Source organism: Dehalobacter sp. MCB1 (assembly GCF_003590275.1).
Classification (GTDB): Bacteria; Bacillota; Desulfitobacteriia; order Desulfitobacteriales; family Syntrophobotulaceae; genus Dehalobacter.
In genome coordinates this window covers 115343-230685 of sequence record NZ_LXPC01000013.1, presented here as the reverse complement: position 1 = coordinate 230685, position 115343 = coordinate 115343, and the positions used below count along the sequence as shown (strand labels likewise).

The 115343-nt window shown below is 41.9% G+C and carries 117 protein-coding genes and 1 pseudogene (2 of these 118 running past the window's edge); 29 read left to right on the top strand and 89 right to left on the bottom strand.

Going from position 1 to position 115343, the window contains the following annotated elements:
- Window positions 1–385 carry the 5' portion of a reductive dehalogenase gene (locus tag A7K50_RS11090; RefSeq protein WP_119776244.1) on the bottom strand. It extends 932 nt beyond the left edge of the window, so the window shows 385 of its 1317 coding nt (coding positions 1–385); its start codon is at window positions 383–385; its stop codon lies beyond the left edge, outside the window.
- A 191-nt stretch (window positions 386–576) separates the two neighbouring features.
- On the opposite strand from A7K50_RS11090, the gene A7K50_RS11085 reads away from it, so the two are divergent.
- The gene (locus tag A7K50_RS11085) at window positions 577–1269 is read left to right on the top strand and encodes a Crp/Fnr family transcriptional regulator (RefSeq protein ID WP_119776242.1); all 693 of its coding nucleotides are present in this window, start codon (window positions 577–579) and stop codon (window positions 1267–1269) included.
- 210 nt (window positions 1270–1479) lie between these two features.
- On the opposite strand, the gene A7K50_RS11080 is transcribed toward A7K50_RS11085, so the two are convergent.
- From A7K50_RS11080 to A7K50_RS10955, 26 genes are all read right to left on the bottom strand, one after another.
- Window positions 1480–1848, bottom strand: coding sequence for a YccF domain-containing protein (locus A7K50_RS11080; RefSeq protein WP_119776240.1), 369 nt, complete (start codon window positions 1846–1848; stop codon window positions 1480–1482).
- Between the two features lie 42 nt (window positions 1849–1890).
- Entirely contained in the window at window positions 1891–2445 is a 555-nt protein-coding gene (locus A7K50_RS11075; protein ID WP_119776238.1) for an RDD family protein, read from the bottom strand.
- A 17-nt stretch (window positions 2446–2462) separates the two neighbouring features.
- Window positions 2463–3443, bottom strand: coding sequence for a signal peptide peptidase SppA (gene sppA / locus A7K50_RS11070; RefSeq protein ID WP_119776236.1), 981 nt, complete (start codon window positions 3441–3443; stop codon window positions 2463–2465).
- Window positions 3444–3778: 335 nt separating this feature from the next.
- Complete coding sequence (locus A7K50_RS11065; protein ID WP_119776234.1) at window positions 3779–5167, bottom strand: reductive dehalogenase; 1389 nt, start codon at window positions 5165–5167, stop codon at window positions 3779–3781.
- Window positions 5168–5183: 16 nt separating this feature from the next.
- The gene (locus tag A7K50_RS11060) at window positions 5184–5495 is read right to left on the bottom strand and encodes a dehalogenase (protein WP_119776233.1); all 312 of its coding nucleotides are present in this window, start codon (window positions 5493–5495) and stop codon (window positions 5184–5186) included.
- 295 nt (window positions 5496–5790) lie between these two features.
- Entirely contained in the window at window positions 5791–7167 is a 1377-nt protein-coding gene (locus A7K50_RS11055) for a reductive dehalogenase (protein ID WP_119776231.1), read from the bottom strand.
- A gap of 16 nt (window positions 7168–7183) precedes the next feature.
- Window positions 7184–7498 (bottom strand): dehalogenase, encoded by a 315-nt coding sequence (locus A7K50_RS11050; protein ID WP_199698284.1) that lies wholly within the window; start codon window positions 7496–7498, stop codon window positions 7184–7186.
- 125 nt (window positions 7499–7623) lie between these two features.
- A complete protein-coding gene (locus A7K50_RS11045) occupies window positions 7624–8358 on the bottom strand; it encodes a Crp/Fnr family transcriptional regulator (protein ID WP_243103730.1) in 735 nt (244 codons plus the stop codon).
- A gap of 529 nt (window positions 8359–8887) precedes the next feature.
- Complete coding sequence (locus A7K50_RS11040) at window positions 8888–9334, bottom strand: hypothetical protein (protein ID WP_119776226.1); 447 nt, start codon at window positions 9332–9334, stop codon at window positions 8888–8890.
- A 1-nt stretch (window position 9335) separates the two neighbouring features.
- The gene (locus tag A7K50_RS11035) at window positions 9336–9935 is read right to left on the bottom strand and encodes a GTP-binding protein (protein WP_282432341.1); all 600 of its coding nucleotides are present in this window, start codon (window positions 9933–9935) and stop codon (window positions 9336–9338) included.
- Between the two features lie 184 nt (window positions 9936–10119).
- Window positions 10120–11100 (bottom strand): uroporphyrinogen decarboxylase family protein, encoded by a 981-nt coding sequence (locus A7K50_RS11030; RefSeq protein WP_199698282.1) that lies wholly within the window; start codon window positions 11098–11100, stop codon window positions 10120–10122.
- Between the two features lie 34 nt (window positions 11101–11134).
- Window positions 11135–11770, bottom strand: coding sequence for a corrinoid protein (locus A7K50_RS11025; protein WP_119776222.1), 636 nt, complete (start codon window positions 11768–11770; stop codon window positions 11135–11137).
- Window positions 11771–11847: 77 nt separating this feature from the next.
- Window positions 11848–12654 (bottom strand): methyltetrahydrofolate cobalamin methyltransferase, encoded by an 807-nt coding sequence (locus tag A7K50_RS11020; RefSeq protein ID WP_119776221.1) that lies wholly within the window; start codon window positions 12652–12654, stop codon window positions 11848–11850.
- A 162-nt stretch (window positions 12655–12816) separates the two neighbouring features.
- On the bottom strand, window positions 12817–13149 hold the full coding sequence (locus A7K50_RS13990; protein ID WP_132102089.1) for a hypothetical protein: 333 nt from the start codon (window positions 13147–13149) through the stop codon (window positions 12817–12819).
- Window positions 13150–13223: 74 nt separating this feature from the next.
- A complete protein-coding gene (locus A7K50_RS11015; protein WP_119776219.1) occupies window positions 13224–13943 on the bottom strand; it encodes a Crp/Fnr family transcriptional regulator in 720 nt (239 codons plus the stop codon).
- 667 nt (window positions 13944–14610) lie between these two features.
- A complete protein-coding gene (locus tag A7K50_RS11010; RefSeq protein ID WP_119776218.1) occupies window positions 14611–15867 on the bottom strand; it encodes an FMN-binding protein in 1257 nt (418 codons plus the stop codon).
- Between the two features lie 193 nt (window positions 15868–16060).
- A complete protein-coding gene (locus A7K50_RS11005; protein WP_119776216.1) occupies window positions 16061–16378 on the bottom strand; it encodes a 1,1-dichloroethane dehalogenase in 318 nt (105 codons plus the stop codon).
- A gap of 16 nt (window positions 16379–16394) precedes the next feature.
- Window positions 16395–17747, bottom strand: coding sequence for a reductive dehalogenase (locus tag A7K50_RS11000; protein ID WP_119776215.1), 1353 nt, complete (start codon window positions 17745–17747; stop codon window positions 16395–16397).
- A 158-nt stretch (window positions 17748–17905) separates the two neighbouring features.
- Window positions 17906–18583: a Crp/Fnr family transcriptional regulator gene (locus A7K50_RS10995; RefSeq protein WP_119776213.1), complete on the bottom strand. Its 678-nt coding sequence runs from the start codon at window positions 18581–18583 to the stop codon at window positions 17906–17908.
- A 202-nt stretch (window positions 18584–18785) separates the two neighbouring features.
- A complete protein-coding gene (locus A7K50_RS10990; RefSeq protein WP_243103737.1) occupies window positions 18786–19784 on the bottom strand; it encodes an endospore germination permease in 999 nt (332 codons plus the stop codon).
- Between the two features lie 309 nt (window positions 19785–20093).
- Window positions 20094–21254 (bottom strand): Ger(x)C family spore germination protein, encoded by a 1161-nt coding sequence (locus tag A7K50_RS10980; protein ID WP_119776208.1) that lies wholly within the window; start codon window positions 21252–21254, stop codon window positions 20094–20096.
- Window positions 21251–22831, bottom strand: coding sequence for a spore germination protein (locus A7K50_RS10975; protein ID WP_243103728.1), 1581 nt, complete (start codon window positions 22829–22831; stop codon window positions 21251–21253). The genes A7K50_RS10980 and A7K50_RS10975 overlap by 4 nt, the downstream gene beginning before the upstream one ends.
- A gap of 70 nt (window positions 22832–22901) precedes the next feature.
- Complete coding sequence (locus tag A7K50_RS10970) at window positions 22902–23843, bottom strand: hypothetical protein (protein WP_119776205.1); 942 nt, start codon at window positions 23841–23843, stop codon at window positions 22902–22904.
- A 289-nt stretch (window positions 23844–24132) separates the two neighbouring features.
- The gene (locus tag A7K50_RS10965; RefSeq protein ID WP_158582053.1) at window positions 24133–24813 is read right to left on the bottom strand and encodes a Crp/Fnr family transcriptional regulator; all 681 of its coding nucleotides are present in this window, start codon (window positions 24811–24813) and stop codon (window positions 24133–24135) included.
- A 38-nt stretch (window positions 24814–24851) separates the two neighbouring features.
- Complete coding sequence (locus A7K50_RS10960; RefSeq protein WP_119776334.1) at window positions 24852–26189, bottom strand: reductive dehalogenase; 1338 nt, start codon at window positions 26187–26189, stop codon at window positions 24852–24854.
- Window positions 26190–26232: 43 nt separating this feature from the next.
- The gene (locus A7K50_RS10955; RefSeq protein ID WP_119776202.1) at window positions 26233–26556 is read right to left on the bottom strand and encodes a dehalogenase; all 324 of its coding nucleotides are present in this window, start codon (window positions 26554–26556) and stop codon (window positions 26233–26235) included.
- Window positions 26557–27040: 484 nt separating this feature from the next.
- On the opposite strand from A7K50_RS10955, the gene A7K50_RS14375 reads away from it, so the two are divergent.
- The 4 genes from A7K50_RS14375 to A7K50_RS10935 all read left to right on the top strand — a co-directional run bounded on the left by A7K50_RS14375 (window position 27041) and on the right by A7K50_RS10935 (window position 31448).
- Window positions 27041–27214 (top strand): YlqD family protein, encoded by a 174-nt coding sequence (locus tag A7K50_RS14375; RefSeq protein ID WP_348980874.1) that lies wholly within the window; start codon window positions 27041–27043, stop codon window positions 27212–27214.
- A gap of 45 nt (window positions 27215–27259) precedes the next feature.
- Window positions 27260–28912 carry a chaperonin GroEL gene (gene groEL, locus A7K50_RS10945; protein ID WP_119776200.1) on the top strand — a complete coding sequence of 551 codons (1653 nt, stop codon included), beginning with the start codon at window positions 27260–27262 and terminating at the stop codon, window positions 28910–28912.
- Window positions 28913–29027: 115 nt separating this feature from the next.
- Entirely contained in the window at window positions 29028–30602 is a 1575-nt protein-coding gene (locus tag A7K50_RS10940; RefSeq protein WP_119776199.1) for a molecular chaperone GroEL, read from the top strand.
- 126 nt (window positions 30603–30728) lie between these two features.
- Window positions 30729–31448: a Crp/Fnr family transcriptional regulator gene (locus A7K50_RS10935; RefSeq protein ID WP_119776197.1), complete on the top strand. Its 720-nt coding sequence runs from the start codon at window positions 30729–30731 to the stop codon at window positions 31446–31448.
- Window positions 31449–31664: 216 nt separating this feature from the next.
- Here the strand turns inward: A7K50_RS10935 and A7K50_RS14495 are convergent, their stop codons facing one another.
- Window positions 31665–31787 carry a hypothetical protein gene (locus tag A7K50_RS14495; RefSeq protein WP_282432346.1) on the bottom strand — a complete coding sequence of 41 codons (123 nt, stop codon included), beginning with the start codon at window positions 31785–31787 and terminating at the stop codon, window positions 31665–31667.
- A 50-nt stretch (window positions 31788–31837) separates the two neighbouring features.
- Window positions 31838–32137: a hypothetical protein gene (locus tag A7K50_RS10925; protein ID WP_119776196.1), complete on the bottom strand. Its 300-nt coding sequence runs from the start codon at window positions 32135–32137 to the stop codon at window positions 31838–31840.
- A gap of 284 nt (window positions 32138–32421) precedes the next feature.
- On the opposite strand from A7K50_RS10925, the gene A7K50_RS10920 reads away from it, so the two are divergent.
- Window positions 32422–33540: an aldo/keto reductase gene (locus A7K50_RS10920; protein ID WP_119776194.1), complete on the top strand. Its 1119-nt coding sequence runs from the start codon at window positions 32422–32424 to the stop codon at window positions 33538–33540.
- Window positions 33541–33542: 2 nt separating this feature from the next.
- On the opposite strand, the gene A7K50_RS10915 is transcribed toward A7K50_RS10920, so the two are convergent.
- Together A7K50_RS10915 and A7K50_RS10910 are read right to left on the bottom strand one after the other, a co-directional pair.
- On the bottom strand, window positions 33543–35414 hold the full coding sequence (locus A7K50_RS10915) for a cell wall-binding repeat-containing protein (protein WP_119776193.1): 1872 nt from the start codon (window positions 35412–35414) through the stop codon (window positions 33543–33545).
- A 210-nt stretch (window positions 35415–35624) separates the two neighbouring features.
- Window positions 35625–36086, bottom strand: a complete 462-nt coding sequence (locus A7K50_RS10910; protein WP_119776332.1) for a GyrI-like domain-containing protein — start codon at window positions 36084–36086, stop codon at window positions 35625–35627.
- A gap of 358 nt (window positions 36087–36444) precedes the next feature.
- Here A7K50_RS10910 and A7K50_RS10905 point away from each other — a divergent pair, with 358 nt between their 5' ends.
- Window positions 36445–36777 (top strand): hypothetical protein, encoded by a 333-nt coding sequence (locus tag A7K50_RS10905; RefSeq protein ID WP_119776191.1) that lies wholly within the window; start codon window positions 36445–36447, stop codon window positions 36775–36777.
- Between the two features lie 248 nt (window positions 36778–37025).
- On the opposite strand, the gene A7K50_RS10900 is transcribed toward A7K50_RS10905, so the two are convergent.
- The 5 genes from A7K50_RS10900 to A7K50_RS10875 all read right to left on the bottom strand — a co-directional run bounded on the left by A7K50_RS10900 (window position 37026) and on the right by A7K50_RS10875 (window position 41156).
- Complete coding sequence (locus A7K50_RS10900) at window positions 37026–38318, bottom strand: GMC family oxidoreductase N-terminal domain-containing protein (protein WP_119776190.1); 1293 nt, start codon at window positions 38316–38318, stop codon at window positions 37026–37028.
- 12 nt (window positions 38319–38330) lie between these two features.
- A complete protein-coding gene (locus A7K50_RS10895; RefSeq protein WP_243103727.1) occupies window positions 38331–38879 on the bottom strand; it encodes a hypothetical protein in 549 nt (182 codons plus the stop codon).
- 33 nt (window positions 38880–38912) lie between these two features.
- On the bottom strand, window positions 38913–39329 hold the full coding sequence (locus tag A7K50_RS10890; protein ID WP_119776187.1) for a hypothetical protein: 417 nt from the start codon (window positions 39327–39329) through the stop codon (window positions 38913–38915).
- A 130-nt stretch (window positions 39330–39459) separates the two neighbouring features.
- Entirely contained in the window at window positions 39460–40653 is a 1194-nt protein-coding gene (locus A7K50_RS10885) for a radical SAM protein (protein WP_119776185.1), read from the bottom strand.
- 344 nt (window positions 40654–40997) lie between these two features.
- A complete protein-coding gene (locus A7K50_RS10875) occupies window positions 40998–41156 on the bottom strand; it encodes a sigma factor (RefSeq protein WP_348980853.1) in 159 nt (52 codons plus the stop codon).
- 266 nt (window positions 41157–41422) lie between these two features.
- Here A7K50_RS10875 and A7K50_RS10870 point away from each other — a divergent pair, with 266 nt between their 5' ends.
- Window positions 41423–41944, top strand: a complete 522-nt coding sequence (locus tag A7K50_RS10870) for a metal-dependent hydrolase (RefSeq protein WP_119776183.1) — start codon at window positions 41423–41425, stop codon at window positions 41942–41944.
- Between the two features lie 379 nt (window positions 41945–42323).
- Window positions 42324–43319 carry a spore photoproduct lyase family protein gene (locus tag A7K50_RS10865; protein ID WP_119776182.1) on the top strand — a complete coding sequence of 332 codons (996 nt, stop codon included), beginning with the start codon at window positions 42324–42326 and terminating at the stop codon, window positions 43317–43319.
- 119 nt (window positions 43320–43438) lie between these two features.
- Here the strand turns inward: A7K50_RS10865 and A7K50_RS10860 are convergent, their stop codons facing one another.
- From A7K50_RS10860 to A7K50_RS10795, 14 genes are all read right to left on the bottom strand, one after another.
- Complete coding sequence (locus A7K50_RS10860) at window positions 43439–43579, bottom strand: hypothetical protein (protein ID WP_243103726.1); 141 nt, start codon at window positions 43577–43579, stop codon at window positions 43439–43441.
- Between the two features lie 58 nt (window positions 43580–43637).
- On the bottom strand, window positions 43638–43865 hold the full coding sequence (locus tag A7K50_RS10855; protein WP_243103725.1) for a hypothetical protein: 228 nt from the start codon (window positions 43863–43865) through the stop codon (window positions 43638–43640).
- Window positions 43843–44172 (bottom strand): rubredoxin-like domain-containing protein, encoded by a 330-nt coding sequence (locus A7K50_RS10850; RefSeq protein WP_119776178.1) that lies wholly within the window; start codon window positions 44170–44172, stop codon window positions 43843–43845. The genes A7K50_RS10855 and A7K50_RS10850 overlap by 23 nt, the downstream gene beginning before the upstream one ends.
- Before the next feature lie 40 nt (window positions 44173–44212).
- Window positions 44213–46021 carry an FAD-dependent oxidoreductase gene (locus A7K50_RS10845; protein ID WP_243103724.1) on the bottom strand — a complete coding sequence of 603 codons (1809 nt, stop codon included), beginning with the start codon at window positions 46019–46021 and terminating at the stop codon, window positions 44213–44215.
- A gap of 53 nt (window positions 46022–46074) precedes the next feature.
- Window positions 46075–46545: a hypothetical protein gene (locus A7K50_RS10840; protein WP_243103723.1), complete on the bottom strand. Its 471-nt coding sequence runs from the start codon at window positions 46543–46545 to the stop codon at window positions 46075–46077.
- 63 nt (window positions 46546–46608) lie between these two features.
- Window positions 46609–46956 (bottom strand): cupredoxin family copper-binding protein, encoded by a 348-nt coding sequence (locus A7K50_RS10835; protein ID WP_119776177.1) that lies wholly within the window; start codon window positions 46954–46956, stop codon window positions 46609–46611.
- A 27-nt stretch (window positions 46957–46983) separates the two neighbouring features.
- Window positions 46984–47193 (bottom strand): hypothetical protein, encoded by a 210-nt coding sequence (locus A7K50_RS10830; RefSeq protein ID WP_119776175.1) that lies wholly within the window; start codon window positions 47191–47193, stop codon window positions 46984–46986.
- Window positions 47190–47468, bottom strand: coding sequence for a hypothetical protein (locus A7K50_RS10825; protein ID WP_119776174.1), 279 nt, complete (start codon window positions 47466–47468; stop codon window positions 47190–47192). The genes A7K50_RS10830 and A7K50_RS10825 overlap by 4 nt, the downstream gene beginning before the upstream one ends.
- Before the next feature lie 23 nt (window positions 47469–47491).
- On the bottom strand, window positions 47492–50227 hold the full coding sequence (locus A7K50_RS10820) for an MASE3 domain-containing protein (protein ID WP_119776172.1): 2736 nt from the start codon (window positions 50225–50227) through the stop codon (window positions 47492–47494).
- 253 nt (window positions 50228–50480) lie between these two features.
- The gene (locus A7K50_RS10815) at window positions 50481–51179 is read right to left on the bottom strand and encodes a response regulator transcription factor (RefSeq protein WP_119776171.1); all 699 of its coding nucleotides are present in this window, start codon (window positions 51177–51179) and stop codon (window positions 50481–50483) included.
- Window positions 51180–51195: 16 nt separating this feature from the next.
- Window positions 51196–51396, bottom strand: coding sequence for a histidine kinase dimerization/phospho-acceptor domain-containing protein (locus A7K50_RS10810; protein WP_243103734.1), 201 nt, complete (start codon window positions 51394–51396; stop codon window positions 51196–51198).
- Window positions 51397–51654: 258 nt separating this feature from the next.
- Entirely contained in the window at window positions 51655–52227 is a 573-nt protein-coding gene (locus tag A7K50_RS10805; protein ID WP_119776168.1) for a DoxX family protein, read from the bottom strand.
- 95 nt (window positions 52228–52322) lie between these two features.
- Window positions 52323–52784: a response regulator gene (locus tag A7K50_RS10800; RefSeq protein WP_119776166.1), complete on the bottom strand. Its 462-nt coding sequence runs from the start codon at window positions 52782–52784 to the stop codon at window positions 52323–52325.
- 243 nt (window positions 52785–53027) lie between these two features.
- A complete protein-coding gene (locus tag A7K50_RS10795) occupies window positions 53028–53726 on the bottom strand; it encodes a DNA alkylation repair protein (protein WP_119776164.1) in 699 nt (232 codons plus the stop codon).
- Between the two features lie 181 nt (window positions 53727–53907).
- Here A7K50_RS10795 and A7K50_RS10790 point away from each other — a divergent pair, with 181 nt between their 5' ends.
- The 3 genes from A7K50_RS10790 (at window position 53908) to A7K50_RS10780 (ending at window position 55392) form a co-directional block, all read left to right on the top strand.
- A complete protein-coding gene (locus tag A7K50_RS10790) occupies window positions 53908–54789 on the top strand; it encodes a DUF3102 domain-containing protein (protein WP_119776163.1) in 882 nt (293 codons plus the stop codon).
- A 102-nt stretch (window positions 54790–54891) separates the two neighbouring features.
- On the top strand, window positions 54892–55116 hold the full coding sequence (locus A7K50_RS10785; RefSeq protein ID WP_020492989.1) for a DUF1659 domain-containing protein: 225 nt from the start codon (window positions 54892–54894) through the stop codon (window positions 55114–55116).
- 36 nt (window positions 55117–55152) lie between these two features.
- Entirely contained in the window at window positions 55153–55392 is a 240-nt protein-coding gene (locus A7K50_RS10780; RefSeq protein ID WP_026156625.1) for a DUF2922 domain-containing protein, read from the top strand.
- 269 nt (window positions 55393–55661) lie between these two features.
- Here the strand turns inward: A7K50_RS10780 and dinD are convergent, their stop codons facing one another.
- Both dinD and A7K50_RS10770 read right to left on the bottom strand, forming a co-directional pair.
- Window positions 55662–56498 carry a DNA damage-inducible protein D gene (dinD, locus tag A7K50_RS10775; RefSeq protein ID WP_119776161.1) on the bottom strand — a complete coding sequence of 279 codons (837 nt, stop codon included), beginning with the start codon at window positions 56496–56498 and terminating at the stop codon, window positions 55662–55664.
- 151 nt (window positions 56499–56649) lie between these two features.
- Window positions 56650–57582, bottom strand: a complete 933-nt coding sequence (locus A7K50_RS10770; protein WP_119776160.1) for a YafY family protein — start codon at window positions 57580–57582, stop codon at window positions 56650–56652.
- A gap of 119 nt (window positions 57583–57701) precedes the next feature.
- Between A7K50_RS10770 and A7K50_RS10765 the strand changes: the two genes are divergently transcribed.
- Window positions 57702–58214, top strand: a complete 513-nt coding sequence (locus A7K50_RS10765) for an isochorismatase family cysteine hydrolase (protein WP_119776158.1) — start codon at window positions 57702–57704, stop codon at window positions 58212–58214.
- Here the strand turns inward: A7K50_RS10765 and A7K50_RS10760 are convergent.
- The 16 genes from A7K50_RS10760 to A7K50_RS10685 form a co-directional block, all read right to left on the bottom strand.
- Complete coding sequence (locus A7K50_RS10760; RefSeq protein ID WP_119776157.1) at window positions 58203–58805, bottom strand: class I SAM-dependent methyltransferase; 603 nt, start codon at window positions 58803–58805, stop codon at window positions 58203–58205. The two genes, A7K50_RS10765 and A7K50_RS10760, sit on opposite strands and share 12 nt — an antisense overlap.
- 78 nt (window positions 58806–58883) lie before the next feature.
- Window positions 58884–59933 carry a virulence RhuM family protein gene (locus tag A7K50_RS10755; RefSeq protein ID WP_119776155.1) on the bottom strand — a complete coding sequence of 350 codons (1050 nt, stop codon included), beginning with the start codon at window positions 59931–59933 and terminating at the stop codon, window positions 58884–58886.
- 352 nt (window positions 59934–60285) lie between these two features.
- Window positions 60286–61092, bottom strand: a complete 807-nt coding sequence (locus tag A7K50_RS10750; protein ID WP_119776154.1) for a PASTA domain-containing protein — start codon at window positions 61090–61092, stop codon at window positions 60286–60288.
- A gap of 364 nt (window positions 61093–61456) precedes the next feature.
- A complete protein-coding gene (locus tag A7K50_RS13985) occupies window positions 61457–61639 on the bottom strand; it encodes a hypothetical protein (protein WP_132102099.1) in 183 nt (60 codons plus the stop codon).
- Window positions 61640–61714: 75 nt separating this feature from the next.
- Window positions 61715–65065 (bottom strand): DEAD/DEAH box helicase family protein, encoded by a 3351-nt coding sequence (locus tag A7K50_RS10740; protein ID WP_119776152.1) that lies wholly within the window; start codon window positions 65063–65065, stop codon window positions 61715–61717.
- 15 nt (window positions 65066–65080) lie between these two features.
- Window positions 65081–66241, bottom strand: a complete 1161-nt coding sequence (locus A7K50_RS10735; RefSeq protein WP_119776150.1) for a restriction endonuclease subunit S — start codon at window positions 66239–66241, stop codon at window positions 65081–65083.
- Window positions 66234–67703 (bottom strand): class I SAM-dependent DNA methyltransferase, encoded by a 1470-nt coding sequence (locus tag A7K50_RS10730; protein WP_119776149.1) that lies wholly within the window; start codon window positions 67701–67703, stop codon window positions 66234–66236. Before A7K50_RS10730 ends, A7K50_RS10735 begins: the two co-directional genes overlap by 8 nt.
- 221 nt (window positions 67704–67924) lie before the next feature.
- On the bottom strand, window positions 67925–68113 hold the full coding sequence (locus A7K50_RS10725) for a DUF429 domain-containing protein (protein ID WP_282432349.1): 189 nt from the start codon (window positions 68111–68113) through the stop codon (window positions 67925–67927).
- A gap of 119 nt (window positions 68114–68232) precedes the next feature.
- Window positions 68233–70176 (bottom strand): P-loop NTPase fold protein, encoded by a 1944-nt coding sequence (locus A7K50_RS10720; protein WP_119776145.1) that lies wholly within the window; start codon window positions 70174–70176, stop codon window positions 68233–68235.
- Window positions 70177–70414: 238 nt separating this feature from the next.
- A complete protein-coding gene (locus A7K50_RS10715) occupies window positions 70415–72022 on the bottom strand; it encodes a hypothetical protein (protein ID WP_119776144.1) in 1608 nt (535 codons plus the stop codon).
- A complete protein-coding gene (locus tag A7K50_RS10710) occupies window positions 72019–73050 on the bottom strand; it encodes a hypothetical protein (RefSeq protein ID WP_119776142.1) in 1032 nt (343 codons plus the stop codon). Before A7K50_RS10710 ends, A7K50_RS10715 begins: the two co-directional genes overlap by 4 nt.
- A 196-nt stretch (window positions 73051–73246) precedes the next feature.
- Window positions 73247–75850: a DEAD/DEAH box helicase gene (locus tag A7K50_RS10705; protein WP_119776141.1), complete on the bottom strand. Its 2604-nt coding sequence runs from the start codon at window positions 75848–75850 to the stop codon at window positions 73247–73249.
- A 127-nt stretch (window positions 75851–75977) separates the two neighbouring features.
- The gene (locus tag A7K50_RS10700; RefSeq protein ID WP_243103722.1) at window positions 75978–76388 is read right to left on the bottom strand and encodes a (deoxy)nucleoside triphosphate pyrophosphohydrolase; all 411 of its coding nucleotides are present in this window, start codon (window positions 76386–76388) and stop codon (window positions 75978–75980) included.
- A 1-nt stretch (window position 76389) separates the two neighbouring features.
- A complete protein-coding gene (locus A7K50_RS10695; protein ID WP_119776139.1) occupies window positions 76390–79527 on the bottom strand; it encodes a DEAD/DEAH box helicase in 3138 nt (1045 codons plus the stop codon).
- A gap of 57 nt (window positions 79528–79584) precedes the next feature.
- A complete protein-coding gene (locus tag A7K50_RS10690) occupies window positions 79585–80331 on the bottom strand; it encodes an NERD domain-containing protein (RefSeq protein ID WP_119776138.1) in 747 nt (248 codons plus the stop codon).
- Window positions 80332–80555: 224 nt separating this feature from the next.
- Entirely contained in the window at window positions 80556–80759 is a 204-nt protein-coding gene (locus tag A7K50_RS10685; RefSeq protein ID WP_199698289.1) for a helix-turn-helix transcriptional regulator, read from the bottom strand.
- Between the two features lie 148 nt (window positions 80760–80907).
- Between A7K50_RS10685 and A7K50_RS10680 the strand changes: the two genes are divergently transcribed.
- A complete protein-coding gene (locus tag A7K50_RS10680) occupies window positions 80908–81171 on the top strand; it encodes a hypothetical protein (protein ID WP_119776135.1) in 264 nt (87 codons plus the stop codon).
- On the opposite strand, the gene A7K50_RS10675 is transcribed toward A7K50_RS10680, so the two are convergent.
- A complete protein-coding gene (locus A7K50_RS10675; RefSeq protein ID WP_119776133.1) occupies window positions 81157–81387 on the bottom strand; it encodes a helix-turn-helix transcriptional regulator in 231 nt (76 codons plus the stop codon). The two genes, A7K50_RS10680 and A7K50_RS10675, sit on opposite strands and share 15 nt — an antisense overlap.
- 181 nt (window positions 81388–81568) lie before the next feature.
- Here A7K50_RS10675 and A7K50_RS10670 point away from each other — a divergent pair, with 181 nt between their 5' ends.
- The 3 genes and pseudogenes from A7K50_RS10670 to A7K50_RS10660 all read left to right on the top strand — a co-directional run.
- Window positions 81569–82084, top strand: coding sequence for an SLOG family protein (locus A7K50_RS10670; RefSeq protein WP_243103721.1), 516 nt, complete (start codon window positions 81569–81571; stop codon window positions 82082–82084).
- Window positions 82085–82301: 217 nt separating this feature from the next.
- Entirely contained in the window at window positions 82302–83237 is a 936-nt protein-coding gene (locus A7K50_RS10665) for an NAD(P)/FAD-dependent oxidoreductase (protein ID WP_119776131.1), read from the top strand.
- Window positions 83238–83678: 441 nt separating this feature from the next.
- Window positions 83679–83795, top strand: a pseudogene (locus A7K50_RS10660) (DUF3102 domain-containing protein); the annotation flags it as partial.
- A 591-nt stretch (window positions 83796–84386) separates the two neighbouring features.
- On the opposite strand, the gene A7K50_RS10655 reads toward A7K50_RS10660, so the two are convergent.
- Window positions 84387–85106 carry a hypothetical protein gene (locus A7K50_RS10655; protein WP_119776129.1) on the bottom strand — a complete coding sequence of 240 codons (720 nt, stop codon included), beginning with the start codon at window positions 85104–85106 and terminating at the stop codon, window positions 84387–84389.
- A 665-nt stretch (window positions 85107–85771) separates the two neighbouring features.
- Between A7K50_RS10655 and helD the strand changes: the two genes are divergently transcribed.
- Window positions 85772–88033, top strand: a complete 2262-nt coding sequence (gene helD / locus A7K50_RS10650; RefSeq protein ID WP_119776127.1) for an RNA polymerase recycling motor HelD — start codon at window positions 85772–85774, stop codon at window positions 88031–88033.
- Between the two features lie 8 nt (window positions 88034–88041).
- Here the strand turns inward: helD and A7K50_RS10645 are convergent, their stop codons facing one another.
- The 3 genes from A7K50_RS10645 to A7K50_RS10635 form a co-directional block, all read right to left on the bottom strand.
- Window positions 88042–89550: a cell wall-binding repeat-containing protein gene (locus tag A7K50_RS10645; RefSeq protein ID WP_119776126.1), complete on the bottom strand. Its 1509-nt coding sequence runs from the start codon at window positions 89548–89550 to the stop codon at window positions 88042–88044.
- Between the two features lie 148 nt (window positions 89551–89698).
- The gene (msrB, locus tag A7K50_RS10640; RefSeq protein ID WP_119776124.1) at window positions 89699–90649 is read right to left on the bottom strand and encodes a peptide-methionine (R)-S-oxide reductase MsrB; all 951 of its coding nucleotides are present in this window, start codon (window positions 90647–90649) and stop codon (window positions 89699–89701) included.
- Window positions 90650–91058: 409 nt separating this feature from the next.
- Window positions 91059–92507, bottom strand: a complete 1449-nt coding sequence (locus tag A7K50_RS10635; RefSeq protein ID WP_243103720.1) for a cell wall-binding repeat-containing protein — start codon at window positions 92505–92507, stop codon at window positions 91059–91061.
- A 105-nt stretch (window positions 92508–92612) separates the two neighbouring features.
- On the opposite strand from A7K50_RS10635, the gene A7K50_RS14370 reads away from it, so the two are divergent.
- Window positions 92613–93077: a hypothetical protein gene (locus tag A7K50_RS14370; protein WP_243103719.1), complete on the top strand. Its 465-nt coding sequence runs from the start codon at window positions 92613–92615 to the stop codon at window positions 93075–93077.
- Between the two features lie 151 nt (window positions 93078–93228).
- On the opposite strand, the gene A7K50_RS10630 is transcribed toward A7K50_RS14370, so the two are convergent.
- Window positions 93229–93789 carry a hypothetical protein gene (locus tag A7K50_RS10630; protein ID WP_119776122.1) on the bottom strand — a complete coding sequence of 187 codons (561 nt, stop codon included), beginning with the start codon at window positions 93787–93789 and terminating at the stop codon, window positions 93229–93231.
- Window positions 93790–94298: 509 nt separating this feature from the next.
- On the opposite strand from A7K50_RS10630, the gene A7K50_RS10625 reads away from it, so the two are divergent.
- Window positions 94299–94700 carry a hypothetical protein gene (locus tag A7K50_RS10625; RefSeq protein WP_119776120.1) on the top strand — a complete coding sequence of 134 codons (402 nt, stop codon included), beginning with the start codon at window positions 94299–94301 and terminating at the stop codon, window positions 94698–94700.
- A 15-nt stretch (window positions 94701–94715) separates the two neighbouring features.
- On the opposite strand, the gene A7K50_RS10620 is transcribed toward A7K50_RS10625, so the two are convergent.
- The 5 genes from A7K50_RS10620 to A7K50_RS10600 form a co-directional block, all read right to left on the bottom strand.
- The gene (locus A7K50_RS10620; protein ID WP_119776119.1) at window positions 94716–95144 is read right to left on the bottom strand and encodes a methyltransferase domain-containing protein; all 429 of its coding nucleotides are present in this window, start codon (window positions 95142–95144) and stop codon (window positions 94716–94718) included.
- A gap of 16 nt (window positions 95145–95160) precedes the next feature.
- Window positions 95161–96075 (bottom strand): helix-turn-helix domain-containing protein, encoded by a 915-nt coding sequence (locus A7K50_RS10615; RefSeq protein WP_119776117.1) that lies wholly within the window; start codon window positions 96073–96075, stop codon window positions 95161–95163.
- Between the two features lie 78 nt (window positions 96076–96153).
- Window positions 96154–97089 carry a DUF1848 domain-containing protein gene (locus tag A7K50_RS10610; protein ID WP_119776115.1) on the bottom strand — a complete coding sequence of 312 codons (936 nt, stop codon included), beginning with the start codon at window positions 97087–97089 and terminating at the stop codon, window positions 96154–96156.
- Window positions 97086–98900, bottom strand: coding sequence for a hypothetical protein (locus tag A7K50_RS10605; RefSeq protein ID WP_243103718.1), 1815 nt, complete (start codon window positions 98898–98900; stop codon window positions 97086–97088). Before A7K50_RS10605 ends, A7K50_RS10610 begins: the two co-directional genes overlap by 4 nt.
- Before the next feature lie 140 nt (window positions 98901–99040).
- Window positions 99041–99712, bottom strand: coding sequence for an AAA family ATPase (locus A7K50_RS10600; protein ID WP_119776112.1), 672 nt, complete (start codon window positions 99710–99712; stop codon window positions 99041–99043).
- A 172-nt stretch (window positions 99713–99884) separates the two neighbouring features.
- Here A7K50_RS10600 and A7K50_RS10595 point away from each other — a divergent pair, with 172 nt between their 5' ends.
- Entirely contained in the window at window positions 99885–100199 is a 315-nt protein-coding gene (locus A7K50_RS10595) for a demethoxyubiquinone hydroxylase family protein (protein ID WP_119776110.1), read from the top strand.
- 71 nt (window positions 100200–100270) lie between these two features.
- Here A7K50_RS10595 and A7K50_RS14205 read toward each other — a convergent pair whose 3' ends face one another.
- Together A7K50_RS14205 and A7K50_RS10590 are read right to left on the bottom strand one after the other, a co-directional pair.
- The gene (locus tag A7K50_RS14205) at window positions 100271–100438 is read right to left on the bottom strand and encodes a hypothetical protein (protein ID WP_165904907.1); all 168 of its coding nucleotides are present in this window, start codon (window positions 100436–100438) and stop codon (window positions 100271–100273) included.
- Window positions 100439–100670: 232 nt separating this feature from the next.
- Window positions 100671–101540, bottom strand: coding sequence for an SDR family oxidoreductase (locus A7K50_RS10590; RefSeq protein WP_119776109.1), 870 nt, complete (start codon window positions 101538–101540; stop codon window positions 100671–100673).
- Window positions 101541–101825: 285 nt separating this feature from the next.
- On the opposite strand from A7K50_RS10590, the gene A7K50_RS10585 reads away from it, so the two are divergent.
- Together A7K50_RS10585 and A7K50_RS10580 are read left to right on the top strand one after the other, a co-directional pair.
- On the top strand, window positions 101826–102050 hold the full coding sequence (locus A7K50_RS10585) for a hypothetical protein (RefSeq protein ID WP_020491544.1): 225 nt from the start codon (window positions 101826–101828) through the stop codon (window positions 102048–102050).
- Between the two features lie 132 nt (window positions 102051–102182).
- Window positions 102183–103088: an EFR1 family ferrodoxin gene (locus A7K50_RS10580; protein WP_119776107.1), complete on the top strand. Its 906-nt coding sequence runs from the start codon at window positions 102183–102185 to the stop codon at window positions 103086–103088.
- 120 nt (window positions 103089–103208) lie between these two features.
- Here A7K50_RS10580 and A7K50_RS10575 read toward each other — a convergent pair whose 3' ends face one another.
- The 4 genes from A7K50_RS10575 to A7K50_RS10560 all read right to left on the bottom strand — a co-directional run bounded on the left by A7K50_RS10575 (window position 103209) and on the right by A7K50_RS10560 (window position 105153).
- Window positions 103209–103880, bottom strand: a complete 672-nt coding sequence (locus A7K50_RS10575) for a GyrI-like domain-containing protein (RefSeq protein ID WP_119776105.1) — start codon at window positions 103878–103880, stop codon at window positions 103209–103211.
- 31 nt (window positions 103881–103911) lie between these two features.
- On the bottom strand, window positions 103912–104301 hold the full coding sequence (locus tag A7K50_RS10570) for a GNAT family N-acetyltransferase (protein WP_131929533.1): 390 nt from the start codon (window positions 104299–104301) through the stop codon (window positions 103912–103914).
- Between the two features lie 287 nt (window positions 104302–104588).
- Complete coding sequence (locus tag A7K50_RS10565; RefSeq protein ID WP_243103717.1) at window positions 104589–104792, bottom strand: hypothetical protein; 204 nt, start codon at window positions 104790–104792, stop codon at window positions 104589–104591.
- A 37-nt stretch (window positions 104793–104829) separates the two neighbouring features.
- Window positions 104830–105153: a heavy metal-binding domain-containing protein gene (locus A7K50_RS10560; RefSeq protein WP_020491540.1), complete on the bottom strand. Its 324-nt coding sequence runs from the start codon at window positions 105151–105153 to the stop codon at window positions 104830–104832.
- A 283-nt stretch (window positions 105154–105436) separates the two neighbouring features.
- On the opposite strand from A7K50_RS10560, the gene A7K50_RS10555 reads away from it, so the two are divergent.
- Window positions 105437–108448 (top strand): EAL domain-containing protein, encoded by a 3012-nt coding sequence (locus tag A7K50_RS10555; RefSeq protein WP_243109290.1) that lies wholly within the window; start codon window positions 105437–105439, stop codon window positions 108446–108448.
- Here the strand turns inward: A7K50_RS10555 and A7K50_RS10550 are convergent, their stop codons facing one another.
- The 3 genes from A7K50_RS10550 to A7K50_RS10540 all read right to left on the bottom strand — a co-directional run bounded on the left by A7K50_RS10550 (window position 108449) and on the right by A7K50_RS10540 (window position 110473).
- A complete protein-coding gene (locus A7K50_RS10550) occupies window positions 108449–109579 on the bottom strand; it encodes an aldo/keto reductase (RefSeq protein ID WP_119776101.1) in 1131 nt (376 codons plus the stop codon). It lies immediately after the preceding gene.
- 43 nt (window positions 109580–109622) lie between these two features.
- Window positions 109623–110078, bottom strand: coding sequence for a DUF1232 domain-containing protein (locus tag A7K50_RS10545; RefSeq protein ID WP_119776099.1), 456 nt, complete (start codon window positions 110076–110078; stop codon window positions 109623–109625).
- Window positions 110079–110326: 248 nt separating this feature from the next.
- Complete coding sequence (locus A7K50_RS10540) at window positions 110327–110473, bottom strand: small, acid-soluble spore protein, alpha/beta type (protein WP_119776098.1); 147 nt, start codon at window positions 110471–110473, stop codon at window positions 110327–110329.
- 315 nt (window positions 110474–110788) lie between these two features.
- Between A7K50_RS10540 and A7K50_RS10535 the strand changes: the two genes are divergently transcribed.
- The 5 genes from A7K50_RS10535 (at window position 110789) to A7K50_RS10515 (ending at window position 114267) form a co-directional block, all read left to right on the top strand.
- Window positions 110789–111676 carry a metallophosphoesterase family protein gene (locus tag A7K50_RS10535; RefSeq protein ID WP_119776096.1) on the top strand — a complete coding sequence of 296 codons (888 nt, stop codon included), beginning with the start codon at window positions 110789–110791 and terminating at the stop codon, window positions 111674–111676.
- A 177-nt stretch (window positions 111677–111853) separates the two neighbouring features.
- The gene (locus tag A7K50_RS10530; protein WP_026156292.1) at window positions 111854–112195 is read left to right on the top strand and encodes a PadR family transcriptional regulator; all 342 of its coding nucleotides are present in this window, start codon (window positions 111854–111856) and stop codon (window positions 112193–112195) included.
- Complete coding sequence (locus tag A7K50_RS10525; protein ID WP_020491534.1) at window positions 112185–112544, top strand: DUF1048 domain-containing protein; 360 nt, start codon at window positions 112185–112187, stop codon at window positions 112542–112544. The genes A7K50_RS10530 and A7K50_RS10525 overlap by 11 nt, the downstream gene beginning before the upstream one ends.
- A 2-nt stretch (window positions 112545–112546) precedes the next feature.
- The gene (locus A7K50_RS10520) at window positions 112547–113494 is read left to right on the top strand and encodes an ATP-binding cassette domain-containing protein (RefSeq protein ID WP_119776094.1); all 948 of its coding nucleotides are present in this window, start codon (window positions 112547–112549) and stop codon (window positions 113492–113494) included.
- Window positions 113491–114267 carry an ABC transporter permease gene (locus A7K50_RS10515; RefSeq protein WP_119776093.1) on the top strand — a complete coding sequence of 259 codons (777 nt, stop codon included), beginning with the start codon at window positions 113491–113493 and terminating at the stop codon, window positions 114265–114267. The genes A7K50_RS10520 and A7K50_RS10515 overlap by 4 nt, the downstream gene beginning before the upstream one ends.
- A gap of 79 nt (window positions 114268–114346) precedes the next feature.
- Here the strand turns inward: A7K50_RS10515 and A7K50_RS10510 are convergent, their stop codons facing one another.
- Window positions 114347–115343, bottom strand: the 3' portion of a protein-coding gene (locus A7K50_RS10510; RefSeq protein WP_119776091.1) for a DUF4173 domain-containing protein. 518 nt of this gene lie beyond the right edge of the window; the window shows 997 of its 1515 coding nt (coding positions 519–1515); the start codon falls outside the window, past its right edge; it ends in the stop codon at window positions 114347–114349.

The window sequence follows — 115343 nt, the reverse complement described above, 5'->3', positions numbered from 1 at the left end:
TACCATCCTCTACCCCAAAGGCACCGACTTTCATAGCCTCTTCAAGTCTGCCATAGCCGTCTGCTACCTTATTCGGTATTACGCCCATGTGTTTTCCGAAATAAGTGTCAAATGAAGGTTTAACTATAGGATCTCCCGCCATTGCACGCATAATCACATTGTATTTTTGATCATACCGTTTGTAATCTGCGGAAATTTCCACCGGATACGAATCATGCTCTACGACCTCTGCAGCATTGGCTATGCCATCGTAACCTAACATAGCTGCACCTGCTGCCCCAACCCCCATTCCGACTGAGGTTTTTAAGAAACCCCGTCTACTAAATTTTTTGGGAATAGCCTTTTCTTGTTCTGTGCTTTCAGTTTTTTCTTTACCGAAATCCATAGTACATCTCCTCCCTAAAATATTTTTTTCTACCAATAAGTTATCATTTCTCAAAATTAATAGTAGAAGTCCACACTACAAATGTAGCCTAGGCTACATTTTTATTTGTTTTGATAAAAGTATAATTAGTGTGTGATAATATTAAGGTAGAAAGGAAAAGTACTATATTAATATTGGGGAGTTTGGTTTTTATGAAATACTCACCCGTTGAAGAATTCTCAAGAATTTACAAGCTAGATAACTTTTCCAAAACATTTATTGAAAATGGTAAGGAATTATTCTTTAAAAAAAATTCAGTTATTGCGTCTCCAGGAGACGTCACGGAAGGATTTTATTTTGTCAAAGAAGGCAGAGTCATTGCTTCTGAATTCTCTCCCAAAGGAAATGAACGGATCATATGCATTCTTGAGAAGAGCAGTATTTTCTTAGAATCCAATGTTCTTTTTAATGTTCCGGTTTTTTGTTACTTTAAAGCAAGTATAGATACCACGCTAGTCTTTATAAAGAAAGAAGATCTATTGGACCTATTGGCAAAAGACTTAAATGTAACGCTTTTTCTCTTGCAATCCCTTACAAAGAAATTTTATTCCAATATGAATCATATTGATGAATTGCTCTATCACGATACAGAATGGGGGATGTGCAACCTTTTTTTAACATTAGCCGAAAATTTCGGAGTTGAAGAAGACACAAAAATCAAGTTAAATATTAAAATCAGCCAGCAGTTTATCAGCAATCTTCTCGGTATAAATCGAATAACGACATTAAGGATTATAAAAAAATTAAAGGAATTAATGTTAATCGAGCAGACGAACGGGTATTACTATATCAAAGACATCCAGCAGTTAAGGGACTATCAAACGAGTATCTATACGCAATTATAAATTTCTATTGCTTTAAGGAGTTTTACCTGATTATGCTGTTTAGCTGCTGAACAGTGAAAAGTGATTCAATAACTGCATAATGAATGATTTACATCTACTTATCCATACATGTTTTTCTCATTTTCGATAAAAGGCAGCACTACTAAAAAGAACGCCTAAAAAGACGTTCTTTTATTCAACAAACTTAATTGGGATACCTATGGAAATGATTTATTTGTCCACGATTTTTGCCCCAAAAGGAATCAAAGCCAACTGGGCAAACTTAAAATGCTGGAGCCCAAACGGAATGCCGACGATGGTGACGCAGAAAATAAGGCCGATAATTAAATGATGTACGGCCAGCTCCCATCCCAGAAAAATCAGCCAGAGAATATTTAAAAGTAATCCCCCGACCCCAAAGCCGCCAAGGATAACTTCTTTGCCGAATGGCCACAAAACAAGCAGGGATATTTTAAAACACTGAAGGCCAAAAGGAATGCCGACGATGGTGACACATAAAACCACCCCTGCCACAAACCACAGAATTGCTCCGATAATGCCGCCAAATAGCAGCCAGATTAGATTGCCGATAAAGTTCATCTTTGTTTTCCTCCAAATATTGGGCCGGTCGCATAGAATTGCTTATTCCGCATTGGCACTCAGTGCCACCGGGATCTGAACCCATCTGCCCCTCTTTTTATCCTCAGTATAAACCACATAGGTATCGCCGATGATATCGGTCAAGGCCTGTTTCCGAGGATGAAATGCGCAAATCAAATAACCCAGGTAGGTGCCGAGCAGCTGTGCCAGTGTTCTCCCGACGACTTCCCGCATAGCGACTGCAGACCAGCTGAGCGGGCTGCCATCTTTGCTTATAACTTTAATTCCCATGATCATCTTCCCGAGTGTCTGTCCGAAATACATCGTCAGCAAAACGAAATATATACTTCCCCAGATGCCCGGAAAGAGTGCATTGATCAGGACAAATGATTTAATGGTTGTTGTTTCAAGACCTGCAGGCCATATAACCCGGAAAAATATCTGACTGCTCATCGCAATGACTGCCAGATCAATGATAAAGGCCCAGAATCTGGTCCAAAAACCAACGACTCTTAAATCTACAACATTGACATTTTCCATTGTATTTGCACTTTCCGCTGTCTGATCACCGCTATTTGTAATATAATCAATATCCATGGCTGAATCACGCTCCTTTAGCGATACAGGTACATCACGGTAGGTACCGCGCTGTCCTGCAAATCCTGTTTGATTCCCAAGAAATCAAGTTGGGGAGACACCATGGAGAAGAGCCGATTCAAATTAAACAGCGTTTCATTTTGATATTGGATAACGTTTGGATCACTTTCGTTAATCATTTTTGCTGCTTCAGCAATGGCTCCGTCCAGATCACCGATCTGATCGATGAGGCCCAGCGATTTAGCCTGCGTCGCTGTATACACTCTTCCATCGGCGACTTTGATGACGGTCTGCCGGTCCATTTCTCTTCCTTTTGCCACTGCATCGACAAAATAGCCATAATACTCATCAATGATTCCCTGCATGATCTGCTTTTCTTCTTCCGTCGCTTCACGCATTGGATTCATGATGTCTTTGTTTTTGCCGCTTTTGAAAACAATTTCCTCAACACCCAATTTTTTTGCCAGCTCGCTGTAATTATACGTGCTCATAATGACGCCGATGGATCCGGTCAGCGTATCCCGAGTCGCCAAAATTTTATCCGCAGGCATCGAAATAAAGTAACCGCCTGAGGCTGCCAATGTACCCATGGAAACAACCAAAGGTTTTGGGTATTTTTCTTTTAAACTGATCAATTTCTGATAAATCTCATCACTTTCATACACACCGCCGCCAGGTGAATCAACTGCCAGGACAACCGCCTGAATCTCAGGATTGGTAAAGGCATCTTCGATTTCCTGTAAAAATATCTGGTGATTATAGGTATCGGTGGCTGACAATGAATCACTTGTGGACTGAATGGTTCCGTTGACGTTGATCAGAGCAATCGTTTTACCGGTTCCTTCCTGATAAGTCCCGGTGGTGAATGAGGGTTCCGAAGGCAACAGGGATTTTTCCAATTTTCCCATGTTTGCTCCTCCGGAAATAACATCTGTCTGTACGTATATCACCAGTAAAACAACGATAACCGCGATAGAAATCCAGCGTTTTTTATTCATACTCTCCTCCTACTGTTTTTCAACATTGATCATAAATTAAGATTGGATATGATTTTGTATCTCTTAGATCTTATTCTATGCAAAACCTTTCGTATTTAAAAACGGAACTATTTCCTTTTCTGTCAATATAAACTTTTAGAATAATTCGCTAAATTTCTGCTCTTTCCTTCAAAATATCCATATTTAAGACGATAAACCTCCCGGAGCACATCCCCAGGAGGTTTACGGATTTTCCTCTATCACGTTTTTGACAAGGTTTCAGGATTTTTTCGTAATCGGCAGCCACACCAGTATAGCTGGCAAAAGATGTTTTGTTAAACGAAGTAATGAAGACTTTACTTCAATACAATAGTTTCTGGAATTTTGTACATTTCCGGATATTCAAGCCACCATTTATAATCCAAGATCTGCTCGGTACCATATCCGAACATATCATCAATCGATTTAAGGAGACTGGCTCCTGCCGAATTCTGGCTTCCGATCCAAGTCCCCGCTTGATGGAACCATGAATCCTCCTTGGAATCCCATGGGCAGACTTTCATGCACCGTCCGCAGGAAATACCTTCTTCGTTTGATGTCCGGAATATACTGCACTTTTTAGAATTGACGTTCCAGCGCAAGTATCCGTTATATTCCACAGGATCGGCATCATAGGAAATGGCTTGAGCCGGACATTCCGCTGCACATTTTTTACACACTCTGCAGAAATCCTGCAAGCCAAAATCGATTGGCTTATCCGGAGCAAGCGGCAGATCCGTAGTAACGACAGCAGCTTTATGGCGGAATCCGAGCCGGGGATGGAGACTGGTGTTACCTGTGCGGCACATCTCCCCCAACCCGGCTGCGACAAGACAAGGGGTAACTGCCAAAATGTTATTGAAAGCATGAGAGGCCCTTGCATTATAACCAAGCCTGCGGATGTAATTTGCTATGATGACAGATATTAAAGCTGTAGCGATATAAGCATTAAAGGACTGCGCATCACTGATCCCGTCATAGCCAGTGGAACCCAGCATCGTTTCTAAATGTTGGTCTTTCACAAAGCCGATGACATATGGCAACCGTTCGGTTACAGGTTCGATGCATTCCTCTAGAGGTTTTTTCGCCATACCTTTCACATCTAGACAATGATAGGAATAGTAGGCATATTCCGGCATTTTGCCAATTGCTATATCGTCTGCATGCAGAAAGTACCCCAGATCTTTAATGTGCATTGACATTTGCTCGGGATCAGGTATCGCCAATTTATCCGGATTAGGCTTTCCTGTTCCTGCCACAGCTGCCGGCGTAGCAAGAAGAACAGCGGCTTGACCAATTGCTGTGTTTAAAGGGGATCTCGGAGTTTGGGTCAAGTATCCTCGAAATGCCTTATCTCCAACCCCGTTAGCTCCTTCTTCACCAAGTAGATGTCTTAATGTCAGTCCAGTAGCATGGTCAGCTTCGCTGATATTCTTGATCTTTCCAACGATCTTAGTGGTTCCCAACCATTGATCATTATGTTCCACATAGCGTACTGTAGCACTGCCCATATCGTGCACAGGATGAATTTTGGACCATTGTCCTTTTGGCGCAGCAGCGTACTGCACAGTGAAGTTGTTTGCTGCACTTGCAAACTTACCAGGTGTTTTTAATATTCCGGCAGCACCAAGGAATGTTGCTGCAGCGCCGGCTTTCAGAAAATTCCTTCGGTTGATTTGAAGTTGTTTTTTTTGCTCACTACTCATTCTTGTTCACCTCTTTTCAAGCTTGTTCAGTATTTGCCTTTTTCGTTTTTCCAATCGTGATGAAGCCTAACAAACGTGCCAGTACAACTGCAAGGACGATAGCTAATCCTCCAAATAGGAATATTGCAGTACTCGTTGCTTTAACATGCCCTACGGATGCGTTGATGTAGATAAAGGAAATTCCCGTCCAGGTAACAGCATACCAAATCACGAATAAGACCCAATTAATTACTGTTCTCCACATTTGCTCCATTTTGGCGCGAGGTTTAATAAAAAGAATTGCGGCTAAAAATAACACGCCAGCTATAAAAATCAACAATGTACCCATCATTTTCACCTCCTCTCTTAGCGATTTGGTCAATCCGGATGACTAGGTACATTGTACAAAATAAGGTAATTAAATGATTCAATCTAAATTGAAAATGATAATATTTTAGGTAAACTGCATATGGGACAATTGCTGGATTGATACAGATAATAAAATAATAACAGTGAGTATGTAGAAGAAAGGTTAGTCCCCTTTGCTTGGTGGCTAACCTTTCCGCGCTTCATCTCTTCTTTGTCCAGACACACGTGGAGTACTCAGATGAAGGAAATCGCTCCATATTAAGCGTTGAATATGCTTATTTTACACCTGTCAATGAAGCCCTTGTTGTAGTTAATGTTTCCGGAATTTTGTGATTTTCCGGCCATTCAAGCCACCATTTATAATCCAAGATCTGCTCGGTGCCATATCCGAACATATCATCAATCGATTTAAGGAGACTGGCTCCTGTCGAATTCTGGCTTCCAATCCAGGTTCCCGCCTGATGGAACCATGAATCCTCTTTGGAATTCCATGGGCAGACTTTCATGCACCGTCCGCAGGAAATACCTTCTTCGTTTGTTACCCGGAATATTTGGCACGTATTAGAATTGACGTTCCAGCGCAAGTATCCGTTATATTCCACAGGATCGGCATCATAGGAAATGGCTTGAGCCGGACATTCCGTTGCACATTTCTTACACACTCTACAGAAATCCTGTAAGCCAAAATCGATTGGCTTATCCGGAGCAAGCGGCAGATCCGTAGTAACGACAGCAGCTTTATGGCGGAATCCGAGCCGGGGATGGGCACTGGTGTTACCTGTGCGGGATAGCTCTCCCAACCCGGCTGCGATAAGACAAGGGGTAACTGCCAAAATGTTATTGAAAGCATGAGAGGCCCTTGCATTATAACCAAGTTTGCGGATGTAATTTGCTATGATGACAGATATATTAGCTGTAGCGTGATAAGCATTAAAGGACTGCGCATCACTGATCCCGTCATAGCCAGTGGAACCCAACATCGTTTCTAAATGTTGGTCAACCATAACGGTGATGACATATGGCATCCGTTCAGTTACAGGTACGACGCATTCCTCTACAGGTTTTTTCGGCAAATCAAACGCGTTTAATGTATGATAGGAAAAGTAGGCATATTCCGGCATTTTGCCAATTGCTATATCATCTGCACGCAGAAAGTAACCCAGATCTTTAATGTGCATTGACATTTGCTCTGGATCAGGTATCGCCATTTTCTGAGGAGCAGGCTTTCCTTCCATAACTGCCGGCGAAGCAATAGGACCAGCGGCTTGAGCAATTGCTGTGTTTAAAGGGGATCTCAGAGTTTGCGTCATGAATCCTCGAAATGCCTTATCGCCAAGTTTACCTCTTAATAGCAGTCCACCACCACCGTCAGCTTCGCTGATATTCTTGATCTTTCCAACGATCTTAGTGGTTCCCAACCATTGATCATTATTTTCCACATAGCGTACTGAAGCACTGCCCATATCGTGCACAGGATGAATCTTGGACCATTGTCCTTCTGGCGCAGCAGCATATTGCACACTGCTTGCTGCACTTGCAAACTTACCAGGTGTTTTTAATACTCCGGCAACACCAAGGAATGTGGCTGCAGCGCCGGCTTTCAGAAAATTCCTTCGGTTGATTTGAGGTTGTTTTTTTTGCTCACTACTCATTCTTTTTGACCTCTTTTCAAGCTTGTTCAGTATTTGTCTTTTTCGTTTTTCCAATCGTGATGAAGCCTAACAAACGTGCCAGTACAACTGCAAGGATAATAGCTAATCCTCCAAATAGGAATATTGCAGTACTCGTTGCTTTAACATGCCCTACGGATGCGTTGATGTAGATAAAGGAAATTCCCGTCCAGGTAACAGCATACCAAATCACGAATAAGACCCAGTTAATCACTGTTCTCCACATTTGCTCCATTTTGGCGCGAGGTTTAATAAAAAGAATTGCGGCTAAAAATAACACGCCAGCAACAAAAATCAACAATGTACCCATCATTTTCACCTCCTCTTTTAGCGATTTGGTCAATCGGATGACTAGGTACATTGTACAAAATAAGATAATTAAATGATTCAGTTTAAATTGAAAATAATCATTTTATAAATGATAATATTTTACAAATGCTAATTAGTGCCATCATGTTTGAATAATTGTGTTTCTTGTGTTAATTCTTCCAGCTTTCTGATATCAAAAATAACGATCTTGTCTCTCTTCTTATCTAAAATATGAAGCGTGTTCAGCGTGCAGAATACTTTGGAGACGGTTACATAATGAGCTCCGGTTATTTCAGAAATATCTCTCAAGGGTAAATTAATGTTGACCTCGATATGATTATTAACAGGCTTCCCCTGAGAAACGCATAATTGATAAATCAATTTCACAATCCGTATTGTCGGATTTAAAAAGTCCATCTCGGCCGCCTGTTTCATAAAGAAATTGCATTTGGCACTCTCATTTCTCATTATTTTAAAGAAAAGATTTCCGTCCATATGAAAAATCTTTTCAAGCTGTTCCCAAGAAAAAAAACATAGTTGGCTGTCTTCTAAGGCTACAATATAAGCGGCCATACGATTGTCGGAGTTATATTGAAATAAATAGTTGAACATACAATGTTTGCCGCCAAAATAAACCATTCGTTCTCGTCCATCGCTGAACAGAAAGTTTACTTGCAATTTACCGGTAAGCACATAGATAAATTTACGGATTTGTTCACCCGGTGAAACAACTAAACTATCTTTTAAGTAAGATTTGACTGTGCCGTATTCAACATACTTCTGCAATTCGCTTATCGGATAAAATGTATCCGGAATACCCACCCTCCATTTTTCAAAATTCTCCTGCATAATTCCAATTCCCACTCCTTTCTTACAATTTCCTTTTGTCAATAATCATAAATTTAGTATAGGCTTAATTAATGAAAAATTCTTCAATTCATACTTATTTTGCTTTGCGATGCCGTACGCACCAATACACCATGACAACATGCTCCTAAGTGTCCCGGTCCCGGCTATTATACCAAAGGGTGTATTTGTTATATTGAGGGTGTGGTTAATAACCTATTTAATTTTATTGCTTAAAAATATTTTGCCTTCAACTTAAGGCTGTGATTAAGCATAGCCACGAAGGGGACGTAACGAAACTTTATTTCGCGACGTCCCCTTAACCTATCTAGCCCAATTTTTTTGGCTCATCTTTTATCAGTTAGTACTGCCATCTTCCTCATATTATGAGCAATACAGTGCAAATGCTTTCCCTAATATTAGAACTTGATTATCCAAAAAGTATATCATGGTTAAGTTTTATTTTAGAGTCATGGGATAGAATTTAAACAGTTATAATGTTTACAGGAGGAAAATCATCTTTGCGCTCGTCATAATTTCTGAAAAGTTAATTGACTAATTTTTTTAACGTTTCTGCTAATTTAGAATATAATTCATTTTCATTGTTAATAAAAACTATCAGGGTAATCTTGGCCGTGACTTTTGGTTTCAAGGTTTCCTTGATCTGTACATCTTCGCCTGTCGTGGATAGCATGCAGGTATAGCCGGTTTCAGTAAGAAAAGCCTTGATATGCCCCACAAGCCCTCCCTGATCTTCAACCCAACCGGCTAAGGACTGTAGCTCATTGTTGAGCCTATCTCTTACCCACGAATATTCTTTGGCAATGACACGTTCAGTAGATAAAATGACGGCTCCTTCATGGTGGGTAACTGTGATTTCTTCCTGATTGCAGAGCACCGATTTCTCATGCTGTTCATGCTGCTCGTCATGGTGGTGTCCGCACTGACAGGCTTGGCCTTCGTGTTCATGGTGTTCATGGTGTTCGTGTGCCATTTTAGATCCCCGCCTTTTCAAATAAATCGTTCCAAAATCCGGTTGAAAGCTCGTTAGTAGCGGATATAGGATAACAGTACGCATCCCGGTTATATTTCCGGATACTCTCCTGTACTTTTTCCACTGTCGTTTCATCCACCAAATCAATCTTGTTAACTAACACTGACTTTGTATCCTCCAGCTGCTCTGAGACGAAGTTTTCCATCGCACCAACCAATCGGAACCACCGTTTGGCATCTACCACAATAATCGTCATGGCCTGCATCCCGAGTTCGGTCTCCACCGTGCTTTTTATTTTACTCGGAAAAGCAAGACCAGTTGCCTCAATGATGATCCATTCCGGGCTGTATTCCTTACTAAGATAATCAACTGTATCCGTAAGTTTAGCCGAAGATGTGCAGCAGGCGCAGCCGGCAAAAAGGTTCTTGACGGTAAAATCTTCATTCTCTAGTAGAAGGTTATCAATTCCGGCTGTACCGATTTCATTTTCTATGATTACAACCTTTTTGTCGTTCTCATTACCATTAGAAGTTTCAACGAGATGTCTTGCAAGCTGCATTAACACACTGGTTTTCCCTGACCCCAAGAATCCGCTTAATATGATTACTTTGATGGCAACCCTCTCCTTTTCAGTATAATCATGCTTCTGGGTCCTCTCCAGTACTTATATAGAGAAATCTGTTTGCCATTCGAATATAAGCAAAATCCCCTTGAATAAAATTATCCAGAGGATTTTGCAATCTTTCACTTAAATAATGGTTTAAATATTTATTCTATTGAGTGTATTATAACTTATTGACTTGATTCCAAGTCATTATTAACGCAGGAATTCTTTCGTCACCGGTCATAAAGGCATGTCCTTTTTCGTTCATGAGCACTGGGAACAGTATAAAATTACCTTTTTTTCCATATTGCTCTGCACATCTTTTTGTTTCTTCAATGATTGCCTCTACGGGAGCACCCATATAACTGGCAGGTCCGGATGTATCCCAACCGCCTTCTACAATTAAACGGCCATGATACTTCGTCAGGATTCCCTCCAAATCATTACAAACCTGAGCAGCATCCCATATTTTAATACCCATTTCAACATAGTCTTCGATAATATCTTCACATTTCCCACATGTATGTTGATTAAAGATAACACCACGGGAAGTCACAGCCTCAACGATTCTTTTGTGGTACGGCTTAATGACTTCGCGATAGGTTTTTGGCGACATAAACATCCCACGAGCAGTTGCCAAGTCATCAAAATAGATGATAACATCCGGCTTATATGCATCAATATATCGGTTTATACAAGCGATTTTGTAATCTGCCATTGCCGCAAAGAATTCATGACAGGAATCCGGATCTTCAATCAAAGCACATAAGGTATTTTCAAACCCCATAAATGCAGCCATCCGTTCAAAGAGACCACATGCATTAAATACTGCAACCGGTTGTTCCTTTCTTTTTTCGTCAGTAAAGTCAGCCAATTCAATTTGTGCCATCTGCTCAATTCCAAGAGAATCAACATCAGGGAATTTTACATATTCTTTCCAATCAGCGATATCATCGAATAATATTTTTCCTGACTCCGGTATGACTCCCTCAGCCGTGGCTACCCAATTTACGCCAAACGGGTCCTTCCCGCCTTGCCATGGTTGGTCTGTATTATTCGTTGCTAACATGCATACTTTATATAGTTCATACAGCAAAGGGGCGAATTCCGGTTTTCCTCCGTTAAGCATGATCTCAAAATTTTCTCTTTGAGTCAGCGTCATATTGATTTACCTCCCTTTAGCAAGATTTTTCATCTTATAAGGATTTTACCAACTCAGAAGCTTTCACTGCAGCACTGCCGGCATCAGGAGCAAAACCATCGGCATTGATTTCATCAGCGAATTGTTGGGTAACAGGAGCACCACCGACGAGAACTTTAAAGCCTGTCAAACCGCTGGCCTTGACCGTCTGGACGGCTTCCTTTAATGATGGCATTGTTGTCGTCAAAAGTCCTGAACAAGCCACTAAAGTAACATTCTGATTTTCTTTGATAGCTTCAACCCATTTTTCATGCGCCACATCCACACCGAGGTCAACCATGGTGAATCCGGCACTTTCGATCATCATAGAAACAAGGTTTTTACCAATATCATGCAGGTCGCCTGCTACAGTTCCGATAATACAGGTACCTAAGGAGTTTGAGGTGTCGCCAGCCATCAGTGGTTTCAGAACATCAACACCTTTGGCCATCGCTTTGGCGGCCATTAACATTTCAGGAACGAAGATTTCGCCTGTGGAGAACTTGTCCCCAACAACGCCCATCGAACCTACCATTGCCTGCAGAATATCTTTTGCTGCGCTTCCTTCATCGAGCGCTTCCTGTACCAATCCAGGAACAAGTTTTGCTTTTCCTGCTTCTACCATTGCTTTGACTTCTTCAATTTTAGCCATTTTTTATAATCCTCCTTAAAATTTTATTCTGATTGAATAACAATTCTCTGATTGAATGCCTGTTTGGTGAGCCAGCTCTACGATTTTTTCTGACCAAAACGTCCTTCCCTGAAGGCGCTAATATATTCCATGCAATATTCATCCTGACCTAAGAGAGCTTCCGTCGCAAAGATCATACCGACCAAATCTTGATTCGTCGGGTCAAGGATCCCGCTGTCCATGCCGGCGTTCATTGCCAGAACGCAGAAGGCCTGATTGACAAGCTTTCTAGCAGGCAAGTTAAACGAAATATTGCTGAATCCGCCGGTAATGTGAATTGCCGGATACTGTCTTTTAATCTCTTTGATTACGTCAACAATCATGTTGATGCCCTTTTCCGAAGTGCAGAGCATTTCGACTAGCGGATCAATGTGCAGACGGGACGGGGCAATATTGAATTCTTTAGCTCTTTTCATGATGTTTGCAAATACTTCAAGACGTTTTTCTGCCGTCTTGGAAATTCCGCTGTCATCACAAAGAAGCGCAACGCATTCCCATTTGGTATCGGCAATGACCGGGAATACGACATCGATCTTGTCACCTTCGCCGGATATAGAATTAATGAGTCCCGGCCGTTTGCAGAATTGAATCGCATCGACGCAGGTCTGCGCATGCGGGCTGTCGATACAAATCGGAGTATCTGTCACTTCCTGTACCAGGTCAATCAGCCATTTTAAGGTTTCGAGTTCAATTTTGACGTCTGTGGATGCACAGACATCAATAAAATCCGCGCCGGCATCGGATTGGATTTTGGCAAGGTTTCGAATGAACCCTGCATCCTTTTCAGCGATTGCTCTCGCTACGGAAGGGATGGCACCGTTAATTTTTTCTCCAATGATGATCATGAATAATCTACCTCCAGTAATACTTTGTTTTCTGGTTTTGAATAATTGTGTTTCTTGTGTTAATTCTTCCAGCTTTCTCATATCAAAAATAACAATCTTGTCTCTCTTCTTATCTAAAATATGAAGCTTATTCAGCGTGCAGAGTACTTTGGAGACCGTTACTTAATGAGCTCCGGTTATTTCAGAAATATTTCTCAAGGGTAAATTAATGTTGACCTCGATATGATTATTAACAGGCTTCCCCTGAGAAACGCATAATTGATAAATCATTTCACAATCCGTATTGTCGGAGTTGTGTTGAAATAAATAGTTGAACATACAATGTTTGCTGCCAAAATAAACCATTCGTTCTCGTCCATCGCTGAACAGAAAGTTTACTTGCAATTTACCGGTAAGCACATAGATAAATTTATGGATTGCTTCACCCGGTAAAACAACTAATTCACCTCCTCTTTTAGCGATTTGGTCAAGCGGATGACTAGGTACATTGTACAAAATAAGATAATTAAATGATTCAATCTAAATTGAAAATAATCATTTTATAAATGATAATATTTTACAAATGCTAATTAGTTAGTGCCATCATGTTTAAATAATTGTGTTTCTTGTGTTAATTCTTCCAGCTTTCTCATATCAAAAATAACGATCCTGTCTCTCTTCTTATCTAAAATATGAAGCTTATTCAGTGTGCAGAATACTTTGGAGACGGTTGCATAATGAGCTCCGGTTATTTCAGAAATATCTCTCAAGGGCAAATTAATGTTGATCTCGATATGATTATTAACAGGCTTCCCCTGAGAAACGCATAATTGATAAATCAATTTCACAATCCGTATTGTCGGATTTAAAAAGTCCATCTCGGCCGCCTGTTTCATAAAGAAATTGCCTTTGGCATTCTCATTTTTCATTATTTCAAAGAGAAGATTTCCGTCCATATGAAAAATCTTTTCAAGCTGTTCCCAAGAAAAAAAACATAGTTGGCTGTCTTCTAAGGCTATAATATAAGCCACCATACGATTGTCGGAGTTGTGTTGAAATAAATAGTTGAACATACAATGTTCGCCGCCAAAATAAACCATTCGTTCTCGCCCATCGCTGAACAGAAAATTTACTTGCAATTTACCGGTAAGCACATAGATAAATTTATGGATTACTTCACCCGGTAAAACAACTAAACTATCTTTTAAGTAAGATTTGACTGTGCCGTATTCAACATACTTCTGCAATTCGCTTATCGGATAAAATGTATCCGGAATACCCACCTTCCATTTTTCGAAATTCTCCTGCATAATTCCCACTCCTTTCTTACAATTGCCTTTTTATCATTTATTTCAAAGCTTTTGTGTCAATAATCATAAATTTAGTATAAGCTTAATTTATGAAAAATTCTTCAATTTATACTTATTTTGCTTTGCGATGCCATACGCACCAATAAACCATGACAACATGCTCCTAAGTGTCCCGGTCCCGGCTATTATAACAAAAGGGTGTATTTGTTATATTGAGGGTGCGGCTAATAAAGACATCCTGGCCGAGCTTGAAAGAAGGCTCGATAAATTTTCAATTGACGGCACATATTAATATACCAACTGAGATAACCATTATACGGCAATGGATCGACTGGACTTTCACTAGTTAAATAATTCGTGCTTAGCTAGGCCGCGACACAAAAACAACTGACAAAATTTTTGTCAGTTGTTTCTGTTAGTAGTCAGAAAAGCTATTCGGCGGTTTTCAGTATGATATAGTGGGCAGGATCAGCTCTAAAAAAGCTCATAGTAATTAAAGCGGCATTGCTGGCTGGATACTTGACTAAGGGATAGTTTGATAAGCCTGCCATTCACTTATCACAATCATGATGGCAACAGCGGATATCAATACAATAAATAGTAAATCCCCCATGCTTAATTTGCTTTTCATTCTTTAACCTCGATGTTATTCAATCATTTACAAATCTTACTTGGATTCCTTCAATTGCCCAATTCTTTTGGTCCCTTTGATTTCCGGAACCGTTTTAAACTTTCCTTTTTCTGGGACCCCTTTTTCTAAAATCCCTATAATATATTTCCTGGGACGCAAAATGATCACATTGAGTATTAACCCCGGACAAAAAAATCGACACCAAAATCTCCTGATTAGAAGTGATGGAAAGAGTACTAGGGGTAGGATAAACCATTCGATGCCAAAACCTTGTAACCCAAATAAAGTTGAATAAGGCTCATAACCGGCAACGCCAGGGGATTGAAGTAAGATGGCAGCCAATAATGCAAAATATACCAGGGCATATTTGATCTTAGAAGCTTTTGTTTCTATTTTTTTGTTACAGCACTTAAAACTGCCTCCGCCGATCTTACCTAAAATTTCCTGCAAAGCACCAAAAGGACAAAGCCAGAAGCAATAGAGGTTCCTGCCGGCCACAAAGGTAATAATTGGGATACCAATCATCAGAATATACCAGACCAGATTTTCCTGGATGGAAGGGAAGTTACCCATTAATAGGGCAGCAACGTTAGCCAGAGAAAAAGGAGTATTAAATTTAAAGCCTATAAAAATTAGGCTGCCAATTAAGGTTACCCATCTTAACTTTTTGCTTTTTAATACAACCCCAATTAACATCAAAATAACCAACAACAATACAGATATTTCTTTTAAACCAAACTTAAAAGCAACTTCCTCATCCGAAACACTCAATTTAAACTGGGTTCTTGCTACAGCGTGACTTCCTTGGGAGATTGCCTTAGCTATTCCGCGGGAGGTATAAGTTGCCCCAGAGACACGATCAATATCTTTTTCAATGTTCAATGGTTCAGTAATGTCCTTGCCAATAAACTGCTTTAGATAGCCATGTTTCAAAACCATCTGAACAAAGGAAGGTGTATCTTTATAGTTTACAATAATTGCTTTTTGAATTTTCCCTTTCAAATCAATTCCTGTAGCCATCTTAATCGGGCCGCCATAACCCACTGCCTGATTAATGACTACATAGCCAACTCTTTGCATCTTTCCATCTCTCCCTTGAACTATTCCCTCATATGTTAGGGGAGAAGACGTGACCTTTTGGAAGGATTGGGCTTGAGGAAGGACTTCTTTGGCAAATGGCAGCAAATCTTTTTCGGGTATCACCCAACTAACAAATAATGAAATTACTAATATTAATATAGCAATGATCTTAATCACATTTTTTGTTTTATTCTCTACTTTTTTGTTAATCATTGTGACTTTACCCCATCTTTTGTACCAAATAAATGTTCGTCTGAAGGTTCCAACCTGCCTATCTGTTGGAATCTATAAATCCATACAAAGGGGAGGCGTTCCCTCCCCTTTGTTGTAATAAAACTTTTAATCTTACCTTAAAACCCTTTATGATAGCTATATTGCCAAGTACTTATTTGCATTACTTAGGGCTTTATGCACTTTGGCTTACTCCATCAGTATGATTTTTTTTAGATGTAGGAATTCCTCTTATAATTATTACCCTAGTTATCGCTCCGATAACAACTGCAATAGCCCCAAACATAAGAATACCTACGCCTGCAGATCGAGTACTACCTTCTAAAAGGCAACTCCATGACCAACTAATCGCAAACAATAAAACCATAAAACTTAAGACAATTCCTGCCCAGCCAAGCCAGGTAATCGAATATTTTGTACTCTTCCGTAAGATGTTGACTCCCCAACCGAAACCGGCAACCAATAATCCCAGGATAAAAGTCATCAGGGCCATTTTTCATTACCTCCTTTTATTCTTTCCACCAATCTGTTGCTGCTTGTTCATTATACAGTTTTCCATATCCAAAAAGATCATCCATATTTTTCATGATTGGCGAAAGACCAGGCGTCCCTGTTATGCTCCTAACTAAGGTATGATGCCAGCCCTCTGGCTTAGTATATGGACAAGCAGCTATACAAGCTCCACAGCATGACCTGACGTTATCATCCCCCCAACAACTCCAGCACTTTTCCGGGTTAATATACCATTTCTTTACTCCCGAAGCTGAACTTATCTTACTAGGTCCTACAGTTGTTTGTGCATCATAGCTAATAGCCTGAGAGGGGCATAGTTCGGCGCATTTTTTGCAGCTATTGCAAAATTCAGTCACTCCGAAGGAAATAGGTTTATCATGATTTAAAGGCATGTCAGTAAATACTTTGCAGATTCTAACACTTGGACCAAGGTCAGGAGTAACAAGCAGCCCCATCCTGCCTAATTCCCCTAGACCCGCCTGAATAGCCTGCGGTATGGATATTGAAGTGTCACTTCCGATTGCAACCGCATGATATCCCAGATCTTTAATAAATATGGATAAACTAAACGCAACTACCCCGCACATGTTATAAGCTCTTCCTACTTCAGCCGATCCTAAAAAGGTCGGAGCACAACTCATTCCTTTATACTCCATGGGAATAGTCATTACGATTGCATGTTTGGGTTCAAAACCAAAATCCGGAGGGGTAAATTTCTGAACTTCACCGTTAAACGTTTCAGTATAAATCCAACGTTCATCATAAGGAGCTATACCGACTGAATGAGCACCAAAATATTTAGCCATCCTTTTTACTGCCATCGTTCCTTCTTCGGGACTTTTTACCCCGGGGGAATGAATATTTCTATCCGGATCACCCCACCTAAACAGAAAATCGATCAGTTTGGGACGCCAGGCATACAACCCCGTATTGGAATTACCGCTACCATTTTCGCCATTAACGTACCAGTCAAGAGCAAAGCTTGCACGAGCAGCCGCACCATCAAGTACAGTATAACCAGGTGATTCAACTCCATCATAACCATTGAATCTGTGTGAGAGAAAATGCTCTGCCATTTTACCTACCTCGGGATCTCCACTTCTTGCCCGGCCAAACATATGATTACGTTGGTTGTAGCGTTTGTGGTCTGCAGGGATTTCATAGGGAATTTCATCGTGTGTCTTGATTACTCCTGCATATGCTTGTTTTGGATCGACAAGTGCCCCCCCTTCCAAGGCAACAGTCGCAGCAGCCATTGCAATACCTGTAGAGGCTCCTAATTTAAGAAATTGTCTGCGATTGACTTTTGTTGCCGGCTCATCAGGAATAGATTTTTCTTCTTTAGCCATAACCAAACCCTCCTTTTTTCTACATTATATAAAAAAGGAACTATCGCGTCTTTTGCATAAAAAACGCAATAATAGTCTTTATAATCTCCATTTTAATGTAGCATTAACAACAAAAAAACGGCACTAATGTGCCGAAGGTAAGTTCCCAAATAAAAACTCTAAAATGTTTCTTCAAAGCTAGGTTGCTCATAAATCTTACGGGAAAACAATATTTTTTTTCCTTGTTTTTTAATAATTCCTCGTTTGTAGTATTCACATAGTAATCTAGAAATTGTAGTACGGTTTACGTTTAGAATTTCGCTCATACACTCATGGGTTAGCTTTATTTTAGGCTCAAGCCATTCGTCCTGGCTGGTAGTATTATAATCACTTACTGATTTTAACAAGAGTGTTAGTCTTTCTTCAACATTTAAGAAACTAATTGAAGCCACTCTTTTAAAAGTATAATAATGCTTTGCACAAGCCTGTCTCATTAACTTAAGCGCAAATTCGGAGTCTGTTAAGAACAATTCAATTGCTTTATCCTTATTGAGATAATAAACTTCACAATCGGTAACACTAATAGAAGAAGATGGGTTTGGCAATTCAGAAAAGAGGCCCATATCCTCATAAACACAGCCCTCCCTAAAAAAAACCATTATTTTTTCGTCGCAATACTCATTACGTATAACAATTTTTATAATTCCCTTATAAATGAAGTAGAGCCGGTTGCTCATATCATCTTGAACTGTATTTACAGTTTCTGGTTTAAGAATTTTTCTATATCCATTCTTACTAAATATTTGAGTGAAATAATCAAAATCATCGTAGAATTTTTCGGTAGGAAAAAAAAGCATTTGCCAATCCCCCTATTTATAATATTTTAAATCAGGACTATAAAGTCTCATATATTATACCCAAATTATACTCTATTAACTTTGATAATAATGTCTCCTTGAAAACAAATAACTAACAGCCTAACCAACAAAAACGATATAGGCTGCAACAAAATTGATAGGTCTTGCGTAATTTAAAAGGGGCCATCCTGCCACTCATTATTTACTTCAATCTTGTTTTTATTTCAGCTCCGGCCAGAATTATCAAAGGCAAAATGACCTGAAAAGGCAAAGCAAAATATTTATAAATATCCAGCCAATCATACATTTCAAGTATATTGGCAAAAAGAATAATCGCCAGCGTCATCATTAACAATCCCACGGGGATTGCCAGCTCTTTATAATTTTTAATATTTACAATCTTTGATATTCCAATTGAAGCCGCAAATATGCATACACATAATTTTACAAAAAGATCAAGTAAAAACGCCAGACCGATTAAAACTTCTATTCTGGTGAAAAACTCCCCCAATGATATTGTGCTGACTGCAGCATAAGAAGCAAAATAAAACGTATCGAGCGATAATCCCAAGACGAGGGTATTTCTAAAACCTGCGGCAAGAAAAATAAGTGTGCTGATAACGACGCCATAAATATAAATTTTGTAGGGGTTGCTGTTTGCTTTTACCGAACCGAATAAAACGGTAAAAAGTACTGTTTCAGCAAAAGGAAAGGAAAATAATGTAAAAGCGCTTTCCATTAAAATATTAAATTCGGTGCCAGCAACAGGCTTAAGGTTGCTAAAATTCATGGATTTGATCGATATAAGAAGAGTCACCGCCACTGCCACGAGGACGACCGGCAAGGCAACTCTGGTCCACCTTCCCAATGTCTCCACACCGCTTTTTATCATCCAGACACTCAGCGCGAAAAGGAAAACCAAAGGGACTATCTTTGGTGTTTCCGACATGGCGACGACGTGAATAAATTCTGAAAAGTTCCTCATGAGTAACGTGCCCAGAGATATCGCGTATAAAACGTATAAAAAAATTATGGCCTTTCCCAAAAATTTTCCGAAGACGTCAATGACAATGGCGTAAAGATTTTTGCCCGGATACAAGCTTACAATTCTTGCATACACCATCATCATTGGAGCAAACAGAACCAGGGCGATAAGAACCGCCAGCCAGGTATCCTGTTTTGCTTTACTGCCGGTATACATAAGCGAGTTGCCTAAGATGAACATAATCAAAATGTAAATTGCCTGTTTTGTTGAAATTAAATTTTTTTGCATCACTTTGTCCCTACTTTATTCCCAAAATCCAGATGACAATGTCTTTAACTGGCTCTGCCGGGCTGGGAATCTTGACACCCAATCCATACAGGATATTTATAACCAATGTAAATAAAAAAACCGGCATGTAAATAAGTAAGGACTTTTTATTATTCCTTTTCCTTTTCATTAAGGGTATTATGTCAAAAATCAGTATAGCAAGGTATAAAAAGCTACAAATTATAATATAACGCAATTTTATCCACCAACTTTAACCTTCGATTTCGACAGCCCGGTGTTTATTATTTCCACTTCTGCTGAAACGTCGATATGGAGTGATTGAAACAAACTGTCCCATTGGGGTTTTATTTTCTTCCAATAATCAGGATTGTTCTTATATATGGCGCTTCCGAAACCGAAGATATCACTGTCATATTCCCGTTGAACTTTTGTAATCAATTGTTTAATATTTGCTTCAATGGTTGCTGATGCTTTTTCTTCTATTTTTTTAATCCCGCTTTCCGTATTCAGGTCGGCTGATGTTTGCATTTCACCCAACGCAACCTGCATTTTGATCTCAATTTTCATTTCAGGCAATTTACCGGTTAAAATCGGTGTGACTTTTGTTTTGCTGTCTATAATCTCAAGGCTTATACCAGGAGAGGCAGATTCCATATTGATTATAAGCAGCCCGCTAGTCACCTGGTTTTTTATAAAAACCAGGTATTTTGATTCATCGCTCCCAAGATAACCCAGCAGCTTGTCTTTTTTAAAAACTGCGGTACCACCAAGTTCGGTGATTTTATCATTTTGATTATTTGCAATATCCAGCGCAGGTAGTATTAATGAGGTTCCTTCGCCACCCAACATATTATTGGCCTGGTATAATTGCACATAGGCTGTTTTCGACAGAAACTTGGGATTGTTCTTATCGATATTACTAAGAGCATAAGAAGTTATAGGATTGTTAAGACTTTTTTGTTCGATCACCTCTTTTGCTGTCTTCTCTTTGGAGATAAAAAGATCAATCGTGATTCTGGGTTCAGAATCTCTGTTAAGCCAGTCCAAGACCGGGGCTATGCCTTCGCGTGCCAGCTCATTGCTGATGATCACTGTTTTACAGTCTCCGTAATACAGTTTTTTATCGGATTTCTTTAGGGCATTTCTGACCGCGTCAAATATTGTATTTCCATCCGATTCAATTAATTGGGATTTTACAGCTGGTCCCTGCGCACCGCCGCCTCCTGATTGACCCAATATCTCGAAAGTCAAATGATATCCGGTACCGTCGCTGCCTTTATCAAAGGCCGTTCCGGTAACAACTGCAAGGGTTTCCAGTTCTCTGTAATTTGCGCATCCGGTCATCAGTATTGTAATAAAGATTGACAAAAAGATTAAAACTTTTCTTTGCCTTTTCATTCCGGATCACCGTCTGAATTGCTTCTGGTTTTATCAACAGCCATAAATTGGGGCCTTTTCATCATATTCCACCATGGTGACCTTATATACATATCTTGTTTACTCTGTAAGCCGTTCATAATAGGGATTCCAAAAGACCGTATGTTGAACAAATATATCATTAGACCCATCATGCCGAAAATATATCCGTATAAGCCGAGTATCGAAGAAAGACACAGCAATATAAAGCGTATGATAATAATTCCGCCCTTAATTCTGGGTATTAATAGACCGGTAATACCGGCCGTTGCCACGATGACAATCACAGGTGCGCTGACCAGCTTGGCATCAACGGCAGCCTGTCCGACAACAAGAGCACCGACAATACTCAGAGATTGACCGATATTGCTGGGCATTCTGTTTCCTGTTTCCCGCAATATTTCAAACATGATAAGCATCAAAAACATTTCAACTACCGTAGGCATAGGAACACTCTGACGGGCCATTATAATACTCATCATCAAGGGTGTTGGCAGCATTTCATGATGAAAGCATGTTATTGCCACATAAACAGCCGGTGCACTTATTGTCAGCAAAAACCCGAAGATTCTTAATAACCTGCCTATCGACGCGAAAAAATAATTGAGATAATAGTCATCACTGCTCTGAAAGTGCTCAATGAAAAGATGGGGTAGCGTTAACACAACCGGAGTGCCGTCCAAAAACAGCGCTATCCTGCCTTCTAAAAGCTTCGCTGCAACAGTATCAGGTCTTTCCGTACTTCCGATTGTCTTGATGGGGGAATAGGGTTCTTCGTCGATAAATTCACTGATATAATTGACATCCAACGTGCCGTCAATTGAAAATCTATCGAGCCTTCTTTCAAGCTCGGCTAGGATGTCTTTATTCGCCACACCCTCAATATAACAAATACACCCTTTTGTTTGCGTTCTGGCTCCGAATACCTTGAATTTCATTTTTAAATCCTGTGTTCTGAGTTTCCTCCGAAGCATCGTTAAATTGGCCATGATGGATTCATTAAAGCCTTCACGGGGACCCCTTAAAACCCTTTCTGCCTCAGGTTCTGCAATGGCTCTGGTTGTCCAGCCTTTTGTATTTAAAATAAGAGCATCGCTGTATCCGTTAACCAGCAGCACTGAATCCCCATACACAATAGCCTGAATAATTTGATAAAAATCAGATGTTTTATCAACGCTGCCGGATAAGGTGACCTGCTTGGCAATAACATTAATAAGGTCGGATGCTTTGGGATCGAACCCGTGTTCCAAAAGCGGCTGTATAATATCTTCATTTAATAATTTGTTATTAACCATGCCGTCAATATAAAAAACGCAGCATTTAATCGTAGTATCCGTTTGATTTTCAATATAACGGGTGATCAGTGTTTGATCATCTTTAAAAATGTTTTTGATGAGATCAATATTTGTATTTAAATCAGTCGTTAGAATTGGGTGGTTGTTATCTTTAATCTTTGAAGCGTAAATTTTCCGAATCCACATCCAAAATACACTTCCATCCGTACTGTGATGCATGGCTTCAATACTGTATTGTACCAATAAGACATATAGTTTATTCATTTTTTTAGCTAACACTTTTTTAGGAGCCTATCAACGCAGCAGGTATCTTTAGCTAATAGGTTACTTGATTTTAATAGACATTAAAATTGTTCAGACATAACCAATGCAAAACCTTTTCTCTTAAAAGATATAATTCAAAGGACTGGTCGGTAGGAAAGTATTTTATGAATTCCTCTGACGCCGCCTCATCCTCTGTGTATTTCGCTTTTTCTAAAACAAATTCTTCAGTGGTAACTTCAATCTGTTCCATGTTGCAAATCTCATTAATCACCAGGTTTTCCATAATCATTTGTCTGGTTACTTTTTCACAGTCCATTCTAAAATATGCGTCGTTTTCATTAATTTGCATTATTCGGTCAATGTCAGGAGGATTTGAATTCATAATTGACCTTTTAGTTTGTTCAATTATCGTATTTAAAGCTTGATCAAACTCATCTTCATCAAATTCGTAACTGGAGTTGTCGATAATCGTTTTCAAAACTAAGTCCCTTTTTTGTTGATAAATATTGGCTAAACCTCTGGATTTCAGTATAGCCGCATACTTTGCTTTCATTTCGTCCAAGGTACGGCAGTCCGGTTCCATTTTTTGTACTAAGTCATCTGTGATTTCCGGTATTTTTTTATAAAGGACATCCGTAATCGTTGCGTATAAATTAACTTTTTTATTCCTGATCCTTTCAATGACACAGGTCTCATCAAAATCAATTTCCATGCTAAAGCTTTCCCCCAATTTTTTGCCGATAGCGTTCATAAACTCTTTTAAGTAACTCTTATCACCTACTTTATACTGCAGTTTGTTTTGGCAAAATTCCGGGACTAAAATTCCTCTTTCCTTGGCCTCGACTTTAATTATGATGACATCTTCCTCTTCGACGGTTGTGTTCTGCTTGCACCAAATATTCACGGTATTTAGGATTGATTCAAGTACTGCTTTTTCTAAATCTTTTTGATCAAACCCTTTTGGTTCAGCCAGATTTAAATTTTTGTATTGACCAAGAATTAATTTATGCATTGTATTCCTCCTGTAAACATTATAACTATTTAAATTCTATCCCATAACTCCAAAATAAAACTTAATCATGATATACTTTTTGGATCATCAGGTTCTAATATTAGGGAAAGAATTTGCACTGCGTTGCTCATAATATGAGGAAGATGGCAGTACGAACTGATAAAAGATGAGCTGAAAAAAATTGGGCTAGATAGGTTAAGGGGACGTCGCGAAATAAAGTTTCGTTACGTCCCCTTCGTGGCTGTGATTAGTTACAGCCTTTTATGTTGAAGGTAAAAATATTTTTATTTTATTCTTCATAAAGCATAAGGTATTTATTTAGCTTTTCCACATCATAGACAATAAGCTTTTTCCCGTCCTTTCCTAAGATCTTTTCGTTTTTTAGTTTTTTTATGACATTGCATACCGTTATAAAATGCAACCCGGTAATTTGTGAAATATAGTTCTGCGGCAAAGGGATGTCAATAAGACACCTTCCATCCTCATATACACCTACCTGTAAAACAAGATTTCTAATCAGATGACATATTCTTGTTGTAGCTGTATCATAGGTTCTTTCTACTAGCCTTTCCTCAAAGTAGTTTGATTTTTGGCTTAAACCCTTAAGGATTTCTAGCGCAATCGTATTGTCATTGGAGATAATCTGCAGAAGCTGTCCACTTGTAAACATACATGTTTGGGTATTGCGAGTTGCGATAATTTGTAACGGACTGTCTTCCGAAGGAAAAAGCTCGTTAATGATAGCATTCTTTTCGGCAAAGTATTGAAAATGTTCCCTGCCACTTGAAGAAAGCCTGGAAACTTTAACTTTACCATCAATAATTAATAATAGTTTTTTCAAGTACTGGCCTGGAAGGATTATGGGATCTCCCTTTTTAAAGGTACACATTTCGCCCAAATTACAATAATCAATTAATGCAGGTATACCATAGAAATTTTCCGGCAAATAGTTTCTCTCTAAATAATCCATAATCATGCCTTATTTTTCTACTGTATAGAATAAATTCATTAGTTATTAGCCGGGATTTTAATTTTGTACAATTCCGGCCAATCAAGCCACCACTTAAATCTTGGAATGACCTCTGTGCCATACCCAAACATATCGTCAATTTTAACCAGTAGACTTGCAGATGTGCTACCGTTGGCGCCGATTGTAATACCCGCTTTATGGAACCAGGAGTCTTCCTTGGAGTTCCAGGGGCAGACCTTCATACATTGGGCACAGCAGACACCTTCTTCATTTTCAGTTCTGAAATGTAGACAAGCCTCCATATCAAAATTCCATCGCTTATAGCCATTATAAACTACTTCATCGTCATCATAGCTGATGGCCTGGGCGGGACAGGTTATGGCGCATTTCTTACATACACGGCAGAAGTCCTTGACACCAAATTCAATAGGCTTATCAGGAGCTAGCGGCATATTTGTCAACACACAGGCAATCTTGTGTCTGAAACCTAGTCTGGGATGAGCTGTCGCCTGAAGTACCCTGGGTTGTTCACCAAAACCGCAGGCAATAGCAACCGGAGTGCCAACAACATACTCTTTTCCCTGGTGAGAAGCAACAGCTTCATAACCGAGAGATCTGATATATGCGGCTATGGAAATGACAATTCCTGATAGAATCATGTCTGCTCTATTAGATTGAGAATTGGAGATACCGTCATAGCCGTTAGATCCCAAAAATGTTTCCAGATGTTTATCAACCAATATACCAATGACATATGGATGAGTAGCAGCACTTACAACATTAGGCTTACAAACTTCTTCGTAAGGTTTTCCCGCCATCATACCTGCCTTATCTGTAATCATGCTTTCCCAAGGTCCAAACTCCGGTGTCAGTCCTATGCCAACTTCGTCGGCGGCTAAAAAATAGGCAACATCTTTAATATTCATAGACATTTTTTCCGGGTCAGGAATAGGCAATTTGTCTTGTGCCGGTTTGCCTTCACAGAGTGTAGCTAAATTGTTGTAAACAGTTGCAAGTCCGGTGGCCAGCGGATAGCGACGGCTATCAAAGCTGAGTGTACCGTATTTTGATTTTGGTCCCAGCTCATTACGTATTGACCTCATAAAACCGCCGTCATACTGCCGGTACCTTGGTATCTCCCCAGTAATTTGCGTAGAACCTAACCATTCTTTGTTATGATTAACGTAGTTTACATTAATACCACCATAGTCCGCTTCCGGTTTCATCATAGACCATTGCCCGGGTTTTCCTTTTTCATAATTCAGCTTGTAGCCGAGATCTGCTGCTTTAGCTACGCCAGGAACCGCAGTTGCAGCCAAAACACCGGCAGTTGCAGCCAAAGCGGTACTGCCTAACAGAAAACTTCTTCGACTCATCTCTTTTTTATTAGTGCGATTTTCTTCTACGTTCTTAACGTCCTTATTCACTAAGACTTACCCCCTTTACTTTTGATTTACCTCCTAAGAAACCTAAGAAGCCTAAGAAGCGAGCCAAAATCAAACCAATTACGACTGCGCTGCCCATAAACACGAAGATAGAGACACTTACTGCCTTGGCATGGTTATAACCGGCATTAACATAGATAAAAGATACTCCTGTCCCAAAGTCCAAAAAGAAAACAACATAAAGAACCCAGTTAATCACAGTCAACCATTTTTTACCAGATTTCGCCTTGGGTAACATAATGTAAATAATCCCTGCCACGAAAAGAGCCCCAGCTAAAAAAACAAGAAAAGTCCCCATAATTTCACCTCCCTACCTCACATTTTTTTCTTAATAGTCCTTAGTGATAAGTATAGCTATTACCAAAAATATTTCTGTCATATTTCTAACAAAATCTCAATTTTGTCAAAGGTACCTAGAGAATCCGGAAAATAATTTTACATATTCTATTTTGGCTTATTATTGAGCGAGTCAAATATTCTTTAGTCGCTACTAAGCTCATAAAAAAAATTAGATACTATACTGTTCTCAATACTTATCAAATGTTAAAAATAATTTAACAAGGAGGTATGCCCATGCGGTTTGGCAGCACAGAGATGCCTATTGTCTTGATGGAAAATATCAAAAGCATTAAAAAACTTAAAAACGATATAATATAGGCAAAGAGCTGGAGAGCAAGCCTAATGCTGCGATTTAGGATGCGGAAGGAAGAAATAGATGTCAAGCATTACAATTTTCAGACAAATTCTAATAAAAGAATTAATTACAGAAGGTTCTAAGAGCAATACGACCAAACAAATCAATAAAGAGAGTCAGTCAATTTAAGATCGGTGAAGAAATAGTCCTTGCTTCCGTAGAAGGTCCCTACGAACTTCAAATCGGGCAAACCTTGCAAGAGGCTACCGCAGCGGAAATTGTAATCAAAGACGGGGTCGTTGTTGAAATTCGGAATTGTTAGATTTGTATTCGGTGATAGTCTCTTAACAAGACAGGAGAATGTTTTATGCGATTAACAATCGGTTCATCCTTGGGTTTTTCAGGAACAGTAAGAAGTGAAATAGCCAAAGGTGTATATGCCGTGGCAGATTTGGTGCAAACGACGATGGGTCCCCTGGGGAAAAACGTGATCATCGAAAGAAGATATGGTTATCCATTGATAACAAAAGATGGTGTAACCGTAGCCCGGCATATTGTCCTTTTAGATCCGGCTCCATCCGTTGGCGTAAAACTTTGTCAAGAAGTAGCACAAAAGACAAACGATTTAGTTGGCGATGGAACAACGACTTCCATTGTCTTGTTCGCATCTATGGTAAGGCAAGGGATGAAACTCTTGGAGGCCGGCTATAATTCACAACAACTGAAAAAAGGCATGGAGTTGGCTTTGCAATCAGCCTGCGACAAGTTAGAAAAAATGAGTATTCCTGCTGACTCGATTGAAAAAATACTGAGTGTTTCAACGGTTTCCTCGAAAGACATGAAAATAGGAAAGCTCATTGCCGAAGCCATGGAAAGGGTGGGTATAAACGGAATTATTACAGTGGGTTCCAGCCAACAAAAGAGGAGCTTCGTCGAAGTAAGTTCCGGTCTGGAAATTGAGAAAGGATATACCACCCCCAATTTCATTACCAAAGGTGACCGTATGGTGATTGAACTTGAGGAAGCGTTTGTGTTTATGACTGACTGCCCTATAACAACAGTCAATGAAATGGATAAGATTCTCAATTGGTGTGTCGCTAACAAAAGAAGCTTGCTGCTAATAGCCAATGATATTAGAAGAGATGCTTTAGGTGCTTTAGTCTGGGCCAAGAAGAGCGGCAGGGTAAACGGGGTAGCCATTGAAGCGATAGGTTCCGGACAGCAGAGACTAGATTTTCTTGAAGATATTGCGGTGTATACGGGTGGCAGTGTTGTCTCTACGTTGTTGGGAAGTTCTTTAGATAGTTGTAAGGTATCAACTTGCGGGAAGGCGGACCGGATCGTCGTGACAGGCGGGAAGACCGTTATAAGCAATGGTCAGGGTAAAACAGAGGAGATAGAAAAGCGCATCAGGCAGCTCAGAGCCTTGTTAGAGATGAGTTCTAGTAAAAAAGAGCAAGATGTTTTCAAGAATCGAATTGCCAATTTGTCAGATGGTATAGCTGTTATTCAAGTAGGGGGCATAACCGACATTGAAATGCAGGAATTGAAATACCGGGTGGAAGATGGGGTTCACGCAGCCCAGACAGCTGTGAGATCCGGTATCTTGCCGGGGGGTGGGAAAGCAGCCTGGTGGGTGGCCCAGAACTTAAAAGACGAACTTGAAAGTATAAAGCTGGCAGGCAAGAACGAATTAAATGATGGATTAGCAAAGGGTTATGAAATCGTGATCAAAGCCATGGAAGAACCCATGATCCAAATGCTGAAAAATGCCGGCAAAGACTATGTGCAAATTATTAAATCACTCAACTCCGTACAATCTTGGGTTGGCTTCGACATTGTTACCAATCAGATGACGGATATGCTGAGAGGAGGTATCGTAGATCCCAGTTTAACCATAATTAGCTCATTAAGGAACAGTATCAGTTCCGCTTCCATGCTATTAACCTGTGAGGCTGTGGTGGGTGAAGGGCTGTTTACCAAGTCTCAACCTGAGCTTAAAGATCTGACTACTTATTGAGTAAGTGTAGGAAATATTAAAGTATACCTTCAGAAACCGGCAGAGCTAATCTGAGTGCAGAAAAAGCAATTTTAAAATATTTATTCACAATTAAAAGCAAAAAGGGGTTAATTGCATGGAGTCTATGATTCTAAAAGGTGAAAAGGCCAGGAATGCTTTGGTCCGTGGGATCAACCTGGTTACCGATTGTGTGAAGGCAACACTAGGACCAAACGGACATAATGTCGTTTTTGAAGAAAGAAGGCCCCGTTTTCCTACGACTACAAACGATGGAGTAACCATCGTAGAGCGTATCGATCTCCAAGATTCCTTTGAGAATCTTGGTTGCAGAATTCTCCAGCAAGCCGCTGGACAGACGAATAAAATGGCTGGAGACGGAACGACTACTTCGATTATTCTGGCACAGGGGTTTGTACAGGAGGGAATAAAGAACGTTGCAGCCGGCGAGAATTCTTTGGATATATTGCAGGGTATGAGTAAGGCAATTGACTTAGTAATAACCAAGCTTAGAGAAAATGCCACTGAAGTAAAAACAATAGAACAAATCCAACAACTAGCGACCGTTTCATCCGGTGAGGAGGAAATTGGAGGAATCATTACCCAGGCCTATCAAAAAGTAGGAATGAATGGAATCATCCAGTTTGAACTGGGTAAAAAACAAGAAACAATCTTAGATATTGTGGATGGCATTAAATTTGCCAAAGGATATCTTTCTCCTCTCATGATCAATAAGCAGGAAAAGGCCTGTGTAGAGTTGGAGAATCCATTGATTCTGATTGTTGATGAGAGGATTACGTATATCTATCAAATCATGAGCGTTCTGGAAAGTGTTGTTTCCAGTCAAAGGCCCTTGCTTATTATTTCTGAGGACATCTCAATGGAACTATTGAAGTTGTTAGTGTCCAACAAAATAAATAGAACCATGGAGATCGCTGCCGTTACATCCCCTGGTTACGGGGAGAGGCGGAAAGCTTATCTGGAAGATATTGCCACACTTACAGGAGGAATGGTAATCTCTGAGGAAAATGGGATTACCTTGGAGGAAGTACTCAGCCAACATCTGGGCGGAGCTAAAAAAGTAATTGTCCAAAAAGAAAGCACTTCCATAATTGGCGGGTATGGTTCTAAGACCGAGATAGAGGAAAGAGCCCAACAAGTTAAAGCGCGCATAGTGGATGCCGAGGACGATTGGACCAAAGGTAAGCTTCGGGAGAGATTAGGATGGCTGAATGGAAAGATCTGTACTGTTAAAGTAGGAGGTGCTACAGAAGCAGAAGCGATCAGAAAACAATATTTAGTAGAAGATGCCTTGAACTCTGCAAGAGCAGGGATTGAGCATGGTGTTTTACCCGGAGGCGGAGTTGCTTTACTGGAAGCAGCAAAAATTTTGGAAACTGTTCAAAGTGCTAATAAGGGTGAAATGATAGGAAACAAAATTGTATCGGAAGTCTTAAAACTACCGGTAAAAATTCTCGCCGAAAATAATGGCCGTAACTCCTTGGAGGTTATCTCAGAAATCATGACTTTACCCCAAGGATATGGGTATGATGCATTAACAGACTGTTATGTGGACCTTGTGGAGCAAGGAATTTTTGACGCAGCAGAAGTAACTATTCAGGCATTGCAAAATGCTTATTCTGTTGCAGCTTTGGTCATTAATTCTGAGGGTTTAATCACCTATGAGGTCTGAAGGTCTCCATACAAATCCAAAAATTATTTAAATATATACTTGATTAATAAATAGAGGATAAAGATTTGTAAAAACACTTTGTTTGGGTAAGTATATGTTAAAAATTAAAATGGGTGGGTGTATGTGATGAATGTGATGAATAGTAAAGTTCATTTTTGTTTAAAAAATATACCGGCTTTTGATTCTCTGGACCAAAGAATACGTGACAAGATGTGCTCTTTTGCCAGCAAGAGATTATATAAAGTTGACGAATATATTTTTAAACAGGATGAGGCGGCTGATACCATTCTTATATTGATGTATGGCGTCTTGAAGCTTTTTAGAGTAAATGAATGTGGTACAGAAACCATTCTTGATTATGTATCTCCAGGTGAAATCGTCGGATACGATACTTTCTTCCAGCAAAATGTTTATAATTATACTTCTTGTGTTGCTGTAATAGAATCTAGAATATGTTGTATAGATCGGGCCAATTTTGAAAAACTTTTGATGGATGAACCCACTTTAATGCAAACTACATTATCTAAAATGAGCAATTATTTAGCTAATTTAAATCAAAATATATTGGGTAATAAGATTATGCATGCCAAAGAAAAATTAAAAAGCACTTTTTTATCTTTAGGCCAAGATCATGGTGTAGAAATCGAAGGCGGAATCAGAATCGATATAAAATTAACCCAGCAAGAAATTGCAGATTTGATTGGAATTTCCCGGTCGGTAGCCTGTCAATTAATTAACGAACTTGTTGATGAAGGATTCATTGATAGAAAAGGTAAGACTTACATTATTCGCAAAGAACATTTATGCCCTAATTTATTTATTATGAGTAAGTGGAAGGAATGTTAAAAAGAATCTAATTAAAAAAATGAACAGTTCGTTACATCATCATACAGAAAAGGCACCGAAATTTCGGTGCCTAAAAAATTATAGCCTAGCTAAATATTCGTTTGCTACTTACAATTTGATGCGTAAATTCAGCTATCTCTACCTTCCTGTTCAATCGGCATGACAATTTCCGTAACATACTTATTGGGGTTCCCCCTGAAAATCATTCCGGGACCTTTATGATAAATCTCCCTTATAAATGGTCCCAATGTACTTCCCGACGTCGCTGTACCTGCCTTTATAACGGATCGCGGCGACTGTCATTTCCTCAAATTCTTTCATTTCAATGTTGTAGTTCATACTCCCTGCAAGCAGTATAAACCCTCCACTACGGGGGAAAGTCAAGGCCATTATTCCTTTTTCTCTTTCTTTTTCTTTCGGGATAAGGACACCCCACCGAAGCCGCTGATCACAGCAATATAGAAGCCAAGATCATACCACCAGCCTGTATTTACAGTCTCATAGATGCTGATATTGTCCTTAAATAACCCGACAATCAGTGAAATGGGCGCAATCCACCCATGCCAAACGCCCCATAAAAACCCTGCCGGTCTTTCAGATGTATACGTGCCATCTCCCGGTATACATCCTGTCAATGTGAAGGAAATTAAGATTGCCATAATCATGAAGATGATATATTTCTTTTTCATATAGGCCTCCTTACAGCAATTACTTATTTTTATTCCGCCAGTATTTCCTTAATCAGGTCAATACCATTATAAGATATTTCTAGCAGAAGCAAAATAAGATTCAATATAGAACAATATTAAAATCAATCATCCAATACTCCCAGACAATACTCCCAGACAGCAGAGAGCCTGACTTAGAGCTATACATACCTCCCCTGCCGTATGCTTGACGGAATGGCAAATCTACTTTATTCTCTATTTATTGAAAATTTTTATTGCACGTGAACAGTGGCAGGAGATAAATCATGGACTACTTAGGCAAAAATATACGGAAGCTTGGTTTTGGTCTGATGAGGCTTCCGATGATCGAAAAAGAAATTGATATTGCGCAGACCAAAGAAATGGTTGATCTATTCATGGCCAAGGGTTTCACTTACTTTGATACGGCGTACGGCTACATCAACGGAAAGTCGGAAGCGGCCATAAAAACAGCCCTTGTTGACCGCTATCCCCGTGAGAGCTTTCAGCTTGCTACTAAGCTTCCGGCCTGGGCAGTCTCCACTGCCGCAGAGGCCAAAGAGATGCTCCATACTTCACTTAGGCGCACAGGAGCCGGATATTTTGATTACTATCTGATGCATAATGTGAGTGAAAGCCGCAAGAAAGTCTTTGACGACTTCGGTATTTGGGATTATATGCTGGAGCTAAAAGAAAAGGGATTTGCCCGTCATATCGGTTTTTCCTACCATGACAAGGCTGATTTACTCGATCGCATCCTGACTGAACACCCGGAGACAGAATTTGTTCAACTCCAGATCAACTATGCCGATTGGGAGAACGAATCCGTCCAGTCGCGCCAATGTTATGAGGTGGCACTTAAGCATAGCAAACCGATCATTGTCATGGAGCCTGTCAAGGGCGGCGCACTGGCCAACCCGGCCGGCAGTGTCCGGAAAATACTTGAAGAAGCCGATCCGAAAGCTTCTTTAGCCTCTTGGGCCATTCGCTTTGCCGCTTCTTTGGACAAGGTCATCACTGTCCTCAGCGGGATGTCTACCACCCAGCAGATGAAAGACAATCTTTCCTATATGGAGGATTTCCGGCCTTTAAGTCCCGAAGAAACGGCCGTGATCGTACGGGCACGAGAGGCTCTCCATGCGATTCCCTCTATCCCTTGTACCGCGTGTGCGTATTGTGTCAAAGGATGCCCGCAGCAAATTCACATACCGGTTTTTTTAGATGCCATGAACCGGAATATGATCTTTGGTGATTTACAAGGTGCGAAAAGGGCTTATCAAATTGCCTTGATGCTGGGCAGCACAAAGCCTTCCGCGTGTATTGCCTGCGGCAACTGTGAAGACGTCTGTCCTCAGCAGATCCATATTATTGATACGTTAAAGGATGCTGAAACTCTCTTGGCATAGGATTAATTCGTTTGCAGTTCAACCATCTTTGCTTGAATTGCATTCAACAAATCCTGCCAGGTCTTGTTATATTTTTTCAGGAACGGGATGGGGTCAATATGATCTGTTTCCCGATAGGCATAAGAGATATCCATATGGCTGAAGATATCCTTTTGAGGGTCCCAACCATACCGGATACAGGCATCTGCAACCAAAAGGACGGTCTGATCCCAGACCTTTTTAAACTGCTCGGGCTGATTTCCCTCCGGTTCACACATTTCTACGGAAAGGTACCTTTGGTTGGCTGTTTGGGCAGCATGCCAGGCCACTTCGTCTTCCGGGATCATTTGCACGGTTTCAGTCCAATCCGCAACATAATGGGTAGAGGAATAACGGTTAGGGTAATTAAAATATTGAACTATTCTCTGCGCGGTGGCCCCAGGGTCCGCTGTGGAATGAATCACAAATCCTTTGGGGGATAAAGGCGTGGCCGGCCGGTTGTAAGAGAGCAGCTGTATCCCCACTTTAAGACTCGGGAAACGGACCGGAAGCGTTCTTGACTCCGTGAGACTTCCTGAGCTTGGTCTGAGAATTCCTGAGCCATCTGCATCCGCAACCACCTTAAAAGTGTAGTTGCCAACGTCCTGAACGCTTTTGTCATTAAGCGTCAGGATTATTTTTTGACCGGTCGTAACGTTCAGCCCCGATATCTTGACCCTTTGTCCAGCATCGGAAATCTGTTCAGAGGTTAATGAATTTAAGATTCCGTTTATCGTGATTTTATCCTGTCCGGCTATCGCCAAGTACCTATCCGGAAGGAAGAACTCCACGGTTCCGTTGTTCATGTCCTCCCCAGGAAGATAGACCAGGTATATATTCTTAGTGGCTCCCACGATTGTACTCGCCGGAGATACTGAAAGTTTGCCATCGTTGGTATTGGCTAAATTAATGATCCGCTGCAGGACCGAAGATTTAACCGCATTCTCTCCGCCAAGTCCCGTCACAACCGTCAAAGGTGTGATCTTCCCTTTGAGATATTTTTGCGTGACCTCCGGCAGGGTGTCACGGACGAGAATAAGCGGGGATGATGATTTAGCAGCCAGTACAGCACCAGTCAAAGCATCGGCGAACTCTGTCCCTTTGGGCCCCTCACCCACCGCAACAAACAAGCGGGCAAGGTCTAATTGGCCGGAAAAGTGCTCTAAAACCGCTGCATTGGTGGCATAACGGTCAGACCCGGCTAACCGGAAAGCTCCCGGCACTTGTTGGGCTACCCCCTCGCTGATTACGCCTGTACCTCCAACAATATAGGCTTGCTGAATGGTCTGTTTTTGCACATATTCCTTGACGCTTTGCGGCAGCTTGTCTTTACCGGCGAGTAAGATCGGTATTTCCGCTTGTGCTGCCACCACCGCAATGGAGAGTGCATCCGGATAATTCTGCCCTGTCGCCAGAATCATCTTGTTGCTGTTTAACGCTTCGGCAATTTTTACTGATGTTTCATAGCGGTCATTACCGGCGAGACGAACAATCTCGATCACCCCGGCTTCACGCAGCGTTGTCTCAATCTCCGCAGAGATGCTGGAAGTCCCGCCTGTAATAAATACACGCTTGACACCAAGCCGTTGAATCTCACTCCGTGCATCAACATTCAGGGATTCAGACTCCGTCAGCAGGATCGGAGCATGATACTTCGCCGCCAGTGGTCCCGCGCAGAGGGCGTCTGCAAAGTCATCACCGCGGGCCAAGACAGCATACTCGGACGATTCCCATCCTCTCTGGGAAATGGCTGCCGCTGTCGCATAACGGTCTGAACCATAGATTCGATCGATTTGAGTCGTATCTGCATTTGCTGCGCTTGTCATCCATCCGGTGAAAAAAAGAAAACAAAGCATAAGCAATCCACCGGATCGAAGGTACCGTAATAATTTTATGTACAATCTGCTTTCCTCTTTTGTTTTATTTCTTGCCAAATCATGATGTTTCCATAAGAGAATTGTACTATATTCATTCCTTTCACTACCAGTTGATATGTTTTCCTCTCATGTAAATAGATGTAAAACCTCCAAACAAAAATTGTAAGGAGGTTTTGCGAATCCAGGATTTTATTTTTGAATAACCGGCATTACAATTTTGGTCAGAAGTTCACTCTCCGGAACATCGCTGGGGGCATTATAGTAGTATTCGTAATACTCGCCTGCCGGTTTGCAGCCGTTTTCTTCGATCCAGCGGAACATTTCGTTATAAGGCTGCTGCATCCCGCTATAGGGTCCTTTGTAAATGCAGCTGGCAAATCTGCCGGCTGGAATCTCCCGAGCATGAATGTCCTCCTTATCCGGGAAAAGCTTAGCAACGGGGAACCCCATTTCTACATCCAAGTTCTCCATATCCAGGTTGTAGTAGGCGGTATATGGAGCATCGATCGGCTGGACACCCAGTTCATTCAGATATCCCATGATCTTCCCATAGCTTTCGCCGATCACTTTCGGCAGTTCGGCCACGGCCGTTTTCGTCCTGACCACCAGAGCAGGCTGAGCTTTACGCTCCGAAAATTCAATTTGAAACATGACACTTTTCTCCCTTTCAAACATTTTTGTTCCATTCCTTCCCGTTTGCAGCAGTAAGCAATTAAATACCAGGGACCTCCGAATGATTGTTCCATTAATAACCTTTTTTTGCTCTTCTTAGAACGTATGTTTTATTGGTATTTTATACCATCAATAGATTGAGTGCAATAATTTTAGGTTAAAATTAAATGTTTTTTCATCCATCTTTTTTCATTTAGAAGTATGATTCCTTCTAAGCTGCTTAAAATAAAGACTGGAAAGGGCAAGTAAAAATAAAGGAGGGCTTATAATTAACAAAACAAAGTTAATTGCATTATCCCTAACCGTTGCTTTAATTTTTACTTTGTCATTGTCTTTCGTGGTAATTGCTGCTACGGAGCAGAATAGCCCGAACGTACAATCCCCATCCTGCTATGACAAAATGATCGACAGAATATCGCAAGAAAAGGGAATTTCTAAGGCAGAAGCTAAAGTCCAACTGGAGACAAAGCTCAAAGAAATCGCCCAGAAAAAAGGTATTACGGTCGAAGAACTGAAAAAGCGGATGATGGAAGGTAAATGCTGCAAAGGCCACGGAAAAATGGATGAAGCGAAACTTAAGGAAATCGCTGAAAAAAAAGGCATAACGGTTGAAGAGCTCAAGCAAAGAATCAAAGAATATCACAGCATCAAGGAAAAAGCTCTTCAGTAGAGGATAGATACCCTGCTGCCAATTGATTATTCTTGCCCTTTCCTTCTCCATTCACCTCAATACTGATCGCTTGAGCACTTATTTTCTTTTTTGTCAAATGATTGACTGCCATCCTCTCCTGGCTTCATCATCCACCTTCGGCTGCGTTAGAAAATTCATCCCGTCGAAAAAGAAATCAGCGAATTTGGCAAATCTACCTGTTTCCATTACGATATCGGCGTCCATAATGGATATAAAAATGGCCTGTTTTACAGGCCATTTTTGTCAATGATGATTTTACTGACCCTCTTCGCCATCGCCATGATTGTTAAAATCGGCGGATTCCCCAAAGACTCAGGGAACAGCGTTGCATCAGCGACATACAGATTTTCAGGCAGCTTGGGGCTGTGGAAGGTCACGGCTTCGTTTGCGGTAAGCGGCAGCATGCCGCCGGGGTGTCCGGCATTGACCGTTCCCAGGAAAATATCGTCTTTTTTTATCCCATACCTGCGAAGGATCTCGGTGCAAAGCCGGACTTCCTCCCGCAATCTTTCCTGATCTATATCGCTCAGCTTTTTTCTGATGTTTTTGTGATCAACCGTTCCAGCGCTTGAATCCGCCAGCTTAATCATCAGAGATACAATATCCTGAGCGGGGTACCGCCAGCTAGGATGAAAGAAAAAGCTCAGATAATCAAAATAAGGGGATAAAATAGCATGCTCCCTCTGTACGGCAAAGGGCATCGAAAGCTCTTTGTTCTGAAGGCTGCCCTTTTGCCGGGCAGCCACGCAAAGAACCGGATCAACAAACAGCCTGTTTTCGCATTCGATCCCCGAATTCTGAAGAATGACGGGGGTTGAAAATCCGCCTGCCGCCAGGATCACAAGATCTGCCGGATAAAATACGGTGTTGAAGTCTTTTTGGGCCTGAACCCCTTTTACGAGACCCTTTTCCATAACAAGCTTTACTACCTGGCAGCCTGTGATGAGCTTCGCACCCAAATCCTGTGCAGCGTTCAGAAATTGACGGCTGTCCCATTTGACATGATACGGGCAGCCCAGGACACATCTCCCACAGCCGGTACAGCGCTGATAATTGCCCAGCTTGGGCAGAGGCGCAGGCTTCAGGTCCATTTCCGTGCATATCTTAAACAGCCTTTTTGTGGAATTCTGCCATTTGGGCCAATGGTCATCGGTGACAGGGATTTCCCGGTAAAGCTCCTCAAATTCATCGTTTAGATCAATGCCAAGGTCCTTAAGCCCTTTGTCCATACGCAGCGCATTTCCTGCCGAAAGCGTGGTCGTCCCGCCTAAGCCCTTCCCGCTGACCATCACCATGCTGTCCGGGGTTTTCTTGACGCTCATCGACGGAAACAGCAGTTGTATTTCCCTCTCATCAAAGAACAGTCCGGTTTTTCTTAGCTTTTCCAGGACAGATAAATTAATAGAAAACGGCTTGAATTCCCGGCCTGCCTCCAGGACTGTCACCTGAAACTTCCCCTGCAGTTTCTTGGCCGCGGCAGCCCCTCCCGCACCGCTGCCGACGACGATTACCCTTTTCATGTTGAACCATCCTTACTTTTTTACCTGAAGTTCCCTTTGAAAATATCCTTGACAGCATTCATTGCCTTCCGTGATCCTGTGCTGGAAACACAGCCTGCCGCCGCCTGAAAGCCCTGCGGCCAGCCCTTCATCCAGCGCGGAAATCAGTTTGCAGACTTCCCCGGAATAATAACGGCTGAAATAGCACTGCTGGATCACGATTTCTCCCTGCCGGTCCCATTGAAAATCAATGTCGATCAACTGATAAATTACCTTCAATGCCGTAACAGCCTCTTCCCAGGTTCGGATATGCAGGGTCTTTCTCAAGTTCTGTCCGAATCGATCAGCATTTTGGTACAGCCGCTGTTTGACTTGTTCAACGGGGCGTCCGCCCTGTAAGACATTTTCTGCTTGTTCCTTGGTAAATAAAGCGTATTGCTGGAGAAGCGCAGCCGAAGAAAGCCCCTTTAGCTCCGGCGGCTCACTTTGGAAAGCATCCGCCGTTAAGCGGAACAATTCCTTCAGTTTTTTCCTCTTGATCCATTCAGGCAGGCAGCGTTGGATGATTTTCAGAAGCATCATTGACTCCCTGTTATTCAGTCTTTGCCAAAAGTGCTAAGCATTGCCGCTAAGCCCGGTTTTCCTTATTTTCAGGTAAAAATACAGTGCCGCTAAACCAATCAACCCGTCAATAACGAAGTTGGCCAAAAAAATAAGGTAGGGCCGGTAAATGAAAAATAGAAACAGAGAAAGGATAGAAGATGCCAGTTTGGCATGGGCCAATAAAAACGGATAGCTGTGCTGCGCCGGGTTTCGGTACATCAGGATTGCAAGCAAAGTAACAAGGTACATGTAAGCAGCCGCCAGTATCAGATAAAACCCAGCGCCTTGCAACGGAGTTTCAGGCAATCCAAAATAAGCGGAAATATGGTTAAAGAATACCAGGGCCGCATTAGGAAAAAACAAAAAAATCAGGCCTACCACGGCAAATATTCCTGCTGCAAACAAGCTGAACCGTTTATACAAGCTCATAACCTATACCCCCATAACCCTATCGCCATTACTTCATTCCCGCCTCTTCCTCCGATGATTTCATCCCGATAACTTCATCCCTATAGCTTCATTCCAATCATTTCATTCCCACGGCTACATTCCGATAGCCTTACCCCTTATTATAGAGCCGGAAAAATTCGGACAACGGACTGAACCGGACTTCCTTCATCATCTCCAGCGTATCTTCTTTGCTAAGGGGCGATTGCCCTTTAGCATATTTTTTCAGCAACGCATAGTTTTTGTTCATAAAGCAGCTGCTTTCCGACGGAAAATGCGCTTTCATCTCCGAAAAAACGGCTTGCGCCGATTTATCCCGAACATTGCCGAAGGTTATCGGCGTAAATACACACGGGCTTACCTCGCCAAAGGCATCGATATAGACCATTTTATGGCCTGCATTACAGCCGAAATGCTCTCCCCCTTCAAAATGCCCAAGATAATTGACCGTGATTTTTCGCTCTTGATTGTATTTATCCTGCAAGTGCACAAGGCTCAAACGTTCTTCTTCAGTAAGGATTGCAGTCTCATGCCAAAAGGCCTCCACCGTGGGTTTGGTTTCACTCAGCCAGGCTTCATCAATCCCAAGGCTGATCAGGAACGCTAAAAATTTCTCGACCTGATTTTTCTGAAGCATCTCCCTGGAGATGACCGTCGATACACCGACATGGACACCTGTGCTTTTAAATATTTCGATCGCCTGAAGCGCCGCCCGGAAAGCCCCATGGCATCCTCTGATCCGGTCATGTTCTTCCTCCTGCCAATGGTCCAGGCTGATTGAGACATAGCAAAGGCCCGCCCGCTTCAGCTCCGCCGCCAGCTCTTGGGTAATGCCCATGCCTGTGGTAAACAGCTTAATGGCGCAATCATCTCCGGCGCTTTGGACGATCTCCACGAGATCTTTGTTCAGAAGCGGTTCCCCGCCGGTAAAGCCCAACCAGAAAACACCCATTTTCTTTAGATCCTGAATAAGCTGCTTGATTTCTGCCGTATTGAGAAGTTCCCCGCTTCGGTTCTTATTGTAACAATAGGCACAATGTTGAGGACAAGCATCGGTCAGGCTGATTTGAGCATGGGAGGGCCCCTCCGTCCTTGCCAGAAGGTGCTCGTTGATAAAGCGGGTAAAGGCTTTGCTGTTTATCGGGGGCAAATGGGAATGAAGGACCAGCTGCCCGCCAACATTCAGCAAACGGAACTTCCCCATGTATTTCACCAGGAACCAATTGATTGAAGGTTTGACCCTGATAATTTGCTTGTTTGCCCATAGCGATCTGGCTAAGGCAATCTTATTCTTGAATTCGGACATGGCCGGCTCCCCTTACATTCCATATATTTCTACTTGATAGTTTATCATAATTATACTTACATCACCATGCCTTGACCTGCCTGTAATTTATAATGGCGATACGGTGACCAGTGAGGAGATGGTAAATCCACGCCTTGATAGGTGTGGATTTTTTATTTATATGGGCCACAAATGGTGTAGCCTACCTTATATGTCCCTGCGGGCAAATGTCCGGACTCCCAGCAGCAAAATCAGAAGTACATATACGGCGCAGTAAACGAGCATCAGGGCGCTCGGCGAGCCACTGCCATAGAAGACGGAGGTGGGATCAAAAGGCGTTGCACTGCTGCCGGCAAGGAGTGTGTTTACCGGAACAGATTATAATTGCAGGCGGCATAAAAACTGCATTTCGTAAGCCAGGCATCCGGATGATGGATTTGGGTCCAATCCAAGTTGTATAAGCGGAGAAATACTTCCTGAGCAAGATCTTCGGCTGTGGGGATGCTTCCGGTGAAACCGGAAATTTTGGCATATCAGCTTATTCAGCTCTTATAAATTGTATCTTATATTCTTCAAATATTCTATGGAGAAAAAACCTGGCCGCCCACACCAGGTTTCTTCTTTTATATTAAGAGGAGCTTTATGGCACTATACATCATATGGCCTGTCTCGCTTATTGGTCCAAAATTTTTTATGAATTACTTTCATTTTGTGTTAGAATATAGTCCTTACGGTTTGTCCGATCAAGCAGACCGACCTTAAGGATATTTTAAATGGTAAGGTATCAGCTATGATTTTCTTTGGACATTTGGGATTGACAGGGTTAGCTGCCAAAGCAGCTGAAAAATCCTTAGGAAACATTCAAATTGATTATAGAGTCGTCTTTGTCGGGTCCATTTTGCCCGATTTGATTGATAAACCGATCGGCCGCTTTTTGTTTGCAGAAACCTTTCATACCGGCAGGGTATTTGCACACACCGTATTGTTTCTGTTTCTCTTATTGGGGATCGGATACTACCGTTGGCAGCGGTACCGAAAGAATGGCTGGCTGGTGCTGGCCGGAAGCTGTCTTTGCCATGACATCTTTGACGCCATGTGGGTGATTCCTCAGACATTTTATTGGCCGCTTCATGGCCTGAAATTTTATGCGTCAACCGAAGCGTCATGGATTCAAGCAGATTGGACCAGCCTAATGACTGATCCGGCATCTTATGTACCGGAGATTACAGGGCTATCAATCATCCTGTATTTCCTCCGAAAACTGATTGTACACCATAGAGTTAAGGTCTTCCTTAAAAACGGGGTACTATAAGCATCTTCAACCTACGACATTAAAAACAAAACGCTATAACAAAAGCAAAAAAAACATTAACATCCGGGAGCCAAGGCTTCTAAAGCTTCCTCGAGACTGCTCTTGATCGGACTCCCAGAACTGAACGTGAAAACGAATATCCTCAATTATATGGAAAATTATGTTACCATTAATTAGTTAAGCAAGTTTTACTTAGGCGTCTATCTTATTTTAAGGTTCCACCGATTGGAAATCCATAACTTTATCAACAACGTCTTCAATTACGGGCGTATTATTTGAATCGGCAATGTCGACGGGCGTAAATTATTACGAAATAGATTCTGCCCTTTGGAACATACTAATTGGAACATACGAATTCAAGACAAAAAGGGGTGAGACTATGGTCCCGGATAAAATCTTCTATGAACCGGCAGTCCTTGATTATAAACTGGGGAAAAAATTAAAGGATCAATTTGCACAAATCCCCTGGATTCCGATAGAAAACCACAATAACATTGAGTCATTGCGGCAAAATGAAAACCGTGAATTCGCTAGGATGAAGCGGCATCTTATCATCGGCGTCCGAAAATCGTTAACCTATACCCCTAATCACAAAGTCTCCGATTACCTGGTTCCGTATACGTCCTCCGGCTGCAGCGCCATGTGTCTTTACTGCTATCTGGTCTGCAATTACAACAAATGTTCCTATCTCCGGCTCTTCGTCAACCGGGAGCAAATGATGGAAAAGCTGCTTAAAACGGCACGGAATTCGGATAAAGACCTTGTCTTCGAAATCGGCAGTAACAGTGATCTGGTGTTGGAAAATACCGTCACCGGCAACCTGGAATGGACGATCGAGTGCTTCAGTCTGAGCGAAAAAAGCTTTTTGACCTTTCCAACCAAATTTGATCATATTGGCCCTTTGCTCCCCTTAAATCATCGGGGCCGTATCCTGATACGCATGAGTATGAACCCCCAGGAGATCATCCAAAAAGTCGAGTTCGGAACCTCCTCATTGCAAACACGGATCGCAGCGCTTAACCAGATGGGTGACGCCGGATACAAAGTGGGGATACTGATTGCCCCCGTCGTCCTTGTGGACAACTGGAAGGCGCTCTATGGTCAGCTGATCGATGAATTGGCTGACAAGCTCTCCGAGAATACCAAAAAGCACTTGTTTATTGAAATCATTTTTATGACCTACAGTTATGTGCATCACGCCATCAACACCGAGGCCTTTCCGAATGCGCTGGAATTATACGATAAATCCCTGATGACCGGGCGCGGCAGAGGAAAATACTGTTACCGTCCTGAAGTGCGGGGGGAAGCAGAGCAATTCTTAACAGAACAGCTTGCGCAAAAACTTAAAGATGTTCCGATCCTGTATGTGGTCTAATCGCAACAAGCTGGATGAGGGGGAATTACAGATCCGGTTTAATCATTATGTTTGATTTTTTCTTTATTGCAATAATCCCTGTTCAATCGCCAATTCTATGACCGCATCGAGGTAAGCATCTAAGACGGCCGCAAAATCCGTATTGGTGATCTCCGCTGCACGGTTGCCGTATCACCGTTTATGGTTGAAGATACAATGTTATAATCGAGTTTTGCGAAGAAAGAGGCAATGATTCCGGTTATCTCCACTCTGGACTCCATACATCAACCCCCTCATATTAAAAAATGCGCCTGGAAAGGCGCATTTAATCAATTCCCATCAAGGCTTCTTTTTGATCTCCTCTTCCACTTCTTGGGTGCCTTCCAGGCAGTATCTTTCTTCATCAGGCACCAGCTCTTTCCGTAATCTCAGAAATTCCCCGGCATGTACACATTCTTCATTCACGATATCCTTCAACACTTCGATGGCCAGTTGATGATCTATTGATTCCGCAAGCTGCCTATAAAGCTGGATCGCTTCAAACTTACCACTTACCTCGTCCAACATGGCCTGCGATTTCTGCTTTGCTTCTTTGTTTGATGACCCAGGCCTCGTCATGAGCTTGTTTAAACAAAGCAACGCATGGCGGGTCAAGATTGATCTCAATGCCTTCTTTGGCTAAATCTTTTATTCTCATCGCTAATTTGATGATTTCCATGTGGATGTCATTGGTCCGGTCTGAATCCAGGATCTTTTTGGCATCTTCTTCAGATAAGAGGTTGAATTTTTCCTTTGGCGCCCCACATTTCGGACAAAAATCGGGGGCCGCGCTTCCCTCATGAACATAACCACAAACAGAACATTTCCATAACATTGTTATTTCCTCCTATTTTTTATTTTTTGTTTTATCTTCTTTATGTTTCCTGAACTGTTTTAATCGGTTCGGCCGCCGCATGTATCCCTGCAATATGACCGAAAGTCATTGCGGGGCCGATGGTGCTTCCCGCCCCCCAATAGGCATTGGCTGTCGGCGAAGCAATGCAGTTTCCCGCGCCATAAAGACCTGGAATCGGATTCCCACGAACATCCAGGACTTGGGCACGACGGTCAATGACGGGTCCGCCATTGGTATCCAGTGTCCCCGCTCCAAGGATAACCGCATAGTACGGCCCATGATCACTTAGCGGATACATACAATAATTCCGGCTTCCTTCCGGAGGCCAAGGGGCGCCGGGAACCGTCGGCGGAAATGTTGTCCATTCCCTGTCATACGTGTAATCTCCCCGATGAAAATCCTCATCTCTGCCGTTTTTGGCAAATTCGTTAAAACGGGTCACCGTATTTTTTAAGTTTTCCAGAAAATCAGGGGCCAGCCCAAAGCCTCCGGTATGTTCGGCTAATACCGACAACCGCTGAGATAATGATCGCGTGAGCTCCTCCAGCGTAGCCCCTGAAATGATATAGGAGGGAAGCGCATTGCTTTGAAGCGGGTACGGCGGAAATCCCTGCCATAATTCAGCCGTCCTCTGGTCATAAATCATAAACACCAGCATGTTTGTCCATTCCGCACGCTGAGGGTCCCAAACGAAGTGGGTCATGGCTCGATCCGTATAATTTCTTTTTTCATCCATGATGCGTTTACCATAACGGTTGACTTCAATGACACTGTCACCGGGAATATAAAATACGTTATTCGAACCTCCAGGATAGGCAAGGGCATTTTCCAGTATACTTTCTGCTCGGAAAGCACCGGCCATATTACCGATCTTTGCGCCGATTTCCACTGACATCGTAATGAAGTCGCCGGTATTCGTCGGTGCGGAGCAGCCCCCAAAGTGAGGCCCCCGCTGGAAATGAAGCATTAATTCCGAGTTGTGGGAATAACCTCCGCTGCCAAAAATAGCTGCCCTGCGCGCTCTGAACCTGATGATTTCTTTTCCTCCCCTGACGACTTCCAGCCCGACCACTTCTTTCCGATCGTTCTGCAGGATATGGATAACCTGATGATCCGTCATGATCTTTATCCCATTTGCTTTCGCCCAATCCTCCAGTTGTCTGATCAGTTCAAAGCCGTAACTCTGCATCCCTTGGGGATTTTTTGCGTACAAAACGCGTCCCCGGACTCCTTTGTTTTCCGGAAGATGATCCATATAATCCACCTGGGGTTTCCCTTTCCAGTTGATTTCCTGAATGCTGCTCAGGGCACCGCATTCAGCTAGAAACTCTACTGTCTCCGACGCTCTGTCGTACATTGCTTCGATCAGTTCATACGCGTTCTGCGGAATCCCCAACCTGAAATCCTTTGGGTTGTACAGATGGGGATAGGAATATCGTGACATATAGCGAAGGGCATCCTCTTTTTTATCTTCAATCCCCCGTTCACGTTGAAACCGATTGTTTGGTGTCCAATAACCGCCCCCCGATCGAATGGTCGTTCCACCGATGGAAGACGCTTTTTCCAGCATGATAACACTGGCTCCCTGCTTTCTTGCAGTGATTGCTGCCGAAAATGCAGCCGCACCGCTTCCCACGATAAGAATATCTGCTTCATCATCAAAGGTAGACGATCTTGTGGACGGAGGGCTATTCAAGCCATGAGCATCTTGACCAGGATCAGCAAGTAATTGAAATTTCTCCTTTGGCGCACCGCACATGGGACATTTTTCTGGTGGTTCAGCCCCCTCATGGACGTATCCACAGACAGTACAAATCCATTTTTTCATAGTTTCAATCCTTCTTTCTCTTATGTACTGTTGAATGGAAAAGGTTTTTGTTGTTATTGTAACTGGTCGAGATCATATTTATATGCAGTTACTTTTTGAACATAAGCATCATTTTCATAAGAGCCGCTGTCATTGAGGAGAATTTTGCTGCTTTCAATTCCTGTTTGTCTGGATAGTATGATGAGATCAAAGACCATCTCATCAGGATATCCTTGCCCGGTCCAATAGTTACGATCATCAATCAGCTCTTGAATTGCGCTATTAATGTCCTGAGGTTGCGCATCATTAATTCCATCTACTTGGAAAATCGCTAAAACTAACTCATACGATAAATTGTTTTTCTCACACTGTTTCCAAATATCACGCTGCATTTTTTCCGGAATAGGTATCTTATAAATTGGCACTTTATCATCTGCAGAAAAAACTTCAGCTGACGTATGAACAGGGCCAGGGCAAATCAAGATTAGGATAAGAATTAAGATGATGAGAACTTGTTCTTGAATCCATTTTCTTAAACGAAACATGATTTTCACCCCTATCTATTAATCCAACTGTGATTACCCTGCCGATTTCTACATCCTTACTTTTTAGTTGACGATAATCTTCCCCTTCATGTATGGGTGATAGGTACAGATATAATCAAATGTACCTGTATCACTGAAGGTTTGTTGATACGATTGGCCCTGTTTCAAGCGTCCGCTGTCGAAAGACTTACCTGTAGCCGTATGATCCATTGCATCCTTATTAATCCAAATAATGGTTTCACCCTTTTGTATGGTTATCTCGGCTGGTTGGAATTGATTATTCTCAATAAGTACCGAATTCTTCTCAGGCGCTTGGGCAGACGGCTGCCCGCTCTTAGCAGGACTGCACCCTGTAAGGATTATGGTCAGTATCGCCAACAGGATGCTGATATACAGAAGCATCTTTTTCATAAACAAACCCTCCATTTTCATAAACTTTTACAATCTAAATATTCCCCAATAGAGCCCTATTGCCATAGAACCATGGATCATTGCTAGCAGAAGAATGACGTATCCCATGATCCGGTGCCATCGAAAAGGAATAGGGACGATTCTTCTCGCAACAAGAATCTGAAAAACGATCAGTAAGAATAATAGCAAACCCAGCCAGAGATGGAGCGGTTTTCCCATGATTATCGGTATCATCATGCTTTTACACTTCCAGCCTTGCTATCTTCATACTTTCGGCTATTGCTGATGGCTAGTTCATCATTACCTTCCAAGCGCTGCATGTTATCTTTACCATATAATCCTTTTATGATCGCTCTAATGATCTTTACTTCCTTTTCATTGTTGAATGAATAAAGTATTTGCATATTTTCGCCCTCATTTCTCAACAAACTTTTATGGATATTAAGAATGATAACAAAAAAAAATGTCATTATTATGACATTTTTCTTCCATTTAGCCTCTATTATTTTCACAAGGTCCTCATATCACATGGTCTTCATAGAAAGTCCTTGGACGTAGTTGTACGCATCTTCTTTGATTCGTGCCAGGTGATGAACTTCTCGAGTTTGCCCTGAAGAGTCCCGAAATTTATGGGCTTAGAAATATAGTCATCACATCCTGCGCGGAAAAACTCCCGGATATCTTCCCGGAAAGTCGTGGCCGTTTGCATAATGACGTGAATGCCTTTCAGCGCCGGATCCTCTCGGATCAATTTAAGTATCGTCATCCCATCCATCACCGGCATCTGAGAATCTAACAGCACGACATGAAAACTTTCTTCATGTAACAACTTCAGTGCAGCCTCTCCGTTTTCGGCTTCCTGATAATTGAGATTCATCCGGTTAAGAAAATAAGCAATCAGTTTCCGATTCTCCACGTTATCGTCTACCACCAGGATTCGTAATTTCCCTAAGGCCTGCTTCTGTTTTTCTAGATGGAGCTTTTTCATATCAAAATACGCTTTCGGAATCAATCCCAATATTTCCTTCACCTCGGAGAATCTCTTCCTGACCTTCTCCATATCGGGTGGTTTTTTTCTTAGTTCCGCCTCTATTTCAGCGGATTTCAGATAGACCTCCGTCATTTGCAGTGTCCCAGCGCTTCCTTTTAGAGAATGCGTCAGAGACTGGGCTTTTTCGATCACTTGCTCAACAAGGGCATTCTCCAGGGCCTCTATTCTTATCACGATACGGTTCAGGCACTCCAGCAGCATCTCAGGAGTTCCCATCTCCTCTTCTGCTTTGTTAAGCCATCTTTCCACCATGGCTGTACCGAAGGCCTCCCTGCCTTGCATGACTTGACGGATAAACGAATAGAAGTCGTCTTCTTGATTGGGCTTTCCGTATTTCAGGGCATTGGCGTCCGCCTGAAAGCTGATTCGATCCGACCTGCATTTCTTCAGGCGGATGACTGGGACGAATGCTGTCCGAAAATCCTGTTTCAAATCATCAGCCAACAGCTTCATTGTGCTGCTTCCGGTATTTTCATACAGTAAGACAATGTCGGCCCTACCGATCATCATGCTGTCTTTTGTTTTAGCATCGAAAGGAAGTACCTTTATTGCAACCCCATCGCAGGAACCTCGTTTCACGATGTCTTGAACAACTTCCATATCAATCGGTTTGCTGCTGTCCACAATCAGGAATATAATCCGCTCAGTGCTATTCGGTTCAGTTCCCGCTAAGACCGGTTCGATATAATCCTGTAATTCTATTTCCCCGGCTTCAGCCGGCAGGGATACAATAAATTCAGAACCCGTACCGGTGCTTTCATACCGAATGCTTCCGCCCATCACGTCCAGCAGGTTTTGCGTGATGGACAGTCCCAAGCCGGTTCCCCCATATTTTCTTGCATAAGAAGTATCGGCCTGCTCAAAAGCGGAGAAGATTACGATTTGTTTATCCTCTGGAATTCCGATGCCGGTATCTTTAACGATGATTTCCAGCTGCCCGTTCCGGTAGGTAACCCGGATACTCACGCCGCCAAACTCGGTGAATTTGAATGCGTTCCCCGTCAAATTGACCAAGACTTGCATGATCCGGTGTTCATCACCTACGATGATTTCAGGAACAGAAGAATCCATATACACTTCCCAGAATAGGCGGCGTTCCTGCGATTGAATCATAAACATTTTTTTCAGGTTTTCCAGCAGTTTGCGTATGGAAAACCTTTTTTGTTCTATTTGGATCATACCGGCTTCGATCTTAGAGAACTCGAGAATATTATTGATCAGGTTCAGAAGATGGCTGCCGGCATTTTTGATGATTTCAAGTTTTTCCCGTTTCTCAGCGGCCTTCTCCTCCTCATACAGGATATTTGTAAACCCTATGATTGAGTTGAGCGGTGTGCGGATTTCATGGGACATATTTGCTAAGAAACGGCTTTTCATGTTGTTGGCTGCTTCAGCCGCATTTTTGGCGTCTTTAAGCTTGATTTCATTAATGGTCAGTTCACGGAAGATTGAATTATAGGGGTCTTCAATCCCGGTCTTAACGATGGCACGGTACATGAGGTAGAAGGAGATGATTTTAAAGTAATGTCCGACCATATTCAGGATGCCAAAGTTATCACTATAGAGAGTAAAAGACAGTTCCTGAAAGATCGTGAAGACCATCGCGGCTATCAACAATTTATAAGTCTTCTCATCGAAATTTTTTCTGTTCTTCCAAAGCAACAAAATACCGGTTATTAAAATAGAACAAACGATGTATTCGCTGATGATCTTAAATTCTGTTTGTCCTTGGTTGGCAATAAAACAGACCGGGAAGATTTTCCATACAAAGATAGAGGCCAAAAGGACCGCTGTTATAAGGAAATAGATGACGATGATTCCCCGGGTCCCGACCCTGTGTATCATTTGGTTAACCCTTTCAGGCCAAGCGAATGCGACCAGCAAGGTCAGGCTTTCCATATATCGCGCCGCAATCCATAACTGATTGGCATAGAAGTCGTAATCCTTAAAAATAGACATCCCCTGATACGAAAGCGTATGCAAAAGATCGATCATGGCAACGAAAAGGTAGCCGATGCTAATAAACACCAGCACTTTGTTTTCCATAAATTTTTTGGAATTCCACATGATCAGAAAAAGGGTCCCGGCGATGGCAATGCTGAATAATTCCACTAAAGAATGAAACAGTAAGTAATTGAACCTTCTGATAAAAAACAGTCCAACGACGATCATCATCGCGCCAATCATATAATTCAGCGGATTTTCTTTCGCATTTTCCATAAAACACTTCCTCGGTGAAGGGTTCGGTTCCGCTATATTTTTGGACGGTGCTCCGAACAATAATTTAATTATAATGTCCTTTATTAGATGATGATAGATATTAATCCTTCTTTCTCCAATAAATGTTCTTTTATGGATGATTTATACTTTCTGATATACTAACAAAAAAAAATGTCATTATTATGACATTTCTATTTTATTTAGGATCTATGTCTACCAGTATCTAATTAAAAAAATTAAAAGAGCTGATTCTTTACAGGGGCTTCACTCCCAGTTTGTATCCGACTCCGTGTACCGTTTTGATGTAATAGGGATTGGCAGCATCCGGTTCAATCTTTTCCCGCAGACGTTTTACCAGCGAGGCAACGACTGAATCACTTCCAAAATAGTCAGTTTCCCAAATTTGGTTAAGGATCAAGTCTTTCGTAAAGACCTGATCAGGACGGTTGGCAAGTAACCAGAGAAGCGCATATTCCTTGGGGGTCAGATCAATCTCCTGGCTTCTTACCATGGTTGTGCGGCTGGTATTATTAATCGTCAGGCCAGGAAGTTCCACGATATCTCGAATGTTTTCCAATCGCCCATGTTCTTTAACCCGGCGCAATACCGCTTTAATACGTAAGATAAGCTCCGTACTGTCAAACGGCTTGGTGATATAGTCATCACATCCTAAAATAAGTCCGGAAATCTTATCTGCATGATCTTCCTTGGCCGTTAAAATGATAATCGGCAGATTACTTTCTTTCCGTATTTTGCGGATGACTTCAAATCCATCCATCCCGGGCATCATGATATCGAGCAACAGCAGATCCGGTTTGTAATTCCGATACTCCGCGCTGACTTCCGTACCGTCTCCAACAACCTTTACATCATATCCTTCGCGGCTTAATAAGATATGCAAGAATTGCCGGATACTGGTGTCATCTTCTGCAATCAGAATTTTTGTTTTCAAGATGACGACCTCCTTCTCACTCAATAGCTTTGTCCGCCTGGATTTTTGCTTCATTCACAATCTCATTGAATACTTTCAGCAGTGATTTTGTCGATGACTTTATGATCATCAAATAGTCCCGTTGTTCATCCGTGACTTCCGTCATCAGTGTCAAATCAGTCATACTCATGATTCTTGTCATATACGTGCGGATTTCATGACTCTTATCTAGGACCATCACAAGAAGCACACTCCTTAAAGCGTCTTATCCCGCCTAAGATATATCTCAACATATTCCACGTTTTCTCGTCATTTCCTGCTCAAATGGCAGTACCTCCAGCGAAAAAATGATAAAGGCCAGAACGTCCGAAGACGTCTGACCTTTATGATTCGTTTGCTCTGCATGGCCGATTAATTACAGTTACAGATCATTTATTTAATTAATACCATGTAACCCCTAAATCTTATATATTACAATTTTAGGGGTTACAAGGTACTATACATTATTGAACAGCTTGTGGTTAACGCTATTTGGTAATAAGTTCATACCCTTTCTAGCTCTTAAGAATCCATCGATTCCGATAAGCTCCGCATATTTTGAAAATTTCAGCATCGCTAAGTTTGTCCAGATATAACCAAAGTTGTTAAACGATCCACTGGCCATGAATTGCGTATTCATAAACATGGCAATGAAGGCGAACCAGAAAATTCTAAATCCAAGAATCATGGAGATACCTATCGTTATCTCAAATATAACGACGAGCGTATCCGTTACTCCTGGCATACCTAAGAAGAAAGTGTTGGCAATCCAGGCGAATGCTTTGTTCATATAAAGCGGATCAAACCTTGTAACTTCAGGTCCGGCAATATTTGCAACAAGCTTCGTGATCACCCCCGCCGAATGGATGTTTCCATCAGAAAGCCATGTTAACTTGTGAAGCCCAGAGGTAAGCCAGCCAAACCCATAGATAAGTCTAGCGATGGTAAAAACAATGACGAGAAAGGCTGCTTTCCCATTTTTCATTTCGGCTGTTACTGAATCAATATAACTTTTCATTGCTGTAGACATTCTTTCCATCTCCTTCTTTCTTTGTATCAACGCCATGATAGCAAAAAAAAATATCATTTTTATGACATTTTTCTTTTATTTAGACGTTATTCTTTTTACTTGTGATCATGTTTTGCCCATCTCTCGACCATTTCATAAAATGTATTTGTTTCGACAGGCTTTGTTAAATAATCATCCATTCCTGCGTTAATACAGGTCTCCCTGACCCCTTCTAACGCATTAGCCGTCATAGCGATAATGGGTGTGCGCGCGCCTCGCTGACGCTCTAATTGTCTGATTGCTTCCGTTGTCTGGTAACCATCTAATCCCGGCATCTGACAATCCATCACGATGACATCAAATTCCTGTATTTGATAAGCATCGAGGGCAGCATACCCGTCCTCTGCCAAAACAACTTTCCAGCCCTTGCGCAAGGAAAATTTTTCAATCACAATCCGGATGATCTCATCGTCCTCCACAATGAGAAGCGTTAACGGCTTTTCTTCGACCTTAATTTCGGAATCACGGATTTCATTTTTTATATCATCTTCTTCCACCGCCAAGTCCAGTACCTCCATTTCCGTCTATCCCCCCTTTGTGGTTTCTGGGAGTCATTGTCATATATAGACCTAATGGTAACAAAATCATAAATGAGATGAATAAAAGCCACGCTTTCTTTAGAACAGAGGCTACGATCCCTACAATCAATTGTCTATTAATTCCATATACCATATTTAAGTTAAAATACATAGTTATGTGTAAAATTTTGTTAATATGATGCCACTGTGAATTCGTTATTCTCTTTTGCAGATTTCCTCCGATCAGATAGATCGGATTTTCAGCGTCCGCAGGTGCGCCTTTGCTTCGTCGCTAATCCGGTAGCTCTCGATCGCTTTCTGGATAGCTTTGTTGTGCGTCCACTTCTCCAAACACTGTTGCTGAATATACGGCAAAGCCGCTTCGTACTGTTTGGCCAAGGCCGTGGCAAAATACCAGGCGATCATCATGTTAACATAGTATTCGTCCGACCGGATACCTGCAACAAGCTCCAGCGTCTCCGGCCGGAAATCGTCATCGAGATAGAAGCTCATCAGCATGCCGATCCCGAAGCGCACCGTATAGGTCCGGCCGGATACCAGCCAGACTTTGATTTTTGCGTAGAGCTCGGGCAGATGCTTTTTCAATATCTTCGGTGAAATCAGGTCGCAGGTTGCCCAGTTGTCTATGTACGGCAGAAACGCGTCAATGGCACGGGTGGTGTCCTCATAATCCCTGATCGTTTCAATCAGGAAACCGTGCAGGTTATTTTCTTCATAATACGCGTGCGGCAGGATTTGGAGGAACTCCGCAGCCTCCGGCGTTTTGGCAAGCTCCCGGGCGAGCTTCCGCAGAGCCGGCGTGCGAACACCGATCACAGTTTCCGGGTTCACCGTCGGCATGAGTTTGCATGCAAATTCTTTGTATTTCAGATCCTGCAGTTCAAACAGCCGGCGCCGGATCTCTTCTTCTGTACCGCTCATATTGTTTTACCCTGCTTTCTTCATTACCCTCTTATTTTTAATATATCATATTATCTGGTCCAAATTAAACGGTTGTCTTTTACTAAGTGTAAGCTTGCAAAAGATACTGCAATTTTTTTGTCACGCTTGTCAGGCTTATCCCATATGATGCCAATAAAATACAGGAAAGAGCGGTATCAATATGCGTGATTTACTGACAGAACGTACGCCGCCTGTGATAGCGGCTGAAATCAATACGATTAAACAACAAACCAATAAAATTCTGCTGACCAGCGCCGTCGAAGTAGGAAAACGTCTAAAGGAAGCCAAAGCGCTGCTGCCCTATGGAGAGTGGGGCAAATGGCTGGAGGAATCGGTAAGTTATTCTCAAAGAACTGCAGATAGGATGATGCAAATCTTCGATGAATATGGGGCTAAACTGCTTGTCCCATCCGAAGATCAGGAAATGTTAGATTCGTCACCGGTGACGAATCTAACCTACACCCAGGCCCTCATCCTTCTTGGGCTCCCGGTAGAGGAACGGGATGAGTTTATCGCTGAGAATGATGCAGGCAGCATGAGCAGCCGGCAGCTGCAACAGGCCGTATCTGTGAGAAACCAGGAGCTTGCCGGGAAAGAAGACGAAGACCTGCTGAAAGTCTGTGCTGAGCAAAAAGATAAAATCTCCAAATTATCCGATGAGCGTGATCAGGCGAAAAAAGAAGCTACAGATAACCTGCAAGCCGTCTGGGCCGAGCAGGGAAATGTATTGAAGCTGCAGCGGAAGCTTGACGTCCTGGAAAATGAAAATGATGCGGCCAAGCGCATCGCCGAGATAGAATACGAAAGCAGGCTCTTAAAACTCAACCTCTCCATGACCCAGGCGGACGCCCGCTTCGAGCTGATAGCCAAAGGATTCGAGGAACTCTTTATCGCCATCAAAGAAATGGCCGCAGCGGACCCGGATGCTTGCAAATTATATATCACCCATGCCAATCAGTTGATGTCTAAAGCGATGAACAAGTTAAAGCGCATCGAGAAAACGGCCATGACAGCTCCGAAAGCCCCGGAAAATCCTGAATAAAATTAATCTCTTTTCCTGAACCTCCAGAGAACAATGGGCATATACTAAAAAGGACATGCTCTTCGGACAAGCAGAAAACCAGGAAAAGAGGTAAGCTAAGCTATGACTTTAGTGGTAAACACGTTGGACTCCGTAATGGCGACCCGCTATCAGACAGGAACTACCGCCGGCGGCGCACCTGTTCTCCGGCAAAAAAGCCTGACCGGCGTTAAAGCAACGGCAACTGATCAGGACGTATACGATGTGGCTGTCGCTTTATCAAGCCTGGTGGATTATCCATTGACAGATATCCGCCGCCTAAAAATTTTTGAGCTGACCGATGAATAACCGACCGGAGAAAATAATTCCAGGTGGTGACAGAGCATGGCAATAACGAGCCAGAAAGTTTTAAGAATGGTATTTACGACCGTAGGTGGTAAGGCGTTTACCATTACCCTTCCCCAGCCAAAGGCAGGCCTTACGCTTGCCCAAGTCGGGACGGTCATGGACCTCATCATGGCAAAAAACATTTTTGCCACTTCCAGTGGGGATCTGACAAGCAAGAGAGATATTAAAGTGGTAGATACTACCACGGACGATCTCTACGATCCCCCCCAAGAATAAAATACTCCGGATAAGCTGTCCGGAGAGCATGGCTGGTTTCAAGGCATCATTTCGAGGGATTGGCGGCCGCAAGGCCGCCCTCGTACAACGAGCTTTACGTAATCGCCTTAATCACTCTTAGTTCGGCAATAAAACTTTACAAAATAACCCCGATGCAGAAACTGCAATCTGGATTCTTTGGCAATATAATCAGGCAGATTTGTTTGACCGGTCGCGATATATCGGAAATTTAGGTCTCACTGGCATCATGCAAGAGGCACGCGAGTTTCTTATTTTATCTCCATATCCCTACCCTTATGTTCCTTCTCAATTTGTTGAATGCTCTTCCCCGGTGTTGGCAAATCCTCCGGCATGGTTCCTCCCAATTCTTTAATCGTTTGCCTTACCTTTTGTCCTACTTGAAAATGAGTCTGATTGGCTTTATCTTTTCCTTTAACATTCTCTCTTCTCAATTTTTCATCTGTTTGAGTAGCTCGGAATAGATTTGCCGCTAATTCGGTGCTTCCCATATGGTCGAGTATTTTTTGGCTTTTCTTTAAGCCTTTGCGTTCATGGATTTCTTTCACCCCAAAGCCACCATACAATCCTTGGTACCCTTTATTTTGAAAAACCGCATAATCCTTTGCTTCAACAACGCCGGCCTCTTTTGCCGCCTCAGCTAAAGACTTATTATGAACTATCATCTCGTTGCGGATTGCTAAACGCTTCTGTTCTTCATTCAACTGATCATAGTTCTCAATTAATTCTTGCTGACGTGTCTTTACGGCAAAATAAGTTTGTCCAATTGCAATCACTTTTTTTCGAGAGTCTCCATTTTGAACAATTAAATAACATGCATAACGGGAAAGCATTATATCTTCTATCTCTCGTTCAGCACCTGAACCGATATCAACCATTTTGCGGATCTCCGCAAAATGGTCTGCAACAAGATAGCCGCTATTTTGGCAAGCGATCTTTGCACGCTCTATTACATCGGTAAAACTCCTCCATTGTTGATATTCCAATACAACCTTTAACTCTCTGGCATACCAAAACTCAATACCCTCTGTAGTCAAATGTTTGATAGCCTCAAAAGTTTTTTCAGAATAACTTTCAATCTCAGTCATATGAACTCTCCTCCTCTGAGACAATCACTAACGAACATATGTTCTAATGGTATTTTATACCACATTATTCAGCATGGCAAGAGAAATATTCGTTTTAGGGCTTTCTATGTACATTTGTTCTGATTGTGAATATGAGAATAGACTCCTTGTTCTAGCTTTCGTATAAGGTAGCTATAGCATGTATTCTACGCTTCATTTCTGTGCGGATATGTAACGGCTCTAAACACTCGCATTTATCCCCGAAACTGAAAAGAATATTGTAGTAGTATTCGTTCTCTATGAAAGGAAAACTAACAATGTAATGCTCATCACCGTGTGGCGAAAAGTGTTCATAAGTGCAATAATCAAGCACCCTGTCCATGACAGATTTATGAATACGAATTTTGATTTTTGTTTGCATCGTTGCCAAAATATCAGTGAAATCCAACTGCGGTTTTTGGTAATCTCGTGGCGTAAAAAATTCCTCTTGTATTTGTAGGTTTGATGTGCGGGATAGTTTGAATAAGCGAAAATCATTTCTTTTATGGCAATACCCTTGTAAGTACCAATGACTACTTTTCAATACAAGCTGATAAGGCTCGGCTGTTCGTGCGGTTTTATTTCCGTAGCGGTCTGCATATTCAAACGAAAGCAGCTTACTTTCCTGCAAAGCTGTTTTGATCATTTCTAAATAGGATTGTATGTTCCTGTTGCCCATCCACGGACTTAAATCGATATACATTTGATTTGCTTTTAATTCAATGTCTTTCGCTCTATCGGCGGGGATAAAACTCTTGACTTTCGCAAGGGCGTTTACCAGTTCATCCCCTCGTATCATGTTGGAAAGACTGGAAAGCCCCATCAAGATAGCGGAAAGGTCGGTAGTCGAAAAAACCTTTCTATCAATCTTGTATTTCTGCATGATTTCAAAGCCGCCGCCCACTCCCGATGTTGCGCGAACAGGAATACCCGCCAGGTTGATAGTGTCTATGTCGCGGTAGATTGTGCGGGGTGACACTTCAAACATATCTGCTAACTCCTGTGCGCCTATACGCTCTTTATCAAGGAGTATCATAATAATGCTAACAAGCCTGTCAACCTTCATCTGATAGCCGCCTTCAAAATTTCTTTTTATCATTATGGATTGTTGCCACACTGTTGTCAACAATTACACGGTACAATAAAATAGCAAACAAATCAATCTACCTATCAGGAGGAGACACTATGCAGAAAAAAGCCTTAGTCATCATTGATATTCAAAATGATATAACCAAGAATTATAAGGATATTATTGACAATATCAATAAAGCGATTGATTGGGCAGTCCATAATCATATTCATGTTATTTATATCAGGCATGAAAATTTGTCAGCCGGTACGCGGACTTTTAAAACCAATACATATGGGTCTGAATTAGCTTCAGACTTGAAAATAGTATCAAAAAATGTATTTACAAAATACAAAGGAAACGCCTTAAGCAGTGAAGAATTTACAGACTTTATTCGAAAAAATGAAATAGGTGATTTCTACATAACAGGAGCAGATGCTGCTCTATGTGTTAAATCAACCTGTTACAACTTATGCAAAGCAAATTATGGCGTTAATGTCCTATCCGATTGCATTACCAGTTATGATAAAAGGAAAATTGACGAAATGCTGCGCTATTATGAAAGTAAAGGCAGTAAAATCATTCGTTTAAATGACTTGTTATCGAATCACATCGATTCACTTGGATGAGCAAACATAAAAAGCAGTCTGGATCCCGGCGTCAATCACTTCCACATGTGAAAAAAAAGCTTTCATTTCGTCCGCCCCATGACGTACAAATTCAAAATAGTCGCCTCCTTCAGCCCATTCTGCAATGTCTGTAAGCAAGCGACGCTTCTGATTGTAATCATAAAAAAGAATTCGGCCGCGCGAAAGCCTGCTGGCCTCAGCATAAATCTTCTGACGCAAGCCGGAGCTCAGACCATGAAGGACATAAAAGGCAAGAACCAAGTCGAAGCTCTTTTCAGGGAAATCCAGCCCCTGGGTAACATCTGCCTGGACAAACGCGATCGATCGGTCTTGCGTCGACTTTTTAGCCGCCCGCAGCATACCATCGGAAAAATCCACGCCGGTTCCAAGATAACCCCTTTCTGCCAGGGAATATAATAATGCCCCTGTGCCGCAGCCAATATCGAGTACTTTGCCAGCAGAGGGAATTTGAAACAAATCATCGTAACAGTTAATAAGCGAGCGATAGTCTTTTACTTGCTGACGGAAATACCAATTATAGATCGGTGCAATTCGATTAAATACCGAGGCATGTTTTACAAGTTCCTCCATAGGATTACTCCTTTAAAACTCATATTTGCCATAAGACCAAAACATAATATTTAAATCGTTCCCCTGAGCATCGGTTACTCACTGCTTGCTTTTTTCTTCTAACATATCCAGCTGTGCTAAAAATCTGTCATAGTCACTTTCAAACAATCTGTCTTGAATGACACGATATTTTTCAAATTCGCTTAGTGCGTGCTGCTCGGCTATTTGCGCGGATATTTTTCCTGCGTTTGTTAAGAGTTCGTTTCCGTCAGCCTGAAGAATTAAGTCAAGATGTTTTGCCCAATCTTCCATTGTCATTGGAATATGTCCCATGGTACGGCGTTCAGCCAAATCAAGATACGCTGACACGATGAGTTCAAGCGAATGCAATTCTTCTTCTGATAAATAATTTTTTGCCACAACAACATCGTTGGGCTGGATTTTCCCTTGTGGCGCGTCATTCCAAGTAGTCAAACCCATATGCTTTTTTTGGGCGTCTGCTCGATTATATATAACTTCGGCTGCAGTGTTACCGTGAACGGCAAAGTGTAACTTGTTTTGTACCTTTGCGAAAAAATCCCGTGTAGTTTTTGCTGTGCTATCATAATCAAGACTTGTTGCATAAATGTCGGTTATTTTCTGATAGAACCGACGTTCGCTCATACGTATTTCTCGAATTTTTTCAAGTTGTCGGTCAAAATATTCCTGTGTGAGGATTGTTCCGCCATGTTTTAGACGTTCCTCATCCATAACCCAACCTTGAATGGTATAATTCTTCACAATCTGATTTGCCCATTTGCGGAATTGAACAGCTCGCTCGTTGTTGACTTTAAAACCCACTGCTATTATTGCCTGAAGATTATAATGGTTTGTATTATATTTTTTTTTGTCTGCAGCAGTTATTAAGTATTTCTTAATAACTGAATCAGGTTCGAGCTCGCGGTCATCAAAAATCTTTCTTAAATGTTGGTTAATTGCTGCAACACTCACCTCATACAATGTAGCCATCATTTTTTGCGTAATCCAAATATTTTCATCCTGATAGCGAACTTCAAAACTTTGTTCATTATCGCCTGTTGCTGCGATAAATGTCAGATATTCAGCTGCACTGGAGCGGATTGTGATTTCGGTATACTTTTTCTTTGTCATGGGTTTTGTATCCTCCGCTTTTATGTTTCAAGTTCACCTGTATCAACTGTAATCCGACACCAATTTCATCGGGATTCATAGTAACCTTGCAAATAGCACATCTATGTCCATTATATACGAACGTACGTTCTTGGTCAACCAATTAATCCCATAAGCAAATGCAGTCATGTTTATCCTCCAAGCTAACCTGATTATATAAAGTGGTCGAATTCGACCACTTTATACTTTGACTGTCAGGCCTTAACAAAAACCACTCACTCTTTTTTATATCACTTAATAATCTAATATTTTTGAACAATACTATTTTATGCGAAAAGCGCATGCATTCAATATCAAAGCTATTTAATGTCCACTATTCTTCACTCTCATCTGAACTCACCTTTTTCTTTGTGAACGGATTTTTAATATTTTTAGCAATATTCTTAGGTGCATCGACAGTGCCTGTGTAAATTTCTTTTGTAACGTCTTTGGTAACCTTACCGATTTTACCGAACGTCTCTTGCCTATCTTTTTCCTTTTTATCTTTTATTGACGTACTCTCCAATATCACTTCTTCATTGAGATAATAGAGCCAAACGCGATCGCCAGACTTTAACTTGGAACCGATTTTTTGATCATTTGGATAAGTAAATCGAGTTACCTGACCATCTTCTTTACCGATGAAACTCAAATGTGGTTTTTCTAATTTTTCAGTGACTTTCAGCCCTAAGCCCTCAAGGTCTTCGCGTGCCTCATAGATATTAAGCCCAATGATTCTTGGAACTTGAAATTCTTGAACCACATTTCCTAATAGATTTTTACTCTTATCGATTACTTCTTGCGTGAGATAGTAAACCTTTACTGTCGTCCCTGGATCTACCCGCGATCCAAATCTTGGTTCAGAATGCATCACATCGTTTTCACTTTCATATGCATACGCTAAACTAGGATTTGCGATAGCTGATATTGGCGTCAAGTTAAGTTCATCTTTTAGAACACGTAACGCTTCGTCAACATGAACATCTTTTAAATCAGGAATTTTAACGAGGTTCATCTGCTTTTGCACAATTTCAGTTCCAATTTTTGCCCCCAAATTCAAAACATCTGGAGCCATTATTTTAGCTACTTCTTTTCCAGCCTTAATTACTCCCTTTTGCCAAACCATTTTTTCACCCTCCATTTATTATCAATATTAAATTATTACTCTTTTACAAATCTCACGCGCCTGCCATATAAATTTGCTATACTGTCTGCCCGTTGTTTGAGTTCCTGGATCAGGCTATCCGGGCTAATAACTCTGGCCATCACACCAAATTGGAAAAGCCAAAATAGACTTTCCCAAAGCGATCAATAATAACGCCAGCAAGTGAGTTATCAAACTGGATCTTAACGTGTTGTTCTTCACCATTAAACATGCCGAAGACCTATATTTTTAACTATTTCTTCCTTAATTTTCATAATCCTCTAATTTCTCGACACAAAATTTTCCTATTTCAAAAGGCATAACCTATTTCTAAGTTATGCCAGAAACAATTTCTACTACATTAATTTATTGCAACTTTTTTGCTGTTATCTATGAGGACGAACCATTTCCCGCTATTATACAGCTCTTTTGAAATCTCAAAAACCTTACTTTCAACGGTTGTTATTCCAGGGTTTAAGTCACTTAATATTTTACCGTTGTTATCACCTCCCTTCGGAGGAAATGCCAACCGCCCTGTAGCCATCTGTTGTAGAAATATTATACCATATATTTACATAATCTTGGACATTTTATCACATATAGCAAACATCGTCAGAATCTAACCTATTACCTTCACTGCGTTATCCTTAATCGATGTAACCGCTTCTACAATTCGCTTTTGCTTAGCACCATCAAAAAGTTTGATAAAACTCTGTGGTTTGTCAAAAGGCGGTTTCATCAGTTCCGATACACTATCAATATAACCGTTTTGTACAATGTGATTCACGATCTTTTTAACAAAGACAGTCTGGGAATGGTTTAAAGACTGGTCATTAATGAATTCAGAAAAGGCAGCAACTGCAGCTTCATACTCCATCTTGGCGATTTTTCGGACCAGCAAGCCAAACGGAGTATCTTGGTATTCCCTCTTATAATCCTCAGCCGTGCCCAGTTCACCGGTCAAGATATGTTCTAAGCTTTGGTAATCTTTGGTTGTCAGTTGGATATTATTCCTTAATTTATATATAGCAATATGGTCTTTGTGCTGCTCAATATAGCGGTTCACCTTGAGCTTATAGTCTTTAAAATCATAGGCCGGGCCTAAGGGATCTCCTTCTTTGACCATCAGGATATCATCCTTGAGATTCGTATAGATGGGGTTCTTATTGGGGCCATCATCAAACAGAAACTTGATTAAATCGCGAAGCTCCACTCTCACCTTTTCAAAGTTGACGCTATCGGATGTTTCCCAGAATTCGTCGGTGGTAGTGGTATGGATGAGTTCGACTTTCTCTTTGATCTGGGCAATCGTCATTCGCTTACCTAACTTAATACAAATAATAATGAGCTCTTTTTTACCCTTTTGAAACTGTCCCAGACCTTCGATCTGAGCAATCATGAGCCCATATATTAAGTTGTCAAAGCGTTTAGCATATTCGTCTAAATCATCCAGATAAACAATTGGGGCCAAATATTGGGTAAGATCATGCTTATCACGATCAGACAGACAGATAAAAGCCTCTTGCTGTTTATATTTCTCCACGTATTGGAGCTGTAATTTTACAGACACCAATTCCGGATTCAGTGCGTTAATTTGATTTAACACGGTCTGAATCAGGCTGTTTCGGATTTCCTGGTAAGGTGCATCGATAAAGGCAGATTGTTGGAGAAGATGGATCAAGCGAATTCTTTTTGCAAAGATCACTTCGGAAAGGCTTGGCGACTCGCTTCCAATTAAGCCATCTTTATTGGTTCGGAAAAATTCAAAGTTCCCCAAGTAATCAAAAATCAGAAAATACGTCTTATCCTGATTTTCACCAAAGAGATTGGGACAAAGCCTGGTTCCCCGGCCAATCATCTGCCAGAACTTTATTTTCGAGCGCACACGCTTAAAAAATACGAGGTTGAGGATTTCCGGCACATCGATACCGGTATCCAGCATGTCCACCGATACAGCAATATGTGGATCTCTTGCCGCGATTTTAAAATCAATGATGAGGGTTTGTGCATAGCTGTCATCACAAACGATTCGCTTCGCAAAGCTCCCATGATATTGGGGATAGAGTTTATTAAATCGCTCGATGATATATTGCGCGTGCATTTTGTTTTGAGCAAAAATAATGGTTTTCCCGAGACGATCCCCACCTGCAACCTTTAGCCCTTTGATCATCAGATCTTCAAGGACGGTATCGACGGTAGACTGGTTAAAGATAAAATCATTGATCGCCGGAGACGGTATAAAATCAGGCATCTCCCCGTCCTCATCGGTAAAATCCTCTTCAAAACGGGCCTTGTCTTCTTCGGGAAGGTCATCATAAGCGATCCCTTCCTCCAGAAACCTCGTTTTGACTTCGATATTATGATAGGGCACGAGTACATGGTCCGTCTCCACAGCCGTTTCATAGTCATAGGCGTAAGTAGGAACGCCTCTTTCCATTTCAAAAAAGTCGTAGGTGTTATGGTCAACCTCTGTTCTTGGCGTAGCCGTAAGTCCGACCAGGAAAGCATCAAAATATTCAAAGATCGCCCGGTATTTTTTAAAGATACTGCGATGGGCTTCATCAATGATAATCAAATCAAAATGAGCCGGGGTAAATAACCGCTGCCCCTCCTCGGTCTTCGCTGAATTGATAGAATTCAGCATCGTCGGATAAGTGGAAAAGACGATGCGGGAACTCTTATCTTCTTTGTTGCTCTGGAGGTTGCACAGCGACATATCCGGAAGATACGTCTTAAAGTCATCCTTCGCCTGTTTCACCAAGGCTGTACGATCCGCTAAAAATAAGATATTGGTGACATAGCCGCCACGAGATAAGACATCGGTTAAGCTGGAAGCTGTCCTGGTCTTCCCTGTTCCGGTGGCCATGACCAATAAGGATCGGCGGTGTCCAGTTTCGATATTCTCACAAACCGCGCGGATGGCCTCTTTTTGGTAATAGCGGTCGGTAATTTTATCGTCAATTACGATCTCATTTAAGGATTTGCGTTCCTGGCGGCGGTTCATGAGCTTTTCCAAATCCGCTTTGGCAAATACCCCGCTCACCTTTCGCTGGGGCGAAGTAACATCATCCCAAAGATAGGTCTCAAAGCCATTGGTGATAAACATCATCGGCCTTCTGCCGGTCATTTTCTCCAGGCAATCAGCATAAAGCTTGGCCTGCTGGGTGCCGATCTTGGGATCTTTGGAAGTCCGTTTGGCCTCAATGACAGCCAGTGGCAAACCGTCTTTACCGTAAAGCACGTAGTCGGCGTAACCTTTGCCTTCCGGGTTAGGCATACCAACAAGTTCTACTTCTTCTCGGACATCGTCGCCGAATACCCATCCCAAGAGCTTTAAATCTACATCAATATATTTTTTGCGGGTTAGGAATTCGGAGATATCTTCAGGATTAAACTGCCGTTCTTCCTTATGCTGCTGCTTATCTGCAGTAAGCTGACTGCTCAAGCCGGCAATCTGCGCCCGCAAGGCTTGGATTTCCGAATCCTTTTGCTCAATCAGGCTTTCTTTTTCCTTAATCCTGGTTTCATCGATGATGATCTTTTCGCCTGGGATCTTGGTTTCCTCAAAAGACCGTTCTTCATATTGTGCGCCATAGCAATAATCGATCCATTGCACAAATTCAAACAAGGATGCTAAAGAAAGAATCGCATCACTGCGGCTGATCGCTTTTTCCGTGTGTACGGCAAGGTTGCCGAGTTTAATAATGTAGGGCAGCTTATTCCAGGTGATATTGTCCACTGCAAAACGAAAAGTCGGTTCGTGAATGAGTGCCTGCAAATTATCCTTATACGGCATGGAGATGGTGTTATCCGCAGAATATACCCATTTGACCGCCAGCTCAAAGGCCTTGCGACTGCCTACTGCCGCCATGGCCGGAGAGGTAGTCAGTACCCGTTCCGCTTCGATACAGGCTGGGGCGAAGAGTTGATATTCTTTTTGACCTTCTAGGAATTCAAAGTTTGCAGGCATCTATATCACCTCGGATTAATCAAAATACTGGCTCATTAGGCTGTCTAAGAGGTATTGGGTTTCGTCGATGACTTTTTTGACAAGGGCTTTTTGTTCTTCGATTTTGGTGACGATGGAGGCGAATTGAGTTTGGAGAGTAAGTGGTGGAAGTATTATTGATAGATTTTTTGTCTGTTCTGCATTTAAGTGTGGTTGAGCTGCTCTTCTTGTTAAAGGCTTTACAACCAATTCCAGAAATTTAGTATTAATCAACTCGTTGAAATATATCGGATTTAACAACTTGGAATTTAGTGTCAATATCAAGTCATACCCTGCATATTGCCCAATAAATTTCCCATCAATAACACAAGTATCACCCGTATTTACTCCACTTCTAACTATAATTATATCTCCAGCTTTTAGCTTACACTTACTTATTTTTTTTGCTTCATTTTCTGATATAGACTTCATATCTTCCTCTATGATTCTGCCAAACTTAATGTTTGTTGCCCTTATAAAGCAATATCCATAATCTGAAAATATCGGAGGCGTGCTAGTTCCATACTTGATTTCATCCAGTAATTCATATAAAAATTTTTGTATCCACCCCTTCTCATTCGTCACAGGATCCCCAAACATATCATAAAAGACTGACTTGATAAGCCCATCCAACTCTGCAAGCTGCTGTTTGCGCATGCTAAGCAGCTCTGAAGCGGTTTCTAAAGTTTTGGCGATTTGCTTTTGGGTTTCGAGGGGTGGGAGAGGGAGTTCTACAGCTTTTAAAATTGCAGCAGAAATATTAGGTTGTGCACCACCAACTCCCATTTTTATAAAGTCATTTCGTTTACTATTTAGAAAATAGTATAAATAGGAACTATCAACTTTATCATTTGGAAAAAAAGCAGCGCATGCCTGATTCGTAGATGCTTTGATGGCTAGAATTGAACAAGCGCCAATTGTTGCACCATACATTGCAACTAGCACTGTATTTATTGGAAATATTTTTGCTGAACTATTTTTTAGTCCCTCTTCTGTTATGACACCTTCAACTTTTAAAATATATTTTTCTTTCAGATCGCCTGTTCGTACCCATGGAATAATTCCATTTTCATAATACTCAGGCTTACTTTTAAGTGGTGTCCCTCCAGAAGTTATTTTAAAAATATCCCCAAGCTTTACCATTTCCCACTTACTCACCAATAAGCCCCCTCAATTCCTCCATCTTAGAAGAAATATCCATGGTAAGCTCATCCAACCGCGCCATAATAACGTCCGGCGCATCATATTCTACTTTTTCATAAACAACCTCTTTATAACGGTTGATGGACAAATCATAATCATTTGCTGCTATCGCAGACTTCTCCACAAAAAAGCTCTGCTCCGTAGGTTTCCGATCTACCTCCCCTTCAAGGTTATGGTAACGTGCTAGGATATCCGGAATATCATTGGCTTCTACCGGTGTTCGCTTATCGTCTAAGGAGTAACCGTCTGCTTTCATATCATAGAACCAAACCTTTTCCGTTCCCCCTGCCCCGGTCTTCGTAAAGACCAGAACAGCGGTGCTCACTCCGGCATAGGGTTTAAATACACCGCTCGGCATAGAAATAACCGCCTGAAGCTGATGATTTTCAACCAGTTCCATTCGTAATGCTTTATGGGCCTTCGTGCTTCCGAATAATACCCCATCGGGAACAATACAGGAGCAACGACCGCCTTTGCGTAACATCCGTAAAAATAAGGCCACAAAAAGCAGCTCTGTCTTCTTGGTGCTGCAGACCGCTTTGAGGTTATCATTTATGCTCTCTTCATCGACTGTTCCGGTAAAAGGCGGATTCGCCAGGACGATATCATAGGCAGAAGCAATACTGTTCTGCTTGGAAACGCTGTCTACATAATCAATATGTGGTTGAGTAATCGAGTGCAGCATCAGGTTCATCGCAGAGAGGCGCAGCATGGTCCGATCCGTATCAAAGCCGGTAAACATATCCCCGCCGAAATGCTTCCATTGTTCACTGCTCATTTCAGCCTCAAAATTTTCCCGGATGTACTCGGCGCATGATACGAGAAAACCTGCCGTCCCACAGGCAGGGTCACAGATTTTATCGTCCGGAGTTGGGGCTAAGAGCCGGACCATCATATCCCGGATCTGTTTGGGTGTCCTGAACTGACCATTGGTACCAGCCTGAGAAAGCTTACCGAGCATATACTCATAAACATCGCCCTGCATGTCCAGATCCTTAATATCGTGTTCATAAAGTTCATCCAGGCCGGTAATAATCTTCTGCAATACCTGAGGGGTCGGAATTAAGAACATAGCATCCTGCATATAACGCGAAAAGGCAGATTGGCTTTCCCCATTCATCGTTTTTATAAACGGAAATACCTTCGTCCCGACAATGTCATAAATGATCCGTGAATCCTTGGTTTTAAATTTGCTCCAGCGCATATCCTGCCCTTCATCAGTCTGAGGGAAGATCTTCTTTAGAGATTCACCACTTAGATTTTCCGCGCTTTCTATTTCCAATTCCTTTTCGTCTAACGAACGGATAAACATTAAATACGTAAGTTGTTCAATAACGGTTAGAGGATTAGTTATTCCTCCGGCCCACATATCGGTCCAGATCTTGTCCACCTTGTTGCGAATATTTCCTGTTAACATATGTTAGCTCCTATTCAGCTTGATTTTAAATGCTACGAAATGACCTTTTAAGATATTCTTCATCGGAAATATATTTCCTTTTTATCGTTAACGGTTTTAGATTATCGGGCATATCATTTGCATAAGTAATCCACTCTTGTCCATCATCGGATTTTCAGGTATGGTATAAAACCCATTCTCCTGTCCGATCATTCCGCAAACCGCCAGACAAAGCGCATCGATCACATCATCGTTTTCTTGCGATAAGGCACATCGGCTAAAATTTTTTCGACAACGCGCCTGGCCTCGGGATAATATCGCTGTAAGACGTCAAGCCGTTTTTGTTCGCCTTCCTTCGTCCGTTTGTTTTCGATAATCGGCTGATTTTTGTTAAGTTTGGCAAAACAGAGCTCCGGATGACTTTCCACCAGTCTCTTCCTCCAAACGCGAATTTAAAACCTCAGATTATAATAGAAAGTTCCCAACACGACAGGATAAGTCGGTCATAAACATTAGATGAAGTTGAAATAACAGAAATTATTTACTCGCATTATCTATTTGACAGCTCTTGATCTTTTTCCGTGCATTTAGATGCAATCAATTCCTCAACTGCTTGAATAAATCCTTCTGTATGCAACACTGCAAAAGTTTTTTTCTTCATTTGAGAATCTTGAATCTGTTCTTTTAATAAATCCCTTAGTTTAGAAAATCCTTTCAGACTCTCTTCAATCTGAATATCTGATGATTCAATATTACATTTCCACATATCTTTAAAATAGTGAACAAACAGCTTCTTTCCAGTATTATTATCCTGAGCAAACGCTTGCGCTGTAACTATAGCCATTTCTTCATCAAATATATTAAACCTTTTATTTTGAATGATAACGAAAGATGAAGATGCAAACTCTTTCATTTTTCCAATGTATAGTTTTCTATTCTTGAAAAACATCAATCCATCACTAAGCGCAAAATCAGAAATAAGCTTATATGTACCCCATTCTTCATCAGTAAAATGTTCCTTATTGTCATCTCTAATAACATGAAATAATATTTGGCCTTCTGGCAATACCTCTTTAAGGCTCTCTATGCGCTTACCGACTCCTCCCTGAACTTTATCCCAATCTATCTCTACAGGAAAGGAGTATCCGTAGTATCTTGCCCAACTGCTATTCTCAATAAAAAGAACATAGTCATCTAAAGTCAAGCTACCCTCATATGCGCTATTAAGAAAATCTCCAAAGCCCTTATCGATTATCTCTTCGTCAACATCCATTATCCGATTAACTTTTATAATCTCACATGGCTTTTGGGCTTCTTTGCGTTTCTTTATGATTTCAATCTCGTGCGATATAGCATCCCCATTCCAAACACCATGAAGTATCCATTGTTTTACAGCACTAAACATATATTGTTCTTGAAAAACTGGGTATAGCTTACGCACTTCTCCATCAGAAAAAAGAGTACCGTAATGACCGTCTTTAGCAATATCTGCTTTATATGAAATCACATATGCTGCAAAACTATAAAACCAGTCAGCAATATCTTCAAATTCATTATCATACAATATACTATATACACGATAAAAATCACTTATTGCACATTTTAAACTTCTGATGTTATGGGTTCTTCTCCAGGGTTGCTCCATTCCTTTTTCAGTCTGCTTTCCGCCATATCCAAAAGTATTTCTATCAGGTGCAAATAATTCTAATAGACCTTCTTCACACCTTTCCACGAATGCGTTATATTCACTGTCCTTATATTTCATACCTTTAATAATGGCATGTACTATTTCAGGGTAATCCGGCAAATATTGCACAGTTCTCTGAATGATTTTTTCCTTGATTTCTGTGTATGAAATCTCTCCCTGTTCCATTTGAGGGGGCATATTGATTGTCAAAGTGGCTTTTTTCTCATTTGACTCGACTTTGCTTTTTTTAGAAGAAACAAACTGTATTTCGGCAGTTATTTGAGTTGATTCCTGTTTAGTTATAATCTTCTCTTGATTTGCAACAATGATCGTGTGATACTTTTGATTTTCGCAATAATCATTAATAATGCCCAACACGTCTACACTACTCATTCGACAACGTTCTAAATCATCAAAAACAAGTATTACTGATTTGTCTTCCATTTTCTTGCTAAATGGGAAGAAAGCAGTCACATCTGTAGAAGCGATACCCCTAACCTTTTCCGGAAGAAATGCCAATTTTTTAATGATCTCTTTAACCTCAGCAACTTTTTTAGTAACTCCATCAATACCCTTAACTTTGCAATATTCTTGTATCCATGCATTCTTAACAGCATTATGTATTTCTTCAGGTGAAGATATGCCAAACAATGTTACTCGAAGAACTACTGCCTCATCCTTAAGCGCATCTTTTAATTCATGCTCTATAAGATATGTTTTTCCACATCCCCATTCTCCAGTTAGTAGTAAAGCACCTACAGGCTCGATTTCTCTGCAATAGTATAATAATTCATCTATTGTGTTCATAGTGTTATCTCACTTCCGAAATTTAATCATCACGTTTTCCGATATTCAGCCAGTGCCATATTATCATTGGTAGTTCGCGTTTTGATTTTATACCCTGTATCTTCCGGAGCGTGGGCGACGAAGGGAAGCGTTGCCTATACCAAAGAACTACCGAAGATGATTTATAATTTGTCTATTGTACTAAATTATTTTATCAATTCCGCTTTCATATTCTTCATCAAAATTACTGATGCCCAATTCACCTTAACAATACTGACATTTCATTTGCAGCAGTTAAAAATCTTTCAACATATTCCGTTGTAAGAATTTTGTTTGTAACATGCCCACTAAAATCAATACTGTGAACTTCTAGATTGTTTACATATTTATTTTCTTCTTCTTCTTTTAATGTGGTGGTAAGTATTATCTGATTGGTCAATTCAGACAACTTTTGTAGTGCTTTCTTCTCTCGTTCTGAAGACAAGTCTTCTGCTCTAAAAGAATCTACAATAATAGGAAATCCATGTTGAAGAATCTTTTCAAAAGCATACATACGGGCTAAATGAAATTCTGTAGCTTCACTGCCTGAATAAATCTTATCTCTTGAGGTAAATATATCGCTGTATGCGTTCTCATTTGCAATATCAACAGCTTTATAAAATTCATTCATCGACTCTACAACATTAGTCAACAGGTTTTCGCACTTTCTTTCTCCATAATCAACAAGAGCCTCTTTCTTTTCCAATTGTTCACCTAATTTTTGTAATTCCAAATCTATCTCACTTACTCGCTGATCTGCATTCTTCGCACTTTCCAATTCCTGTCGTACTACCAACAATGCCTCTATAGAAATATCATCAACTTGCAGAGAAGAGTCCAACTCTCTCTGACAAATAATAATTTCCTTATTTAGTCGATCAATCTCTTCATTATATATATCAATTTTTTCCTGTACAGCATCTAATATTTGTTTTCTCATTGTAGATGTAGAAATATCAAAAGAGAATTCAGAATCTGCACTTTCATATGCTATATGTTTTGAACCGCAATCCAAACAAGCAATTTGCCCTGTTTTCATCGTTCTATTCAATGAACGGAGTTCCTTTTGTGTTAATTCATTTTTAGTTCGTCTTGAGACAGCATTAGCTCTTGCTTTCTTGAGCGCAAGTAGCTTATCTTTTACCCTCTCCATTTCTTTAAACGTATTTTCAAGTGCAATTTTGTCATTAGTTGCACTCAAATATTCAAAAGCCGTATTATGCTCTTTTAGAATCTTGTTTTCCTTTAGCAAAATCCCCTTCTCAGCCTTTAAATCCTTAATTTTAATTTTTATATTATCTACATCTTCAACAGAAGCGTTACAATTATTTATTCCAGCCATGGCATACAGAAGTGAATAAAAATCATTTTTTCTGTACCAGCCTTTATTAACAATATCTGAAGTTGTCTTCTTATCCTGACCAACGAAAAATAATTGTACTAATAATTCCGGATCAACAATTCTCAAAACACTATCCTTTTCTATTACAGGCAACGTTTGAATATTTTTATTCCAATATCGTTTAAACTCAGCCGTATTATCAAAAACTGCGTACTCTTCACCTTTTTTAATTACAAAATTTTTTGCTCTTCTACAGATTTTTACTAACTCCTCATTATGTTCAACATACAAGATGTGAAAATATTTTTCATAAGCAAATGAGGTAGGAAAAGCCGGTATATTACCCAAACAATACATAATTGACTGAATTACTATTGTCTTACCCTTGTTATTATCATCACTAAAAATGATATTTAACCCACTGTTAAAGTTTTCAAAAGCATATGCTTCATCCGTATTTCCAATAAAAATTGCTCTAACTATCATAATTCGATACCATCCTTAATCAACGATATAAAATATTTTAGTGAAAGAGTTTCAAAATCCATACATCTTTTTGAAATATTCTTATCCAATTTTCTGTATAACTCATTAATATCATCTGACGGATTATTAATAATAACGTTGTATATATTCTCAAAAAGCTTCCAGAAATCTTCCTGACAATTACTGTTAAATAGCGCTCTGGATAAATCTAGCTGACAATCCTCTAACATATTCTTTCTTTTCTCTTCTGGAAACTGGATGTAAGTATTTATAAATGAACGCGGCACATTTGAACCAATTACATTTTGATTCAATATTCTATTGAGCACCAAAAGGCGAATCTCTGTGGTAGTCAAATGTCTTCCATAATTTAATGCCTCATCCGGAGCTACTACTGTAACCCCCTCTACGACACTGATATTCTTCTTTCCAGCCTGTACATCTCTTATCTCATTAAAAATGGCTATCAGCGTCTCCTCCTTTGGAATTATCCCCGAGTTTAATTTTATTATCTTTTTGACATAGTCTGCCTTGCTCTGATCATCTATTACAAAATGTACTTTTTTCAAAAACTTGTCTATTTTTTCTTCGCTGATATCCTCATTCGCAATATAGGTTTTCCTCTTGCATTCCTCTATTAACCCATTTTTTAGGTTTGCCAACGCAGTTTCTTTTACATTAGAAATAGTGAATTTTGATAATTTATCATCAACTCTAACTGTATTTGATACCCCTCCCAAGAAAAGGATATAGTTATCAAACTCAAATTCACTAATATAATTTTTATACAACGTAACCAATTCAGCACCGATAGCATGAGGAGAAGACTGCTTATCACCCTTTGACTGCAAGTCCCAAAGCTTATCTGACATTTTTGACATGCCTGTTAGATCATTGAAAAAATCAACTACAAAATAATGAATTTCATCACTATCATCCCTGAAATTCATTAAATACAATAATGATTTCGTTTCCGTATCAGCAGCTGAAGGTCTCAGACGCTCAGATGACTTAACTACATAAGCCATAAAGAATCTCCTCCTGTTTATTTACATTTTAAGGTTATCTATTCTTCTATCTCTGTCTAGTTCTATATAGACTTCTTAAAACTTCATAGTAATATCTTATCTCTGTTTCTATAATGTTTATCTTTCTGTTTCTTAGATTGAACTAACGATCCCTTTTAATCAAGCGAAAACAATCTTTCTATAATTACAAAATAAATTATTTTGAAGCTTTTATTTCACTTAAAGGATTGTCCGTTAGTTTCTGCCCTATATCCTGATAGGATAGTCTTTCCTCAGTTAAAATTAAACAAATTTGTTCCCTGGAAAACAGAGTGGAACCATGGTCTTTTACTAGTAGACTTCTTATTTTTCTTAAAAGTTGTGTAGTTAGTGATCCTAATAGACGTATTTCTTCAACATTTTTATGAAAAAGATCTCTAGATTGTGGTATGGCATCTTCGTGTATCTTATCTTTAGGACTAATAATAATTACAGTAATTTGTGTGTCACTTTTGATATCTCTCTTTTCTTTAATCCAATTAATATGACCAGATGCCTGACGACAATTATCTATAGAAATCGGGGCATCCTTTTTTTCTTCAGTTTTTGCTTCAAATCCATAAATTATATTATCTAGTTGCCAAATCCCGTCAGGAGTCCCATCCCCTTTAGGCTTAGTTGAGTCAAATCCGAGGTATTTTCCTAACAATTCTAATCCTTTTTCAAAAATTTTAGCATCATCATTATTTAGCGATTCCAGAAATTCTGTCATTTGCTTCTCAAATTTTACGCCCAGTATTCCGAGCTCGGAAACTATATTTTCAATATTCTCTGCTTGAATAGCTAAATAACGATCTGACTTTAGTAAATCGTCTTTAGTTGGAACGTGGCTTACTAGGTTTGTCAACCATGTCATTGCACTAGAAATACTAAGCGCAGAGGTATAATATTCCCTCGCTAACCTTTCATCAATATTAATTTTACCATTAGCAAGATAAGCACAATTTCCAGCTAAATAAAACCACCATGCCCGGTATCCGGCGATTTCTTTGCCTCCACTTAATGAATCAATTATAGCTTTGGCCTTTTCAAGAGCTCTTTCTAATTCATTTTTCCAGAGTGCATATGTAAAATCGACTTCATTACTAACACTTGATGTTAATTTAATGGTTTCTTTTCTCACTACTTTATCGTATTCATCTCTTATACCATTAATTGCATCATTAATAGCCGAGAAATATTCCTTATTATTTATAAAGTTATACATAAAATCAACCATTTGTTCAGCTGAATCCATTTTTTCAGAATTAGTTAAACCAAATTCAATTTCTGCTTGAATCTCCGAATGAAAGGCTTCAATATTTTCCTTTTTTGCACAAAATTTAACAAGGTCAGGATCTATCATCAGGACATTAGCAAAATCATCGCTCGATCTTGTACATCTACCTAATGCCTGAGTAATGCGAGTCTTAACTAATTCATTTAAAATGGAATTTGCCCCCAACCTATTCCATAAAAATCCTTCTTGAAGGTTTGTCGCTTGAGGCATCCCAAATATAATAAGTAATCGGCAAATATCTCCTGATAAGTCTATACCATCGTATCTATTGGTTAATATTAAAACTACTTTTTCGTTATGTAAAAAAGTTTCTAAACTGTCTTCAATGTCCCTTGATTCCAATATCTGATATTCTGGTAAGGCTGCATTAACTAAATCTTTAAAAACTTGGGCTCTGCTATTATCAGGACATAATACTAATGCCTTTTTTTGTTTTGATATTGCATTAATAGCAATAAGAATTGCTTGATTTGAAGTAAATTTTAAATTAGGAAATAGGATGAGTCTTCTTCCATTACTGTATTTTTCCCATCCTTTTGGAATAGGTATTTTTTTAAGCTCCCTTATTCCTGTAATTCGCTCAAGTTCACCTCCATCTCCAAGTGTTGCTGACATAAATACTCTTTGGGAAGCATTTTTAAAAGCATAATGTGTTAACGTAGGAGGTATTAATGGGCGGATATTAATCTCTCCCCAGGAGAAAAACATTTGACAAGCTTCGATGTTATTACAGATCATAGACCAAGCATATTTAGCATTCCCACAATCTTCTACGTTTGCTTCTATCAAAGAGATGAGGTCAACTTTTTTAAACAAAAACTTAGGATAAGGAATTAGATCGTAGATAGGGATGTAATGGTCGTAATCATCATGCATAATCCGATTATAATGATAATCTGAAATATCATCTTCAAATAGTTTAATTATGTTCTCAAATAAGTTTTTATTGTCCTTTCGTTTAATATTTAAAGTCCATAATGAAGAAATATAATTTTCTGCTGAATGTGCATCATCGAAGATAATTGTATTAGCATCATCCAATCTTGGGTTTGTATTAAAAATTGCACTATAAGTTGTTATAGCTATTGCTCTTCCTCTTAAATAATTACCATAATCACTTTCAGAGTAATGTGCCTGTGGTCCTATCAGTAAACATGCAGATATTCCATATTCCTTAGCTTTAATAAAAACTTGATTCGCCAACTGTCTTGTTGGGCATAGGTATAGTACTCTATTTTCTTTGCACCTTCTTCTATACTCGGCGATTAATAATCCAACTAATGTCTTTCCTGTACCTGTTGGCAACTCAAGAGCTATATTTTCTTTATCGCGATTATTGGAATAATAATCTCTTAAAATATCAGCTTGTTGAGACCAAAGCCCTTTTACACTTGGTATTTGTAATTCATGAAATATAGATTCTGGATCTTTTTCAATTATTTTTATTTTTTTGGGTGTAACAAATTTAAACGATTCACTCATATAAATACCCCTCAAATTTTTTAAAGAAATTTTATTAACAGATTAATAAAATAATAAACTTTCCATTTTAGACATAATGCCCTCTTCAAGAATGAAATCTTACTAGAATCTCAAAAGCATAATCATTTCATAATCTCCTCAACCTCTCCGCCACCTCAACATCCGCCGGACAAAACTCATACAGTCCCAATTCCTCCGCCCTCACCCATCGTATATCCCAGTGAACTATTCTTTGCAGCTCCCCCTCAATAATCCGGCTCTCAAAGAAAGTAAAGCACATCTCTTTCTCCCCATACGTATACCGACTCTCCGCAAACACCTCACCAACCTGAATCGTAATACCGAGTTCCTCCTGACATTCCCGAACCAGACATTCCTCCAAGCTCTCCCCAATCTCCTGCTTCCCTCCTGGAAATTCCCAAAGCAGCGGACAGCTGCCCGTATTGTCACGCTGACAAATTAAAATCTTATCATCCTGTCTCAAGATCGCTGCGGTGACTTGCGTTATTTTTTTCTGATCCATCATTTCATCCATCATCTCAACCCACAATCAATTTATTCGTCTTATTAATGAACTTCGCCGGGATCGGCTCATGAAGCCGCCAGATAATATTCATCGGCCTGCTTCCCTCATGTTTGACATAATCAGCTAACCCGAGAAACGTATAGGGCGCTGCTCCTATGGCATCCGCTTTATATTCCCGTACAAATAGCAGTACTTTGTTGCCATTTTCTTGATGATGGATATAACGCTGACCCGTCGTCGACTCTTCCGATGTCGTGCTCTGGCTCTGCCAGTGGAACAATCGGTCATTGATCGAATAATCATGATACAGGGTGGTCGGTGAGTAGTCCTTATCCGATTTATTGAGGGTAATAAAGAAAATATCCGCTCTCTTATCCGGTAAGTACTTGACTCCCTCGCGAACGGTCGCCGGTTTCAGGAAATCGTAAGCCACCATGATTTGATCCCGGGTATAGGTACAGTGCAAATCTAATGGACAGTCAAATCCCAGGTTCACCGGCCTATCCAGAAAATCAATCTTGTCATAGTTGTAGCGCAAGATCTCCAATAACTCCTCAAACAATACCGGATTACTTTTCAAGAGCAATAGACCCTCATTGAGAGATGAAAACCCGCAATCTTCCACTGATTTCTGCCAGACTGTAAAATGGAACATCTGCAGCATCCGCTTCTCTAAATCCGAGAAGTCCGCTTCATCAAATACTTCCATCTCCGGCAGTACCTCGAGCAGAAATCGAATCCACCTTCGGGAATCCATGGCGCAGATCCGGCCGAATGCTTTGGTCAATATATTTTCCTGTTCCTCTTCAAAATCATCCCGAACCCCTGCCATCACACAGAGCCGGGAAAAAGACCCTCTCGCATAAAGCGTTTTAATACCGATATGCGCATGCTCCAAGAAATTAGCCAGGTTTAATTCTACGCCGGTATCTTCCGTAAAACTGGCCAGTCGCGTAATCATCCCTATATTCTTATTACCGTAAGAACTGCGAATATTGTCCAGGATATATTCCCTTGCCTTGCGTTCCAGCTGAATAAAACAGCCTTTGGGCAAAGAGGTAAACCCTTCCTTGACTTCACGCTGGATATTTCGGGTCGTGTTACCTAAGAGCGCGGCAAATTTCTCTTCAAAATTGTATTTCTTATTGGCAAGACCTATAAAATCGAGAACGGTCAGACAGTCCTTATTCTCAGCCAGTCGCAAACCCCTCCCAAGCTGCTGCAGGAAAATGGTGAGACTCTCCGTTGGGCGCAAGAAAAGAACCGTATTAATCTCGGGAATGTCGACCCCTTCGTTATATAAATCCACGACAAAGATAAACCGTATTTCGCCGCTAACTAATTTCTTTTTAGCGGTGTTCCGTTCTTCATCACTGGAATCCGAGATCAATGAAATCGAGGGAATATGGGAACGGTTAAAACTATCTGCCATATACGCAGCATGTTCCTTCGAGACACAAAAGCCTAACCCCTTCACGTCTTCCAAATCCGTGACATATTTGATCAGGGCTTTCAGGATCATCATGGTGCGGATATCGTTACCGGTATAAATCTTAGAAAGTTCACTTTTCTCATACCCGCCCCGAGTCCATTTCAGGCTTTCTAAATCAACCGTATCTGTCACCCCAAAATATTGAAAAGGAGATAAGAGTTTGCGTTCAATCGCTTCCGGCAGACGGATTTCAGCGGCAATTCTCCGGTCGAAATAAGCCAGAATATCCTTCCCGTCCATACGTTCCGGCGTTGCCGTCAGCCCGAGTAAGATCTGCGGCCGGTAATAGGACATCAATTGGTGATAGCTTGGCGCCGCAGCATGGTGGAACTCGTCGACAATTACATAATCATAAAAATCCGCTGACGTGTGTTCGGTCAGTTCTTTGGAATTCAGCGTTTGAATCGAAATAAATAGGTGATCGATTTTCGTTGGCTGGTAACCGCCAACAAACAGTTCGCCGAAATTCGGATCTTTTAAGACGCCCCGGAAACAAGCCATGCTCTGTTTTAAAATTTCCTCCCGGTGCGCGACGAATAACAGGCGGCAGGGTTTTCCTTTGTTCTCCTTACGAAACCGCAGGTAATCAAAGGCCGAGATGACTGTTTTTCCAGTTCCGGTCGCTGCTACGATTAGATTACGGTAATGTCCGCGAACACTTCTTTCCACCACGAGCTTATCCAGAATTTCCTGCTGAAAAGAAAAAGGTGTCAAATCAAAGTAATAAGAAACCACGTCCTCTTTTTCCTGATAACGCTCTTGCTTCAATGCCTTGGTCAGACGGGATTTCTGATCTGGGCTGTACGTTTCAAACTCCCGCGCATACCAATAGCTCTCAAAGGTCGCTTCAATCTTTGTGATCGTATCGGGCATATCTTTGGCGGTTGCTTTCACATTCCATTCCAGACCGCTGGAAAGGGCGGCATTGGAAAGATTAGATGAACCGATATAGGCTGTGGTGAAGCCCGTCTGGCGGTAAAAGACATACGTTTTCGCATGTAGCCGGGTCCGCTTGGTATCGTATGATATTTTTATCTCGGTGTTTGGTAATTCCGCAAGTTCGGCGATCGCTTTTATATCAGTCGCCCCCATATAAGAAGTCGTAATGACTCTAAGCTTGCCACCGCTTTGCGCGAATTGTTTTATTTCCTCTATAAGCAAACGAAGCCCGCTCCATTTAATAAAGGAAACGAGCATATCGATTCGGTCACAGGATAGAATTTCCCTTTTTAGTTCGGAATACATGCTAGGTTCCCGGACTGAACCAGTAAATAAGGAGCTAGCGGCGAGAGACGTAACAGGGCGCACGAACTCTGTCTTGTCATTCAAAGCAAATGCGCTGTTTTCTTTATCGAATAAAGCGAATAGCTGTTCAGCCTTTTCATCGACTGATAACGCAGCGAGACTTTCTTGGGCAGTATGATCAGATACAAGCGCAACAATATGATTGACCAGCGCCACTTGGTCTCTAATACTGCCGCCATTATCTTTGACATTGGACAGAACGGCTTCCAGGACTTCAGCCAGGTATTTGGAAAGTATTCTTGGGGCTTCTTCCTGATCGATTGGCAATGCCTGAATGACCTTTCCCATGGATGTCGAAAGTTCTTGACGAAGAAGTTTGTTGATCAGTTGTTCATAGAGACCGGGCTTTAGCATGGGTTGTCTCCTGTATGGTGATACATTGTCACTTAGCTAAGTATATAAGCACGCTCATCAAACCGTAAACTTACACTTCGGATAATTGCTGCATCCTTTAAACGTTCCATTCTTCCCTTTGCGAATGACCAGTTCCCCGCCACACCTTGGGCAGGTATTGGCAGCGATCATCTGAGCTTTTGTGATTTGAGTATTCTTAATTTCATTGACATGCTGCGATCGAATATCTTTATCCTTAAGGTTTAACGCTTGCAATCTGTTATAGATTGTTTCCACTTGTTCATTGTTGATCGTTTCCGTACTGTATTTCTTTATTGTTTTTAGCAGTTTAACAGAATAGATAAGATCTGCCTCAGTTTTGACTTTGAGATCGGCCTTAACCGAGAAAACGACAATGGGAATATAATTGATGCTGTCATACGCGTGTAAATTCTCTTTTAATGCCTGGATATGGCCATAATTTTGTCTTAGTGGATTATAAAGTTTTTCCTTCCGCTTATAAATCACCTGGGTCCAATATTCGGCATGCTCATCTCCGACAATCCAACCCTTAAAGTTTTTGGTTTCAATCACAAATACCCCAAAATTGGACACAATCACGTGATCAATCTGGGACGTCTTCCCTGAATGATTAAGCATCAGATCATTAATAATTTTGTACTTATTGGCATCTAGTCTGGATAAGATGACCGATATGGTTTTCTCTCCAAGTATCCCTTTGATCTTAGGCCTAAATAATCGGTAAACAAAGACGAGAATAATAAATAACCATAGGTACCAGAAATTGATAAAGATTGAGGCCATGCTTTTCTCCTAATTATCGACTTCATTTTCTATCTAGTTTGGTTAAATTCACCATATGAGATATAATTCTCCTTATTCCCTTCAGTTCCTGTTTATTTTTCCCATTAAAATAAAAAAGTTTATGACACCTGACGTAATTAAGGGAAAAGATATAATTTGTCTTTTCCAATTAAAAATAGCCGTACACTTAATGTATACGGCTACACCTTTTCGTCCTTTTCAATTTAATCGGCTATGTATTCTATTAAGTCTCCCGGTTGACAGTTCAAAACCGCACATAGCTTATCTATGACTTCAAGCGATACATATTTATTTGTATTAAGCCGTGCTATCGTTGCCTTTGATACCTTAGCTAATTCCATAAGTTCGCCTTTTTTCAGGTTTCTATCGATTAATAATTTTAACAAAGGCTTATAGCTTATCATAATAATAACCACCTCTCAGTGAACCTTATCAAAATTATACAGTAAATTGTTTACCCTAGTAAACAAAAGTTTAATATGTATATTGAATCGTATGGTTTAATATGTTATACTTAGGTATAACATATTAAACTTTTCTGTGAGGTGATAAATTATGTCTATCATTGACCTCATCAATAATCACGAAGAAAACGTTAATGAATTGATCAGAAATAACAACGAGTACCATAAGTATTTGGATAAGAGCAAAGAATCATGGAACAAATTAATAAAAACAGGCATAAGTGATGGGCAAAGAGTTTTAGTCGAAAACATTGAAGCAACATCAGGATGTATCGGATCAATTACGTCTGAAATCTGTTATCAGAAAGGCTTCAGGGATGCAATGAAACTCATCATTGAGTCACTTGTTTATTGAAGTTTCCGCCTTGTTATCCGGCACATATTCCAACAAATCTTCGATCCTGCATTGAAACACATCACAAATTTGATTAATCTGGTCAATCTCAATTCGCTTTGTCTCTTCATAGTACATCTTGGATATGGTCGCCGGCCTGATGCCAGTAAGCGATGCTAATGTCTTCTGATTCATTTTATGTTTTCCGAGCAGTTCGGATAGTTTGATTCTGACCATGCGGAACTCACTCCACTCTATCGACATTCTCTATTTGGCTTGATTGTATCAATAAGCGTAATAAAATCATATAATTCGAAAATAATATAACCTTTATCGTAATTTTATATACCTTAGGAGTAATTATTATGATATAATTACTCCTAAGGTTATTTTATTTCTGTATCAGTAAACATAGGGAGTGATTCTTCTGATCAAAATACCAAGAACCTGCGGCTTCACCGGCTATCGTCCATCTAAGCTCCCTTTCCCCAACAATGAAAAGCATCCCGCCTGCCTGCGCTTAAAAGCGTTAATTCGCGACGCTGTCGAAGCAGCCATTCATGACGGCTACACCCACTTCATCTGTGGCTTTGCTCTGGGTTCGGATACTTATTTCGCCGAAGCGGTTCTAGTATTACGTACGCTTTATCCACAAATCACCCTGGAGGCAGCCCTGGCTTGCGAAGCTCAGGCTGAAAACTGGACACAAAAAGACCGGGACAAGTTCTATGACCTCTTATCCCAGTGCGATATCGAGACCTATATCAGCCGTAAGTATTATCCGCGCTGTTATCTGGACCGGAATCGCTATATCGTCGACCACTCGCGGCGGCTGATCGCGGTGTTCGACGGGAAACTTGGAGGAACGATGTATACCGTGAACCGGGCCCAAGCGAAGAAGATCGAATTGGTCATCATTGATCCGAATTCCTAGGTAACACTTAAGCTGGACAAAGCATATATTGTCCGCTTTTTAATTTGCCATTTATATCACCGAATATATCGCCAGTTTTCTTGATAAATTCTTCTTGAAATTATAATTGCTGTCAAGGAAAGAACGAAATCTTGATCACTTTAAAATTCTGGGCAAAGAAGGTTAATGGATTACTTTAGTGAATTTAATATTAGAATCCATTTTTTGGAGGTAAAAAATGTTTATTGAGAAATATGATATCATTATTATCGGAGCTGGGCCGGCAGGGCTGATTTGTGGCAGGACTTTGGCATTAGCTCATAAAAAATGCTTGATTCTGGAAAAAAAGCTTAATTTGCACGGGAAGGTATGCGGAGATGGAATCTCCAGCAGATGTGTCAAGGTGTTGGAAGCATTGAATATTTCACCGGAACTGTTAATTCGAGCAGGGGGTCATCCTGTACACTACAATATAGCGATACATCCAAACACGATCCATAAGTCAAAAGATCAGGAAAACGAGGCAAGTACTGAATATGGTATTGGGTTATCCAGAGATACGCTAGCCGATATTTTACTGGAGCAAGCTGTAAAGGCAGGATGTGAAATCAGATTCGGTGCAGATGGCATGGAAATCAGTCACACAGACGACGGGTATTTTTGGGGTAATGCTTGGGGACGGGATATTGTTATTGCGGCAGGAGCTGCTGCTGGATATAAAATTCATCGCCTAATGGGTAAAGGGAGTCATAACCTTAAATATTTACCCGCTGGAATATCCAGCAGGGTTGTTGCCAATACGGATTTGTCGGACGATGCCTTTTATTTTGTATTTGATTCAGAGGAGCAATTTGCAGGGTACTCCTGGGCATTTCCGCTTGGGAACCGCTTATGGAATATTGGTTCTTGGAGCAATGAAAAGGCAGTCAATTTAAAAGCCCAATATAGCACTTTTATGAAAGGTTTTGTGGCACAAAATTTTAACATCTTGTCTTATGACAGGGTTGCAAAAGGTGGGATCATTGGTGCGGTCCCCCCCAATTTGGAGATCGAAGTCAATGATCTATGCATTGGAGATTGTGCTTTTTGTACCGATTTCATAACTGGAGAAGGAATATCTTATGCGATGATTTCAGGATATAAACGAGCCATCGACCTGCTTCAACAGGATTGATGACGGGTTAAGGGCTATTGCACAACAAACTGACTAGTTCTTATTTATATACCTGATCAACGTTCGGCAATACATATATAAAAGGAAATAGACCGCCAATCTGCAATGTATAACGGTCTATTCCGTGTACAAAAGCCGACCGCCCTTAAAGCGGCTGTTGTGGGGAATCATATCTTCAGCATGATTCCTCTTTGGTTATCCATACCAAGAAATCCAAGGGTTGTTCAGATGAATCCACTCGAAAATAAGCAGGAATCCAGCTGTTCTAGGCAGCCGGATTCCTGCTTATGATTGATACAACTACCAATGACTTCTATGACCCAATATTATTATATGATTTGTCTATCATAAAGTGTTCAAATTTTATATAGGGTGAGCTCTTTGCCTTTAAGGTTACAAACCTTTTGTCACGCTTGTCAGGCTTATCCCATATGATGTCAACAGCTCGTCTCATCCGAAGATGACGGCAGTCCAAATTCGCCGGCGATGGCGAATTTGAACTACACCCAGGCCCTCATCCTTCTCGGGCTTCCGGAGGAGGAACGGAATGAGTTTATCGATTGGCCTTCCATCCGTGTAAAATTTTGAGTCGGTCAATATCTTCGTAATGCCCAAAGACTTGGCATACTCAAGGGCCATTTCAAGCATTTGGGTTGCATAGGATTATTCTTCCTTATAGAATTTTTTTGTCCATTCGTTGCGAAGTGTAAGATTGCAAAAAGATGCTGCAAGTTATGTGCAGCATCTTTTCTGTCAATATATGGTTTATTATGGTAATTTATGTTATAATAACCCTGCAACAGATGGCGTGAAGGGCGGTCGGCATTCCCTCCGGAAAGGAGGTGATGCCATGGAAGTATATCAAACACTCACACTGATGATATCCTTCGGAACATTGGTGGTTTTGATACTTTCTTTCCACAAACGGAAATAGACCGCCCCAACTCACATGGATAACGGTCTATCCGTATTCATCTGCCGACCGCCCCTAAGGCGGCTGTTGCGGGGAATCATGTTACTGCATGATTCCTCTTTGGTTATATTATATACCATATTGAAGTTAAAATACATAGTCATATGTTAAATTTTGTTAAAACATACTTATACGGTACTTGTACTTGTGCTTTTCCTTTGCCAGAATTTCATAAGTCATGATGCTTCCTCCCCCAACGCTTCCCGCGCTTTAGCGGAATAATAATTCTTTATCTTCCACGCTGCCGCTTTTTGCAAATACGGCGCTGCCAGTTCCTGCTTGCCGGCTTTCAGATAAGCCAGACCGATAAAGTAATTGTTTTCTACTTCTAGAATAAAAGCATCATAGATCAGTGTCGTTTCTCTCAAACTGAGGACAGTCTTTTTTTTGCTTTGCGGCGGCTGATAGTTTCGGACGTATTCTAGCGCCGCTTGGAAATCTCCGCGGCAGCTTTCACGCAAAGCCAGAAGGGGCTGTAATTCATTGTTATCATAAAGTTCTCGAGCCTTATCCAGCATCTCGCCGGCGTTTTCCAATTCTTGTTCTAACAGCAGCAAATTGATTGCATAAAGGCAGTGATAACAATACAAAAGTTTGTTGTCCTTGATGTCTTCCAGTTTGATTTCATCCAATACGGCGAGGGAACGGTGCAAATCCCCAGCGCGGTTATGACAGTTGGCAATATTATATACCATGGGGTTTTTTAATTTGGGGTTGCGCTTGTAAGCCGAGGTGTTCATCGTCTTTTTCATTTTTTCAATTGCCTGTGCATAGTCCCCTTTTGCCATAAGCTGCAGAGGGTTCATAAAAGAATAGAGCCGCAGCAGGGTCAAACCTATGAATATGACCAGGAAGACACAAAGATAAATATAGACAAAATCAAGAAGATGACTCATGCTTCCTCCCTCCAATCATGTAACTCTTTCCTATATTATACCCGAAGATTATGATAAGTTGGTAAGATGCTCAAAGAAATAAGCACCTGTCATAAACAGATGCCGCTCGCAATACCCACCCCTTCAGCCCACCAACAATCACTCTAGTGACCCAACTTGCATTTCCATTATACCAAGTTGGAAATAATATACGACGATTTATCATATGGATTATTTTACCATTCTATGTTATAATAACCCTGCAACAGATGGCGTGCAGGGCGGTCGGCATTCCCTCCGGAGAGGAGGTGATGCCATGGAAGTATATCAAACATTAACACTGATGATATCCTTTGGGACATTGGTGGTTTTGATACTTTCGTTCAATAAAAAGAAATAGACCGCCCCTTCACAGTGGTTGACGGTCATTTCCGTTATCCATTAACCGACCGCCCTTAAAGCGGCTGTTGTGAGGAATCGTGTCTTCAGCATGATTCCTCTTTGCTTATATTATATACCATATTTAAGTTAAAATACATAGTTATATGTAAAATTTTGTTAACCGCAGGCTCCTCTCTACATTAATTATACCAAAAATATTTCTCTAATCATATTCTTATAATTATCCTATATTTTGTGTAAGATAGAACTTATCAAACTTAAGCCAAACTTAGGGGGGTAAACTTTTGGAACGGGACCGCCTTGATCAAGATTTTGAAATCAGACGCCTGGAGCAGGTGATGGCTCTCGCCCGGGAACAATTAGACTGTGCGCTGCAAGAGAGCGAAGAAAATAAAGAGGCCATTATTGCCGCTAAATTAGGTATGTGGGAAGATACTTCCCGCTCCGTCTCCGGTCTTTGGAATATGGAGAATTTTCATGAGCTTGTCGAGTCGAGTCAGTACGCCAATCCAGTGTTGGAACGGGTGTCGGATTCTGAACGTAATGCCGCTAAGATCCTGGCTTTAAAAAGATTGCTCTATTCCCCCTACTTTGCGCGGATCGATTTTCAGTTCGAGGGCGAGGAAGCCTTTGAGAATATTTATATCGGGCGGTCTTCGCTGCAAAACGGCCTAACCCAGGAAATGGTTGTGTATGACTGGAGATCTCCCATCGCCAGTGTTTTTTACCGCTTTGGCCCGGGGAAAGCGTTCTATGAGTCTCCCGGCGGTAAAATAACGGGAGAGGTCCATTTAAAACGCCAATACGAGATCAAGGATGGCAAACTGCAATATTTCTTCGATGCCGATATTCAAATCATTGACGAATTCCTGCGCGAACTGCTTTCCCGGAATGCTTCCCCTAAAATGAAAACCATCGTTGAAACCATCCAGAAAGATCAGGACATGGTGATCCGCGATCTGGAAATGGATTTGCTGATGGTCCAGGGAGCTGCGGGAAGCGGCAAAACTTCGGTGGCGCTGCACCGCGCGGCTTATCTGATGTACCAGGGGCTGGCGGCCAAGCTGGCTTCCAATGAGATTGTGATTATTTCTCCCAACGCCTTGTTTGAACAGTACATCGCCAATGTTTTGCCTGAGCTGGGCGAAAAGCATGTCCAATCGCTGGTCTTTGAAGAAATATTCGGCAAAGTTTTGCAGAGTGGTTCTATCCAAAGCAGGAATCAATATTGGGAAGGCCTGTTCTCCCCCGGCCAAAATGACCGAGCGCTTAGTTATAACGACATGAAGCTCGCCAAACGCAGCATGGCCTTTAAAGGCTCCGGCCTGTTTGCTGAAATTTTAAGACGTTTCATTCGAGACTTGCCTTATCGCTGGCTGCCGTTTACTGATATTTATTATGACGGAAAGGTCGTCGCCAGCCGGCAATTGCTGAAAACGAAGATCCTGAAGGGCGGTCAGGAATTCCTGCTAAGTGTGCATTTAAAGCAATTGGAAGCATCGATTCTGCAAATCGTCCGCGAACTGCGTCCCAGCCGTCTGGAAAAGTTGGAAAAGTTTATTCGGGCCAAGCCCGAGCATGAATTTGAATGGGAAGAAGTAGCCCGGCGGTTATCCATTCTGGAAAGCGCCGCCTTGCTGAAGAAGATACGAAAGTTTACCGAGCTGGATTGTCAGGAGCTTTACCGGAAGCTGTTCAGCGATAAAAGCTATTTTTATCATTTAGCCGAAGGTCTGGAGCTGCCTGATTGTATGGAAGAGATTTTGGATTATACCAGGGAAAACCTGCAAAAGGACGGTTTGCTTTATGATGACGCCCTGGCCCTTACTTTTCTCCATATCCATACCAAAGGATATACGGCTTACCGCGATATCAAGCAGGTAGTGGTCGATGAAGCCCAGGATTATGATCCCCTGCATTTCGAAATACTTCACGGTCTGTTTCCCAAAGCGCATTATACCATCCTGGGCGATATTCATCAGACCATAGGGAAACGTGTTGATTCAGCCCGCTATGAACAGATTAGCAAGATATTCGCTAAGCCTAAATCGACGCTGGTGACTTTGGACAAAAGCTTCCGCTCCACCAAGGAGATCTTGGCGTACAGCGCCAGGTTTCTTGACCAAAGCATTAAGCTTCATCCTTTCGGGAGATCGGGAGATGCGCCTGCCGTGTTTGCGGCGCCGGACCGGGCGGCTCTGACTGCTCTCCTGCTTGCGGAAATTAAAACCTGCCGGGAAATGGGTTACGAATCCATCGGGTTAATCTGTAAAACGGAACACGACGCCCTTGCCTTATTTGAGCAGCTCAAGGACCAAAGCGATCTTCAGCTGCTAAAAGGTGATGTTCAATTTAATTTAAGCGGCGTATTCCTGATCCCGGTCTATCTGGCCAAAGGCCTGGAATTTGACGCCGTACTGATCTGCGAGGCCGATCAGGCGCATTATCACAGCGCTGATGATCAAAACCTTTTATATATTGCCTGTACGCGGGCGCTGCATCGATTGAACCTGTTTTATACCGGGGAGATCAGCCGGCTTTTATAATAAGACAATTAAATTCGTTCAAAAGCACTGATAAATCCGCCCATGATCGCATCTGCTAATTGATCATTCATGCTAATCGTCCAGCTATTATTATTCTTCACTAGATTCACTTCAATTGTGGTCGTTGTTGTCTGGTCCTCGTTTGCAATGGCGTCAAATAAGAGTTGCATGATCACTTTTTCTGCTTCTTCATCACTCAATTGTTCCGCTTCAGGCAGCAACGCCTGTTCAACCCCAAATCGGACAACGGCATCGATATAAGCATCCAGGACGGCCGCGAAATCGGTATTGCTAATTTCTGCCGTAACGGTCGCCGTATCACCGTTAATTTCTGAAGATACGATGTTGTAATCAAGTTTTGCAAAAAGCAAGGCAATATCTTCATCTGTGATCGTTATATCGGCAGTCTCATCATAATCATTGAAATGATCATAGCTGAAATACCGGTCAGCTGTATCCTGATCCATCACTTTGATAGCATCCAAAGCGTTGGCAAATGCTTCCCCGGGCTGCTCCAGAATAATACAAGAATATATCTGGTTTAACGCAAGCGGTTTCACAACACTGGTACCACCGACAGAATAGATTTTATTGATTTGCCCTACTTTACCTGTTAAAAAGGTTTGTACGGAAAGGTCAATGCCGTTGCCAACAAGCAGAATAGCTTTCCCCTGCTTGGCTGCTAACGCGGAACCTGCTAAAGCATCGGGAAAGTTGGTCCCTGTAGCAACAAAGATTGTATCCGTAGCTTGGCCAAGGCCTGTGATCAAGTTGATCGCTGTTTCATATCGATTATTTCCGCCATAACGGGTTGGATTCGGAAGTCCGAATTCCACTTGCGCACTGATGACGCTGGTCCCGCCGGTAATAATCGTATCGGATATTTGCAGATCTGTTAACACATCAGCCGTCGCATCAGGCAGCGTATTGGTTTCTGTCAGTAAAATGGGCACTCCGTTTTGCGCTGCCCAGGAAGAGACCGCCAAAGCATCAGGGAAATTCTGGGCATATGCGATGACAGCCTTATTCGTCCTGAGTTTTTGATTCTCTTGCAGATACTTGGCGATATTCGCCGAAGTCTCATAACGATTATCGCCTGCGATACGATGAACCGTATATTCAGCGGACAGACCTTCTTCAATGGCTGTAGATACAGCACCGGTACCGCCAAGGATAAAGACCGTTTGCGCTTGGAGACGTTCCAGTTCAGTTGCTGTATCGGGCGTTAAGGTTTTGCTGTTCGTTAAAAGAATCGGAGCATCATAAGCTGCCGCCAGTACAGCGCCGGCTAAAGCGTCCGGAAAATTATTATCACGAACCAGGATAACGGCATTTGAACCTGAAGGCCATCCTTCCTTCGAGATCTCAATCGCAGTTAATGTCCTGTTATCCCCAGCAAGTCTTTTACTTTCTACCGCCTGAACAGCGTAAGCTTGTAAAGGTATTGCGGCAATTGTGATTGTGATAACCAGTGCAATAGACAGCAAAAATTTCAGCCAATTTTTTCGAAACTTCATTCTTCTTCCTCCAATTTAAAAATGTTTAAGGCAAAAATAAACTACAAGAAGAATTATAGATTGAATCAAGTATTATTTCCTTCTGAAATTACTGGTAAAATGTACTGCAGAGGATAATCACTTGATAGATATTCATCATAGCAATCTATTACTTCACGCGTCCAATTAAATTTCCGTATCCTTCCCGCTCCATATCTTCTTTGGGCACAAACCGCAGTGAGGCGCTGTTGATACAGTACCTCAGACCGCCGGATTGCCTTGGCCCATCAGCAAACACGTGCCCCAGATGGGCATTACCGGCACGGCTCCTGACCTCGGTCCGCAGCATGCTATGGGAAGTATCGGTCTTCTCCCTGACCACATTCGGATCGATAGGCCTGGTAAAGCTCGGCCAGCCGCAGCCTGATTCAAATTTATCCGAGGAGGCAAAAAGCGGCTCACCTGTCGTAATATCCACATAAATACCCGGCCGGAAAGTGTCCCAGAACGCGTTATGAAACGGCGGCTCGGTGGCATTATTCTGCGTCACTTCGTACTGCGTTCCGGTCAGGGTTTGGCGCAGCCTGCCAGGATCCGGCGCCTGATAATCAGCTGGGTTGATAATGGCCCCTGCCACCTTCGTGAATTGATCCTTGCCGATGTGACAATAGCCATCCGGGTTTTTGTCCAGATATTTTTGGTGGTACGCTTCCGCCGGACAGAAGTTCTCGATTGCTTTTACCTCGATCACGACAGGTTTATCGTAGTTTTTTTGCAGCTTGGCCAGGGACCGTTCTATCACCGGCAGATCATTAATATCCGCAAAATAAATCCCGGTACGGTATTGCGTCCCCTTGTCGCCGCCCTGCCGGTTAAGTGAGACCGGATCAATCGCCTGATAATATAATTCCAGCAAGAATTCCAGCGGCACAATCTCCGGATCATAGTCTACATAGACCGTCTCGGCATGTCCGCTGCCACGCTGACACACATCCTCATAGGTCGGGTTCGCGGTCTTGCCATTGGCATAGCCCACTTGCGTGGTACGGACCCCGCGAATAGACGCAATATATTTTTCCATACCCCAAAAACATCCGCCTGCAAGATAAATCTCGGACATAACAGACCTCCATGATATCAGAATGGCTTAATTCTATTATTTAGGGATGATGAACCGAGCTCACCATCCCCTATTTTTATGATGCTAAGATTGATGATATTATATTCAATATAAAATTTTTATTGCCAAATCTTTTATTTCATGGTATTATTTAGTTTTACGAGGGGAGGTGTGCGTTTGAACAAGAAACAAATTAATATCATTGAAGAAATTCTTGAATCAGTTGGGCTTGAATCTTTAAAAGCTTCTGAGCCAAAGAATGTCCTCAAAAAAATCTCCTAAAAAGGGGCGTGATGAAAAATGATGCTAATTTCATACAGTCAAACCTTAAGTGAGTAAAAACGAGTTCCTAATGAAAAATGTAGGAACTCGTTTTTTTATTGATATGCATGATCAGCGATCTCCCAGGTTAACGGGCAGGCGGGCCGATACCGATAACGGTTGCGTCGTTGGTGACTCCGGCGGGAAACCTGGCTTGGTTCGGATCATTTTTTTCCGCCAGGACAACCGGGCAATTGTCCTGAGCAGCCAGCGGTGCAACCATCAGGGCCCCGGCCAAAGCGTAGCCGTCAGCAAAGTAAACCTTGCTGGTCTTAAGCCCCATCTTCTCGTTAAAATCCCGGTTGGTTACGTAGCGATCCTGGCCGGACATACGGCGGAATCCCTCTGTATCCTGGACTCTGGATGTGCCGCCCAAGATAACCAAATTGTTGGCGTCTAGTCCGGCCTTGAGTAAACTCCAAGCTTCGGGATGATAGACGCCGGCTCCGTCTGCTATGCGGATAAGCCACCCGTTGGCCGCCGCGTAGGGCCCGGCGCTCACGGCGTCAGCCAGAGCATCAAAACCTACAAGGAATATCCCATGTGGATCAGCAATTTCGTCTCCTACCAGGTTCGCGGTTTCCGCGCGCCCTTTCCCCTGTAACACTTTTGCTTCGAGACCGGGGATGGCTGCCTTCAATTTCTCCGACACGACATCCGCTTGAAAGCCGATGCAGTAGGCTCTTTTTGCTCCCAGCCTTTTTATCTCACCAATCACTTCGGCTGTCGGGACGCCGCCTTCCACCATAAGGATCGGTGCCTGCTCCTGGCCGGCCAAGGGTGCTGCTGCCAGGGCGTCGATCAAATGGTTGTTTTCTCCGGGGACGACAACCACTGAATCAGCCTTTAGCCATCCTTCTTGGGACACTTTTACCGAGGTAGCCGGCGTACTGCCCCCGTTAATAGTTCTGTCCGCAGTGATTCCACTCGCCGGCATGGCCGGCTCGGAAACTTTCAGCCGTACAACGGCGATGATATTGGAAAGCTCCCGCCCGGCGGGCGTTATGGTCCTGCCGCCCAGCCACAGGGCGCTGGAGGCGCCGCCGTCTAAATTCATGGCGTCTGTCAGGTTATACGCTCGGGCAACCTGGGCCAGATTTTTGATCGTAAGACCCGGCGTGGTACCGAAAACCAATTGTTTGTCGGCCGTCAGCCCGATGAACGAACGATTGCCGGCAGCCGTGGTGAGTTTCGGGTCGTTCCAGCCCTCGCCGGCCGGATCGGCAGTCACCTGTCCATCCAAGACGAGGCTCGGGCCGCAGCCGGTGATGTTGGTCAAATTGATCCAGTCGGCCGTATCATCCGTATTGGTGCGGCTATTCCATACTTGCCGCACAAAATCAATCGTCGATCCAACATGGAATAGCTGGCGGTAGGCACTGCTAGTCGGCATCAGCAATAAAAATCCATCAGCCGGAATGGCCGTATTGCCCTGGCTGATAGCTGTAACCGTACCTTTCTGCAGAACTTTCGCACCGCCCGCTGTATAAACGCTACCCGTCACATCTTTAACATTGCGTACCACCACACAGACCATATCTGTGTCCCCGGTTTCCGTACCGTAATCCGGGGTGATGATCGCCTCGCGATAACCCGTGTAGCCGGCTGGCCTGATGACGTTCCAGTTACGCAAGTAAAAGAGTTGTTTATAGAGATAATTGCCGCCGGCAACGTCAACATAAACGTACTGCCTGAAAGCCACCCTGTCGAGCTGCGCTTCGCCGGCGCTGCCGAAACCGATCATGCTGCTGGTTTCATAGTGCATCGTCGCCCCGTTATGTACCAACGTTCCATTTATGGGCTTCTTGCCTTCATTGTAGGCCTCAAAGAACGCGCCGTTGACTGCCGCCAACACCTCATACTTGTTTTGGTCTATGCTGCCGATGATCTGCTCGAAGGGCTTAACATCGCCGACTTTGCCTGCCGGCACAGAAAGCACACGGATATTGGGATCATTCAGATCGGCGCGCACCGCCTTAATGGTGGCGGATTGACCGGCAATACTGACGGACTTGTCGGCGCTCACCACCGGGCTTGCGTCGGCCCAGGCCGTCGGCGCCTGCCAACACACCAGCACCAGCGCCAGCGTCAAAATAACAACCCATAGTCTCTTTGCCAATCCCTGTTCTCCTCTCAGATTTACTAGGATTCTTTGCGCTGATTTTATAAAATACTCCGGATAAGCTGTCCTGAGAGCATGCCTGGTTTCAAGGCATAATTATGATGGTTCCCGACCGTAGCTTTGACAACGGGGGTATCTATCCATTATAGAGTGTCATTTGCTCCAAGGCTGTATCCGTGATAACTTCGCTCTTCTTGGATGACAGACTTAAGAATAATCGGTTTATTTCTTCCCCGCAAGCAGCTGCCAATTTCTCAACCGCAGTGATTTCACTGATCATATAAAATTTTTTGTGCGGAGTATAATAAAGTAAAACCTTTTTATTCTGCTTCGTAAGATTGATAATGTTGTTTAAGGTCCCTTTACTTTTTCCATTCCATATCATAAATCCATAATCGGCATTTTCGGCCATTGTCTTATCTTTAGCTGCATAAAAGTCGAAACCTTTGACTTTATCTGGGACCTTAACGCCTTGAATCGGCCAATCTCCTACGTTATTTCTGGCTTTACCCTGACTGGCATAAACAAATACATCTCTGTAGCGATGTTCGAAAAAAAACTGTTGGATTGCTCGATCCATACCATTTGCATCACCAACCAAGACGGTGTCATTCTGTTTCATTATTTTTTTGAGCCCTTCATCAACATTTCTATCGATAACCTTCAGGGCTCTAGGCCCGCCTATAAAAATTTTCACGGAATTCACCCCTTGGTTTTTGTCATTGCCAGAACATAAATATGATTAATATTTTTTTTGAAGAGGGTACCGGTAAAATCGCATTTACTGACTTAATCACACTCCAAGTATCCAGGAAAGGAATAACTAATTTCATTATTTCCTTAAGTTTACCATAATTATGTTGATATTTAAATTGGTAGACCAACTCTCCCAATTCGCTCCTTGTCGTATCAAATAGTACCCATCATGATGAACTGCAGATTATCTCTGGGGTGGCCTTGACATGCGCTTAAGGTATAACGGTCTAGAATTTGATTCTCGGTATGTCCGCTTCCTTAAGATTGTCCCCCCAGGTCCAGAAATGGGCCTCCCCATTGACTACCCGGAAAAGAATAAAGGTCGGACTGTCTGGGGTATCAAAACCAAGGGCCTTGAGAAAAGGTAGATGTGCGTTATACGCTGAGTTGGTACGGGCCGCAATTTAAGGATGGAAAATATGTCTTTTTCGCGGGTTTGACACTCATGGTATGATAATTTACAAAATAACCGGGCTGGAAAAGGGTAAAACCACAGACGGTAAAGATAAATGGAAAGCTCATATCAAAGGGTATTATTTCCAAGAACTCGATAGTGATCCTGCAGAGGAAGGATATTCGGAAAACGGTAAGGCTGTTTGGGCGGAGTTGAGATGCTTGACAATCTGGTGCCTGATCCCGGTAAAATTCTTAAAGCAGACACCGAATGGATCATTGAGTTTATGGTCAACAACCCGACGGAAGACCTTTATTTTACTTACCTGTCCTGCAGCCGCGATTCCACTGACGCACAAGCGCAGCCGCAGAAGCCGCAGGCAGAATTATTGGTGTTCAACCACTATCCCAGCGGTTATGATTTTATTAAAAATATCGCCGAACGGCGGGGAAAAGTAGAAATTACCGCTGGTGCTATATGCCTGATATGGACGGGTATGAGTCATTTTTTGAGATCTTACCGCCTTTTTTCAGGATTCTTTTAACTTCTTTTAGAAAGCTTGCTTTATCTTCTATTTCATGAAGAACCGTGACCATCAGGGCAATGTCAATTACATTGTCGTGGAGGGGTAAATGGTCATCTTTGACTTTCATGAGCTCGACATTGCTGATGCTTTCAGTTTCTATTTTCCCCCGGATAATTGCCAGCATTTCCTCATTAATATCAAGCGCATAAACTTTGTTTTTGGTGATTCTGGCAGCCGGCAAAGTAAAAATTCCGGTACCGGCTCCGATATCGCACACAAAGTAGCCTTCCTCCAACCCGATTTTTTGCAAGGTTTCAAACGGTTTTAACTCGTCCAGTCTTGCGGGATTTTCAAATTTTAACTGTTTGCTGTTCATAAAATACCTGTGAAACCTATTTTTTCAATTCTCTGACTGGCCTGGCCTCGATATACCCTCTGTAGCCCATGGGCGCCAGCTGGAATCGCGGGCCGTCCTCGTCCGCCCACTGAAAACCATAGATTTCCGGATTGTAACTTTTCATGACTTCCCATAATTCTTCGATCGCCTCGCCAAATTTCGAATCATCAAAAGGCTGACCCTGAAAAACCATCATCTTGCACGGCGACAGGTTCATGCTCTCGTAACCATCCGGAATTTCCCCCGTATAATCCGCCGGAACCTCAACCCCTTGGGCATAAAGCGACGTATCCGGCCGGCGTAAATTGTCCGGCAGCCACATCCCAATGGGTTCATAGATGGCTTCTTTAATTGCGGAGAGCTGTTCCCAGACAGCGCACCCTACTTCTTCGCAGTATTCAAAATAATGGGTCGCTTTTAAGCCGCTTTTGAAGATCAGTTTCCGAGCGGAACGTTCCACCACTTGTACAAAGACCGTGTTTGACTGAGAATGATCAGACATATTACTCTCTCCTTTTTGTTTCGTCAGGTAATAATCACGGACATAGCCAGGTATGAAAAGTTTAAGAGATGTCGTTTCTTTGTTTTGGCTGTACGTTTTCGGCGTAATTCCGAATTCTTTGGAAAAGGCCCGGGTGAATCCTTCATGGGAATCAAAGACGAAGTCGAAAGCAACATCAATGATTTTCCGTTCCCTGTCCTTCAGTGTAACAGCTGCCTGGGATAACCTCAAAGCCCGGATGTATTCAAACGGTGCTTTTCCGATCAGATCCTTAAACATTCTAGCTGAATGCCAAGGTGAATACCCCGCCGCCCGGGCCAGAGAATGCAGAGTAATGGGTTCGGTCAAATGTTCATCGATATACTCCTGCATCCGCTGTACTGCCTTAATTTTTTCCCAGTTTTCCATGTTCTCACCTGCCAGTTCAAAGGATAACAAAAATGCTTATTTTTTTCTTGACTTCTTTTGCGATTGTGAAGCACCGCCCTAAAACAATTCAAACTGACAATTGCGGTACGATTTAAGATCACGGGTCTTTACCGCATCATTTTCACCGACACTGCCAAACAGCAATGGGGATTCCGGATGATGCGCAGCATCATTTTTCTGAACAGCGTTCAGGCTGAAATTCGCATAGCAGTACAGGCATCCGTTTTTACAGGTATTATAAGCCCCGATGTCAACGCTTGTAACACAACCGCATTGCGGCCGCTGGTTTTTGTCTTTTTCAACGTTCAGATGATATCCGCCTAAACGTTTAAAGCGCTCTTTATCAATACAATGGGCCTGACGGATGCCAAATTTTCCGCAGTCAATATCCTCTGCACAGGTATCCATATCCATTCCGAACTGTTTTGCGGTCTCTGCGAACCGCTGCATTAATTCTATTTTCTGATCGGATGTCGGTTGAATGATATTGCATGTCCGAAGGTTCCGCTCCGTCTTTTGGTAAAAATTCAAAAAACTGACCGTGCATTTTTCCGTATAACCGGCGAGCTTTGCTGCAAGCGACTTAAAAAACGTAAGATGATACGCCGTTGTATAATCCGCATTGAACAGAATCGGGTCGTACCGCCAAATCACCTTGTCCTTGCCAATTCTTTCAGACAGTTTTTGAAATGTTGGAATCACGATATCATTTTTTGACGGTACGTTTGGTTCAATATCTTTTCCGTAGGGATTAAGGGTGAACTGAAAATAATAGGTGTAGGCTCTCAGCTCGTCCAACCGTTCAAGCATCGGCGCCGGGTTTTTCGTCCAGAAAACGATACCGTCAACGACATCCGGCGAAAGGTTAATTTTACTGATTAGGTGAATATTCATCGGGTTACGGACAAGAACAGACTTTTCCTTTAGGCGATGGTAAAACCACTTTGCATAAAATGCCGGGATATCTGTTCGCCTGCTTACACTTATGATCATTGTCGGTTTTCCTTTGAGGAGGAAGTAACGCAAATCCCTTTTTCCGCCGGATTGAATTGATACCAGAAAACGATCCGCCCGTCGCCCAAGACTCCCAGGATATGGGGATCTGTCGCCGTGACGGAAACAATCTGCTGTTCGGGCTTCAGGGTCTCCAGCCTGATCCGGTTCAAAAAATGTATGGCGTTGACACTGTCCGTACCCGTCTGTTTACTGGTGACAAACACAGCAAAATCCTGCCCGAGATAACTTTGGTAATCCGATCGGATGTAGCCGGTATCCCCCGGTTGGGCAAGCTTTATTTCCGTTACTTTTCCGGTATGAAAGTCAAGGTACAGGGTTCGATAGCCATCCGCCTGTTGGGAATCCCCAGCACTTGCGTCATGCCCATACTCATTAACGAACAAAAGCCCGGTATCAAAATGGATGCTGCCGGTGGTCGGGGATCCTTCGGTAACAATATCAACTGTTGTGTTTGTCCCTTTATCCAGATCGCAGAACGTAAAACCCCGCGTACATTCATAACCGGTCAGCGTGGTGATGACTTTCCGGTCATCGTCGACGAATCTGGGGGAAAAGTGATAAGAAGGGGTAACGGGCGCGCCTCGGGACGGCTCGGATGGATTAGGCTTAGTAGTTTTCGCGAGGAGTCTTTCCTTTCCATCTCCGAGTGTGACAAGTTTGACGCCTATTTCATCCGTGTAGACAATCCGCTTCAAGTCGGCTGATAGATCATAACCGCCGAAATATATGTCCGGCATGCCGTCCTGATCATATTTTACTTCCCGATTGATTTTGGCTGTAATCGTGGCGGGCAAGGGGATCTCCCGAAGCAATTCCAAATCACGGCTATAAAGCATCACTTTATCGTTGAAGCGAACGAACCATTTACCGCCTGTGTATTTAACATCCGTATTTGCAATGCTGCCGCTTAGCTTTACGCTCTTCTCAATCTTCATCTCGTCAGGGTCAAGCACCATCAGTGCAGAGCTTTGATCCTTATTATACGGGGTATAGGCAAGGAGCATTTTTCCTTCGGTCTCTCCAACCATCGTCAATTCTTGCAAATCGCCGGTAAAACCTTCGATCTCCTGAAACTCTTTAACGTTGCCGGTCAATGCTACCTGATGATTATTGATATACTCTCTGCGGCCGTCAACAAAGTAGAGGCTGCCGTCGGCGCGTGTTTTTAACGTAAAGGTCTGCCTGCTGTCAACGAAGTGGTTTGTGGAACTATAATTGTGTTCCAGCGTGACGGTGAGGGTACCGTCACGGTTCCTGACTGCTTTATCCAGTTCAATACCCCAGCCATTCACTTCAGCATAACCGGGTTTGGGTTTCTGCAAATTCTCCGGGAAGGTGAAGACTTGTTTTTCCGGTTTATAATCATGATCCGGTATTTTGCTCACATCCAGGGTCGTTAGGTTAAAGTAGCGGTCGGCATACTTCAGCGCGTCAGTCAGCGGAAAGAGAAGGAGCATGCTCTCCTTGCTCTCTGTCTTGAGATTCGCCGTGCCGTTTTCTTCCTGATATTTTAGCCAGCAAAATTGAGCCACGGCATCCGGGTCAATTTCCTGGGCGGAATGAAACTCCCAGGTATTGCCGATGGTATAAATCGCATCATAAATATATTCCTGCCAGAGCTTCTCCAACTCCGCCGGATCGGTAATCTCCGTGCCTTGCGTTTGGTTGCCGGTGAACATGTTATTGGCGGTGGTCTTGCCCTGAGACTTTTGAGCGCAGGATGACATAACAGGAAGCATCACCAGAATTAATCCGAGACAAAACAATTTATTAATCTGTTTTTTCAACGTGTGCCTCCCCCAACTCATCCTAATTTTATTAATCCATACATTAATGTTTAATATTTCTATACCTAGGTTTCTATTCCTTTTTATAAAGTTGAAATTCAATCTAATCAGAAGAAAAGAAATCCCGAAAAACTGACTGTTTATTCTAATAAAATATCCAGCATTTTTTTCGTGTTATTTAAGAAAGAACGCGTGATTTGATAGTGCTCCGTCTCTTCATAGCGTACCTGCTCAAATCCGTCACGAATCTGATAGATCAAGGCACCCGGGTAGGCCATGATGATCGGGGAATGCGTGGCAATGATAAACTGAGACCCTTCGTTGATCAATTCATGCATCCTAGTCAGCATCGACATTTGCCGTGAAGGGGATAAAACCGCAAAAAACGACTCGCCATGCGACTGTTCATGCAGTGACCTTCCGCCATAAACCCCTTCCAACATTAAATCTTCAACATTGGAGGCAAAATTATAAAAGCTCTCTGCTCTGAAGAAGAAACCATCTTTGGGTCTTTTAGCCCCTTTAATAATTTTAATATATTGATTCAAGTCTGAATGCGTCGCTCTGGAAGTGAAATTAAAATTTTTTGTTCCGCCTTCCGCATTAAAACCAAATGCAACCGCGATTGATTCTAAAATCGTTGATTTCCCTGAACCATTTTCACCTACTATGAACGTTACTTTGGGGTGAAAAGACAACCTGTCTAAGTTCTTGATGGCAGGTAAATCAAAGGGGTATTCCGCAAAGGAGGGGACACGCTCCCTGTCTAATTCAATATCGCGTATATATTGGTTTAGGCCGCTGGATTCCATTATTCTGCCTCCTTACATGGATTTCATAGAGCATGATGATTCCTCCATATAATATAATTGAAGTCAACCGTAATCTTTGCTGCTGCAATCGTTACCAATAAATACCTGATTACTGCTTTCATAAACAGGCAGACTATAAGATAAACTCATTTCATAGAAAGGATATGATCTTATGGCCTTACTTGGAAACCCCTTTGTAGCGAATGTCCCTAAGCAGATGTCCAATGAGGAGTTGGCTCAGGCCCTTCGGGTTGATATTGCAGGGGAGTACGAAGCAATTATCGGCTATGAATCTCATGCTATGGCAACCAATGATGAGAGAGCAAAAAAGATTCTCCATCATATTGCTGATGAAGAAAGACAACACGTCGGAGAATTAGAACAGTTGCTAGCCATCATTAGTCCAAAGGACTCGGCGTCCATGGAAAAGGGAAGACAAGCCGTACAACAGCAGCAATCTCAAAATTTCCAGGCCCCTATGCAATAAGGGATTGATAATAAAATTGAGTGTCTTAGGATGACTTTATCGTCTATCTGACTAAAAGAAAAAGACTTTAATTATAAAGCCTTTAGTTCTGTTATGTCTTCCGTATTTTTTACTGTTACTTGAATTATCGTATCTAGCTTTCGATGAATTTCCTTGTTGTCTCTTTTTAACGCTGTTATGTCAGACTCAATGCGTTCTAATGAATTGAGTTTCTCTAGGATAATGTCAAGTTTATCCATTTGACCATCTCCCTTGTTATGTAGTATAGCACAAGCAAAGGATAAAATAAAAGATAGTTAAATATATTTAAAATTAAGCAAAACGGTAAAAGCGCCAAAGACAAGCTCACCGCTATCAATGGTTGCCATAACTCCACAAAGAAACAGACGATCTCTATGGCCAAAAAGACGGTGAAAAAACGCTTGATCTTACTGTTTTGCAAAGCGAACAGGCCTATAGACCTCGCTTCTTCTAATTATTGATGATCGTCCCACCGTTGATATGCAGGATTTGCCCTGACATATAGGCGGAATCCGTACTGGCCAGAAAAAGGTAGGCAGGAGCAAGCTCCACTGGCTGGCCGGCACGCTGCATCGGGTTGGTGCTGCCGAACGTATGAACTTCCTCAGCGCTGAAAGAAGCGGGAATAAGCGGAGTCCAGATCGGGCCGGGGGCCACGCCGTTGACCCTAATACCCTGTTTGGCTAAAGATTCGGACAGGGACCGCGTAAAAGATACGACTGCACCTTTCGAAGAGGCGTAATCTATTAAACGGACTTCCCCTTGATAGGCGGTAATCGAAGCGGTATTGATAATCGCAGCGCCTTTTTGGAGATGAGGCAGTGCGGCGCGGGCCAAATAAAACATGGCGAAGATGTTTGTCCTGAATGTCCTCTCCAGCTGTTCGGCAGTGATATCCAGAACGGAGTTCTGGGGATGCTGCTCCCCGGCATTATTGACCAGAATATCCAGATGACCAAAAGCTTGGATCGTTTCCCGGACGGCTTGATTGCAGAACATCTCGTCGCCGACATCCCCTGCGATCAACAGGCAGCGACGGCCGAGCTGTTCTATTCTTTCCTTGGTCATTTCAGCATCCTGATGTTCATTGAAATAGATAATCGCCAGGTCGGCGCCCTCTTTGGCATAGAGAATCGCAACGGCTCTGCCGATCCCGCTGTCCCCTCCGCTAATCAGGGCAACTTTCCCCCGGAGTTTGCCTCCCGGCTGATAGTTGGGATCTTCAAAGGCAGGACTCGGGTTCATCAATGCTTCCAGTCCGGGCTGGAAATCCTGATGTTGAGCAGGGAAAGTCGGCTGCGGAATGATTGCTTCTGTCATGATGGTTCTCCTTTTGTTTTTTCTTCATTTTCTCCCAAAAAAGCTGTATTCATTCCGCGGACAACCCTTCATCATCAGCGCATGTACCTAAATCGCTGTGTGTGACCTTCGCCAAATCTGCTTTGCTGCCTTTCAAAACGGCATAGCAGCGGAATTTAAGTATCATTCTTTATGAATCTATCGATTCCTTTTGGGAACGATGTTAATTGTCTATATATGGTAGAGATATGTCTTGTAGAATTATTTACCTGATGATATGATAGGTCATGAAAGGAGGATACACGAATGGATAACTCGGATATCATTCTGGAAAAGCTAAACTCCATGGAAAAGGCGATACGTACAGAAATGAAACTGCTGAATGACAAACAAGATGGACTTGCTAAGAAACAGGATGAACTTGCTGAAAAACAAGAAATGACCTGGCAAGCTATCAAAGAAATGAGAGATGAATTGACTAACAACAGTTTAAAGATAAAGATCATTGATAACAAGGTAAAGGCTTTATAGCCTTTTGTTTTTTTATATGATTTATGATTTTCTTCAGATTGTAACAATGGAATCTTTCATCCGTCCTTTATTATCTACGTAGGGACTATACGGAGAAGGTTCTAAAAGATATGATGGACAGGGGATGCATTGATGACAGCATCAATTTATTACTTTTCCGGTACCGGAAATTCAATGTATATTGCCAGAAAACTAGCCAAGCTGACCCATGCGGATTTGCTTTCAATAAAAGATGCTGTCAACGAAGATGAAATAGTTCTCGCGGCAGACTTCGTGGGCATTGTATTTCCTGTATACAATCACCGTGTGCCTTATATTGTAAAGCGGTTCGTTGATAGGCTTTCAAATCTGAATTCAAAGTACGTTTTTGCCATATGCACCTATGGTGACAGTCCCTGCATCGCGCTTGAATATCTTTCGAAGCTATTCTCCGCTAGAGGCGGAAAGCTATCCTGCGGATTCGGTGTTAAAATGCCTTACAACTATATCGCTCCGTTACCGGGTATTAACGGCCTCTTTCAACCTTTTGTCTTGCGGGAGCTGCCCGACGAACAGCAACGGAAAATGCTTTCTGAGGCCGATCAAAAACTTCAAACTATCTATGACGCCATATGTGCTCAGAAAAGTGGCTACATAGAGATTGAGTATCGAAGGCTTGAACAGTTTGTTGATTTCTTCAATTTGAGAGAACTTCTTCAGAAGCCGGTCTGGCTGAAAATCAGCGGATATAGCGGTAAGTGTGATTTGTCATACATGGAAAGTGTTCAATTGATGGATGCTGGCTTCCACTATGACGAGCAGTGTGTTCGGTGCGGTACATGCGCAAAAATATGCCCTGTTGGCAATGTAAAAATGTCAGTCAATGGGCCGGTATGGTTACATCAATGTGAACAATGCTTTGCCTGCCTTCAATGGTGTCCTAAAGCTGCTATACAATTTAGAAGCGGAACAGCAGGCAGAAAGCGGTATCATCATCCGGAGGTTTCACTGGCAGATATGTTGTCATATCCAATGAAGGAAAAATTTGAAGACGAATGAAAAATGCCTGCCTCATTCTTCATAAAATCCTATTGCATCCATTGATACTGATCATTTTCTTGGTAGGATTCCTGCCTGCTTTCGCAGAAGAGACATTCGCTAATCAAATGAAGAAATGTTTTACCCTTGCTCCGCCTTTTTAACCGGATGTCTCACGACTGTCTTAAGCTTTTCGGGTGCCGTCTTCCGCGGATCTCCCAAATAAATCTCATGATGATGCCGGATCTGACCGGAAGGTAAGTGGTCGGATATGGCATTGGTGTATCCATTCTGCGCTAAGAACCGCTCCATTTGCGCAACCGTAGCGGGTTCACTGTCATAGGAACCGATGTGCAGCATTTGCACGCACAGTCCTTCCGTGAACCGCTCCAAGCGGGCTTTTGCCGGATCAAGTCTGGGCTTTTTCTTCTTTAGCTCGGTAACCGCCCAGGCGAAAACATCTTTCGTGACAAATTCAGGCTGACGAATCATCGAGGTCCATTGGAATTTTGATTTATCCATGTTATTTATGCCGTTAAAGTCTCCGTCTTTAAACCACCACAACCCTTCCAGAGGCGGCACGACATATTCAAAATATCCTGCCGGTTGTTTTCCGCTCTTTTTGCTCATTTTAATGGTATAACTCAGCCCATAAAGTATTTCCACGGCCTCCTGGTATTCTTCCGAATAATTGGGATCTCCCGCTCCGTCCACCATGATAAAATCCATGGCCGGAACATCAATCAGGGCAGGCTTTTGTTTGGGTAGATACAAATCCTTATATTCTTTTTTGTAATCGAATTGATCAGCCATGTCTGACCCTCCTGTTTAATAGGTATCACAATTACCTTCGCGGTCTTTCATTGCGTATTTGCATCCACTGTTCAGGTATGGATATTTTTTTAAAGCCCAACTTACCATAAAACGCATGTGCATCTTTTGTCGTCAGTAACCACTGGTAGACATCTTCCAATTCTTTATGTGAAAGGATATATCCAATCATCTTCTGGCCGATTCCATTTTTTCTAAAATTCTCGTCTACATACACATCCATGATGTAAGCAAATCTAGTCTTATCGGAAACGACTCTTGCATAGCCGATCTGATTCTGTTCATGATCAAAGGCGCCAACGACCAACGCTGAATTCTGTGCGCCTTTCTTCACTTCGTCTATTCCAATCCCCGGACTCCAAAATGATTTAGCTAGCATTTCAGTAACTTTCCAGAAATTCATGTTAGCGAATCCATCTTTTATCCCGATATCTTCCACTATGTTCTCCTTTTTTTCAAAACTTTCTTACCTGATGCAAATTCTATTCTTTTCTTTTTTCTGGAAATTGGTATTGATAAATTCCATATCGCAACCTCCAAATTTTTCTTGGGTGATTATTATTCTCCATAACTCTCTCCATTCCTTTTTTGGAACTGACTGCCAAGACATTACAAAGCTCATCTATTTCGCAGCTGGTTTTCGGTTACCCGGCAAACAAAAAAACCAGCGCAGGCTGGTTAAGGTAGGTATCATTGTTTTTCTTTAACTTCTTTGTAAAATCTATTGCCGGTTTCCGGTTCATAATAGACTTTAAGTTTTTTACCGTTAACTGGGTCGATAAAAACCTCATCCGTAGGCATATATCCTTTTGGTATATCGTTTCCCTGGTTTTTTCGATATCGTTTATCCCAAATAAACCATGAACAAAAGGCAATAATAAGAAATATCCCCACTTCGAGTAATATATAGATTTCAGCCGTTATTCTCATCTTAAGCTTCTTTCTCCGCCACAACCGCGGTTCCAAAGGCTACAATCTCACTCATGGTCTGTCCAATTTCACTGGAATCAAACCTCATCATCACCACAGCGTTTGCTCCCATCGCCTGGGCATTCTTGACCATACGGTCTATCGCCTGTTTACGGGTATCTTCAAGCAGGGCGGTATATTCATGGATTTCCCCGCCGATAAGACTGCGCAGCCCAGCTATGATATTCCCGCCCAATCCCCGGCTGCGAACAACGAGGCCGAACACCTGGCCTTTAACATCGGTTACTTTGTAACCTTTAATATTTTCGGTCGTAACGATTAACATGCCTGTCACTCCCTTTTTATTTTTATTTTACAGATCTTTTAGCCAGCTTACAATTATTTTTGCAATTTTTGACTCAATCCATTCAATGAATAAACCAGACAGTAAATAAATTCATTTGCATTATAAGGCAATCCTGTAAAATTTTGATTATTTTTGAAAAATGATGGAGGAAAATGCAGTTCAATAGTAGAATTATTTGGTAGAATTTTTAATAAGCCAATTATTACTCTATAAAAATGATGTAATCTGGTCTTAGCAGTATTTTACATCAGGGAAAGGACATATGGAACCATCATACTTATTTTCAGTACTATTTTTCTTTTCTTGTGTAATGAGTAGCTTTCTTGGGGCTTATACACTTTATCTCGACCGGAAAGCCGGATTGAACAAAGCTTTTTTTGCGCTATGTATTTCCTTGAGTATATGGGCTTTCGGATTCTCTATTTGTGTTTCCGCCCAGAATCAAGAACTTAGCTTAATCTGGCGTAGGATCTCAGTTATTGGCTGGGGATCGTTTTTCAGTATCTTGCTGCATTTCAGTATCATTCTGACCGAGAAAAAAGGTTTGCTAAACAAATGGTGGCTATATCTTTTGCTTTATTTTCCCTCAGTCCTGACCATTTATATTTATGGGGTCTCCAGTTCTGCGGAATCGAAGTATAAATTAATCCATACAGTCAATGGTTGGATTAATGTTCCGAATAGCGGTTTTCATTCTTTTTTTAATTATTATTATATTCTTTTTTGCATCGTTTCCGCAGGAATGATTTGGTTATGGGGGAGAAAAGCCTCTTCCCAGAGCAGTAAGGAAAAGGCAAGGCTCATCCTATCTTGGATTATTGCGACTTTAATCTTTGCATCCTTTACGGATATTGTCGCCAGCACTTTTTGGAAAATGCCGCTTCCCCAATTGGCTCCTTTTATTATCTCGATGTCGCTCATCGTCATTTACTACGCAATTAAAAAATACGGACTGATGAAGCCGGAAAAGATCATCAGTGCTGAAGAGACCATCTTAAATGAATCAACCCGCGGGAATATTATCAGTTATTTAGCCTTTGCTTTGTTCGCGTGCAGTCTTGTTAATTTTGCTTCCTTTTTTCTTTCTAACATGCCTCACGATTTAACGCCTGTCATATTGACAAGTATCGCTATCCTTTTTTTAGGACTTGTCATTTTGTTCGTGAAGTGGATGCCTATCGCGGAAAATAAAAAAGATATTACTTATTTTGTGATTTGTGTTCTCGCCATTCCAATTTTCACTTTAAGGTTTATTCAAACCGGGAGTATCACAATTTGGGCGTTTCCTATTATTTTTATAATTATTGCCCTGGTGTTCAATAAACGCATTATCTTAATTGCATTGGGAATTTCTATCATATCTACCCAGATTCTAACCTGGATCCTAGCACCAGATGTTAAAGTTGAGATAAATGCTGATGACTATTTTGCAAGAATCTTTTTATTCATTGTCTTTCTTTGGTTGGCTTTCTATGTCAATAAATTGTATATTCGCAGACTGAAAGAAAATGCAGAGCAGATGAAGCTGCAAAAATTAATCTCAAAAATTTCTTCGGATTTTATCACAGCAAATCAAATGAATTTAGAGCACAAAATCAATCAGGCGCTTGAGGAATGCGGACGTTTTTTTGAGATGGACCGAACCTGGATTTATTTATTGGACCGGGAGCAACATCGCGTTAGCCCTGCGTTTGCCTGGCACCGGCATGATCGTGTTTACAGAGAAGCTATAGAATGCCCGGGAGGGGGAGACTCAAACCTTATAAATCAAATGTTAGAGGGCAAAATTATTCATACACAATCAGTCATTTGCGTCCCCATTGCCGAAAATGAGCAGGTCGTCGGCTTATTCGGGATTGAGTCTCTCAGAACCATGAAGAAATGGCGTGAAGACCAGATTGATTTACTAAAGGTCATTGCGAATATTTTGGGAGACGCTTTGACGAAAGTTCAGGCGGAAAGAGAAATTGAACAATTGGCCTACTATGATCATTTAACGAAGCTGCCCAACCGGGTGTTGTTCGGGGACAGGGTTACGCAAGCGATCCACCAATCCAGTCGGATTCAAAAAATGTTCGCGGTAATTTTCCTGGATCTTGATTCTTTTAAAACGGTTAATGATACTTTGGGCCATGAAGGCGGAGACGAACTGATCACTGAAGTCGGGCGAAAATTAGTGGAATGTATCCGCAAAGCCGATACGGTATCCCGTTTTGGCGGCGATGAATTTCTGATCTTGCTGAATAATATTTCCGACTATCAAGATGTTCGGATAATTGCCGATAAAATAATAGGTCTATTCAAAGAACCGGCGGTATTAAGGGGTCAGGAATTCTTTGTTACAGCAAGTGCAGGGATTGCACTATATCCAATCGATGGACAAGATACGGAAACGTTGATTCAAAACTCAGATATTGCAATGTATAAAGCCAAAGAAAAAGGGAAGAACCAGTACGCCCTCTGTTCTTCAGAGATGAAAGAGGATGTCCGAAATAATCTGATCCTGACAAACAGTCTATTCCGAGCTTTAGAACGCAAAGAATTGTCGGTGTATTACCAGCCTCAGGTCCATCTTCCGGAAGCAAACATCATCGGAATGGAAGCTTTGTTAAGATGGAAGCATCCGGAGTTAGGAATGATATCCCCGGCAGTATTCATTCCGATCGCCGAGCAAAGTGGGATCATTAACACGATCGGAGAATGGGTGCTTAAAACAGCTTGCCGGCAAAATAAAATCTGGCAGGATAAAGGATATCCTCCGGTACGAATGTCCGTTAATATTTCGGTAAATCAACTTCGTGACCCGAATATTGTTGGGCAGATCGCAAATGTCCTTCAAGAAACCGAACTCAAACCCGAGTATCTGGAATTGGAAATCACAGAAGGTTCTGCGATAAATGAAGCAAATAATATTGTTCAGGTTTTAAACAATTTTAAGAAATTAGGCATTACTATCTCTATCGACGACTTTGGCACAGAATACTCCTCTTTAAACAGGCTCAAAAATTTACCGATCGATCGATTGAAAATGGATATGCATTTTGTTCATGGTATTGAAAAAGATGAAAAAGACAGAGCAATCACCAAAGTGATTATAAATCTGGCTAAAAATCTAGACCTGGAGGTTATTGCCGAAGGGGTGGAGACCGAGAAACAAGTAAGATTTTTAAGTCAGAACATGTGCAACGAGGTTCAGGGTTATTATTTCTACCAGCCCATGCCTGCTGAGGAAATAGAAGAATTATTAAGAAAGCCATGCGCCAATATTATATAATCAGCTCCAATTACCCTTCGTTTCCGCCGTAAATTCCCCATGTACTTTCTTCAGTAAAACTGGGATATCCAGCGACTGCGGGCAATGTCCCTCACAAATTCCACAAGAGATACACTGATCAGCACCGGAACCGGAGGGAAGTAAATTTTCCTTGTACATCCCCTTGTCCACCCAATGCGTTTTCATGAGCTTATGGCTGTTATAGAGTTTGAATATTTCAGGAATGCTGACGCCCTGGGGACAGGGCATACAATAGCCGCAGCTCGTACAGCCGACACTGTTATTGGACTCAAAAGCTTTCTGAATCTTTTTGATCAGATTTTGGTCGGCCTCGGACATGACGTTGACCGCAGATTCATCAAAGATCCGTAAATTGTCCTTCAACTGCTCCAGCGTGCTGGCTCCACTGAGAATCACGGAAATCTCAGGCATATTGTAAAGCCAGCGGAAGCACCACTCGATGAAGGATCTCTTTTCCGGATATTGGCGAACCAAATCAGCGACTGCTTCGGGAATGTTCGCTAGCATGTAGCCGCCCCTTAACGGTTCCATGATGACGACCGCCAGGCCCTTGTCTGCAGCATATCTCAGACCTTCGATCCCGGCCTGCTGATTTTCATCCAGAATATTCAGCTGGATTTGCGCCATTTCCCAATCAAAGGCATCCACGACCTGTTTGAATGCTGGCAGTGTCCCATGAAAAGAAAAACTCTTGTGCAGTATCTTTCCCTTTTGAATCATTTTATCAAGAAAAGTAAGGCCATCCAATTGATTCACTTTCTCCCAATTGTCATGGCTCATGTTGTGAAGAAGATACATGTCGATATGATCGGTTCCTAAGCGTTTCAGCTCTTCATCCAAGTATTTCTCGAAGTCTTTGTGACTGCCGATTTTCCAAATGGGGCTTTTCGTGGCGATCAACACCTGATTCCGATAGCCCCTCTGAAGCGCTTTCCCGGTAATCATTTCGCTGCCTGGATACATGTAAGCAGTGTCCAGGTAATTGACGCCGTTGTCTACCGCATACCGCACCATTTCTATCGCTTCCTCTTCACTTTTCGGAAATCGCATACAGCCAAGCCCAAATCTTGAGACTTGGAGTCCCGTTTTTCCAAGCATCGTATATTGCATGATCGTACGCTCCATTTATCTTTTTTGTTACACCCTTATTGCGTTATTTATTAAACATCCCTTTAATTTTCTTCCAAAATCCGGTGCCAACCATATTATCGGCAATTCTTATGATTTCCTGGATTTTAATCAGGATATCGCCCTCACCGGCCCAGTGCCTGCGGACAACTTCCGGGTTCGTGTTATTAATAATGGAGTTCAGGACATACGCAGCTACAGATATATCGTCAACAAATCCTACCGGCCCTAAAAAGGCCTCAGGGATTAAATCAATCGGTGAGACAAAATAAGCAATCGCAATCGCCAGTTTTGCTTTATCGTCTACGTTGACTTCTTTGTCTACGGTCAATTTGCACAGGAGATAAAACAAGTCGGGTGCAATCAGGATATACTCTGCATACTTATTGGTTTTACCTTCTTCGCTTGTGAAGTAGTCCTTGATCTTTTTCCTTAGAGATTGATAAAAATCATCATGGTCGTTTCGGATTTGATCACTCATGATCTAACCTCTTTTCGTTATTTTATGTACAACAGCGTTATTTTAGTTATTCTTCAGCTTTTATTGTATCTTCTTTCTCTGACAATTGCACATAGTTTTGTGCCGCAATACTTCTTCCAGATACTTTTGGTGATATTTTACAGGTATAATTATTTCAATTTTGAGGTATCCTATTTAAGGTAAAGAGAAAAGGAGCCGTTTTAACGGCTCCCTCATAGTTAACCATTTACTCTCGAGAATCAGTTTTTTTAACGATGGCCTAAGCTTTCAAAAGTCTTCTTCACCATATATCCGCCTACGGAACCATTCTGTCTAGCAGATGTATCTGGGCCTAAGTTTACACCCATTGAACTAGCTGCTTGATTCTTATCTACGGGAAGTCTATATTTTGCCATTATTTTTTCCCTCCTTTCCTATTGGAATGTACACTTATTATTAACATATTTACCTTTTCTACACTGGCAGTTTTTGTTAAAGCCTCATTGACTTAAAAATAATGGTACATAAAAAGTAACCTTGGAATAACTTTTAGTTCCAAGGTTTGTCTTTGCAAGCAAATAAGTTTCCTTGAGCAGATCGTCTTGTCGTATTCAGTAACTTATTTATTCAGTAACTTATTCATATCGTTGGAAGAAGACCGGTACTCTTGATACTCCCCCCAGAATATATTGACATTAAACGAAGATGTTTTTGGGCGGGTGGTATCTCCTATGAATGCTGTAGATCGTATTTCTAAAGCTTTTCAATCAGCGGCAGAAATCCCTATTGACGATTCCTCGAAAATAATCTTAATGAGTGATGTCCATAGGGGCGACGGCAGCTGGGCTGATGATTTTTCCGGGAATGAGAATCTGTATTTTGCTGCGTTAGCTCACTACTATCATGAACAGTACACGTATATCGAGCTTGGTGACGGTGATGAACTTTGGAAGTATAAAAACATGTCGGACATCGTGCCTGTTCATAAGGATACATTTTCGCTTCTACAAAATTTTTTTAATGAAAACCGCGTTTATTTTATTTACGGAAACCATGACATGATGAAAAGTAATGGTCACTTTGTACAAAAATGCTTTAACCGGTATTATGATGCCGAGAAGAAAAGTCACGTTCCTTTATTTGAGAAGGTTATATTTCGTGAGGGGCTCATTTTGCGGTATAAGAATTTCGATCATAAAATTCTTTTGATCCACGGGCATCAAGGCAGCATGTTGGATTATGCGTTTTGGGGGTTAAGAAGATTTTTAGTCAGATATGTCTGGAAGAGACTTGAATTATTCGGTTTTAAAGACCCCACCAGCACAGCAAAAAATTATCGCAAGAAAGATTCTATAGAACGAAACCTTACTGAATGGGTCGTACAGGAAAAGCATATGTTGATTGCCGGTCACACCCATAGGCCCATGTTTCCTGATGCGGGTAAACCGCTTTATTTTAATGACGGCAGTTGTGTTCATCCTCGTTCCATCACAGGGATAGAGATCACAGAAGGCAACATTGCACTCGTTAAATGGAGTGTCAAAACCAAAGACGACGGTACCTTGTATATAGGCCGGGAAGTTCTTGCAGGACCTAGAGACTTAAAGGAATACCTTTAAGTCTCTGGTCTTTTTGGCAACGCAATGCCGTCTTAACAATATAGAACGATCAGTAGAATGATCAATAGAATGATCCATTGTGAAAGAACTTATGTAAAAAACTTTGTTCGCCTTATTGACTTCCATCTACTACGTGTTATTATATAGTAGTAATATGTAATACTTAGTAGATGGAAGGTGTCAGATACGGATAACTTAACAGAAATGCTCAAAGGCGTTCTTGAAGGCTGTGTGCTTGAAATCATTGGCCGCGAAGAAACTTATGGTTATGAGATTACGAAAAAACTAAACGCTCTTGGTTTTGAAGAGGTTGTCGAAGGAACAGTGTATACGATTTTAGTGCGTCTTGAAAAAAACAAGCTGGTGGACATTGAAAAAAAACCATCTGAAATCGGGCCGCCGAGGAAATTCTATAGCCTGAATCCGGCTGGGCAAAGGGAACTCTCATTATTCTGGGAAAAATGGAACTTTGTCTCATTAAAAATCAATGGGTTAAAGGAGAATCGTCATGTTCAATAAAATATTTTTAACTTTAAAACGCTGGAGGCAAGAAAAAATCGATTATAAAATTTACAGGAAGCGAATTCAGGCTCTGCCGGAAGATTATCAAATTGTTATCAAAGAAATTGAGGCGTTCATGTGGAATTTTGCATTAGGCTCCAGCATGATGGATGTCCTTACGGATATGCTGGAACTGTTTGAATCAGGAGCACAGGAAGGGAAAAATGTGCTCGATATTGTGGGCGATGATGTCGGGGATTTTTGTGACGGGCTCCTTAAAGAAGTTCAAGCCGAGACCTGGACGGGCAAACGGAAAGTAATGGTTAACCAAAGTATTCATAAGAAACTTGGAAAGCGGGGAGATTGAAAATGCTGCAAAGCAAAGCCATTTCCGTCAGCGGGCTTAAGAAATCCTACAAAGACCTCAAAGTGCTTGAAGATGTCAGCTTTTCCGTGCAAAAAGGAAGTATTTTTGCCCTGTTAGGTTCTAACGGAGCAGGCAAGACGACTGTCATAAGAATTCTGACGACCTTGCTGAAGCCGGACGCGGGATATGCTCAGGTATGTGGCTTTAATGTCCTGGAGCGTCCGGAGCAGGTACGGGAGGCAATTAGCCTGACCGGACAATATGCAGCTGTGGACGATATTCTAACAGGACGGGAGAATATGCAAATGATTGGTAAACTGCGCCACTTGAACGATGTGGCCGGTAAAATCAATGAATTGCTGCTCCGCTTTGCTCTTACGGAAGCCGCCGACCGGCATGTTGCGACGTATTCCGGTGGAATGCGCAGGCGTCTGGACCTGGCAATGAGCTTGCTTGGTTCGCCATCGGTTGTATTCCTTGATGAACCCACCACCGGTCTTGACCCGCAGGCTCGCACGGCAATGTGGAAAATCATTAAAGAGCTTGCGCAATCCGGGGTTACCGTATTTTTGACTACACAATATTTAGAAGAGGCGGACGTGCTTGCTGACTATATTGCCATCTTACATCATGGGAAAATTGTGGCCCAAGGAAGCGCGGACCAACTCAAAAAAATGCTCCCTCACGGACATATCGAACTACGCTTTCGACACGAAAACGAAGTAACCTTGGCAGGTGAATTGCTGTCAGAATACAACATAAGTTTGGACAGGGAAACCCTTACACTTAACATTGTAACTGACGGAAGTGTCAGACAGATGATGGATACTCTTGTCCGGTTGGAGCAAGCAGGCATTTCGGCCACCGAATTTATGCAAAAGTCACCAACGTTAGACGACGTGTTCCTTTCTGTAATAGGAGAAGATCATGCAAAGGAGGGTACGCTATGAATACCACGTTAACCATTAAGAACCGGATCAGCGATACGACAGTGATGTGCGGCCGTGTGCTGCGGCATACCCTGCGTAGTGTAGACACCATCATTACGGTCATCGCCATGCCGGTGATGATGATGCTTGCGTCCGTATATGTATATGGCGGTGCGATGGATTTGGGCAGGGTGAACTATATCGACTATATCGTACCCGGCATCCTATTATTTTGTATCGTCAGCGGCGTCGCGTACTCAGCTGTGCGCCTGAATAATGATGTAACCAAGGGAATCTTTGAACGTTTTCATTCCATGCCCATTGCAAAATCATCCATCTTGGGCGGTCATGTCTTAACTTCAGTCCTGTTTAACGCCGTCTCTGTCTTAGCAGTGCTGCTGGTTGCCCTTTTGATTGGGTTCAGACCGGGAGCCGGGATTGTCGGATGGCTGCTCGCCAGCGGGATCTTACTTTTGTTCACACTTGCCATGACCTGGATTGCCGTTACCTTTGGCCTGCTTGCAAAAAGCCTTGAGGGGTCAGGAGTGTTCAGCTATCTTTTGATGATATTGATATTTACAAGCTCCGCATTTGCGCCGACCGGAACCATGCCGGCCGCACTGCGCTATTTTGCGGAAGTTCAACCTATGACGCCGATCATTGATAGCGTCCGCTCCTTATTGATGACTGGGACTGTAAGTAATGCTGTTTGGCTAGCGATTCTCTGGTGCGTGGGAATTTGGATTTTCTTCCATCTCGCCGCGATGCGGATCTATAAGCGTCGGATAGAATAACCTATCATTTGGATCTATTAGCAATCAAAAAAATCCATGAGAAAAACTCATGGATTTTTTGTATCGGCTGCCGAAGCTATCAGAGCATCTTTCTGATGCTTTCCGCCGTATGCCGCTGAAAATTGAAATCCCGGAATGTTTCTTGACGCGGCTCTCTAAGCGCCGATCCAGCTGATTGATCAATGGCCGCCTTAAGATCCGCCTTCAGGCTCTGATCCGTTGTTTCCTGGTATAAGGTGTAGATGTACGGGACCGCTGCCTCAGACAGGCTGGACAAAGCCTGCACATCAAGATTCTCCAGGGTCCCGTTACTGTACCTGTCAATATTATAGGCAGCGATTCGGCCGTCGATGTTCCCGTAGCTTAGGATCATGAAAAACATTACAAATCCGACCAGCATGATCCTGGCGGCGTTAAATTTTTTAAACTGTCTGACGGCAATCACCGCAAACAGAAAGAGCAGCACAAGCATAAACCAGGTCGTATAGACACGCAGCGGGGTCAAACCAAAATAATGGATGTACATCACCATCTTGCTAATGGCCGTAATGATCAACATCAAGGTGAAAAGGCATAAAATGGCTGTTTCTATTTGCAGAATCCTCACCTTGTCCCTTTTCACAATGAGATGGGCCACCGTAATCACGACCATATTGATTCCGGCTACCGCACAAAGTTCAAAAAAACCTCTGCGGGCATACTCCGCATGCGTCATGAGTTCCGGAAGACGGTCATTGAATGCTGAGAAAAGATAGGTGATTTGAGAAAGGAAAAAGACCATAAAGACAAGATTCAATGCTGTCAAGGCGGTGTATACGGTCACTCCCGGGGAAAAACGGAAAGCAGCGGCCGTTTTGTCAACAGTCTCGACGGTGACATATCCCGTATTCCTCCCATGCCGGTCGCCGTAAATCAATCCGTACAGATAACAGGCGACGGGGATTCCCATCAATATCTGGACAATAATATTCATCGATACCGAGAACTGCAGATTCGCGATCATCCCTGCAAAAACAGCATCGGCTCGTGTCAATAGGTTGATGACTGCGGCCAGGATCGGAATCATCACAAGAATA

Excerpts from the sequence above, each read along its gene's own strand:
- A7K50_RS11085 (WP_119776242.1), top strand. The coding sequence starts at position 577 with ATGAAATACTCACCCGTTGAAGAATTCTCAAGAATTTACAAGCTAGAT.
- A7K50_RS11080 (WP_119776240.1), bottom strand. The coding sequence starts at position 1,848 with ATGAACTTTATCGGCAATCTAATCTGGCTGCTATTTGGCGGCATTATC.
- A7K50_RS11075 (WP_119776238.1), bottom strand. The coding sequence starts at position 2,445 with ATGGATATTGATTATATTACAAATAGCGGTGATCAGACAGCGGAAAGT.
- sppA (WP_119776236.1), bottom strand. The coding sequence starts at position 3,443 with ATGAATAAAAAACGCTGGATTTCTATCGCGGTTATCGTTGTTTTACTG.
- A7K50_RS11065 (WP_119776234.1), bottom strand. The coding sequence starts at position 5,167 with ATGAGTAGTGAGCAAAAAAAACAACTTCAAATCAACCGAAGGAATTTT.
- A7K50_RS11060 (WP_119776233.1), bottom strand. The coding sequence starts at position 5,495 with ATGGGTACATTGTTGATTTTTATAGCTGGCGTGTTATTTTTAGCCGCA.
- A7K50_RS11055 (WP_119776231.1), bottom strand. The coding sequence starts at position 7,167 with ATGAGTAGTGAGCAAAAAAAACAACCTCAAATCAACCGAAGGAATTTT.
- A7K50_RS11050 (WP_199698284.1), bottom strand. The coding sequence starts at position 7,498 with ATGATGGGTACATTGTTGATTTTTGTTGCTGGCGTGTTATTTTTAGCC.
- A7K50_RS11040 (WP_119776226.1), bottom strand. The coding sequence starts at position 9,334 with ATGGCACACGAACACCATGAACACCATGAACACGAAGGCCAAGCCTGT.
- A7K50_RS11030 (WP_199698282.1), bottom strand. The coding sequence starts at position 11,100 with ATGACGCTGACTCAAAGAGAAAATTTTGAGATCATGCTTAACGGAGGA.
- A7K50_RS11025 (WP_119776222.1), bottom strand. The coding sequence starts at position 11,770 with ATGGCTAAAATTGAAGAAGTCAAAGCAATGGTAGAAGCAGGAAAAGCA.
- A7K50_RS11020 (WP_119776221.1), bottom strand. The coding sequence starts at position 12,654 with ATGATCATCATTGGAGAAAAAATTAACGGTGCCATCCCTTCCGTAGCG.
- A7K50_RS11015 (WP_119776219.1), bottom strand. The coding sequence starts at position 13,943 with ATGCAGGAGAATTTCGAAAAATGGAAGGTGGGTATTCCGGATACATTT.
- A7K50_RS11010 (WP_119776218.1), bottom strand. The coding sequence starts at position 15,867 with ATGATTAACAAAAAAGTAGAGAATAAAACAAAAAATGTGATTAAGATC.
- A7K50_RS11005 (WP_119776216.1), bottom strand. The coding sequence starts at position 16,378 with ATGGCCCTGATGACTTTTATCCTGGGATTATTGGTTGCCGGTTTCGGT.
- A7K50_RS11000 (WP_119776215.1), bottom strand. The coding sequence starts at position 17,747 with ATGGCTAAAGAAGAAAAATCTATTCCTGATGAGCCGGCAACAAAAGTC.
- A7K50_RS10995 (WP_119776213.1), bottom strand. The coding sequence starts at position 18,583 with ATGCTTTTTTTTCCTACCGAAAAATTCTACGATGATTTTGATTATTTC.
- A7K50_RS10990 (WP_243103737.1), bottom strand. The coding sequence starts at position 19,784 with ATGTATACCGGCAGTAAAGCAAAACAGGATACCTGGCTGGCGGTTCTT.
- A7K50_RS10980 (WP_119776208.1), bottom strand. The coding sequence starts at position 21,254 with ATGAAAAGGCAAAGAAAAGTTTTAATCTTTTTGTCAATCTTTATTACA.
- A7K50_RS10975 (WP_243103728.1), bottom strand. The coding sequence starts at position 22,831 with ATGAATAAACTATATGTCTTATTGGTACAATACAGTATTGAAGCCATG.
- A7K50_RS10970 (WP_119776205.1), bottom strand. The coding sequence starts at position 23,843 with ATGCATAAATTAATTCTTGGTCAATACAAAAATTTAAATCTGGCTGAA.
- A7K50_RS10965 (WP_158582053.1), bottom strand. The coding sequence starts at position 24,813 with ATGGATTATTTAGAGAGAAACTATTTGCCGGAAAATTTCTATGGTATA.
- A7K50_RS10960 (WP_119776334.1), bottom strand. The coding sequence starts at position 26,189 with ATGAGTCGAAGAAGTTTTCTGTTAGGCAGTACCGCTTTGGCTGCAACT.
- A7K50_RS10955 (WP_119776202.1), bottom strand. The coding sequence starts at position 26,556 with ATGGGGACTTTTCTTGTTTTTTTAGCTGGGGCTCTTTTCGTGGCAGGG.
- groEL (WP_119776200.1), top strand. The coding sequence starts at position 27,260 with ATGCGATTAACAATCGGTTCATCCTTGGGTTTTTCAGGAACAGTAAGA.
- A7K50_RS10940 (WP_119776199.1), top strand. The coding sequence starts at position 29,028 with ATGGAGTCTATGATTCTAAAAGGTGAAAAGGCCAGGAATGCTTTGGTC.
- A7K50_RS10935 (WP_119776197.1), top strand. The coding sequence starts at position 30,729 with ATGAATGTGATGAATAGTAAAGTTCATTTTTGTTTAAAAAATATACCG.
- A7K50_RS14495 (WP_282432346.1), bottom strand. The coding sequence starts at position 31,787 with ATGAACTACAACATTGAAATGAAAGAATTTGAGGAAATGACAGTCGCC.
- A7K50_RS10925 (WP_119776196.1), bottom strand. The coding sequence starts at position 32,137 with ATGAAAAAGAAATATATCATCTTCATGATTATGGCAATCTTAATTTCC.
- A7K50_RS10920 (WP_119776194.1), top strand. The coding sequence starts at position 32,422 with ATGGACTACTTAGGCAAAAATATACGGAAGCTTGGTTTTGGTCTGATG.
- A7K50_RS10915 (WP_119776193.1), bottom strand. The coding sequence starts at position 35,414 with ATGCTTTGTTTTCTTTTTTTCACCGGATGGATGACAAGCGCAGCAAAT.
- A7K50_RS10910 (WP_119776332.1), bottom strand. The coding sequence starts at position 36,086 with ATGTTTCAAATTGAATTTTCGGAGCGTAAAGCTCAGCCTGCTCTGGTG.
- A7K50_RS10900 (WP_119776190.1), bottom strand. The coding sequence starts at position 38,318 with ATGAAAAGGGTAATCGTCGTCGGCAGCGGTGCGGGAGGGGCTGCCGCG.
- A7K50_RS10895 (WP_243103727.1), bottom strand. The coding sequence starts at position 38,879 with ATGATGCTTCTGAAAATCATCCAACGCTGCCTGCCTGAATGGATCAAG.
- A7K50_RS10890 (WP_119776187.1), bottom strand. The coding sequence starts at position 39,329 with ATGAGCTTGTATAAACGGTTCAGCTTGTTTGCAGCAGGAATATTTGCC.
- A7K50_RS10885 (WP_119776185.1), bottom strand. The coding sequence starts at position 40,653 with ATGTCCGAATTCAAGAATAAGATTGCCTTAGCCAGATCGCTATGGGCA.
- A7K50_RS10870 (WP_119776183.1), top strand. The coding sequence starts at position 41,423 with ATGATTTTCTTTGGACATTTGGGATTGACAGGGTTAGCTGCCAAAGCA.
- A7K50_RS10865 (WP_119776182.1), top strand. The coding sequence starts at position 42,324 with ATGGTCCCGGATAAAATCTTCTATGAACCGGCAGTCCTTGATTATAAA.
- A7K50_RS10860 (WP_243103726.1), bottom strand. The coding sequence starts at position 43,579 with ATGGAGTCCAGAGTGGAGATAACCGGAATCATTGCCTCTTTCTTCGCA.
- A7K50_RS10855 (WP_243103725.1), bottom strand. The coding sequence starts at position 43,865 with ATGTTGGACGAGGTAAGTGGTAAGTTTGAAGCGATCCAGCTTTATAGG.
- A7K50_RS10850 (WP_119776178.1), bottom strand. The coding sequence starts at position 44,172 with ATGTTATGGAAATGTTCTGTTTGTGGTTATGTTCATGAGGGAAGCGCG.
- A7K50_RS10845 (WP_243103724.1), bottom strand. The coding sequence starts at position 46,021 with ATGAAAAAATGGATTTGTACTGTCTGTGGATACGTCCATGAGGGGGCT.
- A7K50_RS10840 (WP_243103723.1), bottom strand. The coding sequence starts at position 46,545 with ATGTTTCGTTTAAGAAAATGGATTCAAGAACAAGTTCTCATCATCTTA.
- A7K50_RS10835 (WP_119776177.1), bottom strand. The coding sequence starts at position 46,956 with ATGAAAAAGATGCTTCTGTATATCAGCATCCTGTTGGCGATACTGACC.
- A7K50_RS10830 (WP_119776175.1), bottom strand. The coding sequence starts at position 47,193 with ATGATGATACCGATAATCATGGGAAAACCGCTCCATCTCTGGCTGGGT.
- A7K50_RS10820 (WP_119776172.1), bottom strand. The coding sequence starts at position 50,227 with ATGGAAAATGCGAAAGAAAATCCGCTGAATTATATGATTGGCGCGATG.
- A7K50_RS10810 (WP_243103734.1), bottom strand. The coding sequence starts at position 51,396 with ATGGTCCTAGATAAGAGTCATGAAATCCGCACGTATATGACAAGAATC.
- A7K50_RS10805 (WP_119776168.1), bottom strand. The coding sequence starts at position 52,227 with ATGTCTACAGCAATGAAAAGTTATATTGATTCAGTAACAGCCGAAATG.
- A7K50_RS10800 (WP_119776166.1), bottom strand. The coding sequence starts at position 52,784 with ATGGAGGTACTGGACTTGGCGGTGGAAGAAGATGATATAAAAAATGAA.
- A7K50_RS10795 (WP_119776164.1), bottom strand. The coding sequence starts at position 53,726 with ATGAGCGGTACAGAAGAAGAGATCCGGCGCCGGCTGTTTGAACTGCAG.
- A7K50_RS10790 (WP_119776163.1), top strand. The coding sequence starts at position 53,908 with ATGCGTGATTTACTGACAGAACGTACGCCGCCTGTGATAGCGGCTGAA.
- A7K50_RS10785 (WP_020492989.1), top strand. The coding sequence starts at position 54,892 with ATGACTTTAGTGGTAAACACGTTGGACTCCGTAATGGCGACCCGCTAT.
- A7K50_RS10780 (WP_026156625.1), top strand. The coding sequence starts at position 55,153 with ATGGCAATAACGAGCCAGAAAGTTTTAAGAATGGTATTTACGACCGTA.
- dinD (WP_119776161.1), bottom strand. The coding sequence starts at position 56,498 with ATGACTGAGATTGAAAGTTATTCTGAAAAAACTTTTGAGGCTATCAAA.
- A7K50_RS10770 (WP_119776160.1), bottom strand. The coding sequence starts at position 57,582 with ATGAAGGTTGACAGGCTTGTTAGCATTATTATGATACTCCTTGATAAA.
- A7K50_RS10765 (WP_119776158.1), top strand. The coding sequence starts at position 57,702 with ATGCAGAAAAAAGCCTTAGTCATCATTGATATTCAAAATGATATAACC.
- A7K50_RS10760 (WP_119776157.1), bottom strand. The coding sequence starts at position 58,805 with ATGGAGGAACTTGTAAAACATGCCTCGGTATTTAATCGAATTGCACCG.
- A7K50_RS10755 (WP_119776155.1), bottom strand. The coding sequence starts at position 59,933 with ATGACAAAGAAAAAGTATACCGAAATCACAATCCGCTCCAGTGCAGCT.
- A7K50_RS10750 (WP_119776154.1), bottom strand. The coding sequence starts at position 61,092 with ATGGAGGGTGAAAAAATGGTTTGGCAAAAGGGAGTAATTAAGGCTGGA.
- A7K50_RS13985 (WP_132102099.1), bottom strand. The coding sequence starts at position 61,639 with ATGGCTACAGGGCGGTTGGCATTTCCTCCGAAGGGAGGTGATAACAAC.
- A7K50_RS10740 (WP_119776152.1), bottom strand. The coding sequence starts at position 65,065 with ATGCCTGCAAACTTTGAATTCCTAGAAGGTCAAAAAGAATATCAACTC.
- A7K50_RS10730 (WP_119776149.1), bottom strand. The coding sequence starts at position 67,703 with ATGTTAACAGGAAATATTCGCAACAAGGTGGACAAGATCTGGACCGAT.
- A7K50_RS10720 (WP_119776145.1), bottom strand. The coding sequence starts at position 70,176 with ATGAACACAATAGATGAATTATTATACTATTGCAGAGAAATCGAGCCT.
- A7K50_RS10715 (WP_119776144.1), bottom strand. The coding sequence starts at position 72,022 with ATGATAGTTAGAGCAATTTTTATTGGAAATACGGATGAAGCATATGCT.
- A7K50_RS10710 (WP_119776142.1), bottom strand. The coding sequence starts at position 73,050 with ATGGCTTATGTAGTTAAGTCATCTGAGCGTCTGAGACCTTCAGCTGCT.
- A7K50_RS10705 (WP_119776141.1), bottom strand. The coding sequence starts at position 75,850 with ATGAGTGAATCGTTTAAATTTGTTACACCCAAAAAAATAAAAATAATT.
- A7K50_RS10700 (WP_243103722.1), bottom strand. The coding sequence starts at position 76,388 with ATGATGGATGAAATGATGGATCAGAAAAAAATAACGCAAGTCACCGCA.
- A7K50_RS10695 (WP_119776139.1), bottom strand. The coding sequence starts at position 79,527 with ATGCTAAAGCCCGGTCTCTATGAACAACTGATCAACAAACTTCTTCGT.
- A7K50_RS10690 (WP_119776138.1), bottom strand. The coding sequence starts at position 80,331 with ATGGCCTCAATCTTTATCAATTTCTGGTACCTATGGTTATTTATTATT.
- A7K50_RS10680 (WP_119776135.1), top strand. The coding sequence starts at position 80,908 with ATGTCTATCATTGACCTCATCAATAATCACGAAGAAAACGTTAATGAA.
- A7K50_RS10675 (WP_119776133.1), bottom strand. The coding sequence starts at position 81,387 with ATGGTCAGAATCAAACTATCCGAACTGCTCGGAAAACATAAAATGAAT.
- A7K50_RS10665 (WP_119776131.1), top strand. The coding sequence starts at position 82,302 with ATGTTTATTGAGAAATATGATATCATTATTATCGGAGCTGGGCCGGCA.
- A7K50_RS10655 (WP_119776129.1), bottom strand. The coding sequence starts at position 85,106 with ATGAGTCATCTTCTTGATTTTGTCTATATTTATCTTTGTGTCTTCCTG.
- A7K50_RS10645 (WP_119776126.1), bottom strand. The coding sequence starts at position 89,550 with ATGAAGTTTCGAAAAAATTGGCTGAAATTTTTGCTGTCTATTGCACTG.
- msrB (WP_119776124.1), bottom strand. The coding sequence starts at position 90,649 with ATGTCCGAGATTTATCTTGCAGGCGGATGTTTTTGGGGTATGGAAAAA.
- A7K50_RS10635 (WP_243103720.1), bottom strand. The coding sequence starts at position 92,507 with ATGGTCTGTGTGGTGGTACGCAATGTTAAAGATGTGACGGGTAGCGTT.
- A7K50_RS10625 (WP_119776120.1), top strand. The coding sequence starts at position 94,299 with ATGATAATTTACAAAATAACCGGGCTGGAAAAGGGTAAAACCACAGAC.
- A7K50_RS10620 (WP_119776119.1), bottom strand. The coding sequence starts at position 95,144 with ATGAACAGCAAACAGTTAAAATTTGAAAATCCCGCAAGACTGGACGAG.
- A7K50_RS10615 (WP_119776117.1), bottom strand. The coding sequence starts at position 96,075 with ATGGAAAACTGGGAAAAAATTAAGGCAGTACAGCGGATGCAGGAGTAT.
- A7K50_RS10610 (WP_119776115.1), bottom strand. The coding sequence starts at position 97,089 with ATGATCATAAGTGTAAGCAGGCGAACAGATATCCCGGCATTTTATGCA.
- A7K50_RS10600 (WP_119776112.1), bottom strand. The coding sequence starts at position 99,712 with ATGGAATCCAGCGGCCTAAACCAATATATACGCGATATTGAATTAGAC.
- A7K50_RS10595 (WP_119776110.1), top strand. The coding sequence starts at position 99,885 with ATGGCCTTACTTGGAAACCCCTTTGTAGCGAATGTCCCTAAGCAGATG.
- A7K50_RS14205 (WP_165904907.1), bottom strand. The coding sequence starts at position 100,438 with ATGGATAAACTTGACATTATCCTAGAGAAACTCAATTCATTAGAACGC.
- A7K50_RS10590 (WP_119776109.1), bottom strand. The coding sequence starts at position 101,540 with ATGACAGAAGCAATCATTCCGCAGCCGACTTTCCCTGCTCAACATCAG.
- A7K50_RS10585 (WP_020491544.1), top strand. The coding sequence starts at position 101,826 with ATGGATAACTCGGATATCATTCTGGAAAAGCTAAACTCCATGGAAAAG.
- A7K50_RS10580 (WP_119776107.1), top strand. The coding sequence starts at position 102,183 with ATGACAGCATCAATTTATTACTTTTCCGGTACCGGAAATTCAATGTAT.
- A7K50_RS10575 (WP_119776105.1), bottom strand. The coding sequence starts at position 103,880 with ATGGCTGATCAATTCGATTACAAAAAAGAATATAAGGATTTGTATCTA.
- A7K50_RS10570 (WP_131929533.1), bottom strand. The coding sequence starts at position 104,301 with ATGAATTTCTGGAAAGTTACTGAAATGCTAGCTAAATCATTTTGGAGT.
- A7K50_RS10560 (WP_020491540.1), bottom strand. The coding sequence starts at position 105,153 with ATGTTAATCGTTACGACCGAAAATATTAAAGGTTACAAAGTAACCGAT.
- A7K50_RS10555 (WP_243109290.1), top strand. The coding sequence starts at position 105,437 with ATGGAACCATCATACTTATTTTCAGTACTATTTTTCTTTTCTTGTGTA.
- A7K50_RS10550 (WP_119776101.1), bottom strand. The coding sequence starts at position 109,579 with ATGCAATATACGATGCTTGGAAAAACGGGACTCCAAGTCTCAAGATTT.
- A7K50_RS10545 (WP_119776099.1), bottom strand. The coding sequence starts at position 110,078 with ATGAGTGATCAAATCCGAAACGACCATGATGATTTTTATCAATCTCTA.
- A7K50_RS10540 (WP_119776098.1), bottom strand. The coding sequence starts at position 110,473 with ATGGCAAAATATAGACTTCCCGTAGATAAGAATCAAGCAGCTAGTTCA.
- A7K50_RS10535 (WP_119776096.1), top strand. The coding sequence starts at position 110,789 with ATGAATGCTGTAGATCGTATTTCTAAAGCTTTTCAATCAGCGGCAGAA.
- A7K50_RS10525 (WP_020491534.1), top strand. The coding sequence starts at position 112,185 with ATGTTCAATAAAATATTTTTAACTTTAAAACGCTGGAGGCAAGAAAAA.
- A7K50_RS10520 (WP_119776094.1), top strand. The coding sequence starts at position 112,547 with ATGCTGCAAAGCAAAGCCATTTCCGTCAGCGGGCTTAAGAAATCCTAC.
- A7K50_RS10515 (WP_119776093.1), top strand. The coding sequence starts at position 113,491 with ATGAATACCACGTTAACCATTAAGAACCGGATCAGCGATACGACAGTG.